The sequence below is a fragment of the Hydrogenophaga sp. genome (assembly GCF_011772445.1).
GTDB lineage: Bacteria > Pseudomonadota > Gammaproteobacteria > Burkholderiales > Burkholderiaceae_C > Hydrogenophaga.
The window spans coordinates 1-111,901 of sequence record NZ_WVZN01000022.1 but is presented as its reverse complement, the minus strand read 5'-3'; the positions used below and the strand labels follow the sequence as shown (position 1 = coordinate 111,901).

Genomic DNA, 111,901 nt, shown 5'->3' with positions numbered 1-111,901 from the left:
GGGCCAGGTGCACCTGTTCTACCGCGCGCGCCTGCTCAGCGAGCGCTTCAACCCCGGCCACGAGACCATCGAGGCCCGCCTGTTCCGCGAGGACGAGGTGCCCTGGGACGAGATTGCCTTTCGCACCGTGCGTGAGACGCTGCAGTGCTACTTCGCCGACCGCCGGCAGGGCCGCTTCGGCTTTCACGTGCTCGACATCGTGTGAGTCATGGCCGGCAACACGCACCTCGTGTTGCGCCTGGGCACGGCCCAGACCCTGGCGTGGGCCTCCAGCTACTACCTGCCCGCCATCCTGGCCCGGCCGATGGCCGAGGGCACCGGCGTGCCGGTGGGTTCGGTCTGGATGGCGTTTTCCATGGCGCTGCTGATCTCGGCCTTCATCGGCCCCTTCGCCGGCCGCGCCATCGACCGCTTCGGCGGACGCCCCGTGCTGGCGGCCACCAGCCTCGTCTTCGCCAGCGGCCTGGGCATGCTCTCGCTCGCCCATGGGCCCGTCTCGCTGTTCGCGGGCTGGCTCCTGATCGGCGTGGCCATGGGCGGCGGCCTGTACGAGGCGGCCTTCGCGGCGCTGGTGCGCCTGCAGGGCAATGCCGCGCGCGACGCCATCACGGGCATCACCCTGCTGGCGGGATTGGCCAGCACCGTGGGTTGGCCCCTGTCGGGCTGGATGGAGGCGCACGTCGGCTGGCGCGGCGCCTGCCTGGGCTGGGCGGCACTGCACCTGCTGCTGGGGCTGCCGCTCAACGTCGGCCTGCCGCGCGCCGCGGCCCTGCCACCGCCGCAAACGCATGAAGGCCCAGCCACCCGCAACGCGCCGCGCGCGCCGCGCCACGTGGCATGGGTGCTGGCCTACGTGTTCGCCGCCACCTGGTTCGTGAGCACCGCTCTGGCGGCGCACCTGCCATCCCTGCTCATGGCCAGCGGGCTGTCGCTGGCGGGCGCACTGGCGGTGGGGGCGCTGGTGGGGCCGGCGCAGGTGGCGGGCCGCCTGCTCGAGTTCGGGGGGCTCAGGCGCTTTCACCCGCTCGTCTCCGCGCGCGTGGCGGCCTCGATGCATCCCGTGGGCGTGCTGGTGTGGATGGCGGTCGGCGTGGCGGCGGCACCCGTGTTCGCCGTGCTGCACGGCCTGGGCAACGGCATCCTCACCATCGCCAAGGGCACGCTGCCGCTGGCCTACTACGGCCCCGTGGGTTATGGCCGCCGCCAGGGCTGGATCGTCGCACCGTCGCGTGTGGCCCAGGCCTTCGCTCCGCTGCTGTTCGGCGCGCTGGTGGAGCGCTGGGGCGCGCAGGCGCTGTGGGTGTCGGGCGCGCTGGTGGCCAGCGCATGGCTGGGCCTGCTGTGCCTGCGCCCCTCGCCCCCTGACCCCACGGCATAAGGGTTCGCCCGATCACGCCAAGGCGGCAGACGCCTCCGGCCAGCGCCGATCGCGACCGATCGCGCCCCATCAACCTTTTGGCTTCCATGACGCAGGAACATGGGGTGATAACTCCGCCACCCATGCACCATTGTTGTGAATGATGGAGTCGTCATGGATGAGCCCGATCTGTTCACGTGGCTGCAGCATTGGCGCTGGAACAGCGGGCACGAGGCGCAGGCCGCCCAGGCCATGCACCAGGTGGAGCCACTCGCCCTGCAGGTGGGCGACGCCTGGATGGCCTTGTCCCCCACGCCACAGGCCGATGTCATCCGGGTCGACGTGCTGATCGAGCCCGTGCTGGAGCACGAAGTCGCTCCCTGGATCTGCGAAGAACTCCTGCGCTGGTCCTTCTCCCATCCCTACGCCAGCGACGGGCTGCAGTTTGCCCTCGCCCCCGACGGTGCCCTCGTCGCCTGCGCCCAGTTGGCCCTTGAACCGGGCATGGAGGCGCCGGAGGTGGAAGAACAGCTCATGGAGACAGCGGAGCAGGTCAACGAGGCCTGGACGCTGATCATGGCAGACGCCCTGCTGCAGGCCTATCGCGCCGAACAAGCACCCACCGCTGGGCAGGGAAGCCTGGCCGTGTAAGCCGCGCCCATTCGTTTCAAGAGGAGAGAGCACCCATGGGAATCGAAACGCCTCGACGGACCTCGCTGGTGCCGCCATCGCCGGGCCACCGCCTCGAGAAGGAACTTGGGGTGTCGACGCCTCGAAACACGGCTCACGGACATGGTGACAAGACCCTGCCGGAAGACCAGCCGCGACGGAAGGCGACCATTCGGCTCACCAGCGATCTGGCGGGTCTGAACAACAAGCGCACCCGAGAGCAACTCGCTGACGACCACTCACGTCAGCAACTGCCTCCGCTTCACAAGCGCGAAGGCGCACCTCTGTGCGAACCCGAGGCGCCCTCAATCCACGGTCACGGTGAACAGCCTTCCAGCAAACCCCTCACCGTGAACACGCAGGTCCCCATCGGCTGCACCGCGGCGGAGTTGAAGAACGTCGTGCCCCACCGCAAGGAGTTCACCGACCAGAAGAAGCAGCTCGGCCTGGGCGCCTGGGGCCTCAGCCTGACCGTTGAAGGCACCAGCGCCGCGGCTGCGACTGTGGTGACTCCATTGGTGGCTGCGGCGACCGTCGGTGCCTGGGCCAGCTTGACTTCCCTGGGGGTATGGGTCAGCAACATCTACGACCGCTTCGAGGCCAGTGGCAGCCGGCGGCTGTCCAAAGCCGAATACGAGAAGGCCCTGGCTCTGCGCAGCAAAGCCATGGACGACCGCGTGATCCTGGCCAAGAACCTGTCCCAGGAAGGCAAGCTCGAGGAAGGCAAGGCCCTTCTGGATGCCGCGAAAGAAATGATCGCGATGTTGGACGAGATTCTGAAAGGACCGGAGGGGTACCTTGCCCCAGCCGAAGCCGAGCTGCGGGACAAGCGGCGCACGCTGGAACTGCAGGCCAACGACGCCCACGTCGAGATGATCAAGGTCGGTCCGAACGACGAGCGCTACAAGCAACATGAGGCCAAGCTCATTCAGCTCAATGAGCGCACATCCCACATGGGCACCGGCAAGTACGAGCGTCGCAAGGCCTTGCAGGCATTGAAGGCCAAACTCCCCGATCTCGCGGAAGCTGAACGGGAAGCGGTGGAAGGAGACATCGAGCGACTCGAACGCATCGCCAAGCAGAAGAAATACCCGCGTGTGCTGCGAAACCCCGAACACCTGGGGCACAGGCGAGTCAAACTCCAACGCGACGAGAGTCTGGTCGACATCCGCCTGCCGCCCGACATCGCCGCGACGCTGGTCACGTTCATCGGGACGATCCTTGGCGCTGCCGCCACGGGCATCGTCGCGCCGGCGGTCACCATTCTCTTGTCCCCCTTCTGGATGCGCAGCGCCAGGCTGGACCTGGAGGACGCGTTCCGCGAGCGGCGCGCGGCCGACGCCAGTCTCACGAAAATCCTGGACAAACTCGCCCTGGGTCGGGCCATGCAAGCCCATTTCGACGACCTGCCGCCCGCCCAGCAGAACGACCCGCAGACCCGCCTCGGCAAAAGCATCGCCCGCAACCTGATCGCGGCCTCACTGCGCGAGTACAAGCAGGCCATGCGGCTGAAGAAGCTGGCGGACAAGAAGGAACAGAAGGGGGCCGGACTGCGTTATGTGGCCATACCCTCGGTGGTGGTCCTTGCTGCGGCGACGATCGTCGGCGTCGTCCTCGGCGTTACGACCATGGGCATCGGCTTCGGGGTGGCCGCCAGCGTGACCGCCATCGGGGTGGGCGCGTACTACCTCCACCTGAGCAAACTCAAGAAGAAGGCGAAAGAGGACAAGCACGAGGCCAAGCGCCGCCAGGCCGCCGCGTTGTGGGTGAAGAACCAGATGGGCGATGTGCGCGGGCTGTTCACCTGCGACAGCGACACCGCGAAAGGCATCGTCAGCGACCTGTGGCGCCATGCCCCGGACACGCTGCGCCCCTACATCGACGTGGGCCCGCTGCTGAACAACAACGAACACCTCCTCTGCATGGCGCTGAGCGACGAATACACCAACGCGCCCATCGGTCCCGAGGTCGCCCCAGGCAACAAGCCCTTCGCCGTGCAGATGAGCAAACCCCTCGGGCTGTCGGACAACCGAAGCAACTTCCTGCTTCACAACGGCCCCCTGCTGGAGGGTGCGAAACAGCAAGGCCACGTGGCACTCACCACCTTGGCCCCCCTGTTCGCCGCCAAGGTCTATGACGCCGACCGCCTGCCCGCCTATCCAGCCCAAGAGGCCACAGACGATCAACTCGAGCACGCGGTCGACGTCCTGAACGACCTGGCCGCGTCACCCGAACACCAAGCGCTGGTGCAACTGATCGCCCAGCAAGACGGATCGCCTGAGGCCATCAAGCAATGGGCTCGACAGAACCCGCAGAACGCGCGCTTCATGCGCGAGGCGGTGGCCAATCTGCGCAACGCACTCATTGGCCACGGCGTTGCGCTCACGCATCTCGCCGAACTTCAGGACCGACCGGTGCCGCAGGGCCTGCTGTCCGTCCTGCTGGATTGGGAAGACGCTGCCCTGCAAGGAACCCCGGATGCAGCGGCGTTCCCCGACCGCCCGCCTATCGGGGTTTCACAATTCGAGGAGGCAATCCGGAAACTCGGCATGGCGCAAAAATCCGGCCGCCAGCAGAAGCGCCTTGAGGCGGGCCAGCAACTGCTCGCCGGTGGCGGGATCCGCACGCCCCGACAGTGGCTCAAGTACTTCGACAAGAAGCCGAATGAGAAGGCCATCCAGATCGGGAACCTCGTATCGATGTGGCGCGATACCTTGCCTCGAAACGCGCAAGGCCAGATCGATGTCCCGGACGGCCACGCCGACGAGGACGCTTACCTCGTTCATCTGATGAAGGAGACGATCGTGCAGTACCAGTCACTGCGCGATTCGGTCAGCACGCACGACGCTCACGAACACTCCAGGATGTTCGCCACCCTGCAAGCGCGGTTCGATGATTCCAGGCAGTTGGCCGCTGACTGCGTGGAGCATCTGGCCAACAAGCACCTGAAAGCACGCAGGGACGCCCGCGCCTCCTCCGAACAGCCATGGCAGGTTGGCGCGGCGTCCTTGGCCATACCCGTGTGACGAGCCCCTCGAACACCGATCTCCAAAACCAAAAGGCCTTGCGATTGCTCGCAAGGCCTTTGGCTGGAATGGGTTCCTGGTGGGCGGTGCAGGGTTCGAACCTGCGACCCCTGCCGTGTGAAGGCAGTGCTCTACCACTGAGCTAACCGCCCGTTCAGCGGCGGTGGTTTGTCACCGCTGACGGAAGCCTCGCATTATAGCCAGTTTTTTCGAGCTCTCTTTTCAGGCAGACGCAGCGGCCTCCAGCCGGCGCCACACCGTCTTGCCCTTGCTGGATTTGTCGAGCTCGGCCAGCACGGTCTGATGGGCCTGCGCCTCCTGCTCGTTGGCCAGCAGCACAGGCAGGTCGAGGCGGCTCAGATCGATCGCCTCCACCACACCGCCCTCGCCTGTCGAGTCGCTCACCTCGATGAGCAGCGCGTCCTGGCCGCGCGTCATGTTGATGTAGACGTCGGCCAGCAGCTCGGCGTCGAGCAAGGCGCCGTGCAGGGTGCGGCCGGAGTTGTCCACGCCGAGGCGGTCGCACAGGGCGTCCAGACCGTTGCGCTTGCCCGGGTACATCTCCTTGGCCATCACCAGGGTGTCGAGCACACTGGCGACGATGTCCTTCACCAGCGGCAGGCCCAGGCGCCGGAACTCCATGTTGAGGAAGGCGACGTCGAAGGGCGCGTTGTGGATGATGATCTCGGCGCCGCGCAGGTACTCGACCAGCTCCTCGGCGATGGCCGCGAACTTGGGCTTGTCGCGGAGGAAGTCGTTGCTGATGCCGTGCACCTTGAGCGCGTCCTCGTGGCTGTCGCGCTCGGGGTTGACGTAGTGGTGCAGGTTGTTGCCGGTGAACTTGCGGTTGATCAGTTCGACGCAACCGATCTCGATGATGCGGTCGCCGTTCTCCGCCGACAGGCCGGTGGTCTCGGTGTCGAGAATGATCTGGCGCATCAGTGATTCTCTTTGGCGTGGTTGATCGTGTACTTCGGAATCTCGATGGTCACGTCCTTCTGCGCCAGGATGGCCTGGCAGGACAGGCGCGACTGCGGCTCCAGGCCCCAGGCGCGGTCGAGCAAATCCTCCTCGTCTTCGTCGGCTTCGTTCAGGCTGTTGTAGCCCTCGCGCACGATGACGTGGCAGGTGGTGCAGGCGCAGGTCATGTCGCAGGCGTGCTCGATGTTCACGCCGTTCTCGAGCAGGGCCTCGCAAATCGAGGTGCCGGCCGGCGCTTCGATGGTTTTCCCCTCGGGCGCGTATTCGGTGTGCGGAAGGATCTTGATCGTGGGCATGGTGCGGAGGGGCTTCGACAAGCTCAGCCCGAACGGTAATTTCTTCAGACTTCTTCGATCTTCTTGCCGGACAGCGCCTGCTGGATGCCACGGTTCATGCGCTCGGCGGCGAAGTGCTCGGTGCCCTTGGCCAGGGCCTCGCTCGCGGCTTCGATGGCCGCGGCGTCCTCGCCCGCCGCGGCGGTGCGCAAAGCGGCCATGAGCGCATCGACCGAGGCGCGTTCATCCGCGGTCAACAGGTCGCCGTCGACCGCCAGCGCGGAGCGGGTGGCCAGCAGCAGGCGGTCCGCGTCCACGCGAGCCTCGACCAGCGCGCGCGCCTGCATGTCCTGCTGCGCGGTGGAGAAGCTGTCCTGCAGCATGCTGGCGATCTGTTCGTCGCTCAGACCGTAGGACGGTTTGACGTCGATGTTGGCCTCGACGCCCGAGGTGAGCTCCTTCGCCCCCACGGACAGCAGGCCATCGGCATCCACCGTGAAGGTGACGCGGATGCGCGCCGCGCCGGCTGCCATGGGCGGGATGCCACGCAGCGTGAAGCGCGCGAGGCTGCGGCAGTCGGCCACCAGGTCGCGCTCGCCCTGCACCACGTGCAGCGCGAGGGCGGTCTGGCCGTCCTGGTAGGTGGTGAAGTCCTGCGCGCGCGCGGTGGGGATGCTGCTGTTGCGCGGCACGATGCGCTCGACCAGTCCGCCCATGGTCTCGATGCCCAGCGAGAGCGGGATCACGTCGAGCAGCAGCAGGTCGCCGTCCTTGCTGTTGCCGGCCAGGGCATTGGCCTGGACCGCCGCGCCCAGCGCGACGACCTCGTCGGGGTTGAGATCGACGAGCGGATCGGTGCCGAAGAATTCGCCCACCACGCGGCGGATGACGGGCATGCGCGTGGAGCCGCCCACCATCACCACGCCTTTGACTTCGTCCTTGGCAATGCGCGCGTCGCGCAAGGCCTTGCGCACGGCGGCCATGGTGCGCGCCGTGAGGGCCTCGGTGCAGGCTTCGAAGTCGGTCACGCGCACCACCTGCTCCACCGTGCGGCCACCCAAGGCAGCGCGGAAGTCCGATTGCGGGGTGGCCGACAAGGCTTCCTTCACGCGGCGCGCTTCCTTGTGCAGCGCCGCGCGGGCCGAGGCGTCGAGCGACTCGGCGGCGATGCCCTGCTGTTGCAGCACCCAGGCCGCCAGCGCCTGGTCGTAGTCGTCGCCGCCGAGCGCCGAGTCGCCACCCGTGGCCAGGACCTCGAACACGCCGCGCGTGAGGCGCAGGATGGAAATGTCGAAGGTGCCGCCGCCCAGGTCGTACACCGCGTAGACGCCCTCGGCGCCGTGGTCCAGCCCGTAGGCAATGGCCGCGGCCGTGGGCTCGTTGATGAGGCGCAGCACCTCGATGCCGGCGAGCCTGGCCGCGTCCTTGGTGGCCTGGCGCTGCGCGTCGTCGAAGTAGGCGGGCACGGTGATGACGGCGCCGAACAGGTCGTCGGCGAAGCTGTCTTCGGCGCGGTGCCGCAGCGTGGCCAGGATCTCGGCGCTCACCTCCATCGGGGTCTTGCGACCCGCCACGGTGTCGATCTGCGCCATGCCGTCCTGCTCGACCACGGTATAGGCGAGCTTGTCGACGTCGACCACCTGCTCGCGCCGGCGCCCCATGAGGCGCTTGACCGAGCTGATGGTATTGGCCGGGTCATCGATCTGGGCCGCCAGCGCGTCGAAGCCGATCTGCCGCCCCGAGCCGCTGGCCGAGGCCTCGAGGTAGCGCACGACGCTGGGCAGGATCACGCGGCCCTGCTCGTCGGGCAGGCACTCCGCCACGCCGTGCCGCACCGCCGCCACCAGCGAATGGGTGGTGCCGAGGTCGATGCCCACGGCCACGCGGCGTTGATGGGGGTCGAGGGACTGGCCGGGTTCGGAAATCTGCAGGAGCGCCATCGGGGGGTCTGTCTTGTCGGTATCGCGGGGAACGGAGCCACCTATTGTCCCTGCTGATCGAGCCGGTCCTCCACGTCGCGCGCAAAGCGCTCAATGAACATGAGGGCTCTGACTTGACGCGCGGCCGCGGGCGCGTCGTTCTGTTCGTCCAGCGCGGCGCGCAAGGCCTCCAGGCGCTCACGCCGCGCCTCGGCCACCTCGTCCGACAGGGCTTCCAGCGCCGCCACGCCCTCGGTCTCGTCGAGCGACTCGCGCCAGTGCATCTGCTGCATGAGGAAGTCGGCCGGCATCGCGGTGTTGTTCTCCGCCTCGATCGGCGCCCCACGCCGCTCGCACAGGTAGGCGGCGCGGCGCAGCGGGTCCTTCAGGCGCTGGTAGGCCTCGTTGATGCGCACCGACCACTGCATGGCCTGGCGCTGCGTGGCCGGGTCGGCGCTGGCGAAGCGGTCCGGGTGGGCCTGGCGCTGCAAGTCTTTCCAGCGCGCGTCCAGCGTGATCCGGTCCACGGTGAAGGCTTCTGGCAGGCCGAAGAGTTCGAAGTCGCTGGATTGCAGGTTCATGGAAAAAGAAAGACCGCCAAGGCCTGCGCCGGGCGGTCGATTGGGGGTGGCAATAGTCAGATCCTGAAACTCTCGCCGCAGCCGCAGCGGTCGCGTTCGTTCGGGTTGTTGAACTTGAAGCCCTCGTTGAGGCCTTCGCGCACGAAGTCGAGCTGCGTGCCATCGATATAGGGCATGCTCTTCGGATCGACCAGCACCTTCACGCCGTGGTCTTCGAACACCACGTCTTCAGGGGCGATCTCGTCGGCGTATTCCAGCTTGTACGCCAGACCCGAGCAGCCCGTGGTCTTGACGCCCAGGCGCACACCCACGCCCTTGCCGCGTTTGGCGATGTAGCGCGTGACGTGGCGCGCGGCGGCTTCGGAAATCGTGACGGACATGGGCTCAGTTCGCGTGCTTCTTGCGGTAGTCGTCCACGGCCGCCTTGATGGCGTCCTCGGCCAGGACGGAGCAGTGGATCTTCACCGGCGGCAGCGCCAGCTCCTCGGCGATCTGGGTGTTCTTGAGCGCGGCGGCCTGGTCGAGCGTCTTGCCCTTGACCCATTCGGTCACCAGCGAGCTCGAGGCGATGGCCGAACCGCAGCCGTAGGTCTTGAAGCGCGCGTCCTCGATCACGCCGGTGCTGGGGTTCACCTTGATCTGCAGCTTCATCACGTCGCCGCAGGCGGGCGCGCCCACCATGCCGGTGCCCACCGTCTCGTCGCCCTTGTCGAAGGAGCCGACGTTGCGGGGGTTTTCGTAGTGGTCAACAACTTTTTCGGAATAGGCCATGGTTGTTCTCCTTCAGGTCAGTGGGCCGCCCACTGGATGGTCGAGAGGTCGATGCCATCCTTGAACATTTCCCACAGGGGTGAGAGTTCGCGAAGCTTGGCGACGTTCTCCTTGATCGTCGCGATCGCGTAGTCGATTTCTTCTTCCGTCGTCCAGCGGCCGATGGTCATGCGCAGGCTGCTGTGGGCGAGTTCGTCGCTGCGGCCCAGGGCGCGCAGCACGTAACTGGGCTCCAGGCTGGCCGAGGTGCAGGCAGAACCCGAGGACACCGCCAGCCCCTTGATGCCCATGATCAGCGACTCGCCCTCGACGTAGTTGAAGCTCATGTTGAGGTTGTGCGGGATGCGGCGCGCCTCGTTGCCGTTGATGAACACCTCTTCGATGTCCTTCAGACCGTTGACCAGGCGGTCGTGCAGGGCCTGGATGCGCTTGTTTTCCTCGTGCATCTCGGCCTTGGCGATGCGGAAGGCCTCGCCCATGCCGACGATCTGGTGCGTCGCCAGCGTGCCCGAGCGCATGCCGCGCTCGTGACCGCCGCCGTGCATCTGCGCCTCGAGGCGCACGCGCGGCTTGCGGCGCACGTACAGCGCGCCGATGCCCTTGGGGCCGTAGATCTTGTGCGCGGTCAGGCTCATCAGGTCCACCGGCAGGGTCTGCAGGTCGATGTCGATGCGGCCGGTGGCCTGCGCGGCATCGACGTGGAAGATCACGCCTTTCTCGCGGCAGATGGCCCCCAATGCCGCGATGTCCTGCACCACGCCGATCTCGTTGTTGACGAACATGACCGAGGCCAGGATGGTGTCGGGGCGGATCGCCGCCTTGAAGGCCTCCAGGTCCACCAGGCCGTCGGCCTGCACGTCGAGGTACGTCACCTCGAAGCCCTGGCGCTCCAGCTCGCGCATGGTGTCCAGCACGGCCTTGTGTTCGGTCTTCACCGTGATGAGGTGCTTGCCCTTGCCCTTGTAGAAGTGCGCCGCGCCCTTGATCGCGAGGTTGTTCGACTCGGTGGCGCCGCTGGTCCAGACGATCTCGCGCGGGTCGGCGCCGATCAGCGCGGCCACCTGCTCGCGCGCGTTCTCCACGGCCTTCTCCGCTTCCCAGCCCCAGGCATGGCTGCGCGACGCCGGGTTGCCGAAGTGCTCGCGCAGCCAGGGAATCATGGCGTCCACCACGCGCGGATCGACCGGGCTGGTGGCGCTGTAATCCATGTAGATGGGGAAGTGGGGAGTGCTCATGGGCTTCTTCTGTCTGGCGTTGGACGAGGGCGGGCACGGACAGCGGTCGAACCGCTGCCCCGGGCCACCCGGATCATTTGGAGAGGGCGCCTCCCAGGGCGAACACCGAGTTCGGCGCGTTCACGCGGATGGGCTTGACCACCGGCGTGCTGGAGATGGCGCGTTTGATCATGGGCGCGTTCTCGATCACGAGGCCTTTGGCGAGCTGCTCGTCCACCAGGGACTGCAGGGTCACCGAGTCGAGGAAGTCGACCATGCGGGCATTGAGCTGAGCCCAGAGCTCGTGCGTCATGCAGCGCTGGCCTTCGCCCATGCAGTTTTCCTTGCCGCCGCACTGGGTCGCGTCGATCGGCTCGTCCACCGAGACGATGATGTCGGCCACCGTGATTTCGGCTGCCTTGCGCCCCAGGGTATAGCCGCCGCCGGGCCCGCGGGTGGACTCCACCAGCTGGTGCCGGCGCAGCTTGCCGAACAACTGCTCGAGATAGGAAAGGGAAATCTGCTGCCGCTGGCTGATAGCCGCAAGCGTGACCGGACCGTTGTTCTGGCGCAGGGCCAGATCGATCATGGCTGTGACCGCAAAGCGGCCTTTCGTGGTGAGGCGCATCGCAAGCTCCTTCTGTGTTGCTTGACCTTCGTGGTAAGGCCCGCCGGGCATTCGCCGTGGCGAACCCCTCCTCCACCCGCCCCGACCCTCGAGGGGTCTTTTGTTCTGCAGGGTTTCCCGACTAATTTTGTCGAATTATAGCCCAAAAGCTGAGCGATTTGCTCGGCATTGTACGGGTATGGGGTTTGTGCCACTGGACAGGCGCCCACACATGACTCCCGGATCGATGGAGTCGCGGCCCCGCGAAACGTTCAGGCGGCGCTGTCGTGCCCCGAAGCACCGAACACCCGGGCCTTGAGCTGCGCGAGCTGGTCGCGCACCTGGGCGGCCTTCTCGAACTCCAGGTTGCGGGCGTGCTCCAGCATGGCCTTTTCCAGCCGCTTGATCTCGCGCGCCACGTCCTTCTCGCTCAGCTCCTCCAGCTCGGCGCGCGCCGCGCTCTCGGCGGCCAGGCGGTCGGCCTCCTTGCCCGCCTTCTCGCTGTAAACGCCGTCGATCAGGTCCTTGATGCGCTTGTTGACGCTTCGCGGCTCGATGCCGTGGGCGGCGTTGTGCGCGATCTGCTTGGCGCGGCGGCGCTCGGTCTCGCCCATGGCCGCCTTCATGGAGTCGGTGACCTTGTCGGCGTAGAGGATGGCCTTGCCGTTGACGTTGCGCGCCGCGCGGCCGATGGTCTGGATCAGGCTGCGCTCGGAGCGCAGGAAGCCTTCCTTGTCGGCGTCCAGGATGGCCACCAGCGAGACCTCGGGCATGTCCAGGCCCTCGCGCAGCAGGTTGATGCCCACCAGCACGTCGAACTCGCCCAGGCGCAGGTCGCGGATGATCTCCACGCGCTCCACGGTGTCGATGTCGCTGTGCAGGTAGCGCACCTTCACGCCGTGCTCGGTCAGGTAGTCGGTGAGCTCCTCGGCCATGCGCTTGGTCAGCGTGGTGATGAGCACGCGCTCCTGCTGCTGCACGCGCTGGCGGATCTCCTGCAGCGCGTCGTCCACCTGGTGCATGGCGGGGCGCACCTCCAGCTCCGGGTCCACCAGGCCGGTGGGGCGCACCAGTTGCTCGACCACGTTGCTGGCGTGGGTCTTCTCGTAGTCGGCCGGCGTGGCCGAGACGAAGACCACCTGGCGCATGCGCTGCTCGAACTCGTCGAACTTCAGCGGCCGGTTGTCCAGCGCACTCGGCAGGCGGAAACCGTATTCCACCAGCGTGGTCTTGCGCGCGCGGTCGCCGTTGTACATGCCGCCGAGCTGCCCGATGAGGACGTGGCTTTCGTCCAGGAACATCACCGCGTCGCGCGGCAGGTAGTCGGTCAGCGTGGACGGCGGGTCGCCCGGGCGCGCCTGCGAGAGGTGGCGCGTGTAGTTCTCGATGCCCTTGCAGTGGCCCACCTCGCTGAGCATCTCCAGGTCGAAGCGGGTGCGCTGCTCCAGGCGCTGCGCCTCCACCAGCTTGCCCGCGCCCACCAGTTCCTTCAGGCGCTGGTCGAGCTCGAGCTTGATGGTCTCCACCGCCTGCAGCACCTGCTCGCGCGGCGTCACGTAGTGGCTGCTGGGGAACACGGTGAAGCGCGGGATCTTCTGGCGGACCTTGCCGGTGAGCGGGTCGAACAACTGCAGGCTTTCGATCTCGTCGTCGAACAGTTCGATGCGGATCGCCATCTCGGAGTGCTCGGCCGGGAACACGTCGATGGTGTCGCCGCGCACGCGGAACTTGCCGCGGCCGAAGTCCATTTCGTTGCGCGTGTACTGCATGCGGACGAGCTGCGCGATCACGTCGCGCTGGCCCAGCTTGTCGCCCACGCGCAGGGTCATCACCATCTGGTGGTAGCTCTCGGGCTTGCCGATGCCGTAGATGGCCGAGACGGTGGCCACGATGAGCACGTCGCGCCGCTCGAGGATGCTCTTGGTGCAACTCAGGCGCATCTGCTCGATGTGCTCGTTGATCGCGCTGTCCTTTTCGATGTAGAGGTCGCGCTGCGGCACGTAGGCTTCGGGCTGGTAGTAGTCGTAGTAGCTGACGAAGTACTCGACGGCGTTGTTCGGGAAGAACTCGCGGAACTCGCTGTAGAGCTGGGCGGCCAGGGTCTTGTTGGGCGCGATGACGAGGGCCGGCCGGCCCACGCGGGCGATGACGTTGGCCATGGTGAAGGTCTTGCCCGAGCCGGTCACGCCCAGCAAGGTCTGGAAGACCTCGCCGTCGTTGATGCCCTCGACGAGTTGGGCGATGGCCTCGGGCTGGTCCCCGGCCGGCGGGTAGGGCAGGAACAGCTCGAAGGGGGAGTCGGGGAAGCGCACGAACTCGCCCTGGGTGGGGGCCTCGCTCGCCACTTCCTGCAGCAGGGGGGTGGTCATCCGGGAAATTGTGCCGGAAGGCCCAAGGCCCTGGCGGCTATGCTGGCGCCCCATGACCGCGCGCGAAACCCGCCCCACGCCCGACAGGGAAGCCATCGACGCCCTGCCCCCGTTTCCGCCGCTGGAGCGCTCGCGCATCGCCCTGGTGCGCACGGCCGATGGCGCGCGCGAAGCGGCCGCCGCGCTGGCGGATCACCCGGTCTGGGGCTTCGACACCGAATCCAAGCCCACCTTCTTCAAGGACCAGGTGTCCGACGGCCCGCACGTGGTGCAACTCGCGGTCGCCGAGCGCGCCTGGGTGTTTCAGCTCGCCGACCCGGGCTGCCGCGAGGCCGTGGCGGCCTTGCTGGCCCACCCGGCGCACGCCAAAGCGGGCTTCGGCCTGCGCGACGACAACCTGCGGGTGCGGGCCAAGCTGGGCATCGAGCCGGCGGGTGTGATCGAGCTCAACGCCCTCTTCCGCGCCCAGGGCTACCGCAAGGACATGGGCGTGCGCGCGGCGGTGGCGGTGCTGTTCGGCCAGCGCTTCGCCAAGAGCAAGAAGGCGGCCACCAGCAACTGGGCCGCCGCCAGCTTGAGCGAATCGCAGCTGCTCTACGCCGCCAACGACGCCTGGGCGGCGTACCGCGTGGCTCAGGCCTTGGGCGTGGAGGCCGGCTGAGTCACGTTGGCCAGCCAGTCCTTGAGCACGGCGTGGAACTCGGCCGGCTTCTGTTTCATGATCCAGTGCCCCGTGTCGAGTGACTTGGCCGCGCAGCCGGTGGTGCGGTTCAGGTGCCGCACCCAGCGGCTGGAATGGAACATGAAGGGCTTGCGCCGGCCATAGACGAACAGGCCCGGCAGGTTCTCGCCGATCAGCCGGTCGGCGTGGCCGGCGCCGCGCAGGCCGCCGAAGGCGTTGAACCAGCGCATGGCGTAGGGGTAGTTCATTTCCCAGCCGATGAGCGCCGGGTCGTTGCGGCAGCCGATCTTTCGGGCCATCCAGCGCGTCATGCGGTTGGCCAGACCCGGTGCATGGGCACCCAGTGACCAGGCCACGGCGAGCCAGAGCTGGTAGCCCGAGATCATGAGCTTCTCGCGCCAGCCCAGGGATTCGAAGTAATCCGGCGAGCCCACGTCGCCGATGTCCAGCGCCACGATGCGCGCCACGCGCTCGGTATGGCGCTTCGCGTAGGTGTAGCCGAAGGCGCAGCCCCAGTCGTGCAACAGCAGGGTGACGCGCTGGTCGGGGCTCACCGCGTCCACGATGCGCGCGATGAGCGCGACGATGTCGCTCTGGCTCATGGGCCGGGGGCCGCGCGCCAGGTCGAAGCCCGGCAGGTGAAAGCGCACGCAGCGCCACTCGGGCACCAGCGCGGCCACGGTGCCGTCCCACAGCGCGGGCGTGTCCGGCCAGCCGTGCACCATCACCACCGTCTGCGGCCCCACGCCGTCGATGAAGACGTCGACGTCGTCGATCACCATTTCAGGCACGGGGCCCGGTTGTGTCGCGGGGCCTCCGTCGTCGGCCTCGTCGGCCTCGGCGGACGCGCGGATCGGGGCGGCGGTGGTGGTGGTGTTCATGTCACAAGGCTTTGCCCAGTCGTTGAATGCCTTCTTCGATCTTGTCCAGCGGCGCGGTGGCGAAACTCAGGCGCAGCGTCGCATGCACGGGGTTCGTGGCGAAGAACGGGGCGCCCGGCACGAAGGCCACACCCTGCTCGATGGCCTTCTTCGCGAAGGCCGCGCCATCGTTCACCTTGCCGCCCGCCCCGGTGAGGCTGGCCCACACGAACAGACCACCCTTCGGCTCGACAAAATCGATGCCCTCGCCCAGCTCTCGCCGCAGCGCATTCGACATGGTGGCCGCGCGCTCGGCATAGATCTGGCGCACGCGCGACAGCGTGGCGGGCATGCGACCGGCCTTGAGGTACTGCGCCGCCGTGGCCTGGGCGAAGGTGCTGGTGTGGGCGTCGCTGAACTGTTTGCACATGGTGGCCTTGGCCAGCAGTTCGGCCGGGCCCACCATCCAGCCCACGCGCAGCCCGGGGCTGAGCACCTTGCTCAGCGAGCCGCAGTGCACCAGCAGATCGCGCGCGCCGGGCACCTCGTCGGCCAGGGCCAGCAGGCTGGGCGGCGGGGCCTCGCCGAAGTACAGGTCGCCGTAGGGGTCGTCCTCCACGATGAGCGTCTGGTGCTTCACCGCCATGCGCAGCACGGCCTTGCGGCGCTCCAGGCTCATCATGGCGCCGCTGGGGTTGCCGAAGGTGGGGATGAGGTAGACGAACTTGGGCTTGTGCTCGGCGATGAGCGCCTCCAGCTCGTCGGTCTTCGCGCCCTGCCCGTCCACCGGCACGGTGATCAGATCGGCGCCGTAGAGGCGGAAGCACTGGATGGTGGCCAGGAAGGTGGGGCCTTCGACGATCACCTTGTCGCCGGGCGACACGAGCGTCTTGCCCAGCAGGTCCAGCGCCTGCTGGCTGCCGGTGGTGACGATGAGGTCGTTGGCGCCGACGCCACGCGCGCCCTTGCCCGCCATGAACGCCGCGAGCTGCTCGCGCAGCGGCTGGTAGCCCTCGGTGGCGCCGTACTGCAGCGTGGCGCCGGGCTCCTCGCTCAGCGCGGCGTTCACCGCCTCGCGGATGCCGTCCACGTCGAACAGCGCGCTGTCGGGAAAGCCGCCCGCGAAGCTGATGATGCCGGGCTTGCCCAGCAGCTTGAAGAGTTCGCGGATGGCGGAGGTTTCGACGTTGTTGAGGCGATCGGCAAAGGGGATGGCGTGGCTCATGCGGACGGCAAGGGGCTTCGGTTTGGAATGGCGCATTGTCACCAAATCCGTGCCTGGCGCGCCGGCCCGGGCAAACCCGCAAGCAGTGGATAGACTGCGCGCCCATGAAGCGCGAGCTGATCGAACCCTTCTTCGCCACCCTCAAGGCGGCCAACCCCAGCCCGCAATCCGAGCTGGAATACACCACCGTCTTCGAGCTGCTGGCCGCCGTGCTGCTGTCGGCCCAGGCCACGGACGTGAGCGTCAACAAGGCCACGAGAAAGCTCTTTCCCGTGGCGAACACCCCGCAGGCCATCCTGGCGCTGGGGCAGGACGGCCTGGAGGGCTACATCAAGACCATCGGCCTGTTCCGCAGCAAGGCCAGGCATTTGATGGAGGCCTGCCGCATGCTGGTGGAGCGCCATGGCGGTGAGGTGCCCAACACCCGCGAAGCGCTGGAGGCCCTGCCCGGCGTGGGCCGCAAGACGGCCAACGTGGTGCTCAACGTGGCCTTCGGCCAGCCCACCATGGCGGTGGACACGCACATCTTTCGGGTCAGCAACCGCACCGGCCTGGCGCCGGGCAAGACGCCGCTGGCCGTGGAGCTGGCGCTCATGAAGCGCGTGCCGCCCGCGTACGCCGTGGACTCTCACCACTGGCTCATCCTGCACGGGCGCTACGTCTGCCTGGCGCGCAAGCCGCAGTGCTACCGCTGCGCGGTGGCGGCGTACTGCGACTTCACGCCCAAGACGCCGGGCTGACGCCGGGTTGACGCCGGCTGCAGGCCAGCGCCCGAAAGCCGACGTCCCGCAGACCGGCCTCAACCCTTCGCCGCCGCCTTCGCCTCGGCGATCCAGCCGTCGAAGGTTTTCTGGTTCGCCTTGATCCAGGCGTCGACGTGGCGCTCAATGTCGGCCGGCTTGTTCTCGCCGTCGCGCATGCGCAGGTTCTGGGCGTTGATGTCGCCCACCGACAGCCTCATCACCTCGAACAGCTTGCCCGCCGCCGGGTTCTTCTCCACGAAGGCGCGGTTGGCCACGATGCGCTGCGTGTTGATCACGAAGCCGTAGTTCTGGCCATTGGGCAGCTTGGTGTCCAGCCTGGCCTGCTCACCGGGCAGCGAGGAAAACGGCACCTGCAGCCACACCACGTCCTGACCCGGGCGCAGCACGCCGCTCACCCAGTAGGGCGTCCAGGTGTAGTAGAGGATGGGCTTGCCCTGCTGGTAGCGGGTGATGGTGTCGGCGATCAGCGCCGAGTAGCTGCCCTGCACGTGGCGCACCGTGTCGCGCAGCTTGAAGGCGCCCAACTGGTGTTCGATCACCGCCTCGCAGCCCCAGCCGGGGTTGCAGCCGGTCAGGTCGGCCTTGCCGTCGCCGTCGGCGTCGAAGAGCCTGGCGATCTCGGGCTTCTGCAGTTGCGCGATGTTCGTGATCTTGTGCGCGTCGGCCGTCTTCTTGTCGATCAGGTAGCCCTGGGCCGCGCCGGGCGAGTAGGCGCCGGTGCGCGAGAGCTTCGCGTCGCCGCCAGCGTTCTTGTAGAAGTCGGCGTGCAGCGGGTCCCAGTGGCTGGCCAGGTAGGTGGCGTCGCCATTGGCCAGCGCCACGTGGGCGGTGGCGTACTCCACTTCGCTGATCGGCTGCACCTCATAGCCCAGCTTCTGCAGCGCGCGGCCCACCAGCAGGGTCTGGAAGGTCTCTTCGGCGATGGAGCTCTTCACGGGCTTGACCACGACGCCCTTGCCGGGCAGGTCCTGGGCGATGGCCGTGGCGGCCGTCGCGGCCGTCACGGCCACCAGGCCGGCGGCGAAGAGTCTGCGCCACAGCGCGAATCGGTTGAACGGAAGGTTCATGCGGTTTCTCCTTGGGTGAGGTCGTTGGAGGAAGAAGGCGAAGGGTTCGGGCGGCGGCGCGCCAGCCGCAGCGCCAGGCCGGCGGGCCCCGTCTGCCACCAGTGGCGCGCGCCGCGCCGCGGCTGGCCCATGGCCTGGGTGATGCGGTCCAGCGTGATGGCCAGCAGCACGATGCCCAGGCCACCGACCGTGGCCAGGCCCATGTCCAGGCGGCCGATGCCGCGCAGCACCATCTGGCCCAGGCCACCCACGGCGATCATCGAAGCGATGACCACCATGGACAGCGAGAGCATCAGCGCCTGGTTGATGCCGGCCATGATCGACGGCATGGCCAGCGGCAATTGCACCTTGGTCAGCAGTTGCCAGGGCGAGGCGCCGTAGGCCTTGGCGGCCTCGATCAGATCGGGCCGCACCTGGCGGATGCCCAGGGTCGTGAGGCGCACCAGCGGCGGCAGCGCGAACACGATGGTCACGATCACGCCGGGCACGTTGCCGATGCCGAACAGCATCACCACCGGCACCAGGTACACGAAGGCGGGTGTGGTCTGCATCGCGTCGAGCACGGGCCGCACGAAACGCTGCGCGCGGTCGCTGCTGGCCAGCGCCACGCCCAGCGGCAAACCGATCAGCACGCAGAAAGCCAGCGAGGTCAGCACCAGCGACAGCGTCACCATGGCCTCGGGCCAGATGCCCAGCACCGACACCAGCAGCAGCGCCACCACCGCGCCGATGGCCACGCCACGGCCCGCCGCCTGCCAGGCGATCAGGCCCAGCAGTGCCACCATCACCGGCGTGGGCACGGCCAGCAAGGCCGACTCCACGCCGCCCAGGGTGGCGTCGATCGGGCCACGCACGGCCTGGAAGAAGGGCCGGAACTGCTCCACGGCCCAGGCCAGGCCGCTGTTGATCCAGTCCTGCACGGGCAGGCTGCCGTCCCAGAGCTGGCTGAGCTGGAAGCCGTCGGTGCCAGCAGCGGTGGCGTCGGCCGGCGCGGTGTCGAGCCAGTCGCCGCCCGATGGCTGCGTGCTGGTGGACCAGGCGTCGCCGGCCGGTGCCTGGGGCTCGGCCGCGGGCGCGGCGGAGGCCCAGGGGTCGGTGGTTCGGGTGTCGTCTTGCATCGCTGCTCCTTCCTCAGTCGCCACCGCGGTCCATGAACCGCAGCAGCGTGGTCTTGCTGATGGCGCCGACGTACTGGCCGCGCGCGCCCACCACCGGCAAGGGCCAGGGCGACTGCGCCACCTGGCCGAACAGTTCGTTGACGGGGTGGCTGGCTTGCAAGGCCTGCACGCCAGGCAGGAAGGCGTGCTGCAGGCCCAGCGGACCTTCGTGACCCTTGAGCGCGGCGCGCAGCGACTCCACGGACACCATGCCCTGGAAGCGCTCCTGCGTGCACACCACGAAGGCGTACTCCCGGTCCTGCTGCTCCAGCATGGACAGGGCCGCGCGCGCCCCCCGCGTGGGGCTCTCGGCCACGACCACCTGGCTGCGGCGCGCGATGTCGCCGGCCTTGAACACGGCTGCCGCGTCCACGCCCCGAACGAAGTTGCGCACGTAGTCGTCGGCCGGTTCGCGCAGGATCTCCTCGGGCGTGCCCACCTGCACCACCTGGCCGTCTTTCATGATGGCGATGCGGTCGCCGATGCGCATGGCCTCGTCGAGGTCGTGCGAGATGAAGACGATGGTGCGGCGCTTGACCTCCTGCAGGCGCAGCAGTTCGCTCTGCATGTCGGTGCGGATGATCGGGTCCAGCGCGGAGAAGGCCTCGTCCATCAGCAGGATGGACGGGTCGGACGCCAGCGCGCGCGCCAGGCCCACGCGCTGCTGCATGCCACCGGAGAGCTCATCGGGGTAGCTGTCGCCCCAGCCGGCGAGGCCCACCTGCGAGAGGGCCTCGTCGGCCTGGGCCAGGCGCGCGGCCTTGTCCACGCCCGCCAGCTCCAGCCCGAGGGCTGTGTTGTCGCGCACCGTCATGTGCGGCATCAGCGCGAAGGACTGGAACACCATGCTGATGTCCTTGCGGCGCAGGGCGCGCAACTCGCGGTCGCTGTGCTCGAAGATGTTGCGGCCATCGATCACCACGCGGCCGGCGCTGGGCTCGATGAGCCGGTTGAGCAGGCGCACCAGCGTGGATTTGCCCGAGCCCGACAGGCCCATGATCACGAAGATCTCGCCGGCCTGGATGTTGAAGTGCGCGTCGAAAACGCCGATGGACTGGCCGGTCTCGGCCAGGATCTCCTGCTTGCTGCGGCCCTCGCGCACAAGGGCCAGCGCGGCCTCGGGCTCGTCGCCGAAGACCTTGAACACGTGGTCGATCTGAATGTCTTTTGCCATTGCGGCGGGCCTCCTCGTGGGTGGGCTTTGGGCAATGGCCGCCTGGGGACAAACGCGCAGGCGGCCGCGGACCGCAGCCACGCAGCAGGCACTGAAGACGACGAAGCGACGACGCAACCAGCGCCTGCGCACGCCAGGGGGAACCGTTCAGCGGGCCTGGTCGAGGGGCGAGAACGGGGTGGCGCAACGCGGCGGCAGGTGGCTGGAAACCAGCCGGTGCCGGGCAAGGCCCGGCGGGGTGTCACCGGCGCCGCGACGGGATTCAGGGAGATCCGCGAGTAGCGCCCGGTGCGTCAACATATCTGGTTGACTGTTTGGGAAACGGTGATTGTAACTTTTTGATCTAAACGAGTCAAGCCGAGTCAGCGGCAACCGCTGGCAACGGCCCGCTTCGGAAAGCAAAAAGCCCGCCGAAGCGGGCTTTTGCAGGGAACCGCAGCGATCAGCCGCTGTGCGGGCGCTTACCCGGGTTCTTCTTGCTGCGCGTGGCCACGCCGCGCTCCAGGCTGCGGCGCTGGCCACGGCCGGGGGTGGGCAGCACGACGCCATTGGCAGCGACGGGACGGGGGGTGGCCTTGCGGTCGGCCTCGGTGACGATCTTGTTGCCCATGGCACTTTCCTTAGAGCGGCGGGGTGACGAAAAACCGGTATTGGACCACAGGACGCGCGCGCCTTCGCGCCCCACCCCCGTCGCCGTATGCTGCCCGCATGCTTCGCCTGCTCGCCACCGTCTCCTGGCCCGAGTTCCGCCACCACCCCTGGCGCACGGCCACGGCCGTGTTCGCGGTGGCGCTGGGTGTGGCGCTGGCGCTGGCGGTGCAGCTCATCAACGCCTCCGCCCTGGCGGAGTTCCGCGACGCGGTGAGCGCGGTGAACGGCCAGCCCGACGTGGAACTGCGCGCGCGCCAGGGGTTGCTGGACGACGCCCTGCTCGAGCGCGTGGCCGCGCAGCCGGGCGTGGCGGCGGCCAGCCCGGTGCTGGAAGTGCCCGCGCAAGTCGTCAACGCGCAGGGCGAGCGTCAAGCCGCGCGCCTGATCGGCGTGGACGCACTCAGCGTGGGCCGCGTGGCGCCCGCGCTCATGCCGCTCATCAACGATGCCGGTGGCCGCCTCGACCTGTTCGCGCCCGACGCCGCCTTCCTCAACGCCAGCGCGCGCCTGGCCGTGGGCGACGCGCCCACCGCGCGGCTGCGCCTGGGACCAACCGAACACACGCTGCGGATCGCCGGCCACGTGAACGCGCCCGGCGCGCCGGTGCTGGTGATGGACGTGGCCGCCGCGCAGGCCCTGGCCGCGCGCGTTGGCGCGCTCAGCCGCATCGACCTGCGCCTGGCGCCCGGCGCCACCGCCGAGCGCGTGCTGGCCGCGTTCGACCTGCCCGCCGGCACGCTGGCTCAGCGGCCCGAGCAGGCGGGCGAGCGCGTGAGCAACCTCTCGCGCGCCTACCGCGTCAACCTCACGGTGCTGGCGCTGGTGGCCCTGTTCACCGGCGCCTTCCTGGTGTTCTCGGTGCTGTCGCTCTCCGTCACGCGGCGCCAGGGGCCGCTGGCGCTGCTGGGCGTGCTGGGCCTGTCGGCGCGCGAGCGGCTGCGCCTGGTGCTGGCCGAATCGGCCCTGCTGGGGCTGGTGGGCAGCGCCCTCGGCGTGGCCCTGGGCAGCGCCGTGGCCGCCTTCGCACTGCGCCAGTTGGGCGGTGACCTGGGCGGTGGCTACTTCACCGGCGTGTCGCCCACGCTGCGCTGGAGCCCGCTGGCCGCGTTGCTGTACGGCGCGTTGGGCGTGGCGGCGGCGCTGGCCGGGGGCTGGTGGCCCGCGCGCGCGGCGCAGGGCCTGGCGCCGGCGCAGGCGCTCAAGGGGCTGGGCACGGGCGCGCCCGGGGCGCGGCGGCATGGCGCGGCCCTGGCCCTGCTGGTGCTGGCGGGCCTGAGCGCGCTGGCGCCGCCCGTGGCCGGCGTGCCGCTGGGCGCCTACGTGTCCGTGGGCCTGCTGCTCATCGGCGGCATCGCCGCGCTGCCGCTGGGCGTGTCTGCCCTGCTCGACCTCCTGGCGCCGCTGAGCGCGCGCCACCTGCTGCCCCTGCTGGCCGTGGAGCGCGCGCGCCGCCTGCGCGAAACCGCCGCCGTGGCCACCAGCGGCGTGGTCGCCAGCCTGGCACTCTCCGTGGCGCTGACGGTGATGGTGGCGAGCTTCCGCGATTCCGTGACGCGCTGGCTCGACACCGTGTTGCCCGCCCCGCTCTACCTGCGCGGCAGCGGCGCGGCCATGGACAGCCAGCACCTGCCGCCCGCCTTCGTGGACGCGGTGGCGGCGGTGCCCGGCGTGGCGCGCGTGGACACCCTGCGCGCCGTGCCACTGCAGTTGGACCCCGCGCGCCCGCCCGTGGCCCTGCTGGTGCGCCCCCTGCGCGGCGACCCCTTGCCCCTGCCCCTGGTGGGCGAGGCCATCGCCGTGGCCGCGCCCGACATCCCCGTCTACGTGAGCGAGGCCATGCCCGACCTCTACGGCGCGCGCGTGGGCCAGCCGCTGCCCGCGCTGGCGCAGGCCCTGGCCGCGCCCGAGGCGCGGCGCGCGCGCTACGTGGTGGCCGGCGTGTGGCGCGACTACGCCCGCCAGCACGGCAGCATCGCCATCGACGCCGACACCTACGCCCGCCTGAGCGGCGAGCGCCGCGTGAGCGACCTGGCCTTGCACCTGGCGCCCCAGGCCGATGCGCTGGCGGTGCGCGAGGCCCTCACCGCACTCGCGCGAACGCACGGCATTCAGGACGCCATCGAATTCGCCTCCGTCGAGCAACTGCGCGCCACCTCGCTGCGCATCTTCGACCGCAGCTTCGCCGTCACCGTGTGGCTGCAGGCCGTGGCCATCGGCATCGGCCTGTTCGGCGTGGCGGCCAGCTTCAGCGCGCAGGTGCTGGTGCGGCGCAAGGAATTCGGTCTGCTCGCGCACCTGGGCCTCACGCGGCGGCAGATCCTGGGCGTGGTGGCGGCCGAAGGCCTGGCCTGGACGGCCCTGGGCGCGCTGGCCGGCACCGCCCTGGGCCTGCTGGTGAGCCTGGTGCTGGTGCACGTCGTCAACCCGCAGAGCTTCCACTGGACCATGGACCTGGTGCTGCCTTGGGCGCGGCTGGGCGCGCTGGCGCTGGCCGTGGTGCTGGCGGGCACCCTCACCGCCTGGCTGGCGGGGCGCGCGGCCGCCAGCCGCGACGCGGTGCAGGCCGTGCGGCAGGATTGGTGAAGCGCATGGAACGCCTCAAGCTCCGTCCCATCAACCGACGCCACTGGCTGCTGGGCAGCGCCGCCGCCCTGGCCTGGCCACACGCCCCGGCCCGCGACATCGCCCGCCCCGGCGACACCCTGCGACCGCGCGAGCTGCGCTTCCCGCGCGACCACGGCAGCCACAACGACACGCGCACCGAGTGGTGGTACCTCACCGGCCACGCACGCGACGAAGCCGGACGGGACTTCGGCTTCCAGATCACCTTCTTCCGCAGCCGCGTGGACGAGGCGCGCGAGCTGCCCGGGCGCCTGGCGGCACGGCAACTGCTCTTCGCGCACGCCGCCATCACCGACGTGGCGGGCCGACGCCTGCACCACGACGAACGCATCGCGCGCTGGAACGGCGAGCGTCCGGCCAACACCGAACGCGCCGTCTTCGCCAGCGAGACCGACACCGAGGTCGTGTTGCGCGAGTGGTTCATCCGCCGCCGCGCCGACGGCGGCTACGCCACCCGCGCCGTGGGCGACACCCTGCTCATCGACATCGAGGCCACGGCGCCGCAGGCCTGGCTGCTGCAGGGCGACAAGGGCTTCTCCCGCAAGGGGCCGGACGCCGCGCAATCCAGCTTCTACGTCTCGCAACCGCAGTTGCAGGTGCGCGGCACGCTGGGCCTGGCGGGTCAACGGTTCGCCGTCAACGGCACGGCCTGGCTGGACCACGAGTGGAGCGAAGCCCTGCTGCACCCCGAGGCCGTGGGCTGGGACTGGATCGGCATGAACCTCTTCGACGGCCACGCGCTCACCGCCTTTCGCCTGCGCCGCGCCGACGGCTCCACCGTGTGGGCTGGCGGCTCTTTCCGCGCCGCGGGCGACGCGCAAGACCCGAACGCCATCTACCGCTTCCGCCCAGGCGAAGTGGCGTTCAAACCCCAGCGCTGGTGGACCAGCCCGCTCACGAACACGCGCTACCCCGTGGAATGGCTGGTGCGCACGCCGGCCGACTTCTACACCGTGCGCGCGCTGATCGACGCGCAGGAACTCGACAGCCGCGCGAGCACCGGCGCGATCTATTGGGAGGGGCTGTCGGAGCTCATCGACAGCAACGGCCGAGTCGTCGGACGTGGCTATCTGGAGATGACGGGGTACGCCAAGCGCCTGGTGCTCTGAGCGCTCAGCGCCGTTCATGCGGTTTATCATCCCGCTCGTCAGACGGAGAACCCCATGGCTTACCCACGTCCCCGCGTCCGCACAAGCCGCTTGTCCGCCGTGAGCGCCGGCCTGCTGTGCCTGGCCCTCGCCAGCACGGCCTCGGCGATGGAGAAAGCCCCGGTCGGTCACGTCAAGACCGTCAAGGGCGTGGCCACGGTCACCACCGATGGCCAGGTCGTCAAGGCCCAGCCCGGCACACCGCTGCATCAGGGCAGCGCGCTCAGCACGCAAGCGGGCTCCAGCCTGGGCGTGGTCTTCGGCGACAACACCATCATGTCCTTCGGGCCGAACACCTCGCTCACCGTCGAGGAGTACATGTACGAGCCCAGCGCCGGCAAGCTCAGGCTGGGCGCGCGCATGGGCAAGGGGACGCTGAACTACGTGTCCGGCGGCATTGCCAAGCTGCAGCCCGAAGCCGTGTCCGTGAAGACGCCGACCGGCATGATCGGCGTGCGCGGCACGCAGTTCCTGCTCAAGGTCGACGAGGAGTGATCCGCCGCCCGCCGCCGATCACTTGGCGGCCAGGACGATGAGGTCGCTGCGCTCGCCCGCGAGCAAACGGGCGCAGTGCAGGTTCACCAGCGGATCGTCCGGGTAGGCGCGGCGCAAGTGCTGGAAGCGCTCCAGCGCCTGCGCCACGTCGTCGGCCCGCAGGGCATCGAGTGCGCCGCGGTACAGCGCCAGCGGCGCGTAGCCCGCTGGCACCTCGTCCAGCGGCTCGAACACCTGCAGCGCTTCCGTCTTGCCCTTGAGCACCAGGCGGCCCACCGGGCGGGCCACACGCGGCGCGCAGGCCGACAGCGTGGCCTCGGACACGCAGACCCAGGTGCCCAAGTGCTTGTTCACGCTCTCCAGGCGCGCGGCGGTGTTCACCGGATCGCCCAGGGCGCGGTAATCGAACAGGGCCTTGCCACCGAAATTGCCCACGATGACCTCGCCGGAGTGGATGCCGAAGCGGGTGTGGCCAAAGGCCACGCCGCGGGCCTGCTGCTGGCGCGTGAACCCGGTGGCGAAGCGGTGCATCTCCATCGCGCAGTCGAGCGCGCGCTGCGCGTGATCGGCCTGCTCCACCGGGGCGGAGAACATGATGGCCAGCGAGTCGCCCATGATGCGGTCCAGCGTGCCCTGGTAGCGAAAGGCGATGGAGATCATCTCCTCGAGGTAGCGGTTGAGCAGGTGCACCGCATCGGCCGGGTCGATCGACTCCATCAGCGGGGTGAAGCCCGCGAGGTCGGTGAAGATGAAGCTGCACCGCTGCCGCTTGCCGCCGAGCTCCAGTTGCTCGGGGTTCTGCATGAGGTGCGCCACGCGGTTGGGCGAGACGTAGCGCGAGAACGCCTGCCGCACCCAGCGGTGCTGCAGCTCACTGCGGAAATGCCGGCACACGCTGGCCAGGCCGTAGGCCAGGGTCCAGGCGATGGCGGGGGTGAAGGTGTCCAACAGCACCCGCTGGGCCGAGAACGCCCACCAGCCGCCCCACAGCAGCGTCGCCACCAGCACCAGCCAGGCCGCGGCCGCGCGCAGCGAACCCATGAACGCGCCGATCGCGACGAGCAGGACGCATCCCACCACCACCAGCAAGGCCTCGGCCGCCATGGCCCAGAACGGGCGCGCCAGGTGCTGCCCCGTGAGCGCCTGCTCCATGGCCTGCGCGTGCGTCTCGATGCCGGGCATGAGCTGGCCGAGCGGGTTGAAGCGCAGGTCGAGCAGGCCGGGGGCCGAGCTGCCGATCACCACGATGTGGCCTTCCAGCAGCGCCGGATCGGCCGTGCCGTTCAGCACCCGCCACGCGGGCACGTAGCGCTGCGCTTGCGCCGGCGTGTAGTGGATCCACATCTCGCCGCGCGCGGTCGTGGGCACCGTGAGCGCGCCGATGCGCACGGCCTCCAGCGCGGGCGCCCCGCCGCTGGCGCGCTGCAGGATGTAGTTCGGCGTGCCCTGCGCCACGCGCAGCAGCTCGGCGCTGAGGCTGGGCACGGGCTGGCCCTGCAGCGCCATCACCATCGGCACGCGCCGCACCACGCCATCGGCGTCGGGCACGAAGCTGAGCGCGCCGACACCGCTCGCCGCCATCTCCAGCGACGCGAGCGGGCGCACCGCGCCCCCGATCGTGTTCAGGATGCCGGGGTCGGGCTCGCCCATCCACACGTAGCGGTAGCGCGGCTCCGGGCTCTTGGCATCGGTCTTGGCATTGGCATGGGCATCGGCCGTCGCCTCGCTGCGCGCCGCAAAGCCCAGCACCACATCCTGCGTCGCGATCGCCTCGGCGAAGGTCGCGTCGTGGTCGGGCAGGTGCTGCAACTCGGCCCGTGCCGTGGGCGTGAGCGGCCAGTCGCCCGACACGCGCTGCGGCGACGTGCGGTCGGGCTCGGCGAACACCACGTCGAAGCCGATGGCCGCGACGCCCTGCTCGCCCAGGCGCTCCACCAGGCTGGCCAGCCGCGTGCGCGGCCAGGGCCACTGGCCGATGCGATCGAGGCTGGCCTCGTCGATGTCGATGATGCGCACCGGTGCGGCCTGGACCACGCGCGGCTGCCAGCGCTGGTACTGGTCGAAACCCTGATGGCGCAAGGTCTGCAAGGCCAGCGGGTCGGCCAGCACGACGACCAGGCCGAGGCCACCCGTCAGAAGCATCAACAGCGCCGCGATGGCGCGCAGGGAGAGGTGCATCAGGCCTGGGCCGCGCGGCGCTCGGCCGGTGCGAATACGTCTGGGGTCATCGTCATCGTCAAGGTACCCATGAGGACAGGCACCTTTCGCGCCGGGGCGGCCGCCGCCCTCCTCAACCGGCGGGCAGTATCCCCGGCTTCCCCGCTTCCCACAAGATCGGGAGCCTGCGCCGCCCCCCGCCGGCACGATGTGCGAAAGTCCCAGGCTCTCGAGGCCTCTGCATGAAAAACGATCGACCCCACCCCTCTGCCGCGCGGGCACCCTGGCTGGTGCTTGCCTTGTTCCTGCTGTCGGCCTGCGCGCCCAGCCTGCCCCGCTCCTACGTGGTGCTGGTGCCCGACCCCGACGGGGCCGTGGGCCAGGTCGTGGTGAGCGGGCCCAAGGGACAGCAGGTGCTGACGCAGGCGGGCCAGGTCGCGGCCATCGACGGCGGCGCGGTGAACATCGTGATGAACCACGCCCAGGTGGACGCCGCCTTCGGCGACGCCAAGGCCGCCCAACCCGTGCTGCCCGGCCACTTCATGCTGTACTTCATGTCGGGCAACACGCAGCTCACCGCCGCTTCGGACAGGGAGTTTCAGAACATCCTGAGCTACCTGCGGGCCCGGCCACCGCAGGCCATGACCGAGGTCGTCGTGGTCGGCCACACCGACACCGTGGGCAGCGATGCGGACAACGTCGTCCTATCCACCCAGCGCGCCACGCTCGTGGCCGAGCGCCTGCGCGCCTCTGGCGTGAAATTCACGTCGCTCAAGCAGGAATCGCACGGCGAGAAGAACCTGCTGGTGCCCACCGCCGACAACGTGGACGAACCGCGCAACCGGCGGGTGCAGGTAACGGTGCGCTGAGCCCGCGCACCGGCCCACTGCGTTCAGGCCGGCTTCTGCGCCTCGGCGCCCACCGCGTCGCGCACGCACTTGTTGGTGAAGCTGGTCTTGGCTGCGCCCGAGAGCTTCTTCTCGCCTGCGGCCATGGTGCAGGCGGCTGCGGCGTCCTTCTCGCACTTGGTGAGGAAGGAGTTCTTGGCTGCGCCGGCGAGCTTTTTCTCGGCGGACTTGGCGTGGCAGGTGGCGCCTTCGGCCCAGGCGCCAGTGGCGGTGAGGGCCAGGGCGGCGGCGAGGATCAGGGGGCGGGTGAGCATCGGGTACTCCTGGGGTGTAGGGGTGCCGATTGTTAGCGGCCAATTTGATGGCGTGCAATGGGATTGCCCTGGGCATGGCCAGATACCCAGTGGGGCACCACCGGACCAAGCTAAACACAATGCGACCGCCCTGTTGCCCGCGCCCGCGCGGGCAATTTTTCGGGCATGAGCACCATGGCATCTGTCGGTCAACGGTTTGAGAGCGACCTTCCACCTTCTTTACGACTGCATTTATGTGTATAAAACACACATTGCAGGCAACCCCAAGCCGCGTACGCCTGCGCGCGGCGGTGCCAACCTGTGAGGCACCGAAGACCACGAGGAAAGCCACATGAGTGAAAAACCAACCGCCGTGCGCAAGCAGCTGATCATCCCTTCGGAGATGGACGAGCAACTCACGAGCATCGCGCAGTCATCGGGCACCACTGCGTCCGAGATCGTGCGCAAGGCTCTTACGCTCTACATCACCGCAGTGGACAAGAAGCGTCAGGGCCTCAAGCTCGGCTTCGCGCGTCCCGAGCAAACGCTCGAAACAGAAGTCATCGGACTTTGATTCATGCCAACCAACCCCTTCGATCTGGATAGCGGAAACGGAAAAGGAAAAATCGAGTGGTCCACCCAGGAGACGCCTACGGAAGAACAGGCCCGCCTGGCGCGTGAGGAGCGGGAGCATTGCTTCCAGATCCAGATGCGCTGGTGCGTGTTCATCGTCTCCTCGATGGCCCTCGCAGCCACCGCGATCTTCGGAGGGGTGTTGGCATTGAGCTCGACACCAGAAACAGCCAAGCTGGGCGTTGGCTTGGTGAGCGCCGTGCTCACTGGCTCGCTGGGCTTTCTCACTGGGCGGGCCAGCGTGTCGGCGCGTTGACCTCACGGAGAAGCGAATGTTCCAGCTTGAAGTGAAGCGGTGGCTGATGGAATACCGCTTCCCTCCTTCCGATGGTTGGAATCTGACCGTGGATGTCGATGCCATGGAAAGAGCAAACGGAGGTCGGCATACTGCTGGAAAGAAGGAGGTCGCAGCCGTGGCAGAAGCAGCGTTGCGGTCAGCCGGAGCCCACATCGTGGCCCATCCAGTTCATGGACGTGCGGACATGGTGGCGACCAAGCCTGGCGCCCCCACGTTTGTCATCGAGGTTGAGGGCGACTCATCAAGACAAAAAGAACAGGCGATGTACTCGGCATTGGGACAACTCATCCTCTCAATGGGCAGTGCTGATGAGAACATCAAGTACCTGCTGGCTGTGCCCGACTCCAAAGAGTGGGAGCGGCAGCTCCTCAAAATTCCAGCCCGCGTGAAGCTGCAACTTGGTCTCGAGGCTCTGTTGGTCTCAGAGCGTGGGATTCGGCTCGTGTGAGCCGCAAGGCCAGGCAGAGCGGTCGATCGCACATCCCCTATCCCGGCAAGCTGCGACCGACCGCCGCCCTTGGGTGTTCGCTTCTTCCTACTATGTTGGCGCGCCTCCCGTGTCTGGCCGGCTACAGCCACAGGCAGGCGACTAGGAAGATGGCACCTGCGACAGCTATAACGCCAATGAACGAGAGCAGCTCGTAGTCGAGCCAATCGGCCTTGGCGGGGTGTATCGATCGCGGGTAGCGGCCGAAGGTGATCATCTTGACCACGAGCCAGCCAGGCCAGAAGAAGACGAAGCTGAATACAAGTTGCTTGAGCACTTGCCATGCTATCCCGGCCACTGTTTCCAATCGCGCCTCCCGCCAGAGCCCGTTGATGGGCTACCGGACTGTACGTGTCACGGGCCAGCCTCGGAATGGGGGGCGGTCAGAAGCGCTTCGAGCGACAAGTCGAGCGCAACGGCAAGGCTCGCGAAGGTAGGCAGTGAGAGCTTGCGCGCTTGGCGCTCGATGTGCACGGCGGCCTCGCCTACAGAATTTCGTGAGCCAATTTGTTCCTCGAGAAATACCACGTCCCCAATCCTGCTGACCACACTGGCTGCTTTTGGGAGTTTGCACGTGTTCACCACCGCCCCCGGCCTCGTCCAGTACCTCCACCCCTCCCAGGTCGCCCCGCGCCAGAGCCATTGGCCCGCCATCACGCTCTCCATGGAGCGCCCCTGGTGCCTGCTCGTCTACGACGTCTCGTACAACGGCCAGAAGCTGTCGCAGACCTCGCTGGTGGCCTGGGACAACACGCTGCTGGACCTGCTGGCCAAGATCCCCGTCACGGACCTCAAGGGCATCGCCCGCCTGGACCGGCGCCGCGATTCAGGCCCGAGTTGGAGCTTCAACTGGATCGACGCGCTATGGACGCCTGCTCCGTGCGAGGCCCCATCGGTCGGCGCCTTGCTTTTCAAGCTCAGTGATGATCCACACGTCCGCAATGGCCGCATGCAGCCCATGCCGGGAGCCCCCGGCCGGCGTCTGCTGTATCAGGCACCTCCCTGGAGGACAGGCTCAATTGAATGGACTCTGCCCTGCAGTTGACGGGACGCGTCAACTGCGCGCGGATTTTCATTCAGCGCATCCCCGCGGATTACAGCGCCGTCATTGAAGACCACGCGCCATGGCCTAAGCTACTCCCCCACTCCGGCACGGACCCCGCGTCCCCTCCCCCCATGGCCACCGCCTCCGACCGCCCCTCGGGCAAGAGCCCGCGTTCGCTCACCGGGCTGCTGCCCTTCATGCGCCCCTACCGCCTGCAGATGGGGCTGGCCCTGTTGTTCCTGGTGCTGGCGGCGGCGGCCACGCTGGCGTTTCCGGTGGCGCTGCGGCTGCTGATCGACGATGGGCTGGTGCCGGCGGGGCGCGGCGACCAGGTGCTGGCGCTGCGCGAACACTTCGCGGCGCTGTTCGGGGTGGCGGTGGCGCTGGGGCTGTTCTCGGCGGTGCGCTTTTATCTGGTCAGCTGGATCGGCGAGCGCATCACGGCGGACCTGCGCAACGCGGTGTACCGCCACGTGCTGCGGCAGAGCCCGCAGTTCTTCGAGACCACGCAGACGGGCGAGGTGCTGTCGCGCCTGACGGCGGACACGACGCTGGTGCAGACGGTGGTGGGCTCGTCGCTGTCCATGGGGCTGCGCAATGCGGTGATGGGCATCGGCGCGCTGGTGATGCTGGTGTGGTCGCACCCGTATGTGATGGTGCTGGTGCTGGCGACGGTGCTGCTGGTGGTGCTGCCGGCCATGTGGTTCGGGCGCCGGGTGCGCCGGCTCTCGCGCGCCAGCCAGGACCGCATCGCCGATTCGAGCTCGATCGCGGCCGAGGTGCTGAACGCGATTCCCACGGTGCAGAGCTACGCGGCGGAGGGGCGCGAGTCGCAGCGCTTCGACCGGTCGACGCAGCACGCGTTCGAGACGGCGGTGCGCCGCACCAAGGCGCGCGCAGCGCTGGTGGCCTTCATCATCATTGCCAACGCGGCGCTCATCCTCTGGGGCATGTTCGAGGGCACGCAGGCGGTGTTGAACGGCCAGTTGTCGCCGGGGCAACTGGGGCAGGCGGTGTTCTATGTGGTGATCTTCGCGGGCGCGGTGGCGGTGCTGGGCGAGGTGTATGGCGATCTGCTGCGCGCGGCGGGCGCGAGCGAGCGGCTGGTGGAGTTGCTGGCGAGTGAGTCGCCGGTGAAATCGCCGCCGCAGGCGCTGGCCGCGCCGCTGCCGGCGGGCGGCAGCGCGCTGGCGTTCGAACAGGTGCACTTCAACTACCCGTCGCGCCCGGCGCAGGCGGCGCTGGACGGGTTCTCCCTGGTGGTGGAGCCGGGGCAAACAGTGGCCATCGTGGGGCCCAGCGGCGCGGGCAAGACCACCGTGTTCTCGCTGCTGCTGCGCTTCTACGACCCGCAGCAGGGCCGCATCGTGCTGGACGGCACGCCGATCAATACGCTGCAGTTGCAGGACTTGCGCGAGCGCATCGGCATCGTGCCGCAGGAGCCGGTGATCTTCTCCAGCAGCGCGATGGAGAACATCCGCTACGGCAAGCCGGGCGCCAGCGACGATGAGGTGAAGGCCGCCGCGCGCGCCGCCTTCGCGGACGAGTTCATCGCCCAGCTGCCCGAGGGCTACGACACCTTCTTGGGCGAGCGCGGGGTGCGCCTGTCGGGCGGGCAGCGCCAGCGCATTGCGATTGCGCGCGCCATGCTGAAGAACCCGCCGCTGCTGTTGCTGGACGAGGCGACGAGCGCGCTGGACGCGCAGAGCGAGCGCGTGGTGCAGGCGGCGCTGGAGGCGGCGATGCGCGACCGCACGACGCTGGTGATCGCGCACCGCCTGGCCACGGTGCAGCGGGCCGACCGCATCGTGGTGCTGGACCATGGGCGCCTGGTGGAGCAAGGCACGCACGCGGAGCTGGTGGCGCGCGGCGGGGTGTACGCGGGCTTGGCGGCGCTGCAGTTCAACGCCTGAGCTGGCGGCTCGGCGTCAGCGCTCGGGTGTCCACTCGCGGAAGTAGCGGATGCGGTCTTCGTCGGCCGGGTGGCTGGCCAGGGCGATGGGCAACACGCCGCCGCGCTCGCCTTCTTTCTGGCGCACGGCGGCCAGGCGCTCGAACAGCGTGACCATCACGGCCGGCGAGAGGCCGGCGCGGTGCAGCCGCTCGGCGGCGTAGGCGTCGGCGCGGCGCTCCACGTCGCGCGAGTACGACTGCGTCAGCAGCGTGGCCGGCACGGTGGCGATGAAGGTGCTGGCGTCGCCAAACACCACACCGACGATGGCGCTGAGCAGGCTGGCGCGCACCAGCATGTCCAGGCCGTCGCGGTGGCGCACGTGACCCAGCTCGTGGGCGAGCACGCCGGTCAGGGCGTCGGGGCGGTCGTGCAGCAGCTCGACCAGTTCGTCGGTGACGATGATCTGGCCGCCGGGCAGGGCCAGGGCGTTGGGGCCCAGGTCGGGCGCGTGCCGGAAGGCCAGGCGCCAGGTGGGCGCGTCGCCCTCGGGGTGGGCGCTGTCCACGAAGGCCCGCCAGCGTCGCTCGATTGCCTGGCGGCGCGCCTCGTCCAGCCGGGTGGGCTTGAGCAGGCCGCGGTCGAGCTGGGCGAGGCTGTCGGTGCCCAGGCGCTCGTCCAGCGCCAGCGGCAGGCGCTGCGCCACGAATTGGCTGGCCACCGGCACGCCCCAGAACCAGCTCGCCAGCAGCACGGCGATGGCGCCGATCACCGCCCAGGCGGTGGCGCGCCAGCTCTGCTGCCAGCCCACCACCCAGGACTCGCGCAATCCGTGGGCGGCCCACCAGGCGTCCCACTCGGGCGCGTCGGCGTGCTGGATCAGGCTGTCGTCGGGCAGCTCGGTCTGGCGCTGGCCGTGCGTTCGGCGCTCGGGCCAGCGCACGCGGCGCATGGGGTAGCGCCGCGGGGGGCCGTCGGCCGCTTCATCGAGCGGCTCAAGCACGAGCTCATCGCCGTCGATGCGCAAGCGCACCGGGCGCCCGCGCGGGCTGCGGCCATCGAACCACAGGGTCGCCAGGGGCTGGCCCATGCGCTTACAGGCCCATGTCGATGCCGAAGAAATCGCCGGCGGCGTCGCCCAGCGGGCCCACGTCGCGCTGCTGCGCGCTGGCCAGCCAGTCGTTCACCGAGCCCTTGACCTGCAGGGCCATGGCCTCCAGGCGCAGGCGCGTCAGGCGCACCTGGGCGAAGGGCCAGTACAGGCCCAGGGTGACGGCGATCAGCAGCCAGTTGAGCGCGTTGACGCGCGCCAGCGCGCCGAAGCCGAGTTCGCTGCGGAATCGCGCATTGCGGCTGCGCGTATTGGCCCACACCAGGTTCTGCAGCGAGGCCGTGTAGTACGGCACCACCAGCACCGGGATGAGCAGGTAGCCCAGCGCCACGGCACCGGTGAAGGCCAGAATGCCGCCGGCCGAGCGGCCCGCCAGCGCAAAGCCCAGCGCGGCGACCGCGCCGACGATCAGCAGCACCAGCAGCAGCACGCCGCCGGTGCGAACGCTCAGGCCATAGAAGCGACCGGTGCCGGCGCGCAGTTCGGTGCGCTCGCCGGCAAAGCGGTAACCGCCGTGCTGGTACTGCTTGATGCGGGCCATGCACCAGGGCATGACGGCTGCGAACAGCAGCATCACCAGCGCCGTCAGCCCCGCGAACATGAGGCCCAGGCGCTTGCGCTCCTCGGGCGACGCACCTTCGTCGGGTGCCAGCGCGGGCCCCATCGCGCCCAGCAGCACGAAGCCTAGCACCGGCAGCAGCAGCGGCGCGAAGGCCAGATAGGCGCCCTTCATGTCGCCTTCGAAGCCCAGGCGCACGCCGCGCCAACTGCTGTTGCGCAGGCGAAACTGCAGCGAGGCGCGCCACAGCGCCGGCCACAGCAGCGCGAAGACCAGAAAGATGGCGCCGCCCACCAGGGGCGCCACCTCGGAGGTGATGCCATAGGCCAGGCCAAAAGCGGCCACCACCAGGTAGCCACGGAACATCTTCCAGGGGTTGGCGTGAAAACCCAGCGGGTCGTCGCCCACCAGGGTGTTGTTCTGGAAGTAGGAGATGCGCCGCGCCCGCGCGAAGGGCCAGTACAGCGTGAACGTCACCAGGATCAGCAGCAGGTTGACGATCCAGATGCGGAAGTATTCGCTGCCCGATCCGGTGAAGCGGATCGGCAGCGTCTGCACGGGTGGGCGCGCGTCCTGCGCGGCCGGAAAACGGCCATCGGGTGTGTCGATGATCTTCATGTTGCCTCCCTCCATTTGTAGGCCGGCGCATGCTAGCACCGCGCCTGCCACCGCCATGCAGCCCGGGCATGGAGCCATCCTGAGCCCGCCTTGGACAAGCCCGGGGCGGCTGCGTACAGTGCGTTCGCCGTGGCCCGTACAGCGGCCAACTCCACACGAAGGACCCACCATGCCGTCGCAAACCGCTCCCGGCGTCTTCACCCAGGCGCTGCCCTCCTACCTCGACCCCAACCACCTCGGCCCCTGGGGCATCTACCTGCAGCAGGTCGATCGCGTCGCCCCCTACCTCGGCAAACTGGGCCGCTGGGTCGATACCCTCAAACGCCCCAAACGCACCCTCATCGTCGACGTGCCCATCCACCTGGACAACGGCACGGTGGCCCACTTCGAGGGCTACCGCGTGCAGCACAACACCAGCCGCGGCCCCGGCAAGGGCGGCGTGCGTTTTCACCAGGACGTGACGCTGTCCGAGGTGATGGCCCTCTCAGCCTGGATGTCCATCAAGAACGCCGCGGTGAACGTGCCCTACGGCGGCGCCAAGGGCGGCATTCGCGTCGACCCCAAGCTGCTCTCGCGCGGCGAGCTGGAGCGCGTGACGCGCCGCTACACCAGCGAGATCGGCATCATCATCGGCCCGAGCAAGGACATCCCCGCGCCCGACGTGAACACCAACGAACAGGTCATGGCCTGGATGATGGACACGTATTCCATGAACGAGGGCGCCACCGCCACCGGTGTGGTCACCGGCAAGCCGGTCGACCTGGGCGGCTCGCTGGGCCGGCGCGAGGCCACTGGCCGCGGCGTCTTCACGGTGGGCGTCGAAGCCGCGCGCCGCATCGGGCTCGACGTGAGCCGTTCACGCGTTGCCGTGCAGGGTTTCGGCAATGTGGGCGGCGTGGCAGGCAAGCTGTTTGCCGAGGCTGGCGCCCGCGTGGTGGCCGTGCAGGACCACGGCGGCACCATCTACAACGAGGCCGGCCTGCACGTGCCCGCCCTGCTCGACCACGTGGGGCGGCACGGCTCCGTTGCCGGCTTCGAGGGCGGCGGGCAGGTCATCCCCAACGAGGATTTCTGGGGCATCCCTTGCGACATCCTCATCCCCGCCGCGCTGGAAGGCCAGATCACCGACAAGAACGCCGGCCGCATCCAGGCGCGCATGGTGATCGAAGGCGCCAACGGCCCCACCACCCCGCAGGCCGACGACATCCTGCACGACCGTGGCGTGCTGGTGCTGCCTGACGTGCTCGCCAACGCGGGCGGCGTCACGGTCAGCTACTTCGAATGGGTGCAGGACTTCTCCAGCTTCTTCTGGACCGAGGACGAGATCAACGCCCGCCTGGTGAAGATCATGAAAGACGCCTTCTCCGCGGTGTGGCAGGTGTCGGAGGACCACAAGGTCAGCCTGCGCACGGCGACCTTCATCATCGCGTGCCAGCGCATCCTGCACGCGCGCGACCTGCGCGGGCTGTATCCCTGAGGGACTACTGCAGCGTGTCCTTCACCGCTGGGAGCATGGGCAGGGGCATCACCTCCACGCCCTCTTCCAGCAGCTCCAGGGCCACGGCCGCGCTGGTCTGGCCGCGGATGTTGCGCCGCTCGATCTCTCCGTGGTGCATGGCGCGGGCCTGCTCGGCGAAGCGCTCGCCCACGTCCTCGGTGCTCGTCATGATCTCGCGCATGGCCTTGAGCATGCGGCCCTGCAGCTCCACCAGTTCGGCCTGCGCCGGGTGGTTGCTGAGGGTGACGCCTTCGGGCCGGGAGGCCGGCGGTTCTTCACGGCCCGCGCGCAGATTCAGGCGCGGCGCCGAAAGCTTCTTTTCCACGCGCTGGTCGCCGCACAGCGGACAGCTCACCAGTCCACGTTCCAGTTGCTGGTGGAAGTCGTCTTCGGAGCCGAACCAGCCTTCGAACACGTGCTGGTGGGCGCATTGCAGATCAAGCACCTTCATGCCGCGGGATTATCCTGCCAGTCCAGTACCCATTGGCCCGACAGCACGTTCTGCAGCCAGAGCATCCCCGCCAGGGTCTTGCTGTCGATGACCTTGCCCTCGCGGCACCAGGCTTGCAGTTCCTCGGGCGTGGCGGCGAACACGTCCAGCGCCTCGCCGTCGTCGAGCGCACGTGCGCCCAGGCTCAGGCCGCGCGCGAACCAGATGTCGATGACCTCGTCGGAGTACGCGATGGTGGGCGCCAGACGGCCCGCGAAGGCCCATTGCCGGGCCGCGTAGCCGGTCTCCTCGCGCAACTCGCGCACGGCGCAGGCCAGGCTGCCCTCGCCCGCATCGAGCTTGCCAGCGGGGAATTCGACGATGACCGAGCGCATGGGGTGGCGGTACTGGCGCTCCAGCACCAGGCGGCCGTCCTCGAGCAGGGGAATTACCATGACCGCGCCGGGATGCAGGACGAACTCGCGCGTGGCTTCGGCCCCCGTGGGCAGGCGCACGGTGTCGCGAACGACGTGCAGGAAGTTGCCGCGCAGCAACTCGGTGCGCGCGAGCGGTACTTCGGTCAGGTGCGGGTCATCCACTGCGGCGCTTGAAGAGGTAGCGGTACACGAAGCCGGGAAAGGCCAGCGTGACGAACAGGCTCGCCGTGGTGGCGTAGAACTCCCAACCCTGCGAATAGATCTGACCGACGCGCTGCTCCAAAGCCAGGCCCAGGCCACCGACCGCGAAGTACAGCAGCACGAGTTCGAGCAGGCGCATCCACAGCGTCTTTGGCTGGGTGCGCGGAATCAGCGCAAGCCAGCGGTTGTTGACGAAGGGCAGGTTGGCGGCCACCAGGGCCGCCAACAGCACCAGCCAGACGAAGGCGGTTTGGTTCATGGTGACGGTGGGAGCTGGCGCCAGCGCGGGGGTTCCGCGGGGCCCGGGCTCAGGCGAACAGCGACGCCACCGCCTGCGCGCACAGCGCCATCAGGCCGCCCGGCACGATGCCCAGCACCAGCACCAGCGCGCCGTTGACCGACAGCACGGAGCGCACGTCCAGGCCGGCCTCGATGGGCGCGGTCTGGCTGGGGGCGTCGAAGTACATCACCTTGACGAGACGCAGGTAGTAGAACGCGCCGATCAGCGACATCACCACCGCGAACACGGCCAGGCCCACATGGAAGCCGCTGGGCGAAGCCAGCAACGCCTGCAGCACCGACAGCTTGGCGTAGAAGCCCACCAGCGGCGGCACGCCCGCGAGCGAGAACATGCAGATGGCCATGACGCCGGCGTACAGCGGGCTGCGCTGGTTCAGGCCGGCCAGGTCCTGGATGGTGTCGGACTCGAAGCCCGCGCGCGAGAGCAGCAGGATCACCCCGAACGTGGCCAGCGTGGTCAGCACATAGGTCACGATGTAGAACATCGAGGAACCGTAGGCGTTGACCATGTTGGCGCCGTCCCCCTGAACCACGCCCGCCAGCAGGCCCAGCAGCAGGAAGCCCATCTGGGCGATGGTGGAGAAAGCCAGCATGCGCTTGAGGTTGGTCTGTGCGATGGCGGCCAGATTGCCCACCACCAGCGACAGCACAGCCAGCACCGCCAGCATCTGCTGCCAGTCCACCGCCAGGGGCAGGAGGCCTTCGACCAGGAGACGGATCACGATGGCGAATGCCGCCAGTTCGGGGGCGCCTCCGATGAGCAGCGTGACCGCCGTGGGCGCGCCGTGGTAGACGTCGGGCACCCACATGTGGAACGGCACGACGCCGAGCTTGAAGGCCAGGCCGGCGACCACGAACACCAGACCGAGCACCAGCACCTGCGACGAACCCTTGAGCGAGGCTTCGCCGCCCGCAATCGTGGCCATCACCTCGCCGATGTCGAGCGAGCCGGTCGCGCCATACACCAGGGACAGCCCGTAGAGCAGGAAACCGCTGGCCAGCGCGCCCAGCACGAAGTACTTCATGGCGGCCTCGGTCGCGGCGATGTCGTCGCGGCGCAAGGCCACGAGGGCGTAGCTGGACAGCGTGAGCAGCTCCAGGCCGAGGTAGATGACCAGGAAGTTGTGCCCCGAGATCATCACGAACATGCCCAGCAGCGCGAACAGGCTGAGGCTGAACAGCTCACCGCCGCGCAGCATGTCGCGCGCGCCGGCGTAGGCGCGGCCGTAGATCAGGGTGACCATCAAGGCAATGGTGGCGAAGCACTTGAGCCAGTTACCCATCGGGTCGCTCACGATCATGCCGCCAAAGCCTTCGATGGTGCGGCCGGAGGCACCGGCCATGGCCAGCAGGCCCGCCACCACCGCCAGGGTAAGCAAGGTGAGCGCATAGGTGGCACCACGCAGCGGCGTCTTCACGGCGAGATCGGCCAGGGCGATGACGCAGGCCATCACCGCGAGCATGATTTCCGGGTAGGCCGCGATCCAGCTGAGGTTGTCGATCATGGGGCTGTTCTCGGTCTTGTCAGTTCAGCTTGGAATTCGCGACGTGGCGCAGCAGCTCGGCCACGGCCGGGTCCATCACGTCGGTGAAGGGCTTGGGGTACACGCCCATGGCGAGCACGGCGATCGCCAGCAGGGCCATCACCAGGAATTCGCGCGCATTGATGTCATTGAGCGCACGCACGTGGTCGTTGCCGGGCTCGCCCAGGTAGACGCGCTTGAACATCCACAGCGAGTAGGCGGCGCCGAAGATCAGCGCGGTGGCGGCGAGCAGGCCGATCCAGAAGTTGGCCTTGACGGCAGCGATGATCACCATCCACTCGCCCACGAAACCGGCGGTGCCGGGCAGGCCGGCGTTGGCCATGGTGAACAGCAGCGCAAAGGCGGCGAAGCGCGGCATGGTGTTGATGACGCCGCCGTAGTCGGCGATCTCTCGCGAGTGCACGCGGTCGTACAGCACGCCGATGGCCAGGAACATGGCTGCCGACACGAAGCCGTGCGAGACCATCTGCACCAGGCCACCACTGAGCCCCAAGTCACTGAAGATGAAGAAGCCCAGGGTGACGAAGCCCATGTGCGCCACGGACGAATAGGCGACGAGCTTCTTCATGTCCTGCTGGACCATGGCCACCAGGCCCACGTAGATCACGGCGATGAGCGACAGCGCGATCATGAGCCAGGCCCATTCGTGCGAAGCGTCGGGCAGGATGGGCAGCGAAAAGCGCAGAAAACCGTAGGCGCCCAGCTTGAGCATGATGGCTGCCAGCACGGCCGATCCGCCCGTGGGCGCCTCCACGTGCGCGTCGGGCAGCCAGGTGTGCACCGGCCACATCGGCACCTTCACCGCGAACGCCGCGAAGAAGGCAAAGAACAGCAGGGTCTGCGCGGTGCCTCCCAGGGGCAGCGCGTACCAGTCGGTGAAGGCGAAGCTGCCGCCCGATTGCACGTACAGGTAGATCAGCGCCACCAGCATGAGCAGCGAGCCCAGCAGCGTGTACAGGAAGAACTTGAAGGCCGCGTAGATCCTGTTGGGGCCGCCCCAGATGCCGATGATCAGGTACATGGGGATCAGCGTGGCCTCGAAGAACACGTAGAACAGCATCGCGTCCTGCGCCGCGAACACGCCGATCATGAAACCCGAGAGGATCAGGAACGCGCCCATGTACTGGTTCACGCGCTCGGTGATCACCTCCCAGCCCGCGATCACCACGATGACGGTGGTGAAGGCGGTGAGCAGCACGAGCCACAGCGAAATGCCGTCCACACCAAGGTGGTAGTTGACGTTGAATCGTTCGATCCAGAGGCTTTTCTCGACGAACTGCATGGCCGCGCTGCCGACCTCGAAGCCGGTGTAGAGCGGCACGGTGACGGCCAGGCCGGCGAGCGCGCCGGCAAGCGCGATCCAGCGGACCATGCCCGCCTGCTCGTCACGCCCCAGCGCGAGCAGCACGACGCCCACAACGATCGGCGTCCAGATGGCAAGGCTCAGCAAACCCATGATGGCTTTCTCTTTCTTGTCTTATTTCGCGAGCCAGACGAAGTACGTCATGAACAGCAGCACCCCCACGAGCATCATCAGCGCGTAGTGGTAGAGGTAGCCGGTCTGCGCGCGGCGCACCACCGCGGCAATGGCGCCGACGATCTTCCAGCTCGCGTTCACGACGCCTCCCTCGATGACACCGCGGTCACCGCCCTTCCAGAGCCCGGTGCCCAGGCCACGCGCGGCGCGGGCCAGCACGTTCTCGTTGAACCAGTCCATGTAGTACTTGTTCTCGAGGATGACGACGATGGGGCGCAGCGCGCGCGCGATGGCGGCCGGCACGGACGGATTGACCAGGTAGCAGTACCAGGCGCTCACGAAGCCGGCCAGGGCCAGATAGAGCGGCGGCGTGCTGAAGGCGTGACCAGCCATGGACAGCGGGCCGTGGAAGATGTCGGCGAACTTCGTCAGCGCGGGATGCGCTGCGCCGTTGATGGTGATGGCGTCGCGGAAGAAGTCGCCGAACACCATGGGCTCGATCGTGAGGTAGCCGATGATCACCGAGGGGATGGCCAGCAGCACCAGGGGCAGCGTGACGACCCAGGGTGACTCGTGCGGTTTGCCGTCGCCATGGCCGTGCCCGTGGTCATCGTGGTGATCGTCGTGGTGGTGCGCGTCGGGGTTCTGGTCGTAGCGCTCCTTGCCGTGGAAGACCAGGAAGTAGAGGCGGAACGAATAGAACGAGGTGACGAACACGCCGGCCAGCACCGCGAAGTACGCGAAATGCGCGGCCGGCAGGTTGCTGAAATGCACCGCCTCGATGATCGAGTCCTTGGAGTAGAAGCCCGAGAACAGCGGCGTGCCGATCAGCGCGAGCGTGCCCAGCAGCGAAGTGATCCAGGTGATGGGCATGTACTTGCGCACGCCGCCCATCCAGCGGATGTCCTGGTTGTGGTGCAGGCCCATGATGACCGAGCCGGCCGCGAGGAACAGCAGGGCCTTGAAGAAGGCGTGCGTCATCAGGTGGAACATCGCGACCGAGTAGGCCGAGGCACCGAGCGCCACGGTCATGTAGCCGAGCTGGGACAGCGTGGAGTAGGCCACCACGCGCTTGATGTCGTTCTGGATGATGCCCAGGAAGCCCATGAACAGCGCGGTGATGGCGCCGATGATCATGACGAAGTTGAGCGCTGTGTCGGACAGCTCGTACAGCGGGCTCATGCGCGCGACCATGAAGATGCCGGCCGTCACCATGGTGGCGGCGTGGATCAGCGCGGAGATCGGCGTGGGACCTTCCATGGAGTCGGGCAGCCAGACGTGCAGCGGGAACTGCGCGCTCTTGCCCATGGCGCCGATGAACAGGCAGATGCAGATGACGGTGATCAGCATCCAGTCGGTGCCCGGAAAGCCCAGGCCGCCGAGTTCGCCGGCCTTGGCGAAGATCTCGCTGTAGTTCATCGTGCCGGTGTAAGCCACGATCAGGCCGATGCCGAGGATGAAGCCGAAGTCGCCGACCCGGTTCACCAGGAAGGCCTTCATGTTGGCGAAGATCGCCGAAGGCTTGTTGAACCAGAAGCCGATCAGCAGGTAGGACACCAGACCCACCGCCTCCCAGCCGAAGAAGAGCTGGAGCAGGTTGTTGCTCATGACCAGCATGAGCATGGAGAAGGTGAACAGCGAGATGTAGGCGAAGAAACGGTTGTAGCCGTCGTCGTCCGCCATGTAGCCGATGGTGTAGAGGTGCACCATGAGCGAGACGAAGGTGACCACCACCATCATCATCGCCGTCAGGCCGTCGACGAGGAAGCCGATCTCCATCTTCAGGCCGCCGATGACCATCCATTCGTAGATGGTGGCGTTGAAGCGCGCGCCCTCGATCACGTCGCACAGCGTGATGACCGAGAGGATCATCGCGATCAGCACGCCGAGGATGGTGGCGCCGTGCGAGGCACGCCGGCCGATGACGTTGCCACCAAAGGCGGTGCCCAGGATGCCGGCGACCAGCGAGCCCACCAGGGGCGCCAGCGGCACGGCGAGCAGCGTGGAGGCGGAAAGCGTGTTGCTCATGTTCCGGTCAGCCCTTCAGCGTGTTGAGTTCTTCGACGCTGATCGACGACTTGTTGCGGAACAGCAGCACGAGGATGGCGAGGCCGATGGCCGACTCGGCAGCCGCCACGGTGAGGATGAAGAACACGAACACCTGGCCGTGCAGGTCGCCCAGGTAGTGCGAGAAGGCCACGAAGTTCATGTTGACCGCGAGCAGCATGAGCTCGATGGCCATGAGCAGCACGATCAGGTTCTTGCGGTTGAGGAAGATGCCGACGACGGAGATCGCGAACAGGATCGCGCCGACAGACAGGAAATGACTCAGCGAGAGACCGCTCATGCCTTGCCCTCCTCGGCGGTTTGGGTAACTGCCACCGGGGCAGGTTTGGCGGCCGCCATGGGCACGACGATCAGGCGGTCGCTGGCGCGCACGTGGACCTGGTCACCCGGGTTGATGGCCTTGCTGTCCTTGCGCTGTCGCAGCGTGAGGGCGATGGCGGCCACCATGGCCACGAGCAGGATGAAGCCCGCGACCTGGATGGGGTAGAGGTAGGCCGAGTACAGCAGCTTGCCCAGTTCGGCCGTGTTCGACACGTTGGCCGGGGCCTCGACCGCGCTGGTGGCGATGGCAGGGAAGCCGACCCACAGCACGGCGATCAGCTCACCGGCCACCACGGCGCCCAGAATGGCCGCCAGCGGGAAGTGGTGCCAGAAGCCGCGGCGCAGCGTCTCGATGTTGATGTCGAGCATCATCACCACGAACAGGAACAGCACCATGACGGCGCCGACGTACACCAGCACCAGGGTGATCCCCAGGAACTCGGCCTTGAGCAGCAGCCACAGCGCCGCCGCCTGCGAGAACGAGAGCATCAGGTAGAGCACCGCGTGCACGGCGTTGCGCGAGGTGACCACGCGAAAGGCCGCGAACAGCAGCACCGCCGCGAAGAGGTAGAAGAAACCGGTGGTGAAGTCCATGGGATCTGTGGATGGCTCAGCGGTACTTCGCGTCGGCGGCCTTGGCCGCGGCGATCTGGGGTTCGTAGCGGTCGCCCACGGCGAGCAGCATTTCCTTGGTGAAGTACAGGTCGCCGCGTTTCTCGCCGTGGTACTCGAAGATGTGCGTCTCGACGATCGAATCGACCGGGCAGCTCTCTTCGCAGAAGCCGCAGAAGATGCACTTGGTGAGGTCGATGTCGTAGCGCGTGGTGCGGCGGGTGCCGTCGTTGCGCACGTCGCTCTCGATGGTGATGGCCAGCGCGGGGCACACGGCCTCGCAGAGCTTGCAGGCAATGCAACGCTCTTCTCCGTTGTCGTAGCGGCGCAGGGCGTGCAGGCCGCGGAAGCGCGGCGACAGCGGCGTCTTTTCCTCGGGGAACTGCACCGTCACCTTGCGGCGGAAGGCGTAGCGTCCGGTCAGGGCCATGCCCTTGGCCAGTTCGACGAGCAGGAAGCTCTTGAAGAAGTCGCGGAAGCTGAACGGCGCGACGGCGGTCGTGGTGGTCATCGTTATGCCCTCCTCACTGCCAGATGTTCCAGGGCGACTTCATGAGCGCGCCCACGAGCAGCAGCCACACCAGCGTGACGGGGATGAAGATCTTCCAGCCCAGACGCATGATCTGGTCGTATCGGAAGCGCGGGAAGGTGGCGCGGATCCAGATGAAGATCGAGACCACGAAGACGGTCTTGATGCCCAGCCAGATCCAGCCCGGGATGAAGTCGAGGAAGGCCACGGGCGGCAGCCAGCCGCCGAGGAACATGAGCACGCCCAGGATGGACACCAGCCACATGCTCGCGTACTCGGCGAGGAAGAAGATGGCGAAGCCCATGCCCGAGTACTCGACCATGTGGCCGGCCACGATTTCGGCTTCGCCTTCGACCACGTCGAAGGGGTGGCGGTTGGTTTCGGCCACGCCCGAGATCAGGTAGACGACGAAGATGGGCAGCAGCGGCAACCAGTTCCAGGACAGGAAGTCCAGGCCCATGCCGGCACCCATGCCGCGGCTCTGCGAGCTCACGATGTCGGCCAGGTTCAGGCTGCCAGCGGTCATCACGACCACCAGGAAGCAGAAGCCGATGGCGATCTCGTAGCTCACCATCTGCGCGGAGGCGCGCAGCGCGCCCAGGAAGGCGTACTTGGAGTTGGACGCCCAGCCCGCGATGATCACACCGTAGACCTCGATGGAGGTGATGGCGAGGATGACCAGCAGGCCCGCATTGACGTTGGCCAGCACGGCTTCAGGGCCGAAGGGAATGGCCACCCAGGCGGCCAGCGCCGGCATGATGGCCATGACCGGGCCGAGGCGGAACAGGCCGTTGGCCGCCGCGCTCGGACGGATCAGTTCCTTGGTGAGCAGCTTCAAGGCATCCGCGATGGGCTGCAGCAGGCCGAAGGGGCCCACGCGGTTGGGGCCATGGCGCACCTGCATCCAGCCCAGCAGCTTGCGCTCCCAGAGGGTGAGGTAGGCGACCGCGCCCATCAGCGGCGCCAGCACGGCGACGATCTTGATGAGGGCCCAGAGCACGGGCCAGGCCGCCGCCGTCCACCACGGCGCGTTGATGAGGCCGAGGCCGCCGTTGTACATCGCGTCGATCACGCTGCCACCCCTTCCTGGGCGCTCGTCTTGGCGTGCGCACGGCGCGCATCGGCCGTGAGCTGCAGCGAGGTCGCGCGGCGCACGAGCGGATCGAGCTGGTAGATGCTGGCGACGCAGGGCGCGGCACTGGCGTTGGAGGTGTCGATGCTCACGCCGGAGGCCCGGTTGTTCAGGCGATCGGCTGCCACCACGGCGCCCGACTCGACACCCGGCAGCGCGCGCGCGAGCACGGCCTGCGAGGAATCGGCGTCGAAGCCCTGCAGCCCGAGCAGGTTGCCCAGCACACGCAGCACCTTCCAGGCCGGGCGCGTATCACCCAGCGGGTGCACCACGGCGTGGAAGCTCTGCAGACGGCCTTCCGCATTCACGAAGCTGCCGGAGGTCTCGCTGAACGGCGCGATCGGCAGCAGCACGTCGCTCACATCCAGGTTGGTCTTGAAGGGGCTCAGGGTGACGACCATGTCGGTCTGGCGCAGGCCCTCGAGGCCGGCGGCCGTGTCCTCGGCCTCCACGTTGAGCAGCAGCGCTGCCTTGAGTGCGCCCCCGAGCATGCGGCCGGCGTCCAGCCCGCCCTGCCCCGGCACCGCGCCCACGAGCTGCGCGCCCACGGTGTTGGCGGCCTCGGTGAGGAAGCCCACGCTGGCGCCGGTGTGCTCGGCGATGAAGTTGGCCAGGGCCAGCAGGCTGGCGGCCTGGGGGTGGTGCGCGGCGGCGTTGCCCAGCAGCACAGCCTTGTGCTCGCCGCCCATCAGCGAGGCCGCGATGGCGCGTTGCGCATCGCTGGGCGTGGCGGCCACGGGCGCATTCACGCTCTTCTCGGCGGCCACGGCGGCGGCCACGCCGGCCAGGGCCGAGGCCCACTCGCTGCTGTCGGACAGCAGGCTGTGCTTGAGCTTGATGGCCCAATCGGGCGCGGTCTCGGTGATCGCGCTGAGCTGCGCGCCACGACGCACGGCCTGGCGGATGCGCTGCGCGAACAGCGGATGGTCCTTGCGCAGATTGGAGCCCACGACGAGCACGCGCTGCAGCGTGGAAAGCTCGGCGATGGTCCGACCCAGCCAGCGCGCCTGGCCCTTGGGCGCCACGGCAGCGGCGTCGGCCGCGCGCAGGCGGCTGTCGATGTTTTCGCTGCCCAGGCCGCGCACCAGCGCGCCGGCCAGGGCCAGTTCTTCCACGGTGGCGTGGGGGCTCGCCAGCAGACCGATGGCGCCCGCGCCGTGCGCCCCCTTGACCTGCTTCAGACCGTTGGCCACGTACTCCAGCGCGGTCTGCCAATCCACCGTCTTCCACTCACCGCCCTGTTTGAGCATGGGCTGGGTCAGGCGGTCCGGGCCATTGAGCGCTTCATAGGAGAAGCGGTCGCGGTCGGCGATCCAGCATTCGTTGACCGCTTCGTTCTCGAGCGGCACCACGCGCATGACCTGGTGGTTCTTGACCTGCACCACGAGGTTGGCACCGGTCGAATCGTGCGGGCTCACGCTCTTGCGGCGCGAGAGTTCCCAGGTGCGCGCGCTGTAGCGGAAGGGCTTGCTGGTGAGCGCACCGACCGGGCAGATGTCGATCATGTTGCCCGAGAGCTCGGAATCGACCGACTGGCCCACGAAGGTCTCGATCTCGGCGTGCTCGCCACGGTGGCTCATGCCGAGCTCCATGACGCCCGCGATTTCTTGCCCGAAGCGCACGCAGCGCGTGCAGTGGATGCAACGGCTCATCTCTTCCATGGAGATGAGCGGGCCCACGTTCTTGTGGAAGACGACGCGCTTTTCTTCCTGGTAGCGCGAGCCGGAGCCGCCATAGCCCACGGCCAGATCCTGCAACTGGCATTCGCCGCCCTGGTCGCAGATGGGGCAGTCGAGCGGGTGGTTGATGAGCAGGAACTCCATCACCGACTTCTGGGCCTTGACGGCCTTGTCGCTCTGCGTGCGAACGATCATGCCCTGCGTGACGGGCGTGGCGCAGGCCGGCATGGCCTTGGGCGCCTTCTCCACGTCGACCAGGCACATGCGGCAGTTGGCCGCGATGGACAGCTTCTTGTGGTAGCAGAAGTGGGGAATGTAGGTGCCCGCCTTCTCGGCCGCATGCATGACCATGCTGCCCGGGGGCACTTCGACCTTCTTGCCGTCGAGTTCGATTTCAACCATGGGGATGTCCGTGTTCCTCGCTTCAGGCCGTGGCCGCTTTGGCACCCGTCTGGGCAGCGGCGATCTTGGCCTCGAACTCGTGGCGGAAGTGCTTGATCATGGCGCGCACCGGCATGGCCGCCGCGTCGCCGAGCGCGCAGATGGTGCGGCCCATGATGTTCTCGGCCACGTTGTCCAGCAGTTGCATGTCCTCGGGTCTGCCGAGGCCGCGGTCGATGCGGTCGACCATGCGCCAGAGCCAGCCCGTGCCTTCGCGGCAGGGCGTGCACTGGCCGCAGCTTTCGTGCATGTAGAAATAGGACAGGCGCTTGAGCGACTCGACCATGTCGCGCGAGTCGTCCATGACGATGACGGCGCCCGAGCCGAGCATCGAGCCGGCCTTGGCGATCGAGTCGTAGTCCATCGTGCACTCCATCATGATGTGCGCGGGCAGCACCGGGGCCGACGAGCCGCCGGGGATCACAGCCTTGAGCTGGCGGCCCTTGCGCACACCGCCCGCGAGTTCGAGCAGCTTGCTGAAGGGGGTGCCCAGCGGGATCTCGAAGTTGCCGGGCATCTCGACGTCGCCACTCACCGAGAAGATCTTGGTGCCGCCGTTGTTGGGCTTGCCGATCTCCAGGTAGGCCTGGCCGCCGTGGCGGATGATCCAGGGCACCGCCGCGAAGGTCTCGGTGTTGTTGATGGTGGTGGGCTTGCCGTAGAGGCCGAAGCTGGCCGGGAACGGCGGCTTGAAGCGCGGCTGGCCCTTCTTGCCTTCGAGCGATTCGAGCAGGGCCGTTTCTTCTCCGCAGATATAGGCCCCGAAACCGTGGTGGCCGTGCAGCTGGAAGCTGAAGCCCGAGCCGAGGATGTTGTCGCCCAGCAGGCCGGCCGCCCTCGCCTCCTCCAGCGCGGCCTCGAAGCGTTCGTACACCTCGAAGATCTCGCCGTGGATGTAGTTGTAGCCCACGCTGATGCCCATGGCGTACGCCGCGATCGCCATGCCTTCGATGACGATGTGCGGGTTGTACATGAGGATGTCGCGGTCCTTGCAGGTGCCCGGCTCGCCTTCGTCCGAGTTGCACACCAGGTACTTCTGGCCCGGGAACTGGCGCGGCATGAAGCTCCACTTGAGGCCGCTGGGGAAGCCGGCACCACCGCGGCCGCGCAGGGCCGACTCCTTGACCGTGGCGATCACCTGGTCGGGCGTCAGGCCTTCGCCGCCGTCCTTGCCAAGGATCTTGCGCAGCGCCTGGTAGCCGCCGCGCGCCTCGTAGTCCTTGATGGACCAGTTCTTGCCATCGAGGTCCGCGTAGATCTGCGGGCTGATGTGGCGGCCGTGGAAGCAGGTCTGCACGCCGGTGGCGGCGAACTGGCCGATGATCTGTTGGGCGTTCATCAGGACTGGCCCTCCGCAGCGCGCAGGCCATCGACGAGCTGGTCGAGCTTGTCGTGGCTCATGAAGCTGCACATGTGGCGGTCGTTCACCAGCATCACGGGCGCGTCGGCGCAGGCGCCCAGGCACTCGCTCTGCTGCAGGGTGAACAGGCCGTCGGGTGTGGTCTCGCCCATTTCGATGCCGAGCTTGCGTTCGAGGTGGTGCAGCGCCTTCTGGCCGTCGCGCAGCTGGCACGGCAGATTGGTGCAGACGTTGAGCTTGAACTTGCCCACCGGCCGCTGGTTGTACATGTTGTAGAAGGTCGTGACCTCGTGCACCGCGATCGGCTCGACGCCGATGTAAGCGGCCAGCGCGGCCTCGGCCTCGGTGCTGACCCAACCCTGTTCCTGCTGGATGATGGACAGGCAGGCCATGACGGCCGAGATGCGCTGCTCGGCCGGGTACTTGTTGACCTCGCGGTCGAAGCGCGCGATGGTCGCGGCGGAGAAGCTCACTGGGGTGCTGGGCACGGGGGTGCTCATCGGTCGATCTCCCCGAAAACGATGTCCATGGTGCCGATGATGGCGACCGCGTCGGCCAGCATGTGACCGCGCGCCATCTCGTCGAGCGTGGCCAGGTGCGCGAAGCCGGGCGCTCGGATCTTCAGGCGGTAGGGCTTGTTGGCACCGTCGCTCACGAGGTAGATGCCGAACTCGCCCTTGGGGTGCTCGACGGCGGCGTAGGCCTCGCCCTCGGGCACGCGGAAGCCCTCGGTGAAGAGCTTGAAGTGGTGGATCAGCTCTTCCATGTTGGCCTTCATGGCCTCGCGCGTGGGCGGCGCCACCTTGTGGTTGTCGGTGATCACCGGGCCGGGGTTGGCGCGCAGCCAGTCCACGCACTGCTTGATGATGCGGTTGGACTGCTTGAGCTCCTCCATGCGGACGAGGTAGCGGTCGTAGGTGTCGCCGGTCTTGCCGACCGGAATGTCGAAGTCCAGGCGGTCGTACACCTCGTACGGCTGCTTCTTGCGCAGGTCCCAGGCGATGCCGGAGCCGCGCAGCATGGGGCCGGTGAAGCCCAGCTTGAGCGCGCGCTCGGGCGGCACCACGCCGATGCCCACGGTGCGCTGCTTCCAGATGCGGTTGTCGGTGAGCAGCGTCTCGTACTCGTCGACGTAGACCGGGAAGCGCTGGGTGAAGTCGTCGATGAAGTCGAGCAGCGAGCCCTGACGATTCTTGTTGAGCTCGTCCACGCCGCGCTGGTTGCGCACCTTGCTCGCCTGGTACTGCGGCATGGTGTCGGGCAGGTCGCGGTAGACGCCCCCGGGCCGGAAGTAGGCCGCGTGCATGCGCGCGCCGGACACCGCCTCGTACATGTCGAACAGGTCCTCGCGCTCGCGGAAGGCGTAGATGAGGATGGTGGAGCTGCCGCAGTCGTTGCCGTGCGAGCCGAGCCACATGAGATGGTTCAGCATGCGCGTGATCTCGGAGAACATCACGCGGATGTACTGCGCGCGGATCGGCACGTCGATGCCCAGCAGCTTCTCGATGGCCAGGCAGTAGGCGTGTTCGTTGCTCATCATGGACACGTAGTCGAGACGGTCCATGTAGGGGAGCGACTGGATGAAGGTCTTGTGCTCGGCGAGCTTTTCGGTCGCGCGGTGCAGCAGGCCGATGTGCGGGTCGGCGCGCTGCACGACCTCGCCGTCCAGCTCGAGCACCAGGCGCAGCACGCCGTGCGCGGCCGGGTGCTGCGGGCCGAAGTTCAGGGTGTAGTTCTTGATCTCTGCCATGTCGGTTCGTCCCGCGCCTTCAGTGCAGGCCGCCGTAGTTGTCCTCGCGGATCACGCGCGGCGTGATTTCGCGCGGCTCGATCGTCACGGGCTCGTAAATGACGCGCTGGCGCTCGGCGTCGTAGCGCATTTCGACGTGACCCGAGAGCGGGAAGTCCTTGCGGAACGGGTGGCCGATGAAGCCGTAGTCGGTGAGGATGCGGCGCAGGTCGGGGTGGCCTTCGAAGACGATGCCGTAGAGGTCGAAGGCCTCGCGCTCGTACCAGTTGGCGCTGTTCCAGAGGTTGTTCACCGAGGGCAGCACGGGGAAATCGTCGTCGGCGCAAAACACGCGCACGCGCACGCGCTGGTTCAGGCTCACGGACAGCAGGTGCGAGACGGCCGCGAAGCGCGGGCCTTCCCAGCGGCCGTCGCCGTAGGTGGAATAGTCCATGCCACACAGGTCGATGAGCTGCTCGAAGCGCGCCTGGGGCGCATCGCGCAGGGACTGCATGACATCCAGGTAGGCGCCGACGTCGACCGTGACCGTGACCTCGCCGCGCTCCAACTCGACCGAGCGCACGCGGCCGGCGAGCAGTTCCTGAAGGCTGGCCTGCAGGGTCTCGGGGGCGACCAGGTGAGAGGGGGATGCGTCGGTCATGTCGTGGGGCTCGGTGTTGTTCTGCGACTCAGGCGCGGGCGATGGTCTGCGTCCGCCGGATCTTCTGCTGCAACTGGATGATTCCGTACAGCAGCGCCTCCGCCGTGGGCGGGCAGCCGGGCACGTAGACATCGACCGGCACGATGCGGTCGCAGCCGCGCACGACCGAGTAGGAGTAGTGGTAGTAGCCGCCGCCATTGGCGCAGGAGCCCATGGAGATCACCCAGCGCGGTTCGGCCATCTGGTCGTAGACCTTGCGCAGGGCTGGCGCCATCTTGTTGCACAGGGTGCCGGCCACGATCATGAGATCGGACTGGCGCGGGCTGGCGCGAAACACCTCGGAGCCGAAGCGCCCGATGTCGTAGCGCGCGGCGGCCGCATGCATCATTTCCACCGCGCAGCAGGCCAGACCAAAGGTCATGGGCCACAGCGAACCGGTCTTGGCCCAGTTCACCACCGCGTCGTAGCTGGTAGTGACGAAGCCTTCCTTGAAGACACCTTCAATCATGTGCTGCTCCGAAGCGCGCCCGCAGCGGGAGTGAACTCACTCCCAGTCCAGGGCGCCCTTTTTCCATTCGTAGGCGAAACCCACCGTGAGAATGGCCAGGAACACCACACCGGCGACGAAGCCGGTCATGCCGATGTCGGAGAAGGCCACGGCCCAGGGGATGAGGAACGCGATTTCGAGGTCGAAGAGGATGAAGAGGATGGCCACGAGGTAGTAGCGCACATCGAACTTCATCCGCGCGTCTTCGAAGGCTTCGAAGCCGCACTCGTAAGGGGAGTTCTTCTCGGCATCTGGCAGGTTCGGGCCGAGTATGTAGCCGAGGACCTGGGGGATGATGCCGACCGCGACGCCCACGACGATGAACAGAAGCACGGGCAGGTACTGGTCAAGGCTCATGGTGGGGCGGTTCCGTTGACAAGGCCTGCGGGCCTTGTCTTCAACGATCTGGTGCCGACGGCGAGACTCGAACTCGCACAGCTTTCGCCACTACCCCCTCAAGATAGCGTGTCTACCAATTTCACCACGTCGGCTTGGGTCTGCGTTGTCGTGCTCAAGAGGGACACTGAGCACTGCGGACAACTCATAGAGTTTACCCTGAATCGCCTCCCCCATCTGGGGAGTGGCCCATCCTTTTTTGATGGGCGTCCCCGAGGCGTCAGGCCCGCGCAAGGCGGGTGATCACATCACTGCGCCGGAATCTGGCCAGCACCGGTCGGCGCGGGCGTGCTGGCCGGCGCTGGCGTGGCGCCGGGAGCGGCCGGCGCCGTTGCACCACCCGGAATCTGCTGCACCGGGCTGGCCGGCGCGGCGGGCACGTTCTCGAGCACGCTGCCCGAACTCGGTGCGGCGGTGCGCAGGTTGCCGAAGTAGGCCAGACCGAGGGTGCACGCGAGGAACACGCCCGCAAGCACGGCCGTGGTACGCGACAGGAAGTTCGCGCCACCGGAGGCGCCGAACAGGCTGGCCGAACCCGCGCCGCCGCCACCGAAGGCGGCGCCCGCGTCGGCGCCCTTGCCGTGTTGCATGAGGATCAGGCCGATCATGCCGAGCGCAGCGAGGATCTGCACCACGAGCAGAAGGGTCAACAGGACATTCATCAGTTTCTCCGTTTGGTTCGATCAGAGCCCTGGCGGCCCCATCGGTTCAAGGCTGTGTTCAGTGGGCGGCGGCGATGATCTGCAGGAAGTCGGGCGCCTTGAGCGAGGCTCCGCCGATCAGGCCGCCGTCGATATCGGGCTGGGCCAGCAGGCTGGCGGCGTTGGCCGCGTTCATGCTGCCGCCGTACAGGATGCGCACGCGCTCCGGGTGGCTGGTGGCCGCGGCGAGCTGGGCGCGCAGCACGGCGTGCACCTCCTGCGCCTGCTCGGGCGTGGCCGTCTTGCCGGTGCCGATGGCCCACACGGGCTCGTAGGCGACGACGATTTCGCTGGTGCAATGGGCCACGGCATGGATCACCGCGGCGAGCTGCCGCTTGACCACCGCCTCCGTCTGCTCGGCTTCACGCTCGACCAGGGTCTCGCCCACGCAGACGATGGGCGTGATGCCCGCGGCCAACGCGCGCTGCGCCTTGGCCGCAACGAGGGCGTCGGTCTCGCCGTGGTATTGGCGGCGCTCGGAATGGCCCACGATGGCGTAGCGGCAGTTGAAATCCTTGAGCATGGCGGCCGACACCTCGCCGGTGTAGGCACCTTGCTCGTGCGCGGACATGTCCTGCGCACCCCAGTCAATGGGGCTGCCTGCGAGCAGGCCTTGCAGTTGCGCGAGATAGGGCGCGGGCGCGCAGACCGCCACCTCGGCCGCGGGATGGCCGACACCGGCCAACAGCGCACGCAGCAGCGCCTCGTTGGCCGCCAGGCCGCCATTCATCTTCCAGTTGCCGGCGATGAGTTTCTTGATCGTCATGACATCAGGCCCACTTCAGCACGAGCTTGCCGACGTGGCGATTGGATTCCATGAGGGTGTGCGCCTCGGCCGCCTGAGCGGGGGCGAACACCTGGTGGATGACGGGCTTGACCGCACCCGATTCGAGCAGCGGCCAGACGTGTTCCTTGAGCGCGCGCGCGATCGCGGCCTTGAACGCCACGGGACGCGGGCGCAGCGTGGAGCCGGTGATGGTGAGGCGACGGCGCAGCACCAGGCCGGCGTTGAGTTCGGCCTTGACACCGCCCTGCACCGCGATGATGACCAGGCGGCCGTCCTCGGCCAGGCAATCGACCTCGCGCGCCACGTAGCCACCCGCGACCATGTCGAGGATGACGTCGACACCCCGGCCGCCGGTGATGTCGGCCACGGCGGACACGAAGTCCTGCGTGCGGTAGTTGATCGCATGGTCGGCGCCCAGCGCCTTGCAGGCGGCGCATTTCTCGTCGCTGCCCGCAGTGGCGATGACCGTCGCGCCGCGCGCCTTGGCGATCTGGATGGCGGTGACGCCGATGCCGCTGGTGCCGCCCTGCACGAGCAGGGTTTCACCGGCCTGCAGACGGCCACGGTCGAAGACGTTGCTCCAGACGGTGAAGAAGGTCTCGGGCAACGAGGCCGCGGCCACGTCGTCGAGCCCTTTGGGCACCGGCAGGCACTGACCCACCGGCGCCACGCACCACTCGGCATAGCCGCCACCGGCCACCAGCGCGCAGACACGGTCACCGATCTCGAGACCGGCATCCGCCAGAGCGGAGGCGTCGCCCGATTCGATGACGCCCGCCACCTCCAGCCCCGGAATGTCGGACGCACCCGGCGGCACCGGGTAGTTGCCAGTGCGCTGCAGCACATCGGGACGGTTCACACCCGACGCGCTCACGCGAATCAGCAGCTCACCGGCGCCCGCCTCGGGGCGCGGGCGCTCGGCCAGGCGCAGCACCTCGGGCGCGCCAAAGCCGCTGATCTCGACCGCTTGCATGCTCGGCATCACGCGCGGGCTTACTGCTGCTGCTGTTGCTGCTGCTGCGCGGCCTCGTCGGCCGTGGCGGCGGGACGCTGATCGCGCTGCTCGCGGCCTTCGCGGGGCTCGCGCGGCTCACGGAACTCGCGCGGCTCACGATCGCCACCGCCGCTGCGCTCCAGCAGCGCCTTCATCGACAGCTTCACGCGACCCTTCTCGTCGGTCTCGAGCACCTTGACCTTCACGATCTGGCCTTCCTGGAGGTAGTCGGTGACCTTCTCCACGCGCTCGTGAGCGATCTGGCTGATGTGCAGCAGGCCGTCCTTGCCGGGCAGCAGGTTGACCAGCGCGCCGAAGTCCAGGATCTTGGTGATGGGGCCTTCGTAGACCTTGCCCACTTCCACCTCGGCCGTGATCTCGGCGATGCGGCGCTTGGCCTCTTCGGCCTTGGCGCCGTCGGTGGAGGCGATGGTGATGGTGCCGTCTTCGCCGATGTCGATCTGCGTGCCGGTCTCTTCGGTGAGCGCGCGGATGGTGGCGCCGCCCTTGCCGATCACGTCGCGGATCTTCTCGGGGTTGATCTTCATGGTGTACAGGCGCGGCGCGAAATCGCTGATCTCGGTCTTGGCCTCGCCCATGGCTTCCTGCATCTTGCCCAGGATGTGCATGCGCGCCTCTTTGGCCTGGGCCAGCGCCACCTGCATGATCTCCTTGGTGATGCCCTGGATCTTGATGTCCATCTGCAGGGCGGTGATGCCGTTGGGGGTGCCGGCGACCTTGAAGTCCATGTCGCCCAGATGATCTTCGTCACCCAGGATGTCGGTCAGCACGGCGAAGCGGTCGCCGTCCTTGATCAGGCCCATGGCAATGCCGGCCACGGGCGCCTTCATGGGCACGCCGGCGTCCATCAGCGCCAGGCAGCCGCCGCACACCGAAGCCATCGACGAGGAGCCGTTGGATTCGGTGATCTCGGAGACCACCCGGATGGTGTAGGGGAAGTCTTCCTTGGTGGGCAGGCAGGCCACCAGGGCGCGCTTGGCCAGGCGGCCGTGACCGATCTCGCGGCGCTTGGGGCTGCCCACGCGGCCGGTTTCGCCGGTGGCGAAGGGCGGCATGTTGTAGTGCAGCATGAAGCGGTCTTCGAACTCGCCGGCCAGCGCGTCGATCTTCTGCGCGTCGCGGCCGGTGCCGAGGGTGGCGACCACCAGGGCCTGCGTCTCGCCGCGCGTGAACAGCGCCGAGCCGTGGGTGCGCGGCAGCACGCCGTTGCGGATCTCGATGGGGCGCACGGTGCGCGTGTCACGGCCGTCGATGCGCGGCTCGCCAGCCAGGATCTGGCCGCGCACGATGCCGGCCTCGATGTCGAACAGCAGGCCTTCGACCTTGACGCTGTCGAACTCGACACCGGCGGCCTTCAGGCCACTCATCACGGCGGCGTAGGCCTCGCGGCAGGCCTGCGTGCGGGCCTGCTTGTTGCGGATCTGGTAAGCGGCGCGCAGCTTGTCGCCGCCGAGTTCGTTGACCTGGGCGATCAGCGCCTCGTCGCGCGCCGGGGCTTGCCACTGCCACTCGGGCTTGCCGGCCTCGCGCACCAGCTCGTTGATGGCGTTGATGGCGATGTTGGCCTGCTCATGGCCGAACACCACGCCGCCGAGCATGATCTCTTCGGACAGTTGCAGCGCCTCGGATTCGACCATCAGCACCGCGGCCTGCGTGCCGGCCACCACGAGGTCCATCTGCGAGTTCTTGCGCTCGGTCTGGCCCGGGTTGAGCACGTACTGGCCATTGACATAGCCCACGCGAGCGGCGCCGATGGGGCCGTTGAACGGAATGCCGGAGATCGACAGCGCGGCCGAAGTCGCGATCATCGCGGCGATGTCGGCGTCCACCTCGGGGTTGAGCGACAGCGTGTGGATGACCACCTGCACTTCATTGAAGAAGCCTTCGGGAAACAGCGGGCGGATCGGGCGGTCGATCAGGCGGCTGGTCAGCGTCTCGTTTTCGCTCGGGCGGCCTTCGCGCTTGAAGAAGCCGCCGGGGATCTTGCCGGCGGCGTAGGTCTTCTCGACGTAGTCGACGGTCAGCGGGAAGAAGTCCTGGCCGGCCTTGGCCTCGCTCTTGGCAACCACGGTGGCCAGCACCACGGTGCCGTCCATGTCGAGCAGAACGGCCCCGCTGGATTGGCGCGCGATTTCGCCGGTTTCCATGGTGACCGTGTGCTGGCCCCACTGGAAGGTCTTGGTGACTTTGTTGAACATGCTCATGTGCGTTCTCCTGTGTGCGCCCCGTTCAACGGGGACTGCTTGGCGTGCAATGCCTTGCACGGACCCGGAGAACCCACCCGCAAGACGATGCCATTCCAGGGGGGCTGCGCAGGCCGCAACCCCGTTGGAATGACACAGCTTCGCTCGGTGTGTGAACTCCGGACTGGATGAGCGGGGGCACCAAACGCAAAAAGCCCGAGCCAGCGAACCAACTCAGGCTTTTCGATCGGGCACACCCGGCTCGGTTTACTTGCGCAGGCCCAGTTTCTGGATGAGGGCCAGGTAGCGGTCGGCGTCCTTGGCCTTCAGGTAGTCCAGCAGCTTGCGGCGACGGCTCACCATGCGCAGCAGGCCGCGACGGCCGTGGTGGTCCTTGGCGTGCGTCTTGAAGTGCGGGGTGAGTTCGTTGATGCGGGCCGTCAGGATGGCGACCTGGACTTCGGGGCTGCCGGTGTCGTTGGCGGAACGGGCGTTGTCGGCGATGACGCCGGCTTTGACTTGCTGATCGATCATTTCAAGCGTTTCCTGTGGACTTGCGTCCCGCTACAGCCTGGGCCGACCCCCCTGGAGTGACCTGGGAGTGAAACCCTGCCGCGACGGGCGTGGAGCCGCTGCGACCGCAACGGCAACCGCGCATTCTAGCCGAAGTGGCCTCCGGGATGGCTAGGCCTTGCCTTGCCCCTCAAACCAGCCGCGCAGCCGCCGCACGCCCTCCTCCAGCCGCGCCACGTCCCGGCTGGCGAAACACCAGCGCAGCCAGCCGGCCGCCTCGGGCGCGAAGGCGCTCCCGGGCGCCAGGCCCAGGCCCGCTTCCCGCACCAGGCGCTTGGCCACGTCCAGGCAATCCGCCTGCCCCGGCAGGCGGAAGAAGGCGTACATGCCGGCGCGCGGCGTGGCCAGTTCCACGCCGGGCAAGGCCTGCAACAGCGGCACGAGGGTGTCGCGGCAGTGCCGCAGGTGGGCCACCAGGGCGGGCGTGACGGCGTCGCCGTGGGCGATGGCGGCGATGGCGCCGCGCTGCACGAACACCGGCGCGCAGGAGGTGTTGAACTCGATGAGCTTGCCCACCGCCTCGGTGAGCGCGGGCGGCAGCACCAGCCAGCCCAGGCGCCAGCCGGTCATGAGGAAGCTCTTGGAGAAGCTGTGGGCGACGATCAGCCGGTCGTCGGCCTCGGCCACGTCCAGGAAGCTGGGCGCACAAATCGGCCGCCCCCCCGATGGACTGCGTCCCTCCCCCCGCCAGGGGGCATCCGGCTTGGGGCGGCCCGGCGCCGGTTCGTTCGACGCATCACCTTCGAAATACAGGCGTTCGTAGACCTCGTCGGCCACGATCCAGGTGCCGGTGGTGCGGCAGTGCGCCAGGATGGCGCGCTGCTGGTCGGCGGTGAGCGTGAAGCCGGTGGGGTTGGCCGGCGCGTTGATGATCAGCACCCGCGTGGCCGGCGTGACGGCCTGGCGCAGGGCCTCGAGGTCCAGCGTCCAGGCGCCGCCGCGCGGCACCAGCGACACGCTGCGCACCCGAGCGCCCAGGATGAGCGGCTGCGCCACCAGGTTCGGCCAGGCCGGCGTGAGCACCACCACCTCGTCGCTCGCGTTCACCAGCGTCTGCGCCGCGAGCATGAGGCCATTGACACCGCCCGAGGTGACCGCGAGGCGCCCGAACCAGTGGGCCGAGCCGCGGCCCGGGTGCAGGCGATCGGTGTAGCCGGCAATGGCCTCGCGCAGTTCGGGCAGGCCCAGGTTGTGGGCGTAGAAGGTTTCGCCGGCCTGCAGCGAGGCGATGGCCGCCTGGCGGATCGGCTCGGGCGTGACTTCGTCACTCTCGCCGAACCAGAACTTGAGCACGCCCTCGCGGCCGATGCCCTCGTTGGCCACCTCCCGAATGCGCGAGCCCTCCAGGCCCGCCACCACGTCACGCATGCACCAGCTCCATCGTCGAATCAGAAGCGGGTCATCGTACAGGTGTGGGGCAATTCGGCCTGTTGCGGGGTCAGGCTGCGGATCACGCGGAAACCATAGCCCGAGCCCTCGACGTCGAACTTCACGCCGGGCGCGCCCTGGCGGTCCATGACCGCCACGGCCAGCCCCTGCTGGAACTGGTGATCGGCACCGCGCATGCGCCCGCGCTGGCCGGCCAGGCCCACGTCGGCCTTTTCCAGTTGGGCGGCGATGGCGCCCGCCTCCACCGTGCCCGCGCGCTCGATGGCCTGCGCCAGCGCCTCGATCATGAGCTGCATGCGCATGTGCACGTAGTCCTCGTCGGGGTTGGGGAAGCGCTCGCGGAAGGCCTTGTAGAAGGCCTCGCTCTCGGCCGTGGGCACGTTGGGGAACCAGTCGGCCACGGCCACCACCTTGCCGATGCCGGCGTCGCCGATGGCGGCCGGCGCGCCGAGGGCGTTGCCGTAGAAGGTGTAGAAGCGGCCGTCGAAGCCGACCTCGCGCGCGGCCTTCACCAGCAGCGTGAGGTCATTGCCCCAGTTGCCCGTGAGCACGGCCTGCGCGCCGCTGGCCTTGATCTTGGCGGCGTAGGGCAGAAAGTCCTTGATGCGCGCCATGGGGTGCAACTCGTCGCCGACGATCTTCACGTCGGGCCGCTGAGCGCCGAGCTGGCGGCGCGCCTCGCGCAGCACACCCTGGCCGAAGCTGTAGTCCTGGCCGATGAGGTAGATGCGTTCCAGCGCCTTGTCCTCGCGCAGCACGCTCATGAGCGCGGTCATGCGCATGTCGGCGTGGGCGTCGAAGCGGAAGTGCCAGGGGCTGCATTTCTCGTTGGTGAGCACCGGGTCCACCGCCGAGTAGTTGAGGAAGAGCTGGCGGCGCTGCGGCTCGCGCTCGTTGTGCTTGTTGATGGCCTCGATGATGGCGCTGGCTGCCGCCGAGGAGTTGCCCTGGGCCACGATGGCGATGCCGCGGTCGTTGGCCAGGCGCAGGGAGGCCAGTGCCTCCTCCGCCTGGTTCTTGCTATCGAAGCGGTCGATGGCGAGAGGGCGCGCGCCGCCGGGCAGCTTGACACCACCGCGCGCGTTGACCCGCTCGGTGGCCCACAGCAGGTTGCGGAACACGGCCTCGCCGGTGTTGGCGAAGGGGCCCGAGAGGCCTTCGATCATGGCGATGCGGATGGGCTCGCCACGCGGCGCGGGGGACTGGGCCAGGCCGGGTGGCACGGCAGCGAAGGACAAAACGGCAGCGGCCAGCGTGGCCAGCCCGCGGCGGGAAATCAGGGTCATGAACAACTCCGTGGTGAAACTGCGGGCCATCGAGCGAGAAGCGGAAGCGGCCCGGCGCTGTCGCCTGTGCGACAGCGCGGTACTCTAATTCATAATTATCTGAACCTGCCGCCGCTGGTCCGCCGGTGATGCGAAGGTCAGGACAAGGGGGCGAGCTCGGCCAGTGGCCAGCGCGGGGCGACGTCGAAGCGGCCCGCCCCTGCGTCGGCGGCCAGCAGACCGGCCTGGGCGCGCAGGCCGGCGGCCAGGGCGATCATGGCGCCGTTGTCGGTGCACAGCGCCAGCTCGGGGTAGTGCACGCGCAGGCCGCGCTGCGTGGCGGCCGCGTTCAACTGGGCGCGCAGCTGGGCGTTGGCGCCCACCCCGCCGGCCACCACCAGGCGGCGCAGGCCCGTGGCCTTCAGCGCCGCCAGCGACTTCTTCACCAGCACCTCCACGATGGCGGCCTGGGCGCCGGCGGCCACGTCGGCCTTCTCCCGCTCGCTCAGCGGGTCCGCCAGGCGCGTGGTGGCCGGGCCCTCGGGTGCGGCGCGCGCCAGGCGCTTCACCTGGGTCAGCACCGCCGTCTTGAGACCGGCGAAGGAAAAGTCCAGGTCGCCGCTGTGCAGCATGGGTCGCGGGAATCTGTAGGCCGAGGCGTCACCGCGCTCGGCCAGCCGCGCCAGTGCCGGCCCGCCCGGGTAGCCCAGGCCCAGCAGCTTGGCCGACTTGTCGAAGGCCTCGCCGGCCGCGTCGTCGATGGTTTCGCCCAGCAGCTCGTAGCGCCCCACCCCGTCCACGCGCATGAGCTGCGTGTGCCCGCCCGAGACCAGCAAGGCCACGAAGGGGAATTCGGGCGGATCCGCGCTCAGGAAGGGAGACAGCAAGTGCCCTTCCAGGTGGTGGATGCCGTGCACCGGCTTGCCCAGCGCCACGCCCAGCGCGTGCGCCACGCCCGTGCCGACCAGCAGCGCGCCGGCCAGGCCGGGGCCGCGCGTGCAGGCGATGGCGTCGATGTCGGCCAACGCCAGGCCCGCCTGCGCCAGCACCGCGTCGGTCAGCGGCAGCACGCGGCGGATGTGGTCCCGGCTGGCCAGTTCGGGCACCACGCCGCCATAGGCCTGGTGCATCTCGATCTGGCTGTGCAGCGCATGGCCGAGCAGGCGCGGCACGCCTTCGCCACCCGCGTCCACGAGGGCCACGCCGGTTTCGTCGCAAGAGGATTCGATGCCGAGGATGCGCATGAGGCGGGCGAGTTTAAGCGCGGCACGCTTGTTGCTCTGCCCCTGAGGAGATACGCCATCGGATAGGTGAATGATGAAAACAGGCCTGGACTTTCTGCTGGCCGCCAAGCGCTGCGAGATCGATGGCCTGCAACGCCTGGCCTTCACGGCCACCCTGGTGGACGTGACCGCGCGTCTGGTGCACGGTCTGCAGCGTGAACGGGGCCTGACCAACCTGTACCTGGGATCGCAGGGCCGGCGCTTCGCCGAGGCGCGCGCGGCGCAGATCGCCGCCTCCCGCCAGGTGGAGGCCGAGTGGCGCGCGCAGTTCGAGCGCGTGGACGCCGGCACCGCGCAGGCCGGGCACGGTGCGCGCCTGTTCAGCCGCATTGCCTACGTGCTGCAGGGCCTGGACGGTCTGGACGCGCTGCGCGCGCAACTCGACGCCCAGGCCTGGGATACCGCCCGCGCCACCGACGCCTACGTGCGTCTGGTGGCCGCGCTGCTGGCGGTGGTGTTCGAGGCCGCCGACAGCGCCAGCGACCCCGAGGTCTCGCGCCGCCTGGTGGCGCTGTTCAACTTCATGCAGGGCAAGGAATTCGCGGGTCAGGAACGCGCCGCCGGCGCCGCGCTGTTCGCGCAAGGCCAGGCCGACGCCGCTGGCCAGCAGCGCCTGCTGCACCTGATCGAATCGCAGGAGCGCTGCCTGGAGCTGTTCGAGAGCTTCGCGCCATCCACCGCGCGCGCCCTGTGGACGGCCCCCCACACCAGCGCCCCCCTGGCCGAACTGGAGCGCCTGCGCCGCGTGCTCTACACCGCCGCCCACGGGGCCGCGCTCAAGCCCGAACTCAGCCAGACCTGGTTCGACGTCTGCAGCGCCCGCATGGACGCCATGAAGCTGGTGGAGGACCGGCTCACCGCCGACCTGCGCGCCCTGTGCGGCGAGAAGATCGCGCAGGCCCAGGCCGAACTGGCCACCTTCGGCGCCCTGGCCGCCCAACCCGTGCCCGACCCGCTGAGCTTCTATCTGGCGCCGGTTGACGCCAGCACCGCCGCACCCCCCGTGGGCACGCAGGGCTTTGGCACGCCGCTGGACCGCACGGTGCTGGAGCTGGTGCACGAGCAGGCGCGCCGCCTGCAGGCCGTGGGCGACGAACTGGAGGCCGTGCGCGCCAGCCTCAACGAACGGCGGATCATCGAGCGCGCCAAGGGCCTGCTCATGGCACACCGCCAGTTGGGCGAGCCGGAGGCCCACAAGACCCTGCGCCAGATGGCCATGAACCAGAACCGGCGGCTGGTGGACGTGGCGGAGGCGCTGCTGTCCATGGCCGAGGTGCTGCCCGCGCGCTGAGCGCGCACTGCTGCGGTGCACAAAAGCGAGGCATACGCACCACGCCAGCACGGCCGCCGCCTGCCCCCCCAATCAAATCAAGCACTTGCCGACGCGATCAAGGCTGGCACGGTCCCTGCTCAGTACGAGCAGAACAGCTTGCAGCCAACGGCGGCCGTGAGCTGAGCAGTCTCCCCAGACACGGACAACGGCGTCCATTTCCTTCCCGCGGCGCGGGTGTGGAAATGGGCGCCGTTGTGCTTTTGGGGTTCCGGTTTGTCATTCGCCTCACAGGAGTCCACGACCATGCCTTCGACCCCTCTGTCCCGCCGCCGCCTCATCCAGCAGGCCGGCGCCCTCGGCTCCGCCGCTCTCGCCGGCGGCCTGCTCAGCACCCGCGTGCACGCCGCCACCGCGCTGGAAACCAAGGCCGCCAAGCTCGGCTTCATCGCCCTCACCGACGCCGCACCGCTCTTCGTCGCCGATGAAAAAGGCTTCTTCAAGAAGCACGGCATGACCGAGGTGGAAGTGCTCAAGCAATCCTCGTGGGGCACCACGCGCGACAACATCGTGCTCGGCTCGGCCAAGGGCGGCATCGACGGCGGGCACATCCTCACGCCCATGCCCTACCTCATCACCACCGGCGCGGTCACGCCCAACAACGTGCCGGTGCCGATGAACATCCTGGCGCGCCTGAACCTGGGCGGCCAGGGCATCTCGGTGGGCGCGGAATACGCCGACCTCAAGGTGGGCACCGACACCAAGGCCTTCGGCAAGGCCCTGGCGGCCAAGCGCAGCTCGGGCAAGGCGGTCAATGCCGCCATGACCTTCCCCGGCGGCACGCACGACCTCTGGATCCGCTACTGGCTGGCCGCCGGCGGCGTGGACCCGAACAAGGACATCTCCACCATCGTGGTGCCCCCAGCGCAGATGGTGGCCAACATGAAGGTCGGCAGCATGGACACCTTCTGCGTCTGCGAGCCCTGGAACCGCCAGCTCATCAACCAGAAGATCGGCTACACCGCCATCACCACCAGCGAACTCTGGATGAACCACCCGGAGAAAGCGCTCGCCCTGCGCGCCGACTACGTGCAGGCGAACCCCAACGCCACGCAGGCCCTGCTCAAGGCCGTGATGGAAGCGCAGATGTGGTGCGAGGACCCGGCCAACCGCGCCGAGGTGGCCGAGATCTGCTCGCGTCGCCGCTGGATCAACGCGCCCGTGGCCGACGTGATCGACCGCGTCAAGGGCGACTTCGACTACGGCACCGGCCGCGTCGAGGCCAACAGCAAGTTCCAGATGCGCTTCTGGAAAGACCAGGCGAGCTACCCCTTCCAGAGCCACGACCTGTGGTTCCTGACCGAGAACATGCGCTGGGGCTACCTGCCCACCAGCCTGGACACCAAGGCGCTGATCACCAAGGTGAACCGCGAGGACCTGTGGCGCGCCGCCGCCAAGGACCTGGGCGTGGCCGCCAAGGACATCCCCGCGTCCACCTCGCGCGGCGTGGAGACCTTCTTCGACGGCAAGGTCTTCGACCCGGCCAACCCGAAGAAGTACCTCGACAGCCTCGCGATCAAGACCGTCAAGGCCGCCTGATTCCGCGCCCCGGCGCGCCGAGCCCGCATTTCCCCGAAGACCAGGAGTCCCCGCGATGAACACCACCACGGAAACCATCGAGCCGATCCGGCTGGCCCCACCGGCCGCGCCATCGGCCGCCCTGCCCAACTGGATCAAGACCGCCGCGCGCGGCTTCATGACCCACGTGCTGCCACCGCTGGTGATCATCGGCCTGCTGCTCGTCATCTGGGAACTGCTGGGCTCGCGCCCGGGCGCCGCGCTGCCGCCGCCGAGCAAGGTCGTGGAAGACACCTGGGAGCTCATCGTGAGCCCCTTCTACGACAACGGCGGCAACGACGTGGGCCTGGCCTGGCAGATGCTCGCCAGCTTGAAGCGCGTGGCCTACGGCTACGCGCTGGCCGTGATCGCCGGCGTGAGCCTGGGCGTGCTGGTGGGCCAGTCCACCTGGGCGCTGCGCGGCCTCGACCCGCTGTTCCAGGTGCTGCGCACCGTGCCGCCGCTGGCCTGGCTGCCGATCTCGCTGGCGGGCTTTCGCGATGGCCACCCCTCGGCCATCTTCGTGATCTTCATCACCGCCATCTGGCCGATCATCATCAACACCTCCATCGGCATCCGCAACATCCCCGAGGACTACCGCAACGTGGCCCGCGTGGTCCGGCTCAATGGCGTGGAGTACTTCGGCAAGATCATGTTGCCGGCCGCCGCGCCCTTCATCTTCTCGGGCTTGCGCATCGGCGTGGGCCTGTCGTGGCTGGCCATCGTCGCGGCCGAGATGCTGATCGGCGGCGTGGGCATCGGCTTCTTCATCTGGGACGCCTGGAACAGCTCGCGCATCAGCGACATCATCCTCGCGCTCTTCTGCGTCGGCATCGTCGGCTTCCTGCTCGACCGCATCGTCGCCTTCATCGGCAAGCTCGTCACGCGCGGCACCGCCGCGAGCTGACCCCGTCCACCGAACACAGGAGCATTCCCATGAGCGACAACGCCTACTTGAGCATCAGCGGCGTGGACATGACCTTCACCAAGGGCCGCACCGTCAACCCCGTGCTGCGCCACATCAACCTGGACGTGCGGCGCGGCGAGTTCATCTCCCTCATCGGCCACTCGGGCTGCGGCAAGTCCACGGTGCTCAACATCGTGGCCGGCCTGCTCAAGGCCACGGCGGGCGGCGTCATCGTCGATGGCCGCGAGGTGAACGAGCCCGGACCCGACCGCGCGCTGGTGTTCCAGAACCATTCGCTGCTGCCCTGGCTCACCGTCTACCAGAACGTGGAGCTGGCGGTGGACAAGACCTTCCGCGGCGTGAAGACCAAGGCCGAGCGCAAGGACTGGATCCTGCACAACCTGGAGATGGTGAGCATGGGCCACGCCCTGCACCGCCTGCCCGCCGAGATCTCCGGCGGCATGAAGCAGCGCGTGGGCATTGCGCGCGCGCTGGCCATGGAGCCCAAGGTGCTGCTGCTCGACGAGCCCTTCGGCGCACTGGACGCGCTCACGCGCGCGCACCTGCAGGACGAGGTGATGCGCATCCAGACGGAGTTGCACAACACGGTGATGATGATCACGCACGACGTGGACGAAGCGGTGCTGCTGTCCGACCGCATCGTGATGATGACCAACGGCCCCTCGGCCACCATCGGCGAGATCCTCGACATCGACCTGGCGCGCCCGCGCGACCGCCTGGCCCTGTCGGACGACGCGCGCTACAACCACTACCGCCACGAGGTGCTGAGCTTCCTGCACGAGAAGCAGCGCAAGGTGGAGCCGATGGCGCGCAGCGCCCGCACGGGCAAGGCGCCGGAGGCCCTGAGCGCCTGACGGCGCACCCCACACGCCAGCGGGCGCACCCCGGCGGTGCGCCCCAAGCTGGCGCGGTTCTTGCACCAATGCGGGAGCCCACTCCCTCGTTGATTTCAAGGACTGCACCATGGCGGCACAGACCGGCCACTTCCGACAATTCCTCAACGCCGGCCATGCCCCGACCCTGGGCGCCGCCTTTTTCTACTTCGCCTTCTCCTGCGCCATCTGGGTGCTCAACGGCTCCATGGCGCCGTTCATCTCGGAGGCCTACAACCTCACCCCCACGCAGAAGGGCCTGATGCTCTCCGTGCCCATCTTCGCGGGCGCGCTCATGCGCTTTCCCCTGGGCGTGCTGGCCCAGTACGTGGGGCGCAAGAACGCCACGCTGGTCGAGATGGGCGGCATCGCCGTCGCGATGCTGTTCGGCTACTTCTTCGTCGAATCCTTCAACGACCTGCTGGCCATGGGCGTGCTGCTGGGCATCGCGGGCGCCAGCTTCGGCGTCGCGCTCTCGCTCGGCTCGGGCTCCTTTCCGCCCCGCTACAAGGGCCTGGCCATGGGCCTGGTGGGTGCGGGCAATGTAGGCACCGCCGTTTCCGCCCTGCTGGCGCCACCGCTGGCCCAGGCCTTCGGCTGGCAGACGGTCTACGGCATCGCTGCCATCGGCGTCTTGCTGCCCGTGGTGGTCATGGTCGTCTGGGCGCAGGAGCCACCCGACCGCGCCGCGCACTCGAGTTTTCGCGATCACATCGCCTGCCTGTTCGAGAAGGACGGCTGGGCCTTCAGCCTGATCTACGCGGTCACCTTCGGCGGCTTCATCGGCCTCACCACCTTCCTGCCCAGCTACTTCCACGACCAGTTCGGCGTGAGCAAGGTGCAGGCGGGTCAGCTCACCATGCTGGCGGCCTTCATGGGCGCGGCGCTGCGCATCTTCGGCGGCTGGATCTCCGACCACTGGGGCGGCGTGAACACACTCACCGGCGTGCTGCTGGTCGTCACCGTCACGCTGGTGCTGTGCGGCTTCGCGCAGCAATCGCTCGCGGCCACGGTGCTGCTGTTCCTGGTGTGCTTCGCGGCCCTGGGCGCGGGCAACGGCGCGCTGTTCCAGCTGGTGCCGCTGCGCTGGCCGCTCACCACGGCGGTGGCGGGCTCCATGATCGGCGAGATCGGTGCCCTGGGTGGCGGCCTCATTCCCAACGCCATGGGCCTGAGCAAGCAGCACAGCGGCGACTACCTCTGGGGCTTCGTCAGCTTCGCGGCGTGTTCAGCCGCCATGCTGCTGATGCTGCGCGTGATGCAGATCCGCTGGACGCGGACCTGGGCGGAGAAAGGCGGGCGGGCGCGCGCGGCGTGACGCCCTTCTCTGCGCCTGAGTGCACCGCCGCACCAGGCGTCCTGCTTTGCCCTTTCACGTCGGCAGAAACAGCAGCCAGACCACCAGGATCAGGTTGAACAGCAAACTCACGCCCGCCAGCAGCTTCCAGCGCATCGCCGGGTCGCGCCGCAGCAGCGGTGACGCGGCCGGCGCGTTCAAGGGCCGCGACGCCCCGCGCTCCAGCGCCAGCAGGAACTCCTCCGCCGTCTCGAAGCGCAGCGCGCGATCCCGCGCCACGGCCTTGAGCACCACGTGATCGAGCCAGATCGGCACCTCCGGGTTGTGGCGGCTCGGCGCCACAGGGTCGCGGTGGTAGCGGCCCATCTGGTAGGGCAGCACCTCGCCGTACGGCAGACGGCCGGTGAGCAACTGGTACAGCGTCACGCCGAGCGCGAACAGGTCACTGCCGGCGTCCGGCGCGGCGGGCTCGGCCTCGCCCGGGCCGAGGCGAAAACCCCACTGCTCCGGGTTGATGAAGCTCGGCGTGCCCGCGTGCAGGGCGCGCGTGGCGGCCGGCTCGCGTCCCGACAGGGCCACGCCCAGGTCGAGCACGCGCAGCACGCCGTCCTCGCCCTGGTGCAGGTTGGCGGGCTTGATGTCGCGGTGCACCACGCCCTGGCGGTGCAGGCGGCCCAGCACACGCAGCGCCTGCATGGCCAGGGCCACCGCCTTCGTGGGGCCGGGGCGCTCGCCGCGATCGATCTGCTGCTGCAAGGTCTCGCCCGCGTGCCAGTCGTAGAGCAGGTAGAAGGCCGTGCGCTCGCCACCGGCCGGCAGCCGCGGGTGCAGGGCCACCAGGTGCTCGGCCACGCGCGACGAGGCCATGCGCGCGGCCAGCCAGCCCTCGTGCGCCAGCGTGGCGCGTTCGTCGGGGTCGTGCGCGCGCGCCGGGTGCAGGGTCTTGAGCGCGTACAGGCGCTGCGTGCCGGGGTCGCGCACCTGGTAGAGCCGGTTGATGCCGTTGTCGGCCACCAGGGCGGTCACCACCAGGCCGTCGATGGCCGCGCCCACGGCCAGCCTGGGCGGCACCGGCAGGGCCTCGGCCTGGCGCTGGGCGTCCTGCAGGGTGGCCTCCAGCAGGCCGCGCACGCGCACCACCAGGGCGGTGACGTTGTCCTCGCTGCCGGCGGCCAGCGCCGCTTCCACCAGGGTCTCGGCGGCCACGCGCGCCTCTCGGCCAGCCAGGCACTCGCGCAGGCGCCGGTCGGGCAGGCTGCCGTGCACGCCGTCGGTGAGCAGCACGAAGGTATCGCCCACCTGCAAGTCGCCCTGCTGGTAGTCCACCACCACGTGGTCTTCCAGGCCCACGGCGCGCAGCAGGCGGTGGCGCAGCTCGGGGTGCGGCACCACGTGGTCGTGGCTGAGCTGGGTGAGTTCGCCTTCGCGCAGCAGGTAGCAGCGGCTGTCGCCCACGTGCGCCAGGGTGTACGACTGGCCGCGCAGCACCAGCGCGGTGAGCGTGGTGAGCCCCATGGCCGGCGCGCGGCGCCGGTTCATGCCGGCCAGCCAGGCGTTCTGCGCGGCGAGCACGCGGTCCAGCGCCACGGTGGTGTCCCAGGTCTCGGGCGTGCCGTGGTAGTCGCGCAGCACGCTGGTGACGGTGGTCTGCGCGGCCTCGCGGCCCAGGCCGCCGGCGCTCACGCCATCGGCCACGGCGACCACGCTGCCGCGCGACTCCTGACCCGGGGGCGGCAACTGGGCGCCACAGAAGTCCTCGTTCACGGGGCCACGGCCGGCGCGGCACCAGAAGCCGATGTCGAGGTCGATGCCGGCGCCCATGCGCTGCCTCAGCCGATCAGCAGTTGCATGCTGCGCTCGACCTGCGCGGTGAGCTGTTCGAAGGCGTCCAGCACCGCCTCGCTGGCCATCGCGAAACCGGCCAGGCGGTTCTGGCGCTCGCGCCCCGTGGCGCGTTCGGCCAGCGCGGCGCCGGCCAGCATCTGCTGCCAGGCGCCGCTCGCCGCGTCCAGGGTGGCGCGGATCTCGGGCGTGGACAGGGGCGCGGCCTGCAGGTAGGCCAGGCCTTGTTCGACGGCCTGGCGGGCCTCGTCCATCGCCTGCGCGTGCCGCGCCACGGCGGCCGGCTCCAGCAGCGCCAGCAGCGTGCACTTGGCGTAGCGCTGCGAGAGCATGCGCTGGCGCCCGGCGGTGTTGAGCGCGCGCAGCGGCGCCACGGAGCCCGCGCTTTCCAGGCTGGTGGTCAGGCGCTCCGCATGGCCGAGCAGTTCGTCGGCCACGGCGTCGGCCGAGGTGTCCGCCATCGCCTCGCTCCGGCGGCCGGTGGTGCGCAGCAGCGGCTTGAGCCGCGCCCAGGCCGCGCTGGCGGGCGCCAGCAGGTCGCCAAAGGTGGGCAGCGAGAGGTTGCGCTGCAGCAGGGCCAGGTTGGCCTCGATGCGCTCGGCGGACCCGTCCAGCAGCGCGCGGTGGCGCGCCTCGTCCACGCCGGCCAGGCACAGCAGGTGCAGCTTGACCACGCGCTGCGACAGCATGCGCAACTGGCCCGCGCGGTTCACGCCCTCGGCGTAGCGCGCGGAATGGATGATGTGTTGCGCCAGCTGTCCCATGCGCTGCTGGCCCTGCATGGCGGCGCCGCGCAGCAACTGGAAGGCCTCCTCGTCGGGGATCTGGCGCGCGCGCATGAGGATGCCCTTGGCGCGCTCCACCAGCTTGCGCTCCTCGAAACGCTGGGAGAGGTCACGCAGTTCCTCGCGCAGGGCCTGCTCGCGCTTGAAGCGCGCCTGTGCCAGATGGATCAGGGGGCGCAGGCGCGGCGCGCCGTAGCCGTTGACGGCCCAGACCTGCACACCCGCGTCGAGCGCGCGCTCCATGCCCTGCGCGTCCACGTCGCCGGTGAACACCAGCACCGGGCGCGGCGCGGTGCCGGCCAGGGCCGTCAGCGCCTGGAACAGGGCCGCGCCCGGCAGCGGCGCGTCCACCACCACCAGATCTGGTGCATGGCGGACCACGCCCGCCATCAATTGGTGCACTGCATCAAGCACCTCGGGCACCTGCAGGCCGGCGGCCTGGAGGTCCGCCGGCAGTGGCGAGGCCTTGGCGCCATCGAGAAGAACCAGCACGGAAGTCATGCGAATCAATCACTTGCGCAGCAAGAAGGGCGAGTTCGCGGCGCTGCGTCACGCCCGCGACCTCGCGATGGTGCACCAGAACGGGGGCCGTGAACGGCGCTGCACGCCCGTGGCACGGCTCTTGCGTTGACTTGCCCGGACGCGACGAGGCGTCCCGTCCCGGCGGCCCAGCCGGGGCACTGCGTGCAACGACGCGCGCAGACATGGCAGCGGCCAGCGCCCGAAGGCGCGCGCCGACCCGGTCGTTCGACCGGCGCAAGAAACACCCACCGCCTGACCGGGGCGCATCCGCCCCTGCCCTGCCCCCGCGCCGGGCGGTTCACTCGTCCCCCGATACACGTCCTGGAGTTCCCACGATGAAAAAACCCAAACTGGTGATGGTCGGCAACGGCATGGCCGGGGTGCGCACGCTCGAGGAGCTGCTCAAGATCGCCCCCGAGCTCTACGACATCACCGTGTTCGGCGCCGAGCCGCACCCGAACTACAACCGCATCCTGCTCTCGCCGGTTCTGGCGGGCGAGCAGACGCTGGACGAGATCGTGCTGAACGACTGGGCCTGGTACCAGGACAACGGCATCACCCTGCACGCGGGCTGGCAGGTGAACCGCGTGGACCGCGTCAAGCGCGTGGTGCACGCCACCAACGCCGCGGGCGAGGCGGTCAGCGCGCCCTACGACCGGCTCATCATGGCCACCGGCTCCAACCCCTTCATCCTGCCGATCCCCGGCAAGGACCTGGACGGCGTGCTGGCCTACCGCGACATCGCCGACACGCAGGCCATGATCGACGCCGCCGCGAAGTACCAGCACGCGGTGGTCATCGGCGGCGGCCTGCTGGGCCTGGAAGCGGCCAACGGCCTGATGAAGCGCGGCATGGGCGTGAGCGTGGTGCACGTGGCGCCCTGGCTGATGGAGCGGCAACTGGACGACGTGGCCGGCAAGCTCCTGCAGCAGTCGCTGCAGTCGCGCGGCATGAAGTTCCTGATCGGCGCGCAGACGCAGGAGCTCGTCGGCGGGGAGGACGGCCGGGTGAAGGCGGTGCGCTTCAAGGACGGCAGCGAGGTCCCCGCGGACCTGGTGGTGATGGCGGTGGGCATCCGCCCCAACACCGCGCTCGCCGAATCGATGAAGCTGCACGTCAACCGCGGCATCGTGGTCAGCGACACGATGCAGACCGTCACCGACGCGCGCATCTACGCCGTGGGCGAGTGCGCGGCGCACCGCGGCATCGCCTACGGCCTGGTGGCGCCGCTGTTCGAACAGGGCAAGGTGCTGGCCACGCACCTGGCCGAGTTCGGCATCGGCCGCTACACCGGCTCGCTCACCTCCACCAAGCTCAAGGTCACCGGCATCGACCTGTTTTCGGCCGGCAACTTCATGGGCGGCGAAGGCACCGAGGAAATCGTGATGAGCGACCCCGGCGGCGGCGTCTACAAGAAGCTGGTCATCCAGAACGACAAGCTGGTGGGCGCCTGCCTGTACGGCGACACGGTGGACGGCAGCTGGTACTTCAAGCTGCTGCGCGAAGGCCGCAGCCTGGCCGACATCCGCGACAAGCTGATGTTCGGCGAATCCAACATCGGCGACGTGGGCCACGAAGGCCACAGCAAGGCCGCCACCATGCCCGACGACGCCGAGGTCTGCGGCTGCAACGGCGTCAACAAGGGCGCCATCTGCAAGGCCATCAAGGACAAGGGCCTGTTCACGCTGGAAGAGGTGCGCAAGCACACCAAGGCCAGCGCGAGCTGCGGCTCCTGCACCGGCCTGGTGGAGCAGATCCTGATGTTCACCGCCGGGGGCGACTACTCGGCCACACCCAAGCTCAAGGCCATCTGCGGCTGCACCGAGCACGGCCACCAGGCGGTGCGCGACGCCATCCGCGAACGCAAGTACCTCAGCACCGGCGCGGTGTTCTCCGGCATGGGCTGGCGCACGCCCAACGGCTGCGCCACCTGCCGTCCCGCGGTCAACTACTACCTCATCAGCACCTGGCCGAAAGAAGCGAAGGACGACCCGCAGAGCCGCTTCATCAACGAGCGCAGCCACGCCAACATCCAGAAAGACGGCACCTACAGCGTGATCCCGCGCATGTGGGGCGGCGAGACCACCGCGGCCGAGCTGCGCCGCATCGCCGACGTGGTGGACAAGTACCGGATCCCCACCGTCAAGGTCACCGGCGGGCAGCGCATCGACCTGCTGGGCGTGAAGAAGGAAGACCTGCAGGCCGTGTGGAGCGACCTGGCCATGCCCAGCGGCCACGCCTACGCCAAGGCCCTGCGCACGGTGAAGACCTGCGTGGGCAGCGAGTGGTGCCGCATGGGCACGCAGGACAGCACCCAGATGGGCAAGGACCTGGAGCGCGCCATGTGGCGCATGTACGCACCGCACAAGGTGAAGTTCGCGGTGAGCGGCTGCCCGCGCAACTGCGCCGAGGCCGGCATCAAGGACGTGGGCATCATCGGCGTGGACTCGGGCTGGGAGATGTACGTGGCCGGCAACGGCGGCATCAAGACCGAGGTGGCCGAGTTCCTGGTGAAGCTGAAAACGGCCGAGGAGGTGCTGGAGTACACCGGCGCCTTCATGCAGCTCTACCGCCTGGAGGGCTGGTACCTGGAACGCACCGTGCACTACGTGGGCCGCGTGGGCCTGGACTACGTGAAGAAGCGCATCCTGGACGACGCCGAGGGCCGCCAGGCGCTGTGGGCGCAGCTGCAGTTCGCGCTCGACGGCGAGCCCGACCCCTGGTTCGAACACGAGAAGGCCGCGGTGGACACGCGGCAGTTCATTCCCATCCAGCCCATGGCGGTGGAAGGGAGCGCGGCATGAGCCTGCTGAGCCAATGGACGGCCATCTGCCGCGTCGACGACATCCCCGTGCTGGGCTCGCGCACCGTGCGCCGCCCGGTGGGCATGGACGTGGCCATCTTCCGCAACGCCGAGGGCGGCGTGTTCGCCCTGCTGGACCGCTGCCCGCACAAGGGCGGGCCGCTGAGCCAGGGCATCGTCTTCGACAACCGCGTGGCTTGCCCGCTGCACAACTGGACCATCGGCCTGAACGACGGCTGCGCGCAGGCACCCGACGAGGGCTGCACGCCGCGCTTCGCGGTGCAGGTGGTGGACGGCGTGGTGCACCTGGACGCGCGCGAACTCGCCACGCACGCCACCGATCTCGTGCGGCCCGTCGCCGGCCCGCAAACGCGGCGCGTGCCCTCATGACCGACACCCGCTCCACCTGCCCCTACTGCGGCGTGGGCTGCGGGGTCATCATCGAAAGCGAGGGCGCGCGCATCACCGGCGTGCGCGGCGACCCGGACCACCCGGCCAACCTCGGGCGCCTGTGCAGCAAGGGCCAGACCCTGCACCTGACCGCCGCCGCGCCCGTGGCGCGCCAGACGCGCCTGCTGCATCCCATGGTGCGCCCCGCGCGCGGCGCCGCGCCGCTGCGCACCACCTGGGACGAAGCCCTGGATCTGGCCGCGCGCCGCTTCAACGGCGCCATCGCCACGCACGGCCCCGACGCCGTGGGCTTCTACATCAGCGGCCAGTTGCTCACCGAGGACTACTACGTCTTCAACAAGCTCGCCAAGGGCCTGATCGGCACCAACAACATCGACACCAACTCGCGCCTGTGCATGAGCAGCGCGGTGGCCGGCTACAAGCTCACCCTGGGCGCCGACGCACCGCCCGCCAGCTACGAGGACCTGAACCACGCCGACTGCCTGTTCATCGCCGGCAGCAACGCGGCCTGGGCGCACCCGGTGCTGTTCCGGCGCCTGGAGGACGCGCGGCGCGCCAACCCGGCCATGAAAGTGATCGTGGCCGACCCGCGCCGCACCGACACCGCCGAGGCCGCCGACCTGCACCTGCCGCTGCTGCCCGGCACCGACGTGATGCTCTTCCACGGCCTGCTGCACATCATGCTGTGGGAGGGCTGGACCGACGCCGCCTACATCGAGCGCCACACCAGCGGCTTCGACGCGCTCAAGGCGCTGGTGCGCGAGTGCACGCCTGCGCACGTGGCCCAGGTCTGCGGGCTGAAGAAGGACGAGCTGTTCACCGCCGCGCGCTGGTTCGCGCTCGGCGCGGGCAGCGACCCCGCGGCGCGCGGCGCCACGCTGAGCCTGTACTGCCAGGGCCTGAACCAGAGCAGCAGCGGCACCGCCAAGAACGCCAGCCTGATCAACCTGCACCTGGCCACGGGGCAGATCGGCAAGCCGGGCGCGGGCCCCTTCAGCCTGACGGGCCAGCCCAACGCCATGGGCGGGCGCGAGGTCGGCGGCCTGGCCAACCTGCTCTCGGCCCACCGCGACATGGCCAACCCCGCGCACCGCGCCGAGGTGGCCGCGCTGTGGGGCGTGCCGGATGTGCCCGCGACACCCGGCCTCACGGCGGTGGAGCTGTTCGAGGCCGCCGCCGACGGCGCCGTGAAGGCGCTGTGGATCGCCTGCACCAACCCGGCGCAGTCCATGCCCGACCAGCGCACCGTGCGCCGCGCCCTGCAGCGCGCCGAGTTCGTGGTGGTGCAGGAGGCTTTTGCCACGCCCGCCACCTGCGACTTCGCCGACCTGCTGTTGCCCGCCACCACCTGGGGCGAGAAGGAAGGCACCGTGACGAACAGCGAGCGCCGCATCAGCCGGGTGCGCGCGGCCGTGCCGCCACCCGGCGAGGCGCGGCACGACTGGCGCATCGTGGTCGACTTCGCGCGGCGGCTGCGCCCCGGCACGCCACTGTTCCCCTACGACACCCCCGAGTCCATCTGGCTCGAGCACCGCGAGTCCACGCGCGGGCGCGACCTCGACATCACCGGCCTGAGCTACGCCACGCTGGAGCGACAAGGCCCGCAGCAGTGGCCGCTGCGCGAAGGCGACACCGTCGGCAGGAACCGCCTCTACGAGGACGGCGTCTTCCCCACCGCCGACGGCAAGGCCCGCTTCGCCGCCCTGCCTTACCAGCCGCTCGCCGAACCGCGCGAATCGCGCTACCCCTTCTCCCTCACCACCGGCCGCCTGCGCGACCAGTGGCATGGCATGAGCCGCACCGGCACCCTGGGCCGCCTGTTCGGCCACGTGGCCGAGCCGGCCGTGCAGCTCCATGCCCGCGACATGGAGCGCCTGGCCCTGAACGACGGCGACCTGGTGCACGTCACCAGCAAGCGCGGCAGCATCGTGCTGCCCGCGCAGGCCAGCGAGCAGATCGGGCCTTCGCAGGCCTTCATCGCCATGCACTGGGGGCCCGAGTACCTGGGCGGCCAGAGCAGCAGCGGCGAGCCCCTGGCCGGCGTGAACGCGATCACCACCTCGGCCTTCTGCCCCTCATCGAAGCAGCCCGAGCTCAAGCACGCGGCGGTGAAGGTGCTCAAGGCGGAGCTGCCCTGGACCCTGCTGGCCCTGGCCTGGCTGCCCGACGACGGCGCCCTGTCCACGCAGGCCGCACTGCGCGCGCTGATGGCCGAGTTCCCCTTCGCCACTTGCGTGCCCTTCGGGCGCGAGCGCACCGGCGTGCTGTTCCGCGCCGCCGCGCACGATCCGCCCGAGCCGGCCCTGCTCGACCGCCTGGAGGCCCTGCTGGGCCTGGACGCCCCCGACACCCAGCGCTACGCCGACCGGCGCCTGGGCCAGCGGCGCTGCGCCCGACTGTCGCGCGACCCCGACACCGGCACCCGCCTGCAGGCCTTCCTGCTCGCCGGCGACGCGCGCGCCGAGGCCTGGCTCAAGCCCCTGCTGCAGGACGAGGCGCCCGCCGAGGCCTACGCGCGCCGCCTGCTCATGCCCGGCGCCAGCGCCCCGGTGGAGCAGGCGCCGCGCGGCCAGCAGGTCTGCACCTGCCTCAACGTCAGCGACAGCGCGATCCGCGCCTGTCTGGCGCGCGCCGACGGCAGCGACGAGGAACGCCTGGCGCAGTTGCAGACCCAACTGCGCTGCGGCACCCAGTGCGGCTCCTGCGTGCCCGAGCTGCGCCGGCTGGTGCGCGAGCGCGACACCGCGCCGGCCTGAGCGAATCGCCGCCTTCATATAACGACAAGTCATCAAGCCTGCCGGACAATCCCGCGATTCAGCCTCCCCTCCACGCACATGGGCATCAGCCACTACATCAAGGACATCGGCCGCGGCAAGGACGGCGCGCGCGCCCTGTCGCGCGAGCAGGCCGCCGACCTGATGGGCCAGGTCCTCGATGGCGCGGTGAGCGACCTGGAGCTGGGCGGCTTCTGCCTGGCCATGCGCATCAAGGGCGAAACGCCCGAGGAGATGGCCGGCTTCCTGGACGCCACGCACGCGCGCCTGAACCGCGTGCCCGGCAACGGCAAGCCCGTCGTCGTGCTGCCCAGCTACAACGGTGCGCGCAAGCTGCCACTGCTCACGCCGCTGCTGGCGCTGCACCTGGCGCGCCGGGGCGCGGCGGTGCTGGTGCACGGCACGGCCACGGAGGACAAACGGGTCGCGGCCGAGGCGGTGTTCGCGGCGCTGGGTGTCGCGCCGGCCGCGCGCGTGGCGGCCATCGCGCCCGGTGAGTGCGCCTTCGTCCCCACCGAGGTGCTGCTGCCCGGCCTCAAGCGCCTGCTCGACGTGCGCCGCGCCGTGGGCCTGCGCAACCCGGGCCACAGCCTGGTCAAGCTCATGAACCCGGTGGACGGACCCGCGCTCATCGTGGGCAGCTACACCCACCCCGAATACGCCCTCAGCATGGCCGCCACCTTCGCCCTCATCGGCGCGCACGCCCTGCTGCTGCGCGGCACCGAAGGCGAGCCCGTGGCCGACGCGCGCCGCCAGCCGCGCATCGAGGCCTTTCGCGACGGCCAGCGCATCGAGCGCATTTCCGCGCAGGACGGGCCGCTGGCGCAACTGCCCGATCTGCCCGCCATCGACGCCGCGTCCACGGCCCGCTACACCCGCGCCGTGCTCGACGGCCACGCCCCCCTGCCGGCGCCCCTCGCGCGCCAGGCCGACTGCATCCTTGCCGAGGTGAACGCCCATGAAACCGTCAACGCCTGACTTCCTGCCCGGCACCGTCACCCTCGTGGGCGCCGGCCCGGGCGACCCGGAACTGCTCACCCTGAAGGCCGTGCGCGCCATTGGCGCGGCCACCGTGCTGCTGGTGGACGACCTCGTCAACGAAGCCGTGCTCGACCATGCGCGGCCCGGGGCGCGCATCGTGCACGTGGGCAAGCGCGGCGGCTGCAAAAGCACGCCGCAGGCCTTCATCGACCGGCTGCTGGTGATGGCCGCCCGCGAGGGCGAGGTGGTGGTGCGCGTGAAGGGCGGCGACCCCTTCATCTTCGGCCGCGGCGGCGAGGAAGTGGAGCACCTGCGCGCCGAGGGCATCGCCGTGCAGGTGGTCAACGGCATCACCTCGGGCCTGGCGGGCCTCACCGCACTGGGCGTGCCGCTCACGCACCGCGACCACGCGCACGGCGTGGTGTTCATCACCGGCCACGCCAAGCCCGGAGACGCCGGCACCGACTGGCCCGCCCTGGCCGCCACCGCGCGCAACGCGAAACTCACCCTGGTCATCTACATGGGCGTGAGCGGCGCGACGCAGATCGAGCAGGGCCTGCTGGCCGGCCTGCCGGCCGACACGCCGCTGGCGGTGATCCAGCACGCCACCCTGCCCCATCAGCGCCACACCGTCAGCACCCTGGGCGACCTGCGCGGCTGCATCGAACGCGAGGGGCTGGGCAGCCCCTCGGTGATCGTGGTGGGCGACGTGCTGCGCGGGCTGCGATCGCTGGGCGCGGCAGAGCCGGCCATCCGCGCAGCCTGACGCGCGGTCTGACGCGCGGGCGGCGTGTCTGTTGACACGCGCTGCTCCACTTTTTTCAGCACCGGGCCTCGCGGTGGCGCGGCGATTGCTTGGTGTGGGCCATGACATCGCTTGCCGCCCCAGCCCTGGGCGCGCGCCCCGACACGGTGCCCGCCCACATTGCCGGCCTTTCCCTGGTCAACCTGGCCGCGCGCCAGCGCATGCTGTCGCAGCGACTGATCCTGCAGACCGTATTGGCCGCCCAGGGCGACGCCGAGCGCCTGCAGGCCGCGCGGCGCAGCCTGCAGATGTTCAGCGAAAGCCAGAAGCACCTGCTGGCCACCGTGGGGCACCTGGAGCCCGCGGGCGCCCGCAAGATCGACGAGACCTACCATGGTGCGCGCGGCGTGGGTCCGGTGGTGCAGTCCTTCCTGCAACTCATGCACCACGCGCTGGACCAGATCGAATCCGGCAGCCCCCGCGCCCCCACCACGCTGGCCGAACTGGTGGCCCACACCGACCGCGTGCTGGACGCCCTGAACACCGCCACCACCGCCTTCGACGAAGTCGCCAAGGCCCGCGCCGACGCCATGATGAAAGAGCTCACCGGCATCGTCGGCGACATCCAGAGCGTGGCCAAGGAAGCCAAGGTGGTGAGCTTCAACGCCCAGGTGATGGCCGCGCGCGCCGGCCAGCACGGGCGCGAGTTCGCCGTGGTGGCCAACGTGCTGTCCGACATCAGCACCGAGATCGATGAGCTGACGCGAAAAGCGGCGGTGCTGGCGGAGCGCAACGCGCGCCAGTGAACCCCTACACTGCGGCCCCTGATCAGGAGGCGGCCGCATGCTCGACAAACTCAACACCCTCGCCGAAAGCCACGGCGCCCTGCGCCCCGGCCGAGGCCTCGTGAGCGGCGTCATCGCCCTGGTGCTGGCCGTGTTGTGCTTCCTGGGCGTGCTGGCCTTCCACTTCCCCGAGTACCTCACCACCCCCGAGCTGCGCCGCCAGTACGACGTGGCGCTGATGCGCCAGATCCTGTTCTGGTCACTGGTGCTGGCGGGCGCGCTCAGCCTGGCCAATCTGGTGTTCCGGCGCGCGCCCTGGCTGGCGGGCGCGGCGTTCGCGCTGGTGCTGCTGAGCGCCCTGCTGGGCGGACACGCGGTGGAGGTGGACCCGAACTTTCCCGACGACACGCCCTACATCGGCCTGGACTGGTTCATCCTCGACCTGCTCGGCTCGGCGCTGATCTTCATCTTCATCGAGAAGCTCTTCAAGCTGCGCAAGGACCAGCCGGTGTTCCGGCCCGAGTGGCAGACCGACTTCCACCACTTCATCGTCAACCACATGCTGGTGGGCTTCATGCTGCTGGCCACCAACCTGCTGGTGCACCGCCTGTTCGGCTGGGTGCCTGTGGACGGCGTGCGCGGCTGGATCGCCGGCCTGCCCTTCTGGGCCGGCCTGCCGCTGTGCATCCTGGTGGCCGACCTGGCGCAGTACTGGACGCACCGCGCGTACCACGAGGTGCCCCTGCTGTGGCGCCTGCACGCGGTGCACCACAGCACCAAGCACATGGACTGGATGGCCGGCTCGCGCCAGCACATCCTGGAAACGCTGATCACCCGCACCCTGGTGCTGGGGCCGATCTTCCTGCTGGGCTTTTCCAAGGAAGTGATCGACGCCTACATCATCGTGGTCGGCTTCCAGGCCGTCTTCAACCACGCCAACGTGAGCGTGCGCCTGGGCCCGCTGCGCTACCTCATCGTCACGCCCAACTTCCACCACTGGCACCACAGCCAGGACCAGGAGGCCCTGGACCGCAACTACGCCGCGCACTACGCCTTCCTGGACCACGTCTTCGGCACCGCCGTGAACAGCCCGAAGCGGTGGCCCGAGCGCTACGGCGTGCTGGGCGACTACGTGCCCAAGGGCTTCCTGCGGCAATTGGCCTTTCCGTTCACCTGGAAGGGCTGAGGCCTTGAGCGAGACCGCCTGGGACGCCATCGTCGTCGGCGCCGGCGCCGCCGGCCTGTTCTGCGCCGGCATCGCCGGCCAGCGCGGGCGGCGCGTGCTGCTCATCGACCACAGCCCCAAGGTGGCCGAGAAGATCCGCATCTCCGGCGGCGGGCGCGCCAACTTCACCAACCGCGACCTCGATCCCCGCGCGCCGCAGAAGCATTTCGTGGGCGAGAACCCGAACTTCTGCCGCTCGGCGCTGTCGCGCTACACGCCCGCCGACTTCATCGCCCTGGTGCAGCGCCACGGCATCGCCTGGCATGAGAAGCACAAGGGCCAGCTCTTCTGCGACCGCTCCGCCGACGACCTGATCCAGATGCTGCTGCGCGAGTGCGAGGCCGGCGGCGTGACCCGCTGGCAACCCTGCGCCGTACACGCCGTGCGCCAGGACGGTGACGGCCACTACGCCCTGGACACCGACCGCGGCCCCGTGCGCGCGCCGAAGCTGGTGGTGGCCACCGGCGGCCTGCCCATCCCGCAGATCGGCGCCAGCGACTTCGGCCTGCGCCTGGCCGCGCAGTTCGGCCTGGGTGTGGTGGAGCCTCGCCCCGCCCTGGTCCCCCTCACGTTCGACGGCGCCGCCTGGACACCCTACGCCGGCCTGGCCGGGCTGGCGCTGCCGGTGCGCATCGACACCGGCGGCAAGAAGGAGCGCATGGCCTTCGACGAGGACCTGCTGTTCACCCACCGCGGCCTGTCCGGCCCGGCGGTGCTGCAGATCTCCAGCTACTGGCAGCCCGGCGCCCCGATCCGCGTGGACCTGGCGCCCGGCACCGACCTGGGCCAGGCCCTGGGCGAGGCCAAGCGCCGATCGCGCAAGCTGCTGGCCAACGAACTCGCCCAGTGGGTGCCCGCCCGCCTGGCCGACGCCTGGGCCGCCCAGGACGGGGACTGGCAGCGCCCCGTGATGGAAACCGCCGACCGCGCCCTGGCCCGGCTGGCCGAGCGGCTGCAGCGCTGGGAGCTCGTGCCCACCGGCACGGAAGGCTGGCGCAAGGCCGAGGTCATGCGCGGTGGGGTGGACACGCGGGTGCTGTCCCAGCAGACCCTGGAATCGCGCCAGGCCGGGCTGTACTTCATCGGGGAGGTGGTGGACGTGACGGGCTGGCTGGGCGGTTACAACTTCCAGTGGGCCTGGGCGTCTGCCCATGCCTGCGCGCAGGCGCTGTGACCGGCGGGCTGGCCGGTAGCCAAGGCGGCGGAAATGTCTATAATCGCGGGCTTTGCTGGCAAATTCCCGTCGGCCAATACTAGTTTTAGACGGGACACTTCGCAGCCAAGAAGGCCGGGCCTGATCTTCCCCGCCATCCTCTGGCCGCACATTCAGGAATCGATCGATACATGACCACCATCCGTGTCAAGGACAACGAGCCGTTCGACGTGGCTCTGCGTCGCTTCAAGCGCACCATTGAAAAACTCGGCCTGCTGACCGACCTCCGCGCCCGCGAGTTCTACGAGAAGCCCACCGCCGAGCGCAAGCGCAAGAAAGCCGCCGCAGTCAAGCGCCACTTCAAGCGCGTTCGCTCCATGCAGCTGCCCAAGAAGCTGTACTGAACGCCGCCGGCGTGTCCGGCCGAAAAGCCCGCTCCAGGACGCTAGAGCGGGCTTTTTCATTTGTTCCTCCCCTTTCCTACTGCTGCCTGCACGGGCGGCGCCATCGGAGTCACACCATGAGCCTCAAAGCCCGCATCACCGACGACATGAAAGCCGCCATGCGCGCCAAGGAAACCGAGCGCCTGGCCACCATCCGGCTGCTCACCGCCGCGATCAAGCAGAAGGAAGTGGACGAGCGCATCGAACTCGACGACGCCGCCGTGGTGGGCGTGATCGACAAGATGGTCAAGCAGCGCAAGGACTCCATCGCCGCCTTCGAGCAGGGCAACCGCCCGGACCTGGCGGCCAAGGAAGCCGCCGAACTGGTGGTGCTGCAGGCTTACCTGCCCGAGCGCCTGTCACCCGAAGCGGTGGCCGCGGAGGTGAAGGCCATCGTGGCCGAGCTGGGCGCCAAGGGGCCTGGCGACATGGGCAAGGTGATGGGCGCGGCGAAGACGCGCCTGGCGGGCAAGGCCGACATGGGGCAGGTGTCGGCGGCGGTGAAGGCGGCGTTGGCGGGCTGATACAAGTCGTTTCAAAAACGCTTGCCGCTGCTACCATACCGCCGACCATACCGGGAGGGGGTAGCAATGCGCCGTTGGCGACACCGCGCGAGAGGAATTTGGCTGGCCGGATGGGCCGGCGTGTGGATGGGACTTCTGGCCACGCCGGCTGCGGCCCAGACGACGACGTACCGGTGCGTGACGGCCGACGGCAAGCGCTTTACTTCCAGTACGCCGTGTTCACAGGCGCGGCGGCCACAGACGCCGATCTACTACGGCCCCAGCCAGCCGCCACCCGTTCGCGCCTTGCCGCCGGCGCGGCTGGAACGCGCACCGGAAGAGCTGACCTACATGAGCCCCGAATGCGCCACTATGCGCGAGGGCATCCGCACCGCGCCGGCACGCGGCGTCGACAGCCGAACGCAATCGGAGTTGCGTCGCAACTTCCAGGAGTTGTGCACGGAAGACCAGTCGCGGGCGCGACGCGCACTCATGGAAGACAAGCAGCTTGAGCAGCGTGAGCGGCAACAGGAAAGGCAACAGGTCATGGAGCGCAGGACGCTGGCCAAAGCGGACCAAGACAAACTGATGGCGCAATGCGCCGAAATGCGTGGCGCGATTCGTCAGCGCCGGGCGCGCACCGGCATGAGCGAGGGCGATCTGCGCGACCTGCAGCTGTTCGAACAGCGCTACGAGACTCGCTGCGTGAACGCCCAGCGTTGACCACGGGCAACCGCCCCGTCCAGCCGGCCCGACGTCAGAAGCTCGCACTCAACTGAAAGCCGGCGGTGGTCTTGGCGGTGCGAAAGCCCTCGGGCTTGTGCAGTGGAGCGCCCAGGAACACGTCGTACTGGACAGGGCCCCAGCCGCCGCGCAGCCCCAGCACCGCACCGGCCAGGCGCTGGCCCACGAGCCACTGCGCGCTGGGGCCACCCACGCGGCCCTGGTCCACACCCAGGTAAAGCTGCTGGCCGCTGTCGCCCAGCAGCAGGCTCAGCTCGTTGCGCCAGAGCCAGCCGCGCTCGCCGATCAGGCTGCTCTCGCCATCGAAGCCGCGCACGCTGTAGCGCCCACCGATGGCGAAGCGCTCGTGCGGTGCGAGCGGTGTGCGCTCGCGCTGACCGCGCCACTGGCTGCTGAACTGCCATTGCGCTCCCCCCAGCTCGAAGGGCTGAAACCACGTGGCATCGAGGCTCAGCAATTCGTAGCGCGCGGTCCCTTCGCCAAAGGCCTCCTCGGGCGCGGGCAGCGAGCCGAACGCCCCGGTGCCACGCTTGAACGCCGCGCGCCCATCGAGTTGGCCCCGGTCCAGCTGAAGGCGGTGCTCGATTCCGGCCTCCCAGCCACCTGTGGCGCGGCGCTGCACCTCCATCTCGGTGTCATCGATGAAGTGGCGCGACTGGTTCGCGAAGGCCTTCAGCCGCAGGGTGGTCTTGCTGAACCCGTCGCGGTGCACCAGTCGCGAGAGGGAGACGTCCTGCTGCCCACCGTTGCCGCTGTAACGGTAGTCCTGGGTCAGGCCGGCCACGCTCTGGAAGTAGCTGTGGCGGCTCGCGTTGAAGCCCAGCCCCCAGTGGCCCAGGGGCAGCGAGTAGTGCAGGCTGGCGTTGCGCGTGCCGCGCGGACCCGGGTCGCCGCCGCCCAGGTCGCGACCCTGGGTGTAGTAGAAAAGATCGTTGAGCGTCCACCAGTGGTCCACGCTGAGCGTGGCGCTGGCCTGGTAGCGACCGGTGGTTTTGGCACCGCTGTCGTCCAGCAAGAGGTGCAGGCGCAGCGGGAAGGCCTGGCGCCATTGGATGAGCAGCTCGCTCTCGGTGGGCGAGGCGCCGGGCGCGATGCGGAAGTCGGCCTCGACCGTGGGCACGCGGCGCAGGTTCTCCATGGCCTGCTCGATGTCGCGCACGTTGAGGATGTCGCCCACGCGGGCCGGCACGGCGTTGATCTGCGTGGCGCGTGGCGAGGTGCCCTCGACGAAACGGATCGCGCCGATGCGCCCCGGCAGCACCGTGAGCGAGAGCGTGCCGCCGGACAGGTCCTGCGACTCAAGCACCACCCGCGAGGTGACGAAACCCTTCGCCATCAGGTGCCGCTGCGCGCGCGACGCCGCCACCGACACGCCCTCGTGCCCCAGGCAGCGGCCAAGGGCGGCGTCTTCCCCTTGCGTGAGCGCGTCCGTCAACCAGCGGAAGCACTCGGCGGCCTCACCGCGCAGCGCCACACGCCGAACGGGAACACACGGCGTCTCCTGCGCGGGCCAGTCCCGCACGGGGGGCAGTGCTGCGTTGCCACCGCCCGCGGGGTCCGTGCCGCGCTGCAAGGCCTCACGCTGCTGGCGCTCACGCTCGTCGGCGCGGCGCTGCTCGATCTGGTCGCGCGCGGCGGCGTCGCTGGGGGATTGGGCGTGAAGCGGGTGGCCGATCAGGCTGGCGGCCGTCATGGCGGACCACGACACCCAACGGGCGGCCCTGGCCGGCCCGGGTCGTTGATGAATGTGCACCTTGTTGTGACGGGCTCCTTGAACCCGACCGTGTCGAGGCGGTCAGGCGGTGCCGCTCCCTGTGAACCGTTGGCGGCCAGGGCCCCATGCCCCGGCGAACGCGGCGCATTACAACCGCTGCACAACTGTTCAAGCGATGGGGGTATGCGGCCACCCCCTGCAGGCATTTGCAGGGGCGCGGGCTCCCGTGGCGCGCGACCCGGCCGAAGGCACCTCAGCCGAGGATGAGCGCCGTTCCCACCACCGCCAGCGCCGCGCCGGCCCAGGCGCCCCACGCGGGCCGGCGCCGGTACACCAGCCACAGCAGCGGCAGCACCACGATAGGCGTGACGGACGACAGGATCGCCACCAGCCCCGCCTGCCCGTGCTTCATGGCCTGCAAGATCAGCGTCATGCCCAGGGCCATCGCAATGGCCGCGCTGCCGAAGACCTGCGCCGCCTCGCGCCAGCGCATGGGCTCGCGCGCCCGCGCCAGGCCCCAGCCGCTGGCCCACAGCAGCGCGTGCGCCGCGAAGGCGGTGCTCATGCGCATGGCCGATCCGGCCACGGCGTCGATGCCGCTGCTCATGAGCGGCTTGAGCATCAGCGTGGCCACCGACTGGCACAGCGCGGCCACCAGGCCCAGCGCCACCCCCACCCACAGGCGGCCACGCGTCTGCTCCCAGGCGTGGGATTCGTCCCCACGCCGCCCGCGCAGGATGGCCAGCATCACGCCCGCCACCAGCAGGCCGCTGCCCACCAGCGCCCAGCCCAGCAGCGTCTCGCGCAGGAACAGCCAGGCGAACACCGCCGAGAACACCGCGTGGGTCGCGAACAGCACGCCACTGCGCCGCGGCCCCAGCCGGTTCATGCAGGCGAACAGCGCGGTGTCACCGATGAAGATGCCGATGACGCCCGAGAGAGCGAGCAGCCCGAAGGCCGAGGCATCCAGACCGCGCCAGCCGCCACTGGCCAGCGCAATGGCCCACAGCAGCAGCGCCGCGAAGAACATGCGCCAGCGGCTGAAGGCGATGGCGCCCAGGCGCTGCGCGGCAGGTGCGGAGAACAGCGCTGCAACGGCCCAGCAGGCAGCCGCGACCAGGGCCAGGGCTTCGGGGCGAAGCATGTTCGGCGTGGTGTGAGGGTGGCGAACGCAGCAGCGCCCGCCGGGGGATCAGCTCCCCGCCACCTTCATGCGGTTCACCAGCACCGAGCCCACGGTTTTGGCGCCGTAGTTGTACGCGTCCGCACCCACGGCCTCGATGCCCATGAGCATGTCGCGCAGGTTGCCGGCGATGGTGATTTCCTGCACCGGGTAGGCGATGACGCCGTTTTCGACCCAGTAACCCGAGGCGCCGCGCGAGTAGTCGCCCGTGACGGGGTTGACGCCCTGCCCCATGAGCTCGGTGACGAACAGGCCGCGGCCCAGCTTCTTCAGCATGGCGTCGAGGTCGTCGTCCGGCTGCGTGCGCCGGCTGGTGAGGGTGAGGTTGTGCGAGCCGCCCGCGTTGCCCGTGGTGCGCATGCCCAGTTTGCGCGCCGAGTAGGTGGACAGGAAATAGCCCTGCACCACGCCGCCGTCGACCACACGCCGCGCGCGCGTCTGCACGCCTTCGTCGTCGAAGGGCGAGCTGCCCTTGCCGCCGCGCACGAAGGGGTCTTCGTCGATGTCCAGGTGCGCGGCCATGGCGGGCTTGCCCAGGCTGTCGGCCAGGAAGCTGGTCTTGCGGTAGAGCGCGCCGCCGCTGGTGGCCTGCACGTAGGCGCCCAGCAGGCCGGCGGCCAGGGGCGACTCGAACAGCACCGGGCATTCGGTGGTGGCGATCTTGCGCGCGCGCAGGCGCGAGAGCGCGCGCTCGGCGGCGTAGCGGCCCACCACCTGGGGCGAGGCGAGGTCCTGCGGCGCGCGCATGGAGCTGTACCAGTAGTCGCGCTGCATGTTGGCGCCCTTGCCGGCGATGGGCGCCACCGACAGGCTGTGGCGCGAGCTGGCATAGCCACCACTGAAGATGCCGGGGCCGCCGCGCTGGCCGCCACGCAGGTGCTCACTGAAGAAGTGCGACTGTTGCGCCGAGACGCTGGCGCCTTCGCTGTTGGTGATCTGCGGGCTGGTGGCGAAGCTGGCGGCCTCGCAGGCCAGGGCCAGTTCGGCCGCCTGTTCGGAGGTGATGGCCCAGGGATGGAACAGATCCAGGTCGCGCAGGCGGTCGGCCTCGGTGGCCACGTCCTGCGCGTCGGGCAGGCCGGCCACGGGGTCTTCGGCGGTGAAACGCGCGATGTCGTAGGCCGCCTGTACCGTCTGGCGCACGGCGGCAGCGGAGAAGTCGGAGGTGCTGGCGTTGCCGCGGCGCTGCCCCAGGTACACGGTGACGCCGAGCGATTTGTCGCGGTTGCGTTCGACGTTCTCGAGTTCGCCCTTGCGCACCGAGACGCTCAGGCCCGCGCCCTCGGACACCTCGGCCGCCGCGTCGGCCGCGCCGAGCGATTTCGCGTGCGTGAGCGCCAGGTCGACCAGTTCCTCGAACTGGTGGCGGCTGTACTGGAATCCGGGCAAGGGGGTGTTCGAGGCGGTCTTGGACATGGCGGCCGCTATGATACGGGCCCCCTTTGCACGGCGCCCGCCCAGGGCGTGTCAACACCACTTTTTCAAGATGCGTTGCGGATCCAAAAGACCATGCGCAAGGCGCGAAACGCAGACGGGCCGGTGGCCCGGCGAGGCTTCGCAACGCGGCGCATGGCCTTTTGGGCCGCAACCCGAAGGGAACGGGGTGAAAACAGCGCCACTCGTCGTTGCCCTCCTAGGCCAGGCGTCCAGCCTGGCCGTCGTCGTGCGCCTAGATTGGCGGTGTTTTCATCCCGTTCGCACTTGAAAAAGTGGCGTTGACACGCCCTAGCGCACAAGCCCCAACATTCCCCATGTCGCGCAAACCCACCCGAGGCTATTTCGTTCGCGGTCACTTCGTGGCCGAGGGCAGCGAGCTGGACCAGGAACTCAAGCGCGACGCCAAGGGCGGCGAGCTGAGCAAGACCGACCTGAAAAAGCTCAGCGAGCGCCTGCAGAACCTGGGCGAGCAACTGCTCACCCTGCCCGCCGGGCCCTTCGATCGCCTGGGTCTCGACGACCGCCTGGTCGACTCGCTGGCCGAGGCGCGGCGCATCACCAACTTCGAGGGCCGGCGCCGGCAGATGCAGTACATCGGCAAGCTCATGCGCAAGCTGCCCGAAGAGACCATCGCCGCCATCGAGACCGCCATCGACGAACAGCACCGGCCCTCGGCCGAGGCTACCCTGCAACTGCACCAGGCCGAGCAGTGGCGCGACCGCCTGATCGCCGACGACGAGGCCCTTACCGCCTGGCTCGCGCTCGACGCCGAGGCCGATGTGCAGCAGTTGCGCACCCTCATCCGCCAGGCGCGCAAGGACGCGCAGGCCGTGAAGGAGCGCCCCGGCGAGGCCCAGCGCCACGGCAAGGCCTACCGCGAGATCTTTCAACACGTCAAAGCCGCGCTGGCGCGTGGCGACGGCGACGAACCCGGTGAACCCGCATGAGCGACTCCCCTGCCGCGCACGACCCGGTGCGCATCGGCATCGTCTCCATCAGCGACCGCGCGAGCAGCGGCGTCTACCAGGACCAGGGCCTGCCCGCGCTGCAGGAGTGGCTGACGCGCGCGCTGAAGAACCCCATCACGTTCGAAGCCCGGCTCATCCCCGACGAGCAGGACCGCATCAGCGCCACGCTGATCGAGCTGGTGGACATGGGCTGCGCGCTGGTGCTCACCACCGGCGGCACGGGGCCAGCCAAACGCGACGTGACGCCCGAGGCCACGCTGGCCGTGGCGCACAAGGAAATGCCCGGCTTCGGCGAGCAGATGCGCCAGGTGAGCCTGGCCTTCGTGCCCACGGCCATCCTCTCGCGGCAGGTGGCGGTGGTGCGCGACGAGACGCTGATCATCAACCTGCCCGGCCAGCCCAAGGCCATCGCCGAGACGCTGGAAGGGGCGAAGAACGCCGACGGCTCGGTGCGCGTGAACGGCATCTTCGCGGCCGTGCCCTATTGCGTCGATCTGATCGGCGGCCCGTACATCGAGACGCACGAAACCGTCATCAAAGCCTGGCGTCCGAAGAACGCGGTGCGCCCCGCCCGCTGAAGCCACACCCGAGGAAACCGCCATGAAGATCGAAAAAGACACCGTCGTCACCCTCACCGCACGCATCCAGAACGCCCAGGGCAAGGTGCTGGAGGACGGCAAGACCGCGCGCGCCTACCTGCACGGCGGCTATGGCAACACGCTGCACGGCATCGAGGTGGCGCTGGAGGGCCAGGAAAAGGGCTTCGGCACCACCATCACGCTGCAACCCTCGCTGGCCTTCGGCGAGCGCGACGAGTCGCTCGTCACCACCATCCCCAAGACGCAGTTTCCGCCCGGCATCAAGGTCGGCGGCCAACTGGAGGGCAGCGACGAGCAGGGCCGCCGCCACCTCTTCACCGTGATGAAGATCAAGGGCGACACCGTGCACCTCGATGGCAACCACCCGCTGGCGGGCGAGGACCTCACCATCACCCTGAAGGTGCTGGACGTGCGCGCGGCCTCGCCGGAAGAGGTGCAGCACGGCCACGCGCACGGCGCGCACGGTCATCACCACTGAGTGCGACCGCGCGGTGCCGCCGGCAGATCAGAACCGGTGCACGTAGCCCAGGCTGGTGGTGGTGATGTTGCGCGTGCCCACGCCTTCGAAGTTCAGGTCGAAGCGGTTCCACTCCAGCACGATGGACGAGCGCGGCGTGATCTCGAATCCCAGACCGACCCCGTAGGAACCCTCCCAGCCGCTGTCCTTGCCGGCCGTGAGACCGGAGGCGGGCAGCACCTCCGAATCGGTGCGGCCGTAGATCGTGCCGAACTTGCCGTAAAGGCTCAGCCGCCCCATCGGCAGGCGCCCGACCAGGCTGAGGTTCAGGCCATGCGCCTTCACGCGCCCGCCGCCCCGGTCGGCCCGGCCGAAGTCCAGCAGGCCAATCTCCGCGCCGATGTATTCGTTGAACATGCCGCCGGTGTAGAGGTGAAAGGCGTTGTTGCTGTCGTCGCAGGCGAAGCCGCCGCCGCCGCAGGGCGCGTCCCAATCCGTGGTGCCGGCGTTGAAGCCGATGTAGCCGTGGCTGGAGTACGGAATCAGCGAGTAGTTGCCCTCGGACCAACCGTACATGCCGCGCCGGGCGGGGTAAGCGTTGCCCGGCGTGGGCGAGGTGTTCGCCCCGGGGGTCTGCGCGGGACCGGTGGTGCTGCCGCCGGTCTGGGCGCTGGCGGCGCCTCCCAGGGCCAGCGCCAGCACCGCCATCGGCCAGGTCCTGTGGATGCGTGGGAATCGGGTCATGGTCTTGCTCCTCGTGAGGTGAATGGGAACGCTGCGCCCAGACGGGGAACAGCGTGCGGCAAGGGGCAATCGCCGTACCCGCAGCGATCGACGCGGACGTTCAGGCGCGGCGGCGCGCGCTGGACTTGGCCGGGGCTCGCCGCGCGGGCGCACGCTTGCCGCTCCCCTCGCCGGCGCCCGCCTTGCGCTGCGACAGACTGCGCGCCAGCAGTTCGGTCAGGTCCACCACATTGCTCGGCGTTTCGGCGCGTGAGGCTTCTTCGACGGGTGTCACCGTCTCCACCTCGCCGGCCTCACGCTTGCGCTGCACCAGGGCCTGCACGGCGTCCACGAAACGGTCCTCGTAGGCCTCTGGCTTCCAGGGCGCGGTCATGTCGGCGATGAGCTGCGTGGCCATCTTGATCTCCGCCGCCTTCAGGCCCAGGGCGGTGCGGCCGGCCGGCGGCAGTTTCAGTTCGTCCATTGGGCGGATCTCGCTGGCCCAGCGGATGGTGTTGAGCATCAGCGCCGGGCCCAGGGGCACCAGCACGGCCAGGTGCTCCTTGGTGTGCATCACCACGCGCGAGATGCCGATGACGCCCGCCTCCAGCATGGCCTCGCGCAGCAGGGCATACACCTTGCCGCCCTTGCCGATGGGCTCCAGGTAGTAGGGCTTCTCCAGCAGCGGGAAGGCGATCTCGGCGGCCCGCACGAAGGCCTCGATCTCGATGGTCTGCGTGGACTCGGGGTAGGCGGCCTTGATCTGCTCGTCGCTGACGATGACGTACTCGCCGTCGTCCTGCTTCACGCCCTTGACGATGTCGGCGCTCTTGATGGGCTTGCCCGTGCGCTTGTTGATGCGCTGGTAGCCCACCGGGTCCATGCTGCGCTTGTCGAGCCAGTCGAAGTCGATGCCCGTCTCCTGCGCGGCAGGAAACAGCGCCACGGGCACGTGCACCAGGCCGAAGCTGATGGCGCCTTTCCAGACGATGCGGGAGGCCATTACGTGTTCTCCGGTGAGTAGCCCAATCGCTTCATGGCGGCGGTGAGCGTGCGCGCGCGCCGCGCGTAGTCGGCCCAGGGTTCGTTGCCCGTGGCCAGGCGCTCGCGCAGGTTGCGCACGGTCCAGTGGTCGCCGCCCTTGAGCGTGTCGAGCTCGCTCCAGTCCACCGGCACCGACACGCCCATGCCCGGGCGCGCGCGCGCCGACCAGGCGCTCACCGTGGTGGCGCCGCGCCCATTGCGCAGGTAGTCCACAAACACCTTGCCCACGCGGTTCTTCGGCCCGCTCTTGGCAACGAAGCGGTCCGGCAGGGTGCGCGCCATGTGCTGGACCACGGCCTTCGAGAAGGCTTTCACCGTGTCCCAGCCGTGCTGCGGACGCAGCGGCACCACCACGTGCAAGCCCTTGCCGCCGCTGGTCTTCAGGTAGCCGATGAGCCCCAGTTCGTCGAGCATGGCGCGCATGAGCTGCGCCGCTTCCTGCACGCGGGGCCAGGCCACGCCCTCGCCGGGGTCGAGGTCGAACACCAGGCGGTTGGGCTGCTCGAAGCGGCGGTGCGAGGCGTTCTGCGTGTGCACCTCCACCACGTTCCACTGCGCGGCCGACAGCAGGCCGCCCGCGCTGGTCACCGCGATCCACGGCGCATGGCCAGGTGAGAGCGCGGGGTCGAGCTGCGCGATGCCGGGCAGCTCGGCCTCCAGGTGTTTCTGGAAGAAGCGCTGGCCCGCGATGCCGGCGGGCGCACGCAGCAGGGCCACGGGCCGCTCGCGCAGGTGCACCATCATCAGTTCGCCCACGGCCTCGTAGTGGCGCACCAGGTCGAGCTTGGTCAACCCGCTGCGGCGGTCGATCACGCGCTGGGGGTTCGTCACGCGCAAGCGTCGGGCGCCGGCCGTGGGCGGCTGGGCGGGCACCACGGGCTCGGTGGGCTCCGGCACGGGCGCGGGCGGGTCGGTGGGTTTGGGGATTTCTCGCGTCACGTCACGGGCCTCCTTGTCTTCGCGCAGGCCGACGAACACGCCCTGGCGGATGTTGCCGCCGTGCGTCCAGGCCGCGAAGGCGACTTCGGCCACCAGGCGCGGCTCCACCCAGTGCGGCCGGGTCGGGGGCCTGGTGGTGTCGGCGAACGCCGGGGTGGCGCGCTCCAGGGCCTTGAGCTGGCGGTGCAGGCGGGCCAGGGTGCGCGCATCGAAGCCGCTGCCCACGTTGCCCACGTGCCGCAGGGCGCCCTTGCCGTCGTACACGCCGAGCATGAGCGAGCCGAAGCCGGCGCGCGTGCCCTGCCCTTCGGTGAAGCCGCCGATCACGAACTCCTGGCGCAGGCCGCACTTGATCTTGAGCCAGTCGTCGCTGCGGCGGCTGCGGTAAGGCGCGTCTCGGCGCTTGGCGATCACGCCTTCCAGGCCCAGCCGGCAAGCCGAGGCCAGCACGTCGCGGCCAGGCACCTCCAGGGCGGCGCTCAGGCGCACGCTGTCGGGCGGCGCCGGCCCCAGCAGGCGCTCCAGCACGGCCCGGCGCTCCTGCAGGGGCGCGGCGCGCAGGTCAAGGCCGCCCGCGTGCGGCACGTCGAACAGGTAGAGCACCAGCTCGCCGGGTCGGGCACGCTCCAGCGTCTGCTGCAGCACGCCGAAGTCGGGCAGGCCGCGGTCGTTGAAGGCCACGAGCTCGCCGTCGTACCAGCCGGGCGGCAGCTTCATGCCGGCCAGGTCGCGGCACAGGGGCCTGAGGCGGTGCGTCCAGTCCAGCCCGCTGCGCGTGATGAGGCGCACGCCACGGCCGTCGATGCGCGCCAGCAGGCGGTAGCCATCGAACTTGAGTTCGTACAGCCATTCGCCGTCATCGGGCGGCAGTGCCTCGACGCGCGTGGCCAGTTGGGGCGAGAGCGTGTCTGGCAGGTCGGCGGCCACGGCGGCGGCAGGCCAGCCGGCCGGCGCCGGCAGGCCCAGGGCGGACACGCTGTCGGGGCCGGCTTCCAGCACGTCGAACTCATCCGCCGGGCGCGCGAAGTCGTCGCGTTCCTTGATGAGCAGCCACGCGGGCTTTTTCTCGTCGCCACCCTTCATGCGGACCAGGGCCCAGCCGCCGCGCAGCTTGTGGCCGCTCAGATCGAACTTCAGGTTCCCGGCGCGCAGGCCCTTGCGCGGGTCGCCGCGCGGACGCCAGTGGCCCTTGTCCCACACGATGACCTCGCCCGCGCCGTACTGCCTGGGCGGGATGGTGCCTTCAAACGATGCGTAGGCCACGGGATGGTCCTCCACCTCGACCGCCATGCGCTTGTCGGCCGGGTCCAGGCTGGGGCCCTTGGGCACGGCCCAGCTTTTCATCACACCGCCCAATTCGAGGCGGAAGTCGTAGTGCAGGCGGCGGGCGTGGTGTTTCTGCACGACGAAGCCCAGGCCCTCGCCGGTGTCGGCCAGGGCCGCTCCCGGCTCGGGCGTGACGGAGAAGTCGCGCTTGGCCTGGTAGCGCCGCAGGGCTCCCCGGGCGCCCGCAGAGGCGCCTTTTGCTCCCTTCGCGCCCGCAGAGGCGCCCATTACTGCGTGGGCGACGTGCCCGACCCGCCGGGCGTGGGCGGCGTGGCTGGCGGCGTGTTGGGCTGCGGCGTCATGGGCTCCGGTGTGACACCGGGAGCGCCCGGCGAAGGCTGCATGCCCGGCGGCACGCGGTTGCGTTCGTCTTCCGGCCGCGGGGTGGCGGCGGGATCGGTGGTGATGGGCGGCGTGGGTGGCGCGCTGCGGTCACAGGCGCTCAGCGCGGCGGCGGCCACGAGCGCGAACAGTACGCCCGCGCTGGCAGAGGATCGGGGGGATCGCATGGAATACCTCCTTGAAGCGGCCCGACAGGGTCCTGGACCGCTTGCCCGGCAATTCCGGTGCCCGCTGGCTGGCTGCCCGTGGGCAGCAGGCCTCACTTGCCGACCAGCTGGTTGAGCTTGTCCGCCTCGAAGTGCTCCACGCGCTGCGCCTCCGTGGGCACGCAGTCGCGCTCACGGGCGTTGGCCAGCTTCTCGATCGCCTGCCACAGCAGCGCGATCTGGTGCTCCTGGCTGGCGGTGCTGTCGATCAGGCCGCGCATGGCCTGCGACAGCGGGTCGTCCTCCTGCGTGATGCCGTAGGCCGAGAACTTCGGCGCGCCCTCGGTCACGTCCGCGCTCTCGCCCTTCTTGCTGGGGATGATGCGCGCCGGAATGCCCACCGCCGTGGCGCCGGCCGGCACGGGCTTGATCACCACGGCGTTGCTGCCGATCTTGGCGCCATCGCCGACCTCGAAGCCGCCCAGCACCTTGGCGCCGGCACTCACCACCACGTCGCGACCCAGCGTGGGGTGGCGCTTGGTGCCCTTGTAGAGCGAGGTGCCGCCCAGGGTGACGCCCTGGTAAATGGTGCAGCCGTCGCCGATGACGGCGGTCTCGCCCACCACCGTGCCCATGGCGTGGTCGAAGAACACACGCTCGCCGATCACGGCGCCCGGGTGGATCTCGATGCCCGTGAAGAAGCGGCCGAGGTGCGAGATGAAGCGGCCCAGCCACTTGAAGCCGTGGTTCCAGCACCAATGCGCGGCCCGGTGCAACACCACCGCGTGCAGGCCGGGGTAGCAGGTCAGCACCTCGAAGGTGCTGCGCGCGGCCGGGTCGCGCTCGAGGATGCACTGGATGTCGGAGCGGAGGCGGGGAAACAGCATGGGGCGGCCAGTCTAGCGTTTCGCGCGCTCGGCGGTCTGCAGCATGGCGCGGGCGACACCGCGAAGAATGTGGACTTCCTCATCGCTCGGTTGCGCGCGATTGAAGAGTTGGTGCAGGCGCGGCATGAGCTTCTTCGGCGCGGCGGGGTCGAGGAAATCCACCGCCACCAGGGCCTGCTGCAGGTGCTCGAGCATGCCGGCCACGGCCGCCGCGTCAGCCGCGGGGCGCGCGCTCACGGGTGAAGCCACCGCGAAGCCGCCCAGGGCCTGGCGCCAGTCGTAGGCCACCAGTTGCACCGCCGCCGCCAGGTTGAGCGAGCCGTAGCCCGGTGCGGTGGGAATGGACAGGGCCACGTGGCAGCGGTACACGTCCTCGTTGGCCATGCCGAATCGCTCGCTGCCGAACAGGAAGGCCACGCCCTGCGGCGGCGCGGGCTCGGCCATCAATGCGGCGAAGTGCTCGCGCGGCGCGCGCGTGGGCGGGCCGAAGTCGCGCGGCGTCATGGCGGTGGCGCACAGGTGCGTGATGCCGTCCAGGGCCTCGTCCAGTGTGTCCACCACGCGGGTGCTGGCCAGCACGTCGTTGGCGCCGCTGGCGCGCTGGATGGTTTCCTCCTTGCGCAGGACATTGGGCCAGCGCGGGCGCACGAGCACCAGTTCCTCGAAGCCCATGACCTTCAGCGCGCGCGCGGCGCCGCCCACGTTGCCGGCGTGGCTGGTTTCGATGAGGATGAAGCGGGTTTTCATGGGAAAAGCGGCTTGACGGGCGGCCTAGTAAAATCGCCCGCCATTGTCGCCGCCCGCATCGCCGGGCCCGGCCCGCCCCCCCCCCCCCGCCCGCGGCCCCGGGCCCGGCCCGCCCCCACCCCCCCGCTCTTCACCGTTGCGCCGCGGCGCGAAGGTCACAATCCATGTCGTCCAGCTACCACCCCATGCTCAACGTGGCCATCAAGGCCGCGCGCGCCGCCGGCGCCATCATCAACCGCGCCGCGCTCGACGTCGAAGCCGTGCGGGTGACGGCCAAGCAGACCAACGATTTCGTCACCGAAATCGACCACGCGGCCGAGGCCGCGATCATCGAGACCCTCAAGACCGCCTACCCCGGCCACGGCATCCGGGCCGAGGAGTCCGGCGAGCAGCCCGGCAAGGGCCGCGAAAAGGACCACGTGTGGGTCATCGACCCCCTGGACGGCACCACCAACTTCATCCACGGCTTTCCGGTCTACTGCGTGAGCATCGCGCTCATGGTGGGCAACCGCATCGAACAGGCCGTGGTGTACGACCCCACCCGAAACGACCTGTTCTGCGCCACGCGCGGGCGCGGCGCCTACCTCAACGAGCGCCGCATCCGCGTGGCCAAGCGCACGGCGCTGCGCGACTGCCTGCTCTCCACAGGTTTCCCGTTCCGCCCGGGCGACGCCTTCCAGACCTACATGCAGATGCTGGGCGAGGTGATGCCCAAGGTGGCCGGCGTGCGCCGCCCGGGCTCGGCCGCGCTGGACCTGGCCTACGTGGCGGCGGGCTTCTCCGACGGCTTCTTCGAGATGGGCCTGTCGCCCTGGGACGTGGCGGCGGGCGCGCTGCTGGTGACGGAAGCCGGCGGCCTGATCGGCAATTTCACGGGTGAACCCGACTTCCTGGAACAGAAGGAATGCGTGGCCGCCAACCCCAAGATCTACGGCCAGCTGGTGGCCCTGACGGGCAAGTACAGCAAGTTCGCCAGCGCGGGCGACAAGGCCGCGGTGCGCCAGGCGCGCGCGGCGGCGCGCAAGACGGTGGTGAGCAAGGCCGCCGAGCCAGGCAACGCGGACGACAACACGCCCGCCTGAGCGTGGCCCATCCAGGGGTGCCGCGGAACCGGCTTTGCCGGGCCGCAGGCGCCGCCCCCTTGAGGGGGTCGCGCGCAGCGCGGCGGGGGTGTTTCACACTCTTGGCAGGCTGAACCAGAAGCAAGCGCCCTGCCCCGGCGCCGACTCCGCCCACACGCGCCCGCCGTGCCGCTCGACGATGCGCAGCACGATCGCCAGTCCCACACCCAGCCCCGGCACCTCGCTGTCGGCGTGCAGGCGCTGGAACAAGCCGAACAGCTTGGCCGAGCGGGCCATGTCGAAACCCATGCCGTTGTCGCGCACGAAGTAGGCGTGCAGGGCCGGGTCGTAGCCCACCCGCACAAGCGGCTCGGTCTGCTGGCGCGAGTACTTCATGGCGTTGTCCACGAGGTTGCTCAGCACCTGACGCAGCAGCGTTGCATCGCCCATCGCCTCGGGCAGATCGCCCACCTCGATGCGCACCTGCGGCGCCTGCGGCCCCAGCGCCTCGGCCACGGCGTGCGCCAGTGCGGTCATGTCCACGGGCCGGGGCTCCAGCTCCACCTGCACCACGCGCAGCAACTCCAGCATGTCGGTGATCATCTGCCCCATGTTGCGCGCTGAGCGCGAGATGCGCAGGAACATCTCGCGCCCGCTCTCGCTCAGGCGCTGCAGCTCCTCCTCGGCCAGGATCTGCGCGAAGCCGTTGACCGAGCGCAGTGGCGCGCGCAGGTCGTGCGCGATGGAGTAGGAGATGGCCTCCATGTCGCGCATGGAGCGCTCCAGCTCCGCCGTGCGCTCGCGCACGCGCTGCTCCAGGCCGGCGTTGAGTGCGCGGATCTGCTCCTGCGCCGCCACGCGCTCGCTGATGTCCAGGTGCGTGCCCGACATGTACAGCGCGCGGTCCTTGGCGTCGCGCTGGTGCACGCGCCCGCGCGAGTTCACCCACACCCAGTGGCCGTCCTTGTGCCGCAGGCGAACGTCGCACTCGTAGTAAGGCGACTGGCCCGAGGTGTGCCGGTCGCGCGCCGCCTCGGCGCGCGGCAGGTCGTCGGGGTGCACGCGCGAGGACCAGGTTCTGTGGTCGACGGGCTCCAGTTCGGCGCGGGTGTACCCCAGCATCTCGGCCCAGCGGTCGTTGATCTGCATGCTGCCGTCGGCGAGGTTGGTCTCCCAGATGCCGGGGCGCGTGGCCTCCAGCACCCAGGCCAGGCGCTGGCGCTCGCCGCGCAGCGCCTCCTGCGTCTGGATGTAGGAGGTCACGTCGGCGTAGGTGCGCACCAGGCCGCCTTCCGGGAAACGGAAGGTGTGGATCTCCAGCGTGCGGCCGCTGCGCGTGCGGCGCCAGTACTGCTGGGGCAGTTCGGCCTGGGGGTCGAGCGCCACGTAGCCACGCGCCCCCGGTTCGACCCAGGCGAATTCGGGCCCGAAATCGCCCCGCTGCGCCTGCCAGGCCACCACGTCGTCGTGGCGGGGGCGCTGGCGCATCATCTCGTCGGGCAGGTCGAGCAGCTCCAGGAAGCGGCGGTTGTAGACGCTCACGCGGCCTTCGGTATCGATCTTCACCAGGCCCTGGTTGATGCTGTCCAGCGTGACCTGCAGCGCGGCGCTTTTCTCGGCCAGCAGGGCGCTGGTGGCCTCGAGCTGGGCGCTGGTGCGCTGGCGCTCGCCGTGCAGGCGCCACGCCAGCACCAGCTGGCGCAGCGCGCCCAGCAGAGGCTGCAGGAACACCACGTCGTCGGCGTTGTAGCCGCCCGGCTGGTTGGCCAGGCCCACCATGGCCACCAGGCGCTCGCCCACCGCCAGCGGGATGCCGAGGAAGGCGTTCAGCCCGGGGTGGCCGCCGGGCATGCCGCCCGCGCGCGGGTCGTGGCGCGGCTCGTTGGCAATGACGGTTTCACCGGTGCGAAGCGCATGGCCGAACAGGGTGTGCAGGTTGCGGAACTCCATGCCGGTGTCGGCGTGCGCCGAATAGGCCAGGCGCGAGGCCTCGTCCCACGAGATGTCGGTCATCGCGTGCGTGCGCAGGAAGGGCTGGTCCTTGTCGTCGTACAGCACTTCGCCCAGGAAGCCATAGCCGCTGTCCGTGACGCTGAGGAAGGCATCGAGCAGGCCCTCGAAGGCGCGGCGCTTGTCGTCGGCTTCGATGAACACCGACTGCGCCTGCGTGATGGCCGCGAGCATGCGGTTGAGCCGGTCGCGCCGCTGCGCGTCCAGGCGTGCTTCGGTCACGTCGGTGGCCAGCCCGTGCCAGACCACGCTGCCGTCGGGCTCGCGCTGCGGCGTGCTTTCCAGGCTGAGCCAGCGCAGCCCCAGCTTGGGCAGCATCACGCGATAGGTTTCGCGCCAGGGCTGAAGGCTTCTCGCCGAACGCGCCAGCGAGCTGATCACACGCTCGCGGTCCTCGGGGTGCAGCACGCGAAACAGCTTGCGCGGCTCGCGCATGAGCGCCGCGGCGTCTTCGTCGAACAGTTCTCGCACGGCCTCGTTGATGTAGCCCAGCTCGCTGCGACCGTCGGGCGTGAGGCGGGCCTGGTAGAAGATGCCCGGCACGCGCGCGGCGATGTTCTGCAGCAGCTTGAGTTGCTCGGCCAGGCGCTCGCGGGCCGCGCGTTCGGTGGTGATGTCCTGCACCACGCCGAAGTCGGTCTGCGGGTTGCCCTTGACCAGGGTCTGACCGGTGCGCGTACGGAACCAGCGGATGTTGCCGTCGGGGTGGCGCCAGCGGAACTCCACCTCGCGGCTGTCGCGGCTGTTGCGGGCCTCCAGCCAATGCGGCATGTCGTCCGGGTGGATGCCGCTGCGCACCACGGCCCGGGTGAGGCCCTTGCCCGGCGTCAGGCCGGTGATGGCGTAGAGGCCGGCCGACCAGGACACCTCCTGCTCGCTCTCGGCGTTCGTCCAGTAGCCCACGTGCGCGGTCTTCTCCATCAGGGAATGCAGTTCCACGCGCTGCTGCAGTTCGCGGTTGGCCTCATGCAGTGCCTGCGCGGTCTGCTCGCGCGCGGCTTCGGCCAGCACCTCCCGTTCGGCTTGCGTGATCTGCACCAGCAGCAGCGCCTCCGGCCGCCGGGGCGAGCTGGGCAGAAGAATCGTGTGCATCCGCACCATGTGCGGCTCGCCCCCCTTGAAGCGCACCGTGGTGGGCGCCAGCGTGCCCGGCACCTGGGCCAGCGCGGCGGTGCGCTGCGCCTCGTCTTCCCAGTGCCCCAGTTCCACGGTCGTGCGCCCGATGGCGTCCTCGCGCGCAATGCCCGAGAGCGCCTCCCAGGCGGCGTTAACGTCGATCACCAGGCCATCGCGTGCACGCGTCAGACAGGCCGCGACGAGCGAGAGCCGGAAAAACTCGTGGTCGGTCAGTGGCTCGTCGGTGTCCACGGTGGCCGCTTCAGGCAAAGGGCTTCGTGCCACCAAAGTCGCCGATCGGCGCGGTGTGGCTCACCAGCCGGCCACCGTGCCAGAGGTGCAGCTGAAATCCGGGTGTCTCCATGACGTATCCATCGGCCGAAGACCCCAGCAGGTTGAGCGCGATCTGGTGCGCCGTGCTGGGGCAGACCATGGCGACGGTGCCGCCGAAGCGGACCTGGATGGATCGGTGCAGGTGGCCGCAGAGAATGGCCTGCACCTGGCCGTGCCGCCGCACGATGGCCTCCAGCGCCTCGGCGCCTTCGAGCAGGCCCATCTCGTCCATGTGTCCGATGCAGGTGGCGAACGGCGGGTGGTGCATGGCGATGACGGTGGGCGTGGCGTCCTCGGCCAGGCGCTGGTCGAGCCAGTCGAGCCGGCGCGCGCACAGGGCGCCGTGGCCTTCCATGGGCACCACGGTGTCCAGGGCCAGCAGGCGCAAGGGCCCCAGGGCGGCCGCGTACTGCCAGAAGCCGGGCAGGCGGGCCGAGTGCGGACCGATGCGTCCGGCGAAGGCCTCGGCCAGGGACGCGCGCTCGTCGTGGTTGCCCGCCAGCGGGTACAGCGGCAGGTCGATGGGCGCCAGCAGCTCCAGCAGGTGGGCGTAGGAATCGGCCCCCCCCGCCTCCACCAGGTCACCGGTGAGCAGCAGCGCGTCGGGGCGGGGTTGCAGCGCCGCCACGGCGCGCAGGCCTTCGCGGGCCATGGCGTTGGTGTCGACCACCCCATTGGCCAGTTGGCCCGGAGCACAGACGTGCAGGTCGGACACCTGGGCGATCAGCATGCGGGGATGTGGCTCGTGGCGTGGCTGCGGGGCATCCACGCATCATCCACGCCGGCCCCAGGCCCGGCAAGCCCCCGATACCCGGGGCTTCCCCTCGATCAGGGGATGTTGATTTCCCCCGCACCGGTTCCTGCCGCTTCAGTCGAGCTTTATGCTGGCCTTGGCAACCAGGTGTGCGTAGCGCTCCTGCTCGGTCTTCAGAAAGGCCGCGGATTGCTCGGGGCTCATGGGCCGGATGAAGTTGTCCTGCTTGGCCATGGCGGTCTTGACCTCGGGGTCGGCGAAGGCCGCCACCACCGCGTCATGCAAGCGCCGGACCTGGACCGCAGGCAGGCCCTTGGGCCCCACCACGGCGAACCAGCCCGCGACATCCACCGAGGGGAAACCCTGCTCGGCGATGGTGGGCAGCTCGGGCAGCGAGGCCACGCGCTGCGCGCCCATGATGCCGATGGCGCGCATGCGCCCGGCTGCCAGGTGACCCTGCACGGCCGGCACCGCGCCCACGCCGAACTCCACCTGGCCCGAGATGATGTCCACCATCATCGGCCCCATGCCTTTGTACGGGATGTGCGTCACTTTCACGCCCAACGCATCCACGAACATCTCGCCCGCCAGGTGGATGATGGTGCCGTTGCCCGAGGAGCCCATGTTGAACTGCCCGGGGCGCGACTTGAGCAGGGCCTGCATCTCCTTTGCGTCCTTCGCCGGCACCTTGGCCGGGTTCACCACCAGCACGAAGGGCGAGCCGCCGACCACGCAGATCGGCGTGATGTCGGCCAGACTGTCGTACGGCAGGCTCTTGTAGACGCTGGGGTTGACCGCGTGGTTGTTCGAGATGATGGCCACGGTGAGGCCGTCGGCTGGCGCGCGCACCAGCGCGTGCGTGCCGGTAATGCCGCCCGCGCCGGGCAGGTTCTCGATCACCACCGCCTGCCCGCCCAGGGCCCTGCTCAACGCGTTCTGCGTCGAGCGGATGATGGTGTCCACCCCCGAGCCGGCGCCAAGGGGCAGGATGACGCGCAGCGGCGCGGACGGGGCCTGCGCGAAGGCGGGGACCCCCAGGCTGGCGGTGGCGGCCAGCGCCAGCACGTGGCGGCGGCGCAGGGTCAGGGTGTGGTGCATGGTGTGTCTCCTCTTCTGGGTGCGTGAAGCCCGGGCGTGCGCTCAGGCCGATTGGGGTGATGCCCGGGGTGATGGGCTGCGGCGGCCCAGCACCTCCTCGGTGTGCTCGCCGACGCCGGCCAGGGGGTGGCGCACGCCGGGGCGTCGCCCTCCCATCAGCAAGGGCAGCAGCACCACCTGCGTGGTGTCGCCGTCGTCGGTGGCCATGGGCACCAGGCCGCCGCTTTGCAGCAGGTGCTCGTCGCTCACCAATTGGTCGGGGCGCACCACACGGGCATACGGCAGGCCGGCGGCCTGCAGGCGCTCGCAGAGCCCGTCGATGGCCTGCGCGCGCAGCGTGCGGCCCAACTCGGCCAGCAACTCGGGGCGCCGCGCCACGCGCTGCGTGTTGGTGGCCAGGTCCGGGTTGCCGGCCAGGTCGTCGCGGCCCAGCACGCCGCACAGGGCCAGGAACTGCTTGTCACTCACGGCGCCGATGAACAGTTGCTCGCCGTTCGCCACCTCGAAGGTGTCGTACACGCTCCAGGCCGAGACGCGCGCCGGAAACGGTGGTGGCACCTCGCCCGTCATCTGGAATTGCTGCATGTGCTGCGCGGCGAGCAGGCAGCAGTTCTCGAACAGCGCGCTCTGGATGGCCTGCCCGCGGCCGGTTCGCTCGCGCTCTCGCAGTGCGGCCAGCACGCCGATGGCGCCGAACATGCCGCCCATGATGTCGTTGACGCTGCTGCCCGCGCGCAGCGGACGGCCCGGCGGCCCGGTCATGTAGGTGAGCCCGGCCATGTTCTGCACCACCTCGTCCAGCGCCAACCGGTCCTCGTACGGTCCGGGCAGGAACCCCTTGTGCGACACGGTGATCAGCCGCGGGAATTCGCGCGACAGCGCCTCGTGGCCCAGGCCCAGGCGCTCCATCAGCCCCGGGCGGAAGTTCTCGATCAGCACGTCGCTCGCGCCGATGAGTTCGCGTGCGCTCGCCAGGCCCTCGGGTGTCTGGATGTCGAGCACCACGCTCTTCTTGTTGCGGTTGAAGCTGCGGAAGAAGCCGATGCCCAGGCCCGGCAACTCGCGCGTCTTGTCGCCCCCGGGCGGCTCCACCTTGATCACCTCGGCGCCCAGGTCGGCCAGGATCATCCCGCAGGCAGGGCCCATGACCATGTGCGTGAATTCGACGACGCGCACGCCTTCGAGCGGCAGTCCCGTGTGGCCCGAACTCATTCGCTCGACTCCAGATGCTTCGGCACCCCGGCCCGCCACAGCGCGCCGTGCGTGGCCTCGCCGTCCAGCCATTGCGCCAGGTCGCTGCGCAGCGACAGCAGCGGCGCCAGGCGGATGCCCGTGCGCACGCCCATGGCCGCGAGCATGAAGGCCAGGTCCTCGGTGGTGGCGTTACCGCTGGCCCCGGGCGCGTGCGGACAGCCACCGATGCCGGCCAGCGAGGCGTCGAAACGCGCCACGCCCAGTTGCAGCGCGGCCAGGGTGTTGGCCAGTGCCAGGCCGCGCGTGTCGTGGAAATGCCCTCCCGCGAAACGATCGCCCGCGAGCCTCAGTGCCCGCTCGAACAGGCGGCTCACGGCCGCCGGGTCGGCGTGGCCCACCGTGTCGGCCAGACTCACGCGATCGGCGCCCGCGTCCAGCAGCGCCGCCATCAGGCGCAGCACTTCCGCGGGCTTCACCTCGCCCTGCAGCGTGCATCCGAAGGCCGTGCCCACACCGCCCTCGATCAGCGTGCGCTGGCCCGAGGTGTCGCGCGCGGCGCGGATGCGCGCCATCTCGGCCACCACCTCGTCGGGCGTCTTGCGCAGGTTGGCCAGACTGTGCGCGTGGCTGGCCGACAGCGGCAGCAACATCACGTCGGCGCCAGCCGACAGCGCGCGCTCGGCCCCCTTGAGGTTGGGCACCAGCACGCTGGCCACCAGGCCCGGCAGGGTCTTGGCGTAGGCCAGCACCTCGGCCGTGTCGGCCAGTTGCGGGAGCCGTTGCGGTGGCACGAAGGAGCCGACCTCGATCTCGCGCTGGCCGGCCTCGAAGGCGCGGCGCACCCAGTCGCGCTTGCGCTCGGTGCTCAGCACGGTGGCGATGCTCTGCAGGCCATCGCGCAGGCCGACTTCGCGGATCACCGCATGGGGGGGCAGGGTCAGCATCGTTTCCTGGTCTCCGGGGTTCGGCTAGAGTTTCTTGGCTTCCCATATGGACTTCAAGTGAAACTTTGGAAGCCATTGAATTCCCGATCGGAACCCATGAGAGAACTGGACCTGAAAAGCCTGCGCCTGTTCGTTGCGGTGTGCGACCACGGCAACATCAAGGCCGCCGCCGCGCAGGAGCACATCGAACCTTCGGCCATCAGCAAGCGCCTGGCGCAACTGGAAGACGCCATGGGCCAGCCCCTGCTGCTGCGCGGGCGCCAGGGCGCGCGGCCCACGCCGGCCGGCCAGGCCCTGCTGGAACACGCGCGCGGCCTTCAGTTCGCGCTGGCGCGCATCGACAGCGACATGGCCGCGTTTCGCGGCAGCATCCGCGGGCAGGTGCGCCTGGCGGCCAGTGTCTCGGCCATCGCCGAGGCCCTGCTCGACGACATCGCCGGCTTCATGCGCGAACCGCAGCACCAGGACATCAAGGTCGACATCGAGGAGCGCATCTCGCGCGACATCGTCGGCCTGGTGCGCGACGGCGTGGTGCCCCTGGGCATCTGCTGGGACCGCATCGACTTCGGCGGACTGGCCACCCTGCCCTACCGCGGCGACGAACTGGTGCTCGCGGTGCCCGGCGGACACGACCTGACCGGGCGCGCGAGTGTGCGCCTGGCCGAGGCGCTGGACCACCCGCACGTGGGCCTGCCCCCCACCACCGCCGTGCACTCCATGCTGCACCGCGAGGCCGCGGCGCTGGGGCGTTCATTCAACTACCGGGTGGTGGTGTCCAGCTTCGACGCCGCGCTGCGGGTGGTGGGCGCGGGCCTGGGGGTGAGCGTGGTGCCGCGCGAGGTGAGCACGCCGCACACGCTGGACGGGCGCGTGCGGCTGGTGCCGCTGAACGAGCCATGGGCGCGGCGGCGGTTTGCGATCTGCTTTCGGCGGCGGGAGGATCTGAGCGTGGCGGCGGGGCGGCTGGTGGAGCATTTATGCCGGCAGGCGGCGCCGGCACAGGCCTCGGGCGATTAGGCCTTGCCGGCCCGCATCCCTTTCAGCACCTCCTCCGCCACATCGATCCGCACCGCCCCCCGCTCCACCAGCACCTTCGCCACCGCTTCGATCTCCTCCCCCACCGCCCCGGCCATCATCGCGATGTTCTGCGCGTGCAGGGCCATGTGGCCCTTCTGGATGCCCGTGGTGGCCAGGGCCTTCATGGCCGAGAAGTTCTGCGCCAGGCCCACGGCCGCGATGGTGCGCGCCAGTTCCTCGGCCGACTGCACGCCCAGCACCTTGAGCGCGAGCTTGGCAGTGGGGTGCAGCTTCGTGGCGCCGCCCACCAGGCCCACGGCCATGGGCAGTTCGATGCTGCCGGCCAGGTTCCCCTCGGCCGTGACCTCCCAGTGCGTGAGGCTGGCGTAGCGGCCGTTGCGCGCGGCGTAAGCGTGTGCGCCAGCCTCCACCGCGCGCGTGTCGTTGCCGGTGGCCAGCACCACGGCGCTGATGCCGTTCATGATGCCCTTGTTGTGCGTGGCCGCGCGGTAGGGGTCCGCGTCGGCGAAGTGGTAGGCCGAGAGCATGCCGTCGCGCACCTCGGCGCCGCCGATGGCGGCCAGCGGCCACACGCAGCGCGCGCGCGCCAGTCGCCGGTCGGCCAGGTTGGAGAGGATGCGCAGGTTGGTGCGTCCGCCCGTCCAGGCCGCGATGCGCGGCGCCAGTTTCTCGGCCATGGTGTTGACGGCATTGGCGCCCATGGCGTCGCGCGTGTCCACCACGATGTGCGTGATCACCATGGGGCCGCCGCGCGTCTCCAGCACGCGCACCTCCAGTTCGCGAAAGCCCCCGCCCAGCTTGAGCAGCACCGGGTCGCAGTCGTCGCAGATGGCCTGCACATCGGCCTGGCGCTCCAGGATGCGCAGGCGCGCGGCCTGCGGGTCGCTCACCTGCGTGAGCTGGATCTGCGCAATCATGCGCGTGCCCGACATGGAGGTGACGAAACCGCCCGCGTCGTAACACTGGCGCGCCGCGTTGCACACCGCCGCCACCACCGACGATTCCTCGGTGGCCATGGGGATCAGGCGGTCGCGGCCGTCGATGCGCATGTTCGTCGCCACGCCCACCGGGATGTTCATGGTGCCGATCACGTTCTCGATCAGGTGGTCGGCCAGCTCGGGCGGCAGGTTGCCGGTGTTCAGCAGGTGGTCGCGCTCGGACTCGCCCAGGCCGGCGAAGCGCGCCACGGCCTCGATGCGGTCGGCGATGGAGAGTTTGTGAAAGCCGCCGATGCGGCTGCTCTGGTCGGTGGTGCTCATGGAAGGTCTCGGGACGAAGGGAAAGGGGTCAGCGCGCGGCCATCAGGCGCGGCAGCCAGGTGATGAGGTCGGGGAAGGCGGCGCAGATCAGCAGGCCCACGAACTGCAGCGCAAAGAAGGGCAGCACGCCGCGGTACACGTGGCCCATGTCCAGGTGCCTGGGCAGCGTGCCCTTGATGTAGAAGAGCGTGTAGCCGAAGGGCGGGCTGATGTAGCCCATCTGGATGGTGATGGCGTAGAGCACGCCGAACCAGATCTCGTCGAAGCCCAGCAGGCGCACGATGGGCAGGAACACCGGCACGGTGAGCAGGATGATTCCCAGCTCGTCGAGCACCGTGCCCAGGAACACGAGCAACAGCATCATGGCGCCCAGCACCACCCAGCGGTTCACCTCCAGGCCCTTGATGATTTCCAGCAGCGTGTCAGCGCCGCCCAGGCCGGTGAAGATGGCCACGTAGGCTTTCGCGCCGAGGGTGATCCACAGGATCATCGAGGTGGCCTTGAGCGCGTCCACGCCGGCCTCTCGCAACATGGGCAGGCGCAGGCGGCGCTTGATGACCGCGGGCACCATGGCGCCCGCCACGCCCACGGCGGCCGACTCGGTCGGCGTGGCCACGCCGAAGAAAATCGAGCCGAGGATCAGCACGATCAGCATCGACGGAAAGACCAGCGCCTTGAGCGCGATCAGCTTCTCGCCCAGCGAGGCGCGGCGCGCCGACGGGTCCAGCGGCACCCATTCGGGCTTGAGCCAGCCCACCACCACGATGTAGGCGATATAGAGCGCCGCCAGGATCAGCCCCGGCACCAGGCCCGCGATCAGCATCTGCCCGATCGACACCTGCGCCGTGACGGCATACACGATGGTCAGCACCGAGGGCGGAATCAGGATGCCCAGCGTGCCCGAGGCGCAGATGGTGCCCAGCGCCAGGCGCGGCTCATAGCCGCGGCGCAGCATCTCGGGCAGCGCCAGGATGCCCATGGCCGTGACGGCCGCACCCACCACACCGGTCATGGCCGCCATCACCACGCAGATGATCACCGTGCCGATGGCCAGGCCGCCGCGCAGGCGGCCGAACCACAGCTCCATGGCGCGGTACAGGTCTTCGATGACACCCGAGCGCTGCAGGATGCAGGCCATCAGGATGAACAGCGGAATGGCGAGCAGCGCCTCCGACTTCATGGTGTCGAAGATCTGCAGCACCAGCACGATGACCGCGTTGGGCTCCCACAGCGTCACTGTGAACAGCAGCGACAGTCCGCCCAGAACGAAGGCGATGGGCAGACCGCTGAGCATGAACAGCGTCAAGCTGCCGAACATCAGCAGCAGGATCATGTTGGAGCTCATGCGCGCGGCTCCTCATCCGCCACGCCGAACAGCGCCCGCGCGAACTCCACCAGCGCCTGCAACAGCATCAGCAGCAGCGCCAGCGGAACGGCCGCCTTCACCGGCCACACCGGCGGGTTCCAGGCCGAGAAGCTGGTCTCGCGGTACTCGAAGGCGCTCAGCGCGGCGGGCACGCTGTACACCAGCAGGATGCCGCAGAAGACAACGATGACCGGGTAGTTGACGAGGTCGAGCCGGCGCGTCCAGGCGGCGCTCAGGCGCTGGCGCAGCAGGTCGAGCGCCACGTGCCCCTTGAGGTGCAGGAGGAACGGCCCGCCGAGCAGGAAGTACGGTCCGAACAGCAGCACGGCCAGCTCCATGCCCCACACCGTGGGCGCGTTGAAGAAGTAGCGCATGACCACCTCGTAGAGCATCACGGGCACGACGATGGCCATGAGCCACACCGTGAGCTGGAACAGCCAGCGGTTGAACGTGGTGATCGCGCGCGCGATCGCGGACAGCCAGAGGGGCATGCCGACACTCCTGAAATCGAACGGGAAGGCCCGGCCCGCCGCGCAGGCGAACCGGGCGCTTCAACGGGGCTCAGGCCAGCAGGCCCAGCTCTTTCATGAACGCGACCTGGCTGTCCAGGATGCGCGTGGCCAGGGCGTCGCCCTTGGTGGCGGTGCGCCAGGCCTCCATGGCCTTGGGCCGGGCGGCGGCCACGTCGGCGGGGTTGAAGCGGATCACCTCGCAACCCTTGGCCGCGTACTTGCCCAGCACGGCGGCGTCGTTCACCAGGATGTGCTGGCGCAGCGCGCCAGACACCTCGCGCGCGGCCACGCCCAGCGCGGCCTTGTATTCCGCCGGCAGGCGCTCGTGCGCCCCGCGGTTGGCCACGTAGGCCGTGGCCGTGGTGGGCTGGTGAAAGCCCGGCACGATCACGAACTTGGCCACCTCGGCCAGGCCGGCCTCGAAGTTGGCGGTCAGGTCGCCACGGTCGGCCATGTCCACCACGCCTTTGTCGAGCGCGGAGTACACCTCGCCCGTGGGCAGCGGCGTCACCGACACGCCCATCGCGCCCATCACGGTGGACGCCAGGCCGACGAAGCGGCCCTTCTTGCCCGCCAGGTCGGCGATCTTGCGGATCGGCACCTTGGAGTGCAGCGGCTCCTGGCCATAGACCGTGGGCGCGATGTAGTGCAGGCCGGCCGGCGCATAGGCCTGGCGAACCAGGTCCAGGCCACCACGTTCGTAGAACCAGGCCTCGTACTCGTCGCTCTCGGCGAAGCCGAAGGGAATGGTGCTGGTGAAGGCGAAAGACGGGATCTTGCCGGCCTCGTAGCCGTCGAAGGTCTTCATCATCTCGAAGGCGCCACCGCGCACGGCGTCGAAGGCCTGGGCCGCCGGCACGATCTGGCCGGCCGCGAACAGGTTGATCCTGAAGCGCCCGCCGGTGAGCTCGGCCACGCGGGCGACGAAGCGCTCCTCGTACTTCTGCGGCGTGGTGCCGCCGTCCCACAGCGCCTGCATGCGCCAGGTGACGGCCGGCGACTGCGCGTGCACGGCCAGCGGCGCCGCGGTGGCGGCCACCGCCACGCCGGCGAGAGAGGTTTTCAGCAGGCCGCGTCGCTTGATCGCGTCTTTCATGTCTTGTCTCCGATCGGTTGGTCGTCCCGCCGTGGCCGGCGGTGCTCTGTTGCGCGCACCCGGCCACGCCGGGCCATGCGGGTCGCGCTGCAGAAAAGTCTATAGACAGTGCGCAGGCGACATAGGTACAGTTTGGGCACAGTCAAAAGAACTGTATCCATCAAGTCACGGGTACGGTTTTCCCTTCCACAGGAGCCCCGCGTGGACACCAAGGTCGAATCGCTGGCCAACCGCCTCGCCAAGGCCATCGAACAAGGCAGCCTGCCGCCGGGCAGCCGCCTGCGCTCGGTGCGCGACGCCGCGGCCAAGGACGGCCTGGGCGTGAACACCGTCGTGGAGGCCTACAACCGCCTCGTCGCGCGCGGCTATGTGGAGGCCCGGCCCGGCTCGGGCTACTTCGTGCGCCGCCTCGCGGGCGTGCGCTCGCACGCGGCGCCGGCCCACGTCACGGAGGCGGTGGACGTGGTTTCGCTGCTGCGCGAACAGCTCGAGCAGCACTACGAGGTGCGCGTGGGCGACGGCCGCCCCCCCGCCTCGTGGATGGAGGGCTCGGAACTCGGCCGCCACTTGCGCGGCGCGGGCAGCAGCGGGCTCTCGCAGGTCGACCACGGCTACGGCACGCCCTGGGGCTACCTGCCCTTGCGCGAAACCGTGGCGCGCCTGCTGGGCGAGCGCACCCTGCCCGTGAGCCCGCGCCAGGTGCTGCTCACGCAAGGCGCCAACCACGCGCTCGACCTCATCGTGCGCCACCTGCTCGAACCCGGGGACCACGCGCTGGTGGATTCGCCCGGCTACTACCCGCTGTTCGGCAAGCTCAAGCTGGCCAAGGTGCACATGCACGGCGTGCCGCGTCAGGCCGACGGGCCCGACCTGGATGCCTTGCAGCGCCTGCTCAAGGCGCACCGGCCCAAGGTGTTCTTCACGCAGTCGCTGGCGCACAACCCCACGGGCGGCTCCATCAGCCTGCCCAAGGCGCACAAGCTGCTGCAACTCGTCACCGAGCACGACTGCCTGGTGGTGGAAGACGACCCTTTCGCCGACCTGCTGCCCGCCGGCGCGCCGCGCCTGGCTGCGCTCGATCAGCTCGAGCGCGTGATCTACGTGAGCAGCTTCTCCAAGACCTTGTCGGCCGGCCTGCGCGTGGGCTATATCGCGGGGGCCGCGCACCACATCACCGCGCTGTGCGACCTGAAGATGGTGACCGTGGTCTCCACCTCCGACTTCGTCGAGCGCGTGGTGCACCAGCTCATCTCCAGCGGGCAGTACCGGCGCCACCTCAACCGCCTGAAGGCGCGGCTGGACGAGGTGCACGAGCCCGCCATCAAGGCCTTGCGCCGCGCGGGCACCACGGTGCACCCGGCCACGCCGGGCGGCTATTACCTGTGGGTGGCCTTGCCCGAAGGCCTGGAGGAGCTGGAACTCGCGCGGCGCGCCGCCGCGCAGGGCATCTTCCTGGCGCCGGGTTCGGTGTTCCACCCCGACCGCCACGCCGACTGCGTGGCGATGCGCGTCAACGTGGCCTACGCCACCGACCCGCGCTTCCTGCGGTTTCTGCAGGGGCAGATCAAGGCGCTGCGCTGAGCTGTCTATGGGGGGTGCGTTTCGCGGCTCTGCTTCGCGCCACTGTTTCGCGCCTCTGCTTCGCGAGGGCCGCTGGTGCGTGTGCCCGTTCTCCGGCCCACGCTCGCGCAGAGGCGCCCGAGCACTCGAGCAGGGTTGGCGTCACCACCGCTGTTGGCGCGCCCCCTCTGTGGCAAGCGCGAATGGGGCCTGCGCCCGGACACCCACACCATCGAC

General features: G+C 69.2%; 105 protein-coding genes and 2 tRNA genes (1 of these 107 cut by a window edge). 39 read left to right on the top strand and 68 right to left on the bottom strand.

The window, feature by feature from the left end; translation table 11 throughout:
• The 4 genes from GTO19_RS09985 to GTO19_RS09970 all read left to right on the top strand — a co-directional run.
• Positions 1-205: the final stretch of an NUDIX hydrolase gene (locus tag GTO19_RS09985; protein WP_291021516.1), read on the top strand. 350 nt of this gene lie to the left of the window's left edge; only the last 205 of its 555 coding nucleotides appear in the window; its start codon lies beyond the left edge, outside the window; the stop codon is at positions 203-205.
• Positions 206-208: 3 nt separating this feature from the next.
• A complete protein-coding gene (locus GTO19_RS09980) occupies positions 209-1,378 on the top strand; it encodes an MFS transporter (protein WP_291021515.1) in 1,170 nt (389 codons plus the stop codon).
• 153 nt (positions 1,379-1,531) lie between these two features.
• Positions 1,532-2,008, top strand: a complete 477-nt coding sequence (locus GTO19_RS09975; RefSeq protein WP_291021514.1) for a hypothetical protein — start codon at positions 1,532-1,534, stop codon at positions 2,006-2,008.
• A gap of 35 nt (positions 2,009-2,043) precedes the next feature.
• Entirely contained in the window at positions 2,044-5,052 is a 3,009-nt protein-coding gene (locus tag GTO19_RS09970) for a hypothetical protein (RefSeq protein ID WP_291021513.1), read from the top strand.
• 77 nt (positions 5,053-5,129) lie between these two features.
• Here the strand turns inward: GTO19_RS09970 and GTO19_RS09965 are convergent.
• From GTO19_RS09965 to uvrB, 10 genes are all read right to left on the bottom strand, one after another.
• Positions 5,130-5,204 (bottom strand) — tRNA-Val (locus GTO19_RS09965).
• Between the two features lie 70 nt (positions 5,205-5,274).
• On the bottom strand, positions 5,275-5,991 hold the full coding sequence (gene dnaQ, locus GTO19_RS09960; protein ID WP_291021512.1) for a DNA polymerase III subunit epsilon: 717 nt from the start codon (positions 5,989-5,991) through the stop codon (positions 5,275-5,277).
• The gene (gene fdx, locus GTO19_RS09955; RefSeq protein WP_291021593.1) at positions 5,991-6,329 is read right to left on the bottom strand and encodes an ISC system 2Fe-2S type ferredoxin; all 339 of its coding nucleotides are present in this window, start codon (positions 6,327-6,329) and stop codon (positions 5,991-5,993) included. Before fdx ends, dnaQ begins: the two co-directional genes overlap by 1 nt.
• A 44-nt stretch (positions 6,330-6,373) precedes the next feature.
• On the bottom strand, positions 6,374-8,248 hold the full coding sequence (hscA, locus tag GTO19_RS09950; RefSeq protein ID WP_291021511.1) for a Fe-S protein assembly chaperone HscA: 1,875 nt from the start codon (positions 8,246-8,248) through the stop codon (positions 6,374-6,376).
• 41 nt (positions 8,249-8,289) lie between these two features.
• A complete protein-coding gene (gene hscB, locus GTO19_RS09945; protein WP_291021510.1) occupies positions 8,290-8,808 on the bottom strand; it encodes a Fe-S protein assembly co-chaperone HscB in 519 nt (172 codons plus the stop codon).
• Positions 8,809-8,864: 56 nt separating this feature from the next.
• Positions 8,865-9,188 carry an iron-sulfur cluster assembly protein IscA gene (iscA, locus tag GTO19_RS09940; protein WP_291021509.1) on the bottom strand — a complete coding sequence of 108 codons (324 nt, stop codon included), beginning with the start codon at positions 9,186-9,188 and terminating at the stop codon, positions 8,865-8,867.
• 4 nt (positions 9,189-9,192) lie between these two features.
• Positions 9,193-9,579, bottom strand: a complete 387-nt coding sequence (gene iscU / locus GTO19_RS09935) for a Fe-S cluster assembly scaffold IscU (protein WP_291021508.1) — start codon at positions 9,577-9,579, stop codon at positions 9,193-9,195.
• A gap of 17 nt (positions 9,580-9,596) precedes the next feature.
• On the bottom strand, positions 9,597-10,814 hold the full coding sequence (locus GTO19_RS09930; protein WP_291021507.1) for an IscS subfamily cysteine desulfurase: 1,218 nt from the start codon (positions 10,812-10,814) through the stop codon (positions 9,597-9,599).
• Positions 10,815-10,887: 73 nt separating this feature from the next.
• Positions 10,888-11,421, bottom strand: coding sequence for a Fe-S cluster assembly transcriptional regulator IscR (gene iscR, locus GTO19_RS09925; protein WP_009515287.1), 534 nt, complete (start codon positions 11,419-11,421; stop codon positions 10,888-10,890).
• Positions 11,422-11,672: 251 nt separating this feature from the next.
• The gene (gene uvrB, locus GTO19_RS09920) at positions 11,673-13,769 is read right to left on the bottom strand and encodes an excinuclease ABC subunit UvrB (protein WP_291021506.1); all 2,097 of its coding nucleotides are present in this window, start codon (positions 13,767-13,769) and stop codon (positions 11,673-11,675) included.
• A gap of 52 nt (positions 13,770-13,821) precedes the next feature.
• Here uvrB and GTO19_RS09915 point away from each other — a divergent pair, with 52 nt between their 5' ends.
• A complete protein-coding gene (locus tag GTO19_RS09915; RefSeq protein WP_291021505.1) occupies positions 13,822-14,430 on the top strand; it encodes a 3'-5' exonuclease in 609 nt (202 codons plus the stop codon).
• Here GTO19_RS09915 and GTO19_RS09910 read toward each other — a convergent pair.
• Positions 14,403-15,332: an alpha/beta hydrolase gene (locus tag GTO19_RS09910; protein WP_291021504.1), complete on the bottom strand. Its 930-nt coding sequence runs from the start codon at positions 15,330-15,332 to the stop codon at positions 14,403-14,405. The genes GTO19_RS09915 and GTO19_RS09910 overlap by 28 nt on opposite strands.
• Before the next feature lies 1 nt (position 15,333).
• On the bottom strand, positions 15,334-16,524 hold the full coding sequence (locus tag GTO19_RS09905) for a PLP-dependent aminotransferase family protein (protein WP_291021592.1): 1,191 nt from the start codon (positions 16,522-16,524) through the stop codon (positions 15,334-15,336).
• A gap of 116 nt (positions 16,525-16,640) precedes the next feature.
• Here GTO19_RS09905 and nth point away from each other — a divergent pair, with 116 nt between their 5' ends.
• A complete protein-coding gene (gene nth, locus GTO19_RS09900; protein WP_291021503.1) occupies positions 16,641-17,276 on the top strand; it encodes an endonuclease III in 636 nt (211 codons plus the stop codon).
• A 59-nt stretch (positions 17,277-17,335) separates the two neighbouring features.
• On the opposite strand, the gene proX is transcribed toward nth, so the two are convergent.
• The 4 genes from proX to GTO19_RS09880 all read right to left on the bottom strand — a co-directional run bounded on the left by proX (position 17,336) and on the right by GTO19_RS09880 (position 21,308).
• Complete coding sequence (gene proX / locus GTO19_RS09895) at positions 17,336-18,367, bottom strand: glycine betaine/L-proline ABC transporter substrate-binding protein ProX (RefSeq protein WP_291021502.1); 1,032 nt, start codon at positions 18,365-18,367, stop codon at positions 17,336-17,338.
• Positions 18,364-19,485, bottom strand: a complete 1,122-nt coding sequence (gene proW, locus GTO19_RS09890) for a glycine betaine/L-proline ABC transporter permease ProW (RefSeq protein ID WP_291021501.1) — start codon at positions 19,483-19,485, stop codon at positions 18,364-18,366. Before proW ends, proX begins: the two co-directional genes overlap by 4 nt.
• A gap of 13 nt (positions 19,486-19,498) precedes the next feature.
• Positions 19,499-20,698, bottom strand: a complete 1,200-nt coding sequence (gene proV / locus GTO19_RS09885; protein WP_291021500.1) for a glycine betaine/L-proline ABC transporter ATP-binding protein ProV — start codon at positions 20,696-20,698, stop codon at positions 19,499-19,501.
• 442 nt (positions 20,699-21,140) lie between these two features.
• Positions 21,141-21,308: a hypothetical protein gene (locus GTO19_RS09880; protein WP_009515307.1), complete on the bottom strand. Its 168-nt coding sequence runs from the start codon at positions 21,306-21,308 to the stop codon at positions 21,141-21,143.
• A 98-nt stretch (positions 21,309-21,406) separates the two neighbouring features.
• Between GTO19_RS09880 and GTO19_RS09875 the strand changes: the two genes are divergently transcribed.
• The 3 genes from GTO19_RS09875 to GTO19_RS09865 all read left to right on the top strand — a co-directional run bounded on the left by GTO19_RS09875 (position 21,407) and on the right by GTO19_RS09865 (position 25,614).
• Positions 21,407-23,932, top strand: a complete 2,526-nt coding sequence (locus GTO19_RS09875) for an FtsX-like permease family protein (RefSeq protein ID WP_291021499.1) — start codon at positions 21,407-21,409, stop codon at positions 23,930-23,932.
• 5 nt (positions 23,933-23,937) lie between these two features.
• Positions 23,938-25,080, top strand: coding sequence for a carotenoid 1,2-hydratase (locus GTO19_RS09870; RefSeq protein WP_291021498.1), 1,143 nt, complete (start codon positions 23,938-23,940; stop codon positions 25,078-25,080).
• A gap of 99 nt (positions 25,081-25,179) precedes the next feature.
• Positions 25,180-25,614: a FecR domain-containing protein gene (locus tag GTO19_RS09865; RefSeq protein WP_291025863.1), complete on the top strand. Its 435-nt coding sequence runs from the start codon at positions 25,180-25,182 to the stop codon at positions 25,612-25,614.
• Positions 25,615-25,632: 18 nt separating this feature from the next.
• Here the strand turns inward: GTO19_RS09865 and GTO19_RS09860 are convergent, their stop codons facing one another.
• Positions 25,633-27,792: a CHASE2 domain-containing protein gene (locus GTO19_RS09860; protein WP_291021496.1), complete on the bottom strand. Its 2,160-nt coding sequence runs from the start codon at positions 27,790-27,792 to the stop codon at positions 25,633-25,635.
• A gap of 221 nt (positions 27,793-28,013) precedes the next feature.
• Between GTO19_RS09860 and GTO19_RS09855 the strand changes: the two genes are divergently transcribed.
• Positions 28,014-28,640, top strand: coding sequence for an OmpA family protein (locus GTO19_RS09855; RefSeq protein ID WP_291021495.1), 627 nt, complete (start codon positions 28,014-28,016; stop codon positions 28,638-28,640).
• A gap of 23 nt (positions 28,641-28,663) precedes the next feature.
• Here the strand turns inward: GTO19_RS09855 and GTO19_RS09850 are convergent, their stop codons facing one another.
• Positions 28,664-28,933 carry a hypothetical protein gene (locus tag GTO19_RS09850; protein WP_291021494.1) on the bottom strand — a complete coding sequence of 90 codons (270 nt, stop codon included), beginning with the start codon at positions 28,931-28,933 and terminating at the stop codon, positions 28,664-28,666.
• Positions 28,934-29,264: 331 nt separating this feature from the next.
• Here GTO19_RS09850 and GTO19_RS09845 point away from each other — a divergent pair, with 331 nt between their 5' ends.
• The 3 genes from GTO19_RS09845 to GTO19_RS09835 are packed head-to-tail and all read left to right on the top strand — an operon-like array spanning position 29,265 to position 30,291.
• On the top strand, positions 29,265-29,486 hold the full coding sequence (locus tag GTO19_RS09845) for a ribbon-helix-helix protein, CopG family (protein ID WP_291021493.1): 222 nt from the start codon (positions 29,265-29,267) through the stop codon (positions 29,484-29,486).
• A gap of 3 nt (positions 29,487-29,489) precedes the next feature.
• Positions 29,490-29,801 (top strand): hypothetical protein, encoded by a 312-nt coding sequence (locus tag GTO19_RS09840; RefSeq protein ID WP_291021492.1) that lies wholly within the window; start codon positions 29,490-29,492, stop codon positions 29,799-29,801.
• Positions 29,802-29,817: 16 nt separating this feature from the next.
• The gene (locus GTO19_RS09835; RefSeq protein ID WP_291021491.1) at positions 29,818-30,291 is read left to right on the top strand and encodes a hypothetical protein; all 474 of its coding nucleotides are present in this window, start codon (positions 29,818-29,820) and stop codon (positions 30,289-30,291) included.
• A 121-nt stretch (positions 30,292-30,412) separates the two neighbouring features.
• On the opposite strand, the gene GTO19_RS09830 is transcribed toward GTO19_RS09835, so the two are convergent.
• Both GTO19_RS09830 and GTO19_RS09825 read right to left on the bottom strand, forming a co-directional pair.
• Positions 30,413-30,607 (bottom strand): hypothetical protein, encoded by a 195-nt coding sequence (locus GTO19_RS09830; protein ID WP_291021490.1) that lies wholly within the window; start codon positions 30,605-30,607, stop codon positions 30,413-30,415.
• Between the two features lie 77 nt (positions 30,608-30,684).
• On the bottom strand, positions 30,685-30,858 hold the full coding sequence (locus GTO19_RS09825) for a hypothetical protein (RefSeq protein WP_291021489.1): 174 nt from the start codon (positions 30,856-30,858) through the stop codon (positions 30,685-30,687).
• Between the two features lie 46 nt (positions 30,859-30,904).
• Between GTO19_RS09825 and GTO19_RS09820 the strand changes: the two genes are divergently transcribed.
• Both GTO19_RS09820 and GTO19_RS09815 read left to right on the top strand, forming a co-directional pair.
• Complete coding sequence (locus GTO19_RS09820) at positions 30,905-31,375, top strand: hypothetical protein (RefSeq protein WP_291021488.1); 471 nt, start codon at positions 30,905-30,907, stop codon at positions 31,373-31,375.
• A gap of 131 nt (positions 31,376-31,506) precedes the next feature.
• Positions 31,507-33,288, top strand: coding sequence for an ABC transporter transmembrane domain-containing protein (locus GTO19_RS09815; RefSeq protein ID WP_291021487.1), 1,782 nt, complete (start codon positions 31,507-31,509; stop codon positions 33,286-33,288).
• Positions 33,289-33,303: 15 nt separating this feature from the next.
• On the opposite strand, the gene GTO19_RS09810 is transcribed toward GTO19_RS09815, so the two are convergent.
• Entirely contained in the window at positions 33,304-34,356 is a 1,053-nt protein-coding gene (locus GTO19_RS09810) for a M48 family metallopeptidase (RefSeq protein WP_291021486.1), read from the bottom strand.
• Between the two features lie 4 nt (positions 34,357-34,360).
• The gene (locus GTO19_RS09805; protein WP_291021485.1) at positions 34,361-35,554 is read right to left on the bottom strand and encodes a YjgN family protein; all 1,194 of its coding nucleotides are present in this window, start codon (positions 35,552-35,554) and stop codon (positions 34,361-34,363) included.
• A gap of 169 nt (positions 35,555-35,723) precedes the next feature.
• Between GTO19_RS09805 and GTO19_RS09800 the strand changes: the two genes are divergently transcribed.
• Positions 35,724-37,031 (top strand): Glu/Leu/Phe/Val dehydrogenase, encoded by a 1,308-nt coding sequence (locus GTO19_RS09800; protein WP_291021484.1) that lies wholly within the window; start codon positions 35,724-35,726, stop codon positions 37,029-37,031.
• A gap of 4 nt (positions 37,032-37,035) precedes the next feature.
• Here the strand turns inward: GTO19_RS09800 and GTO19_RS09795 are convergent, their stop codons facing one another.
• The 26 genes from GTO19_RS09795 to tsaD form a co-directional block, all read right to left on the bottom strand.
• The gene (locus tag GTO19_RS09795) at positions 37,036-37,503 is read right to left on the bottom strand and encodes a DUF1178 family protein (RefSeq protein WP_291021483.1); all 468 of its coding nucleotides are present in this window, start codon (positions 37,501-37,503) and stop codon (positions 37,036-37,038) included.
• On the bottom strand, positions 37,500-38,081 hold the full coding sequence (locus GTO19_RS09790) for an NUDIX domain-containing protein (protein ID WP_291021482.1): 582 nt from the start codon (positions 38,079-38,081) through the stop codon (positions 37,500-37,502). Before GTO19_RS09790 ends, GTO19_RS09795 begins: the two co-directional genes overlap by 4 nt.
• Positions 38,074-38,379: a DUF2818 family protein gene (locus tag GTO19_RS09785; protein ID WP_291021481.1), complete on the bottom strand. Its 306-nt coding sequence runs from the start codon at positions 38,377-38,379 to the stop codon at positions 38,074-38,076. Before GTO19_RS09785 ends, GTO19_RS09790 begins: the two co-directional genes overlap by 8 nt.
• Before the next feature lie 49 nt (positions 38,380-38,428).
• Positions 38,429-39,925: an NADH-quinone oxidoreductase subunit NuoN gene (nuoN, locus tag GTO19_RS09780; protein ID WP_291021480.1), complete on the bottom strand. Its 1,497-nt coding sequence runs from the start codon at positions 39,923-39,925 to the stop codon at positions 38,429-38,431.
• Between the two features lie 19 nt (positions 39,926-39,944).
• On the bottom strand, positions 39,945-41,420 hold the full coding sequence (locus GTO19_RS09775) for an NADH-quinone oxidoreductase subunit M (RefSeq protein WP_291021479.1): 1,476 nt from the start codon (positions 41,418-41,420) through the stop codon (positions 39,945-39,947).
• 21 nt (positions 41,421-41,441) lie between these two features.
• Complete coding sequence (nuoL, locus tag GTO19_RS09770) at positions 41,442-43,469, bottom strand: NADH-quinone oxidoreductase subunit L (RefSeq protein ID WP_291021478.1); 2,028 nt, start codon at positions 43,467-43,469, stop codon at positions 41,442-41,444.
• Positions 43,470-43,476: 7 nt separating this feature from the next.
• Positions 43,477-43,788 carry an NADH-quinone oxidoreductase subunit NuoK gene (nuoK, locus tag GTO19_RS09765; RefSeq protein WP_291021477.1) on the bottom strand — a complete coding sequence of 104 codons (312 nt, stop codon included), beginning with the start codon at positions 43,786-43,788 and terminating at the stop codon, positions 43,477-43,479.
• Complete coding sequence (locus tag GTO19_RS09760) at positions 43,785-44,423, bottom strand: NADH-quinone oxidoreductase subunit J (RefSeq protein WP_291021476.1); 639 nt, start codon at positions 44,421-44,423, stop codon at positions 43,785-43,787. The genes nuoK and GTO19_RS09760 overlap by 4 nt, the downstream gene beginning before the upstream one ends.
• Before the next feature lie 16 nt (positions 44,424-44,439).
• Positions 44,440-44,952: an NADH-quinone oxidoreductase subunit NuoI gene (gene nuoI, locus GTO19_RS09755; RefSeq protein WP_291021475.1), complete on the bottom strand. Its 513-nt coding sequence runs from the start codon at positions 44,950-44,952 to the stop codon at positions 44,440-44,442.
• Between the two features lie 13 nt (positions 44,953-44,965).
• Complete coding sequence (gene nuoH, locus GTO19_RS09750; protein WP_291021474.1) at positions 44,966-46,042, bottom strand: NADH-quinone oxidoreductase subunit NuoH; 1,077 nt, start codon at positions 46,040-46,042, stop codon at positions 44,966-44,968.
• Positions 46,039-48,183, bottom strand: coding sequence for an NADH-quinone oxidoreductase subunit NuoG (gene nuoG / locus GTO19_RS09745; protein WP_291021473.1), 2,145 nt, complete (start codon positions 48,181-48,183; stop codon positions 46,039-46,041). Before nuoG ends, nuoH begins: the two co-directional genes overlap by 4 nt.
• Before the next feature lie 22 nt (positions 48,184-48,205).
• Positions 48,206-49,561, bottom strand: a complete 1,356-nt coding sequence (nuoF, locus tag GTO19_RS09740; protein ID WP_291021472.1) for an NADH-quinone oxidoreductase subunit NuoF — start codon at positions 49,559-49,561, stop codon at positions 48,206-48,208.
• The gene (gene nuoE / locus GTO19_RS09735) at positions 49,561-50,082 is read right to left on the bottom strand and encodes an NADH-quinone oxidoreductase subunit NuoE (RefSeq protein WP_291021471.1); all 522 of its coding nucleotides are present in this window, start codon (positions 50,080-50,082) and stop codon (positions 49,561-49,563) included. The genes nuoF and nuoE overlap by 1 nt, the downstream gene beginning before the upstream one ends.
• Positions 50,079-51,332: an NADH-quinone oxidoreductase subunit D gene (locus tag GTO19_RS09730; RefSeq protein ID WP_291021470.1), complete on the bottom strand. Its 1,254-nt coding sequence runs from the start codon at positions 51,330-51,332 to the stop codon at positions 50,079-50,081. Before GTO19_RS09730 ends, nuoE begins: the two co-directional genes overlap by 4 nt.
• Before the next feature lie 19 nt (positions 51,333-51,351).
• Positions 51,352-51,972 (bottom strand): NADH-quinone oxidoreductase subunit C, encoded by a 621-nt coding sequence (locus tag GTO19_RS09725; RefSeq protein WP_291021469.1) that lies wholly within the window; start codon positions 51,970-51,972, stop codon positions 51,352-51,354.
• A gap of 28 nt (positions 51,973-52,000) precedes the next feature.
• Positions 52,001-52,480 (bottom strand): NADH-quinone oxidoreductase subunit B family protein, encoded by a 480-nt coding sequence (locus GTO19_RS09720; protein ID WP_291021468.1) that lies wholly within the window; start codon positions 52,478-52,480, stop codon positions 52,001-52,003.
• 36 nt (positions 52,481-52,516) lie between these two features.
• Complete coding sequence (locus GTO19_RS09715; RefSeq protein ID WP_291021467.1) at positions 52,517-52,876, bottom strand: NADH-quinone oxidoreductase subunit A; 360 nt, start codon at positions 52,874-52,876, stop codon at positions 52,517-52,519.
• 49 nt (positions 52,877-52,925) lie between these two features.
• Positions 52,926-53,010, bottom strand: a tRNA-Leu gene (locus GTO19_RS09710).
• A 153-nt stretch (positions 53,011-53,163) separates the two neighbouring features.
• Positions 53,164-53,577: a preprotein translocase subunit SecG gene (gene secG / locus GTO19_RS09705; RefSeq protein WP_291021466.1), complete on the bottom strand. Its 414-nt coding sequence runs from the start codon at positions 53,575-53,577 to the stop codon at positions 53,164-53,166.
• Positions 53,578-53,635: 58 nt separating this feature from the next.
• On the bottom strand, positions 53,636-54,382 hold the full coding sequence (gene tpiA / locus GTO19_RS09700; protein ID WP_291021465.1) for a triose-phosphate isomerase: 747 nt from the start codon (positions 54,380-54,382) through the stop codon (positions 53,636-53,638).
• 4 nt (positions 54,383-54,386) lie between these two features.
• On the bottom strand, positions 54,387-55,376 hold the full coding sequence (locus GTO19_RS09695) for an NAD(P)H-quinone oxidoreductase (RefSeq protein WP_291021591.1): 990 nt from the start codon (positions 55,374-55,376) through the stop codon (positions 54,387-54,389).
• 20 nt (positions 55,377-55,396) lie between these two features.
• Complete coding sequence (gene pnp / locus GTO19_RS09690; protein ID WP_291021464.1) at positions 55,397-57,622, bottom strand: polyribonucleotide nucleotidyltransferase; 2,226 nt, start codon at positions 57,620-57,622, stop codon at positions 55,397-55,399.
• Positions 57,623-57,868: 246 nt separating this feature from the next.
• Positions 57,869-58,135, bottom strand: a complete 267-nt coding sequence (gene rpsO, locus GTO19_RS09685) for a 30S ribosomal protein S15 (protein ID WP_291021463.1) — start codon at positions 58,133-58,135, stop codon at positions 57,869-57,871.
• Between the two features lie 150 nt (positions 58,136-58,285).
• Entirely contained in the window at positions 58,286-59,542 is a 1,257-nt protein-coding gene (locus GTO19_RS09680; protein WP_291021462.1) for a pyridoxal phosphate-dependent aminotransferase, read from the bottom strand.
• 20 nt (positions 59,543-59,562) lie between these two features.
• Positions 59,563-60,849: a branched-chain amino acid ABC transporter substrate-binding protein gene (locus GTO19_RS09675; protein ID WP_291021461.1), complete on the bottom strand. Its 1,287-nt coding sequence runs from the start codon at positions 60,847-60,849 to the stop codon at positions 59,563-59,565.
• Between the two features lie 137 nt (positions 60,850-60,986).
• The gene (gene tsaD / locus GTO19_RS09670) at positions 60,987-62,072 is read right to left on the bottom strand and encodes a tRNA (adenosine(37)-N6)-threonylcarbamoyltransferase complex transferase subunit TsaD (RefSeq protein WP_291021460.1); all 1,086 of its coding nucleotides are present in this window, start codon (positions 62,070-62,072) and stop codon (positions 60,987-60,989) included.
• Positions 62,073-62,145: 73 nt separating this feature from the next.
• On the opposite strand from tsaD, the gene GTO19_RS09665 reads away from it, so the two are divergent.
• The 5 genes from GTO19_RS09665 (at position 62,146) to GTO19_RS09645 (ending at position 68,116) form a co-directional block, all read left to right on the top strand.
• Positions 62,146-63,402 carry a nitrate regulatory protein gene (locus GTO19_RS09665; RefSeq protein ID WP_291021459.1) on the top strand — a complete coding sequence of 419 codons (1,257 nt, stop codon included), beginning with the start codon at positions 62,146-62,148 and terminating at the stop codon, positions 63,400-63,402.
• Positions 63,403-63,687: 285 nt separating this feature from the next.
• Complete coding sequence (locus GTO19_RS09660; protein WP_291021458.1) at positions 63,688-64,980, top strand: CmpA/NrtA family ABC transporter substrate-binding protein; 1,293 nt, start codon at positions 63,688-63,690, stop codon at positions 64,978-64,980.
• A 55-nt stretch (positions 64,981-65,035) separates the two neighbouring features.
• Positions 65,036-65,905 (top strand): nitrate ABC transporter permease, encoded by an 870-nt coding sequence (gene ntrB / locus GTO19_RS09655; protein ID WP_291021457.1) that lies wholly within the window; start codon positions 65,036-65,038, stop codon positions 65,903-65,905.
• Between the two features lie 29 nt (positions 65,906-65,934).
• The gene (locus GTO19_RS09650) at positions 65,935-66,780 is read left to right on the top strand and encodes an ABC transporter ATP-binding protein (protein WP_291021456.1); all 846 of its coding nucleotides are present in this window, start codon (positions 65,935-65,937) and stop codon (positions 66,778-66,780) included.
• 109 nt (positions 66,781-66,889) lie between these two features.
• Complete coding sequence (locus GTO19_RS09645) at positions 66,890-68,116, top strand: nitrate/nitrite transporter (RefSeq protein WP_291021455.1); 1,227 nt, start codon at positions 66,890-66,892, stop codon at positions 68,114-68,116.
• 54 nt (positions 68,117-68,170) lie between these two features.
• Here the strand turns inward: GTO19_RS09645 and GTO19_RS09640 are convergent, their stop codons facing one another.
• A complete protein-coding gene (locus tag GTO19_RS09640; RefSeq protein WP_291021454.1) occupies positions 68,171-69,916 on the bottom strand; it encodes a bifunctional protein-serine/threonine kinase/phosphatase in 1,746 nt (581 codons plus the stop codon).
• Positions 69,917-69,924: 8 nt separating this feature from the next.
• Positions 69,925-71,223, bottom strand: coding sequence for a type IV pili methyl-accepting chemotaxis transducer N-terminal domain-containing protein (locus GTO19_RS09635; protein ID WP_291021453.1), 1,299 nt, complete (start codon positions 71,221-71,223; stop codon positions 69,925-69,927).
• Between GTO19_RS09635 and GTO19_RS09630 the strand changes: the two genes are divergently transcribed.
• From GTO19_RS09630 to GTO19_RS09575, 12 genes are all read left to right on the top strand, one after another.
• Entirely contained in the window at positions 71,222-71,353 is a 132-nt protein-coding gene (locus GTO19_RS09630; RefSeq protein WP_291021452.1) for a hypothetical protein, read from the top strand. The two genes, GTO19_RS09635 and GTO19_RS09630, sit on opposite strands and share 2 nt — an antisense overlap.
• A gap of 226 nt (positions 71,354-71,579) precedes the next feature.
• The gene (gene nirB, locus GTO19_RS09625) at positions 71,580-74,048 is read left to right on the top strand and encodes a nitrite reductase large subunit NirB (RefSeq protein WP_291021451.1); all 2,469 of its coding nucleotides are present in this window, start codon (positions 71,580-71,582) and stop codon (positions 74,046-74,048) included.
• The gene (gene nirD, locus GTO19_RS09620; RefSeq protein WP_291021450.1) at positions 74,045-74,437 is read left to right on the top strand and encodes a nitrite reductase small subunit NirD; all 393 of its coding nucleotides are present in this window, start codon (positions 74,045-74,047) and stop codon (positions 74,435-74,437) included. Before nirB ends, nirD begins: the two co-directional genes overlap by 4 nt.
• Positions 74,434-77,214 (top strand): nitrate reductase, encoded by a 2,781-nt coding sequence (locus GTO19_RS09615; protein ID WP_291021449.1) that lies wholly within the window; start codon positions 74,434-74,436, stop codon positions 77,212-77,214. Before nirD ends, GTO19_RS09615 begins: the two co-directional genes overlap by 4 nt.
• 78 nt (positions 77,215-77,292) lie before the next feature.
• On the top strand, positions 77,293-78,210 hold the full coding sequence (gene ybiB, locus GTO19_RS09610) for a DNA-binding protein YbiB (RefSeq protein ID WP_291021448.1): 918 nt from the start codon (positions 77,293-77,295) through the stop codon (positions 78,208-78,210).
• Positions 78,191-78,979, top strand: a complete 789-nt coding sequence (gene cobA, locus GTO19_RS09605) for a uroporphyrinogen-III C-methyltransferase (RefSeq protein ID WP_291021447.1) — start codon at positions 78,191-78,193, stop codon at positions 78,977-78,979. The genes ybiB and cobA overlap by 20 nt, the downstream gene beginning before the upstream one ends.
• Positions 78,980-79,080: 101 nt before the next feature.
• Entirely contained in the window at positions 79,081-79,764 is a 684-nt protein-coding gene (locus GTO19_RS09600; protein ID WP_291021446.1) for a methyl-accepting chemotaxis protein, read from the top strand.
• A gap of 37 nt (positions 79,765-79,801) precedes the next feature.
• Complete coding sequence (locus tag GTO19_RS09595) at positions 79,802-80,929, top strand: sterol desaturase family protein (protein WP_291021445.1); 1,128 nt, start codon at positions 79,802-79,804, stop codon at positions 80,927-80,929.
• A 4-nt stretch (positions 80,930-80,933) separates the two neighbouring features.
• Positions 80,934-82,142 carry an NAD(P)/FAD-dependent oxidoreductase gene (locus tag GTO19_RS09590; RefSeq protein ID WP_291021444.1) on the top strand — a complete coding sequence of 403 codons (1,209 nt, stop codon included), beginning with the start codon at positions 80,934-80,936 and terminating at the stop codon, positions 82,140-82,142.
• A 170-nt stretch (positions 82,143-82,312) separates the two neighbouring features.
• Positions 82,313-82,525 carry a 30S ribosomal protein S21 gene (rpsU, locus tag GTO19_RS09585; RefSeq protein ID WP_009520186.1) on the top strand — a complete coding sequence of 71 codons (213 nt, stop codon included), beginning with the start codon at positions 82,313-82,315 and terminating at the stop codon, positions 82,523-82,525.
• A 116-nt stretch (positions 82,526-82,641) separates the two neighbouring features.
• Positions 82,642-83,088: a GatB/YqeY domain-containing protein gene (locus GTO19_RS09580; protein ID WP_291021443.1), complete on the top strand. Its 447-nt coding sequence runs from the start codon at positions 82,642-82,644 to the stop codon at positions 83,086-83,088.
• A gap of 126 nt (positions 83,089-83,214) precedes the next feature.
• Positions 83,215-83,790, top strand: coding sequence for a DUF4124 domain-containing protein (locus GTO19_RS09575; protein WP_291021442.1), 576 nt, complete (start codon positions 83,215-83,217; stop codon positions 83,788-83,790).
• A 34-nt stretch (positions 83,791-83,824) separates the two neighbouring features.
• Here the strand turns inward: GTO19_RS09575 and GTO19_RS09570 are convergent, their stop codons facing one another.
• The 3 genes from GTO19_RS09570 to pmbA all read right to left on the bottom strand — a co-directional run bounded on the left by GTO19_RS09570 (position 83,825) and on the right by pmbA (position 88,124).
• On the bottom strand, positions 83,825-85,504 hold the full coding sequence (locus tag GTO19_RS09570) for a ShlB/FhaC/HecB family hemolysin secretion/activation protein (protein ID WP_291021441.1): 1,680 nt from the start codon (positions 85,502-85,504) through the stop codon (positions 83,825-83,827).
• 274 nt (positions 85,505-85,778) lie between these two features.
• Positions 85,779-86,669 carry a DMT family transporter gene (locus tag GTO19_RS09565; protein WP_291021440.1) on the bottom strand — a complete coding sequence of 297 codons (891 nt, stop codon included), beginning with the start codon at positions 86,667-86,669 and terminating at the stop codon, positions 85,779-85,781.
• A 48-nt stretch (positions 86,670-86,717) separates the two neighbouring features.
• On the bottom strand, positions 86,718-88,124 hold the full coding sequence (gene pmbA / locus GTO19_RS09560; RefSeq protein WP_291021439.1) for a metalloprotease PmbA: 1,407 nt from the start codon (positions 88,122-88,124) through the stop codon (positions 86,718-86,720).
• Positions 88,125-88,459: 335 nt separating this feature from the next.
• Here pmbA and yjgA point away from each other — a divergent pair, with 335 nt between their 5' ends.
• Genes yjgA through GTO19_RS09545 form a run of 3 tightly spaced genes read left to right on the top strand, consistent with a single transcriptional unit; the run spans position 88,460 to position 90,190 of the window.
• Entirely contained in the window at positions 88,460-89,092 is a 633-nt protein-coding gene (gene yjgA / locus GTO19_RS09555) for a ribosome biogenesis factor YjgA (protein WP_291021438.1), read from the top strand.
• Positions 89,089-89,691, top strand: a complete 603-nt coding sequence (mog, locus tag GTO19_RS09550) for a molybdopterin adenylyltransferase (protein ID WP_291021437.1) — start codon at positions 89,089-89,091, stop codon at positions 89,689-89,691. Before yjgA ends, mog begins: the two co-directional genes overlap by 4 nt.
• 22 nt (positions 89,692-89,713) lie before the next feature.
• Positions 89,714-90,190: a peptidylprolyl isomerase gene (locus GTO19_RS09545; RefSeq protein ID WP_291021436.1), complete on the top strand. Its 477-nt coding sequence runs from the start codon at positions 89,714-89,716 to the stop codon at positions 90,188-90,190.
• Positions 90,191-90,217: 27 nt separating this feature from the next.
• Here GTO19_RS09545 and GTO19_RS09540 read toward each other — a convergent pair whose 3' ends face one another.
• From GTO19_RS09540 to GTO19_RS09515, 6 genes are all read right to left on the bottom strand, one after another.
• Positions 90,218-90,913, bottom strand: a complete 696-nt coding sequence (locus tag GTO19_RS09540; RefSeq protein ID WP_291021435.1) for an outer membrane beta-barrel protein — start codon at positions 90,911-90,913, stop codon at positions 90,218-90,220.
• A 100-nt stretch (positions 90,914-91,013) separates the two neighbouring features.
• A complete protein-coding gene (locus GTO19_RS09535) occupies positions 91,014-91,895 on the bottom strand; it encodes a Ku protein (protein ID WP_291021434.1) in 882 nt (293 codons plus the stop codon).
• Complete coding sequence (ligD, locus tag GTO19_RS09530; protein WP_291021433.1) at positions 91,895-94,429, bottom strand: DNA ligase D; 2,535 nt, start codon at positions 94,427-94,429, stop codon at positions 91,895-91,897. The genes GTO19_RS09535 and ligD overlap by 1 nt, the downstream gene beginning before the upstream one ends.
• Positions 94,429-94,710 (bottom strand): hypothetical protein, encoded by a 282-nt coding sequence (locus GTO19_RS09525; RefSeq protein WP_291021432.1) that lies wholly within the window; start codon positions 94,708-94,710, stop codon positions 94,429-94,431. Before GTO19_RS09525 ends, ligD begins: the two co-directional genes overlap by 1 nt.
• A gap of 92 nt (positions 94,711-94,802) precedes the next feature.
• Positions 94,803-95,573, bottom strand: a complete 771-nt coding sequence (gene cysE, locus GTO19_RS09520) for a serine O-acetyltransferase (protein WP_291021590.1) — start codon at positions 95,571-95,573, stop codon at positions 94,803-94,805.
• Positions 95,574-95,588: 15 nt separating this feature from the next.
• Complete coding sequence (locus GTO19_RS09515; protein WP_291021431.1) at positions 95,589-96,323, bottom strand: RNA methyltransferase; 735 nt, start codon at positions 96,321-96,323, stop codon at positions 95,589-95,591.
• Positions 96,324-96,487: 164 nt separating this feature from the next.
• Between GTO19_RS09515 and GTO19_RS09510 the strand changes: the two genes are divergently transcribed.
• Positions 96,488-97,405, top strand: coding sequence for an inositol monophosphatase family protein (locus tag GTO19_RS09510; protein WP_291021430.1), 918 nt, complete (start codon positions 96,488-96,490; stop codon positions 97,403-97,405).
• A gap of 93 nt (positions 97,406-97,498) precedes the next feature.
• On the opposite strand, the gene GTO19_RS09505 is transcribed toward GTO19_RS09510, so the two are convergent.
• From GTO19_RS09505 to GTO19_RS09485, 5 genes are all read right to left on the bottom strand, one after another.
• Entirely contained in the window at positions 97,499-100,762 is a 3,264-nt protein-coding gene (locus GTO19_RS09505; RefSeq protein WP_291021429.1) for a PAS domain-containing protein, read from the bottom strand.
• Between the two features lie 10 nt (positions 100,763-100,772).
• Positions 100,773-101,573: a phosphodiesterase gene (locus GTO19_RS09500; protein WP_291021428.1), complete on the bottom strand. Its 801-nt coding sequence runs from the start codon at positions 101,571-101,573 to the stop codon at positions 100,773-100,775.
• 138 nt (positions 101,574-101,711) lie between these two features.
• Positions 101,712-102,695: a tripartite tricarboxylate transporter substrate binding protein gene (locus GTO19_RS09495; protein WP_291021427.1), complete on the bottom strand. Its 984-nt coding sequence runs from the start codon at positions 102,693-102,695 to the stop codon at positions 101,712-101,714.
• Between the two features lie 42 nt (positions 102,696-102,737).
• Positions 102,738-103,907: a CaiB/BaiF CoA-transferase family protein gene (locus GTO19_RS09490; protein WP_291021426.1), complete on the bottom strand. Its 1,170-nt coding sequence runs from the start codon at positions 103,905-103,907 to the stop codon at positions 102,738-102,740.
• A complete protein-coding gene (locus GTO19_RS09485) occupies positions 103,904-104,833 on the bottom strand; it encodes a hydroxymethylglutaryl-CoA lyase (protein ID WP_291021425.1) in 930 nt (309 codons plus the stop codon). Before GTO19_RS09485 ends, GTO19_RS09490 begins: the two co-directional genes overlap by 4 nt.
• Before the next feature lie 96 nt (positions 104,834-104,929).
• On the opposite strand from GTO19_RS09485, the gene GTO19_RS09480 reads away from it, so the two are divergent.
• Complete coding sequence (locus tag GTO19_RS09480) at positions 104,930-105,850, top strand: LysR substrate-binding domain-containing protein (protein WP_291021424.1); 921 nt, start codon at positions 104,930-104,932, stop codon at positions 105,848-105,850.
• Here GTO19_RS09480 and GTO19_RS09475 read toward each other — a convergent pair.
• The 4 genes from GTO19_RS09475 to dctP form a co-directional block, all read right to left on the bottom strand.
• Positions 105,847-107,130, bottom strand: coding sequence for a hydroxymethylglutaryl-CoA reductase, degradative (locus GTO19_RS09475; protein WP_291021423.1), 1,284 nt, complete (start codon positions 107,128-107,130; stop codon positions 105,847-105,849). The two genes, GTO19_RS09480 and GTO19_RS09475, sit on opposite strands and share 4 nt — an antisense overlap.
• Before the next feature lie 28 nt (positions 107,131-107,158).
• Complete coding sequence (locus GTO19_RS09470) at positions 107,159-108,475, bottom strand: TRAP transporter large permease subunit (protein WP_291021422.1); 1,317 nt, start codon at positions 108,473-108,475, stop codon at positions 107,159-107,161.
• Complete coding sequence (locus GTO19_RS09465) at positions 108,472-108,987, bottom strand: TRAP transporter small permease subunit (RefSeq protein WP_291021421.1); 516 nt, start codon at positions 108,985-108,987, stop codon at positions 108,472-108,474. Before GTO19_RS09465 ends, GTO19_RS09470 begins: the two co-directional genes overlap by 4 nt.
• Before the next feature lie 70 nt (positions 108,988-109,057).
• Positions 109,058-110,104, bottom strand: a complete 1,047-nt coding sequence (gene dctP / locus GTO19_RS09460) for a TRAP transporter substrate-binding protein DctP (RefSeq protein WP_291021420.1) — start codon at positions 110,102-110,104, stop codon at positions 109,058-109,060.
• A 201-nt stretch (positions 110,105-110,305) separates the two neighbouring features.
• Between dctP and GTO19_RS09455 the strand changes: the two genes are divergently transcribed.
• Positions 110,306-111,685 (top strand): PLP-dependent aminotransferase family protein, encoded by a 1,380-nt coding sequence (locus GTO19_RS09455; protein WP_291021419.1) that lies wholly within the window; start codon positions 110,306-110,308, stop codon positions 111,683-111,685.
• The last annotated feature ends 216 nt before the right edge of the window (positions 111,686-111,901 follow it).

What these genes read in the sequence shown, in the direction of transcription:
- GTO19_RS09645 (WP_291021455.1), top strand. Translation starts at nt 66,890, where the DNA reads ATGGCGGCACAGACCGGCCACTTCCGACAATTCCTCAACGCCGGCCAT.
- nirB (WP_291021451.1), top strand. Translation starts at nt 71,580, where the DNA reads ATGAAAAAACCCAAACTGGTGATGGTCGGCAACGGCATGGCCGGGGTG.
- mog (WP_291021437.1), top strand. Translation starts at nt 89,089, where the DNA reads ATGAGCGACTCCCCTGCCGCGCACGACCCGGTGCGCATCGGCATCGTC.
- GTO19_RS09475 (WP_291021423.1), bottom strand. Translation starts at nt 107,130, where the DNA reads ATGAGCACCACCGACCAGAGCAGCCGCATCGGCGGCTTTCACAAACTC.
- cobA (WP_291021447.1), top strand. Translation starts at nt 78,191, where the DNA reads ATGAAACCGTCAACGCCTGACTTCCTGCCCGGCACCGTCACCCTCGTG.
- nuoL (WP_291021478.1), bottom strand. Translation starts at nt 43,469, where the DNA reads ATGAGCAACACGCTTTCCGCCTCCACGCTGCTCGCCGTGCCGCTGGCG.
- GTO19_RS09970 (WP_291021513.1), top strand. Translation starts at nt 2,044, where the DNA reads ATGGGAATCGAAACGCCTCGACGGACCTCGCTGGTGCCGCCATCGCCG.
- tpiA (WP_291021465.1), bottom strand. Translation starts at nt 54,382, where the DNA reads ATGACGATCAAGAAACTCATCGCCGGCAACTGGAAGATGAATGGCGGC.
- GTO19_RS09760 (WP_291021476.1), bottom strand. Translation starts at nt 44,423, where the DNA reads ATGGACTTCACCACCGGTTTCTTCTACCTCTTCGCGGCGGTGCTGCTG.
- GTO19_RS09715 (WP_291021467.1), bottom strand. Translation starts at nt 52,876, where the DNA reads ATGAGCCTTGACCAGTACCTGCCCGTGCTTCTGTTCATCGTCGTGGGC.
- GTO19_RS09465 (WP_291021421.1), bottom strand. Translation starts at nt 108,987, where the DNA reads ATGCCCCTCTGGCTGTCCGCGATCGCGCGCGCGATCACCACGTTCAAC.
- GTO19_RS09535 (WP_291021434.1), bottom strand. Translation starts at nt 91,895, where the DNA reads ATGGCCTCCCGCATCGTCTGGAAAGGCGCCATCAGCTTCGGCCTGGTG.
- GTO19_RS09480 (WP_291021424.1), top strand. Translation starts at nt 104,930, where the DNA reads ATGAGAGAACTGGACCTGAAAAGCCTGCGCCTGTTCGTTGCGGTGTGC.
- GTO19_RS09540 (WP_291021435.1), bottom strand. Translation starts at nt 90,913, where the DNA reads ATGACCCGATTCCCACGCATCCACAGGACCTGGCCGATGGCGGTGCTG.
- proW (WP_291021501.1), bottom strand. Translation starts at nt 19,485, where the DNA reads ATGCAAGACGACACCCGAACCACCGACCCCTGGGCCTCCGCCGCGCCC.
- GTO19_RS09470 (WP_291021422.1), bottom strand. Translation starts at nt 108,475, where the DNA reads ATGAGCTCCAACATGATCCTGCTGCTGATGTTCGGCAGCTTGACGCTG.
- GTO19_RS09730 (WP_291021470.1), bottom strand. Translation starts at nt 51,332, where the DNA reads ATGGCAGAGATCAAGAACTACACCCTGAACTTCGGCCCGCAGCACCCG.
- GTO19_RS09680 (WP_291021462.1), bottom strand. Translation starts at nt 59,542, where the DNA reads ATGCGTGACGTGGTGGCGGGCCTGGAGGGCTCGCGCATTCGGGAGGTG.
- GTO19_RS09665 (WP_291021459.1), top strand. Translation starts at nt 62,146, where the DNA reads ATGAAAACAGGCCTGGACTTTCTGCTGGCCGCCAAGCGCTGCGAGATC.
- GTO19_RS09695 (WP_291021591.1), bottom strand. Translation starts at nt 55,376, where the DNA reads ATGCAAGCGGTCGAGATCAGCGGCTTTGGCGCGCCCGAGGTGCTGCGC.
- uvrB (WP_291021506.1), bottom strand. Translation starts at nt 13,769, where the DNA reads ATGACCACCCCCCTGCTGCAGGAAGTGGCGAGCGAGGCCCCCACCCAG.
- GTO19_RS09930 (WP_291021507.1), bottom strand. Translation starts at nt 10,814, where the DNA reads ATGAGCACTCCCCACTTCCCCATCTACATGGATTACAGCGCCACCAGC.
- nuoN (WP_291021480.1), bottom strand. Translation starts at nt 39,925, where the DNA reads ATGATCGACAACCTCAGCTGGATCGCGGCCTACCCGGAAATCATGCTC.
- GTO19_RS09495 (WP_291021427.1), bottom strand. Translation starts at nt 102,695, where the DNA reads ATGCACCACACCCTGACCCTGCGCCGCCGCCACGTGCTGGCGCTGGCC.
- hscA (WP_291021511.1), bottom strand. Translation starts at nt 8,248, where the DNA reads ATGGCGCTCCTGCAGATTTCCGAACCCGGCCAGTCCCTCGACCCCCAT.
- nuoI (WP_291021475.1), bottom strand. Translation starts at nt 44,952, where the DNA reads ATGACCACCACGACCGCCGTCGCGCCGTTCAGCTTCCGCGACTTCTTC.
- GTO19_RS09800 (WP_291021484.1), top strand. Translation starts at nt 35,724, where the DNA reads ATGCCGTCGCAAACCGCTCCCGGCGTCTTCACCCAGGCGCTGCCCTCC.
- GTO19_RS09795 (WP_291021483.1), bottom strand. Translation starts at nt 37,503, where the DNA reads ATGAAGGTGCTTGATCTGCAATGCGCCCACCAGCACGTGTTCGAAGGC.
- pnp (WP_291021464.1), bottom strand. Translation starts at nt 57,622, where the DNA reads ATGAGCATGTTCAACAAAGTCACCAAGACCTTCCAGTGGGGCCAGCAC.
- GTO19_RS09615 (WP_291021449.1), top strand. Translation starts at nt 74,434, where the DNA reads ATGACCGACACCCGCTCCACCTGCCCCTACTGCGGCGTGGGCTGCGGG.
- GTO19_RS09775 (WP_291021479.1), bottom strand. Translation starts at nt 41,420, where the DNA reads ATGGGTTTGCTGAGCCTTGCCATCTGGACGCCGATCGTTGTGGGCGTC.
- GTO19_RS09855 (WP_291021495.1), top strand. Translation starts at nt 28,014, where the DNA reads ATGAAAAACGATCGACCCCACCCCTCTGCCGCGCGGGCACCCTGGCTG.
- GTO19_RS09630 (WP_291021452.1), top strand. Translation starts at nt 71,222, where the DNA reads ATGCGAATCAATCACTTGCGCAGCAAGAAGGGCGAGTTCGCGGCGCTG.
- GTO19_RS09650 (WP_291021456.1), top strand. Translation starts at nt 65,935, where the DNA reads ATGAGCGACAACGCCTACTTGAGCATCAGCGGCGTGGACATGACCTTC.
- hscB (WP_291021510.1), bottom strand. Translation starts at nt 8,808, where the DNA reads ATGAACCTGCAATCCAGCGACTTCGAACTCTTCGGCCTGCCAGAAGCC.
- GTO19_RS09880 (WP_009515307.1), bottom strand. Translation starts at nt 21,308, where the DNA reads ATGGGCAACAAGATCGTCACCGAGGCCGACCGCAAGGCCACCCCCCGT.
- GTO19_RS09870 (WP_291021498.1), top strand. Translation starts at nt 23,938, where the DNA reads ATGGAACGCCTCAAGCTCCGTCCCATCAACCGACGCCACTGGCTGCTG.
- GTO19_RS09910 (WP_291021504.1), bottom strand. Translation starts at nt 15,332, where the DNA reads ATGAACACCACCACCACCGCCGCCCCGATCCGCGCGTCCGCCGAGGCC.
- GTO19_RS09785 (WP_291021481.1), bottom strand. Translation starts at nt 38,379, where the DNA reads ATGAACCAAACCGCCTTCGTCTGGCTGGTGCTGTTGGCGGCCCTGGTG.
- GTO19_RS09575 (WP_291021442.1), top strand. Translation starts at nt 83,215, where the DNA reads ATGGGACTTCTGGCCACGCCGGCTGCGGCCCAGACGACGACGTACCGG.
- GTO19_RS09570 (WP_291021441.1), bottom strand. Translation starts at nt 85,504, where the DNA reads ATGACGGCCGCCAGCCTGATCGGCCACCCGCTTCACGCCCAATCCCCC.
- dctP (WP_291021420.1), bottom strand. Translation starts at nt 110,104, where the DNA reads ATGAAAGACGCGATCAAGCGACGCGGCCTGCTGAAAACCTCTCTCGCC.
- GTO19_RS09850 (WP_291021494.1), bottom strand. Translation starts at nt 28,933, where the DNA reads ATGCTCACCCGCCCCCTGATCCTCGCCGCCGCCCTGGCCCTCACCGCC.
- iscA (WP_291021509.1), bottom strand. Translation starts at nt 9,188, where the DNA reads ATGTCCGTCACGATTTCCGAAGCCGCCGCGCGCCACGTCACGCGCTAC.
- nirD (WP_291021450.1), top strand. Translation starts at nt 74,045, where the DNA reads ATGAGCCTGCTGAGCCAATGGACGGCCATCTGCCGCGTCGACGACATC.
- GTO19_RS09840 (WP_291021492.1), top strand. Translation starts at nt 29,490, where the DNA reads ATGCCAACCAACCCCTTCGATCTGGATAGCGGAAACGGAAAAGGAAAA.
- proX (WP_291021502.1), bottom strand. Translation starts at nt 18,367, where the DNA reads ATGAACCTTCCGTTCAACCGATTCGCGCTGTGGCGCAGACTCTTCGCC.
- dnaQ (WP_291021512.1), bottom strand. Translation starts at nt 5,991, where the DNA reads ATGCGCCAGATCATTCTCGACACCGAGACCACCGGCCTGTCGGCGGAG.
- GTO19_RS09980 (WP_291021515.1), top strand. Translation starts at nt 209, where the DNA reads ATGGCCGGCAACACGCACCTCGTGTTGCGCCTGGGCACGGCCCAGACC.
- GTO19_RS09485 (WP_291021425.1), bottom strand. Translation starts at nt 104,833, where the DNA reads ATGCTGACCCTGCCCCCCCATGCGGTGATCCGCGAAGTCGGCCTGCGC.
- GTO19_RS09815 (WP_291021487.1), top strand. Translation starts at nt 31,507, where the DNA reads ATGGCCACCGCCTCCGACCGCCCCTCGGGCAAGAGCCCGCGTTCGCTC.
- GTO19_RS09525 (WP_291021432.1), bottom strand. Translation starts at nt 94,710, where the DNA reads ATGCGATCCCCCCGATCCTCTGCCAGCGCGGGCGTACTGTTCGCGCTC.
- nuoF (WP_291021472.1), bottom strand. Translation starts at nt 49,561, where the DNA reads ATGAACGCCCAACAGATCATCGGCCAGTTCGCCGCCACCGGCGTGCAG.
- yjgA (WP_291021438.1), top strand. Translation starts at nt 88,460, where the DNA reads ATGTCGCGCAAACCCACCCGAGGCTATTTCGTTCGCGGTCACTTCGTG.
- pmbA (WP_291021439.1), bottom strand. Translation starts at nt 88,124, where the DNA reads ATGTCCAAGACCGCCTCGAACACCCCCTTGCCCGGATTCCAGTACAGC.
- nth (WP_291021503.1), top strand. Translation starts at nt 16,641, where the DNA reads ATGAAGCGCGAGCTGATCGAACCCTTCTTCGCCACCCTCAAGGCGGCC.
- iscU (WP_291021508.1), bottom strand. Translation starts at nt 9,579, where the DNA reads ATGGCCTATTCCGAAAAAGTTGTTGACCACTACGAAAACCCCCGCAAC.
- GTO19_RS09675 (WP_291021461.1), bottom strand. Translation starts at nt 60,849, where the DNA reads ATGACCCTGATTTCCCGCCGCGGGCTGGCCACGCTGGCCGCTGCCGTT.
- GTO19_RS09915 (WP_291021505.1), top strand. Translation starts at nt 13,822, where the DNA reads ATGACCGCGCGCGAAACCCGCCCCACGCCCGACAGGGAAGCCATCGAC.
- GTO19_RS09515 (WP_291021431.1), bottom strand. Translation starts at nt 96,323, where the DNA reads ATGAAAACCCGCTTCATCCTCATCGAAACCAGCCACGCCGGCAACGTG.
- proV (WP_291021500.1), bottom strand. Translation starts at nt 20,698, where the DNA reads ATGGCAAAAGACATTCAGATCGACCACGTGTTCAAGGTCTTCGGCGAC.
- GTO19_RS09500 (WP_291021428.1), bottom strand. Translation starts at nt 101,573, where the DNA reads ATGCTGATCGCCCAGGTGTCCGACCTGCACGTCTGTGCTCCGGGCCAA.
- fdx (WP_291021593.1), bottom strand. Translation starts at nt 6,329, where the DNA reads ATGCCCACGATCAAGATCCTTCCGCACACCGAATACGCGCCCGAGGGG.
- rpsU (WP_009520186.1), top strand. Translation starts at nt 82,313, where the DNA reads ATGACCACCATCCGTGTCAAGGACAACGAGCCGTTCGACGTGGCTCTG.
- GTO19_RS09810 (WP_291021486.1), bottom strand. Translation starts at nt 34,356, where the DNA reads ATGGGCCAGCCCCTGGCGACCCTGTGGTTCGATGGCCGCAGCCCGCGC.
- GTO19_RS09835 (WP_291021491.1), top strand. Translation starts at nt 29,818, where the DNA reads ATGTTCCAGCTTGAAGTGAAGCGGTGGCTGATGGAATACCGCTTCCCT.
- tsaD (WP_291021460.1), bottom strand. Translation starts at nt 62,072, where the DNA reads ATGCGCATCCTCGGCATCGAATCCTCTTGCGACGAAACCGGCGTGGCC.
- GTO19_RS09580 (WP_291021443.1), top strand. Translation starts at nt 82,642, where the DNA reads ATGAGCCTCAAAGCCCGCATCACCGACGACATGAAAGCCGCCATGCGC.
- GTO19_RS09860 (WP_291021496.1), bottom strand. Translation starts at nt 27,792, where the DNA reads ATGCACCTCTCCCTGCGCGCCATCGCGGCGCTGTTGATGCTTCTGACG.
- GTO19_RS09635 (WP_291021453.1), bottom strand. Translation starts at nt 71,223, where the DNA reads ATGACTTCCGTGCTGGTTCTTCTCGATGGCGCCAAGGCCTCGCCACTG.
- GTO19_RS09720 (WP_291021468.1), bottom strand. Translation starts at nt 52,480, where the DNA reads ATGATTGAAGGTGTCTTCAAGGAAGGCTTCGTCACTACCAGCTACGAC.
- nuoK (WP_291021477.1), bottom strand. Translation starts at nt 43,788, where the DNA reads ATGAGCGGTCTCTCGCTGAGTCATTTCCTGTCTGTCGGCGCGATCCTG.
- ligD (WP_291021433.1), bottom strand. Translation starts at nt 94,429, where the DNA reads ATGGGCGCCTCTGCGGGCGCGAAGGGAGCAAAAGGCGCCTCTGCGGGC.
- GTO19_RS09725 (WP_291021469.1), bottom strand. Translation starts at nt 51,972, where the DNA reads ATGACCGACGCATCCCCCTCTCACCTGGTCGCCCCCGAGACCCTGCAG.
- ybiB (WP_291021448.1), top strand. Translation starts at nt 77,293, where the DNA reads ATGGGCATCAGCCACTACATCAAGGACATCGGCCGCGGCAAGGACGGC.
- GTO19_RS09660 (WP_291021458.1), top strand. Translation starts at nt 63,688, where the DNA reads ATGCCTTCGACCCCTCTGTCCCGCCGCCGCCTCATCCAGCAGGCCGGC.
- nuoG (WP_291021473.1), bottom strand. Translation starts at nt 48,183, where the DNA reads ATGGTTGAAATCGAACTCGACGGCAAGAAGGTCGAAGTGCCCCCGGGC.
- GTO19_RS09565 (WP_291021440.1), bottom strand. Translation starts at nt 86,669, where the DNA reads ATGCTTCGCCCCGAAGCCCTGGCCCTGGTCGCGGCTGCCTGCTGGGCC.
- secG (WP_291021466.1), bottom strand. Translation starts at nt 53,577, where the DNA reads ATGAATGTCCTGTTGACCCTTCTGCTCGTGGTGCAGATCCTCGCTGCG.
- iscR (WP_009515287.1), bottom strand. Translation starts at nt 11,421, where the DNA reads ATGCGCCTCACCACGAAAGGCCGCTTTGCGGTCACAGCCATGATCGAT.
- GTO19_RS09875 (WP_291021499.1), top strand. Translation starts at nt 21,407, where the DNA reads ATGCTTCGCCTGCTCGCCACCGTCTCCTGGCCCGAGTTCCGCCACCAC.
- GTO19_RS09845 (WP_291021493.1), top strand. Translation starts at nt 29,265, where the DNA reads ATGAGTGAAAAACCAACCGCCGTGCGCAAGCAGCTGATCATCCCTTCG.
- GTO19_RS09545 (WP_291021436.1), top strand. Translation starts at nt 89,714, where the DNA reads ATGAAGATCGAAAAAGACACCGTCGTCACCCTCACCGCACGCATCCAG.
- nuoE (WP_291021471.1), bottom strand. Translation starts at nt 50,082, where the DNA reads ATGAGCACCCCCGTGCCCAGCACCCCAGTGAGCTTCTCCGCCGCGACC.
- GTO19_RS09595 (WP_291021445.1), top strand. Translation starts at nt 79,802, where the DNA reads ATGCTCGACAAACTCAACACCCTCGCCGAAAGCCACGGCGCCCTGCGC.
- GTO19_RS09805 (WP_291021485.1), bottom strand. Translation starts at nt 35,554, where the DNA reads ATGAAGATCATCGACACACCCGATGGCCGTTTTCCGGCCGCGCAGGAC.
- GTO19_RS09975 (WP_291021514.1), top strand. Translation starts at nt 1,532, where the DNA reads ATGGATGAGCCCGATCTGTTCACGTGGCTGCAGCATTGGCGCTGGAAC.
- GTO19_RS09640 (WP_291021454.1), bottom strand. Translation starts at nt 69,916, where the DNA reads ATGGGCGCCGGCATCGACCTCGACATCGGCTTCTGGTGCCGCGCCGGC.
- rpsO (WP_291021463.1), bottom strand. Translation starts at nt 58,135, where the DNA reads ATGATCGATCAGCAAGTCAAAGCCGGCGTCATCGCCGACAACGCCCGT.
- ntrB (WP_291021457.1), top strand. Translation starts at nt 65,036, where the DNA reads ATGAACACCACCACGGAAACCATCGAGCCGATCCGGCTGGCCCCACCG.
- GTO19_RS09510 (WP_291021430.1), top strand. Translation starts at nt 96,488, where the DNA reads ATGTCGTCCAGCTACCACCCCATGCTCAACGTGGCCATCAAGGCCGCG.
- GTO19_RS09490 (WP_291021426.1), bottom strand. Translation starts at nt 103,907, where the DNA reads ATGAGTTCGGGCCACACGGGACTGCCGCTCGAAGGCGTGCGCGTCGTC.
- GTO19_RS09600 (WP_291021446.1), top strand. Translation starts at nt 79,081, where the DNA reads ATGACATCGCTTGCCGCCCCAGCCCTGGGCGCGCGCCCCGACACGGTG.